Annotated in this window: 99 protein-coding genes and 3 pseudogenes (1 of these 102 running past the window's edge); 33 read left to right on the top strand and 69 right to left on the bottom strand. The window is 72.0% G+C overall.

Annotated features, from left to right (window positions below):
• Positions 1–236 precede the first annotated feature (236 nt).
• The 3 genes from AB0K14_RS08065 to AB0K14_RS08075 form a co-directional block, all read right to left on the bottom strand.
• On the bottom strand, positions 237–1,169 hold the full coding sequence (locus AB0K14_RS08065) for a hypothetical protein (RefSeq protein WP_360450709.1): 933 nt from the start codon (positions 1,167–1,169) through the stop codon (positions 237–239).
• 227 nt (positions 1,170–1,396) lie between these two features.
• Positions 1,397–2,803 carry a hypothetical protein gene (locus tag AB0K14_RS08070; protein ID WP_360450712.1) on the bottom strand — a complete coding sequence of 469 codons (1,407 nt, stop codon included), beginning with the start codon at positions 2,801–2,803 and terminating at the stop codon, positions 1,397–1,399.
• A gap of 140 nt (positions 2,804–2,943) precedes the next feature.
• On the bottom strand, positions 2,944–3,753 hold the full coding sequence (locus tag AB0K14_RS08075) for an alpha/beta hydrolase (RefSeq protein WP_360450715.1): 810 nt from the start codon (positions 3,751–3,753) through the stop codon (positions 2,944–2,946).
• Between the two features lie 144 nt (positions 3,754–3,897).
• Between AB0K14_RS08075 and AB0K14_RS08080 the strand changes: the two genes are divergently transcribed.
• Positions 3,898–5,286 carry a wax ester/triacylglycerol synthase family O-acyltransferase gene (locus AB0K14_RS08080; protein WP_360450718.1) on the top strand — a complete coding sequence of 463 codons (1,389 nt, stop codon included), beginning with the start codon at positions 3,898–3,900 and terminating at the stop codon, positions 5,284–5,286.
• On the opposite strand, the gene AB0K14_RS08085 is transcribed toward AB0K14_RS08080, so the two are convergent.
• Positions 5,267–5,488: a hypothetical protein gene (locus tag AB0K14_RS08085; protein WP_360450720.1), complete on the bottom strand. Its 222-nt coding sequence runs from the start codon at positions 5,486–5,488 to the stop codon at positions 5,267–5,269. The two genes, AB0K14_RS08080 and AB0K14_RS08085, sit on opposite strands and share 20 nt — an antisense overlap.
• 94 nt (positions 5,489–5,582) lie before the next feature.
• Here AB0K14_RS08085 and AB0K14_RS08090 point away from each other — a divergent pair, with 94 nt between their 5' ends.
• Together AB0K14_RS08090 and AB0K14_RS08095 are read left to right on the top strand one after the other, a co-directional pair.
• Positions 5,583–6,449 (top strand): helix-turn-helix transcriptional regulator, encoded by an 867-nt coding sequence (locus AB0K14_RS08090; RefSeq protein ID WP_360450722.1) that lies wholly within the window; start codon positions 5,583–5,585, stop codon positions 6,447–6,449.
• Positions 6,446–6,634, top strand: coding sequence for a DUF397 domain-containing protein (locus tag AB0K14_RS08095; RefSeq protein WP_360450724.1), 189 nt, complete (start codon positions 6,446–6,448; stop codon positions 6,632–6,634). Before AB0K14_RS08090 ends, AB0K14_RS08095 begins: the two co-directional genes overlap by 4 nt.
• On the opposite strand, the gene AB0K14_RS08100 is transcribed toward AB0K14_RS08095, so the two are convergent.
• The 12 genes and pseudogenes from AB0K14_RS08100 to AB0K14_RS08155 form a co-directional block, all read right to left on the bottom strand.
• Positions 6,612–7,499: an alpha/beta fold hydrolase gene (locus AB0K14_RS08100; protein ID WP_360450727.1), complete on the bottom strand. Its 888-nt coding sequence runs from the start codon at positions 7,497–7,499 to the stop codon at positions 6,612–6,614. The two genes, AB0K14_RS08095 and AB0K14_RS08100, sit on opposite strands and share 23 nt — an antisense overlap.
• A 72-nt stretch (positions 7,500–7,571) precedes the next feature.
• Positions 7,572–7,811 carry a hypothetical protein gene (locus AB0K14_RS08105; protein ID WP_360450730.1) on the bottom strand — a complete coding sequence of 80 codons (240 nt, stop codon included), beginning with the start codon at positions 7,809–7,811 and terminating at the stop codon, positions 7,572–7,574.
• Positions 7,798–8,373: pseudogene (locus tag AB0K14_RS08110) on the bottom strand (LLM class flavin-dependent oxidoreductase); the annotation flags it as partial. The pseudogene AB0K14_RS08110 and the gene AB0K14_RS08105, both read right to left, overlap by 14 nt.
• A 27-nt stretch (positions 8,374–8,400) precedes the next feature.
• Positions 8,401–9,528, bottom strand: a complete 1,128-nt coding sequence (locus AB0K14_RS08115) for a type III polyketide synthase (protein ID WP_360450732.1) — start codon at positions 9,526–9,528, stop codon at positions 8,401–8,403.
• Positions 9,529–9,537: 9 nt separating this feature from the next.
• Positions 9,538–10,758 carry a cytochrome P450 gene (locus tag AB0K14_RS08120; protein WP_360450735.1) on the bottom strand — a complete coding sequence of 407 codons (1,221 nt, stop codon included), beginning with the start codon at positions 10,756–10,758 and terminating at the stop codon, positions 9,538–9,540.
• 230 nt (positions 10,759–10,988) lie between these two features.
• Positions 10,989–11,417 carry a MerR family transcriptional regulator gene (locus AB0K14_RS08125; protein WP_360450737.1) on the bottom strand — a complete coding sequence of 143 codons (429 nt, stop codon included), beginning with the start codon at positions 11,415–11,417 and terminating at the stop codon, positions 10,989–10,991.
• Entirely contained in the window at positions 11,414–11,749 is a 336-nt protein-coding gene (locus tag AB0K14_RS08130) for a hypothetical protein (protein WP_360450740.1), read from the bottom strand. The genes AB0K14_RS08125 and AB0K14_RS08130 overlap by 4 nt, the downstream gene beginning before the upstream one ends.
• Before the next feature lie 52 nt (positions 11,750–11,801).
• Positions 11,802–12,215 carry a hypothetical protein gene (locus AB0K14_RS08135; protein ID WP_360450743.1) on the bottom strand — a complete coding sequence of 138 codons (414 nt, stop codon included), beginning with the start codon at positions 12,213–12,215 and terminating at the stop codon, positions 11,802–11,804.
• A gap of 46 nt (positions 12,216–12,261) precedes the next feature.
• Complete coding sequence (locus AB0K14_RS08140; protein ID WP_360450746.1) at positions 12,262–13,455, bottom strand: CHAT domain-containing protein; 1,194 nt, start codon at positions 13,453–13,455, stop codon at positions 12,262–12,264.
• The gene (locus AB0K14_RS08145; protein WP_360450748.1) at positions 13,449–15,593 is read right to left on the bottom strand and encodes a hypothetical protein; all 2,145 of its coding nucleotides are present in this window, start codon (positions 15,591–15,593) and stop codon (positions 13,449–13,451) included. Before AB0K14_RS08145 ends, AB0K14_RS08140 begins: the two co-directional genes overlap by 7 nt.
• A complete protein-coding gene (locus AB0K14_RS08150; protein WP_360450751.1) occupies positions 15,590–16,615 on the bottom strand; it encodes a hypothetical protein in 1,026 nt (341 codons plus the stop codon). Before AB0K14_RS08150 ends, AB0K14_RS08145 begins: the two co-directional genes overlap by 4 nt.
• Complete coding sequence (locus tag AB0K14_RS08155; RefSeq protein ID WP_360450753.1) at positions 16,612–17,925, bottom strand: hypothetical protein; 1,314 nt, start codon at positions 17,923–17,925, stop codon at positions 16,612–16,614. The genes AB0K14_RS08150 and AB0K14_RS08155 overlap by 4 nt, the downstream gene beginning before the upstream one ends.
• Before the next feature lie 120 nt (positions 17,926–18,045).
• On the opposite strand from AB0K14_RS08155, the gene AB0K14_RS08160 reads away from it, so the two are divergent.
• The 5 genes from AB0K14_RS08160 (at position 18,046) to AB0K14_RS08180 (ending at position 25,025) form a co-directional block, all read left to right on the top strand.
• Positions 18,046–19,143: a PA2928 family protein gene (locus AB0K14_RS08160; protein ID WP_360450756.1), complete on the top strand. Its 1,098-nt coding sequence runs from the start codon at positions 18,046–18,048 to the stop codon at positions 19,141–19,143.
• 39 nt (positions 19,144–19,182) lie between these two features.
• Complete coding sequence (locus AB0K14_RS08165; protein ID WP_360450758.1) at positions 19,183–19,962, top strand: hypothetical protein; 780 nt, start codon at positions 19,183–19,185, stop codon at positions 19,960–19,962.
• 104 nt (positions 19,963–20,066) lie between these two features.
• Positions 20,067–22,409 carry a Tex family protein gene (locus tag AB0K14_RS08170; protein WP_360450760.1) on the top strand — a complete coding sequence of 781 codons (2,343 nt, stop codon included), beginning with the start codon at positions 20,067–20,069 and terminating at the stop codon, positions 22,407–22,409.
• A 16-nt stretch (positions 22,410–22,425) separates the two neighbouring features.
• Entirely contained in the window at positions 22,426–23,451 is a 1,026-nt protein-coding gene (locus tag AB0K14_RS08175) for an NAD-dependent epimerase/dehydratase family protein (RefSeq protein ID WP_360450763.1), read from the top strand.
• Positions 23,448–25,025 carry an NAD(P)/FAD-dependent oxidoreductase gene (locus tag AB0K14_RS08180; protein ID WP_360450765.1) on the top strand — a complete coding sequence of 526 codons (1,578 nt, stop codon included), beginning with the start codon at positions 23,448–23,450 and terminating at the stop codon, positions 25,023–25,025. Before AB0K14_RS08175 ends, AB0K14_RS08180 begins: the two co-directional genes overlap by 4 nt.
• Before the next feature lie 214 nt (positions 25,026–25,239).
• Here the strand turns inward: AB0K14_RS08180 and AB0K14_RS08185 are convergent, their stop codons facing one another.
• The 3 genes from AB0K14_RS08185 to AB0K14_RS08195 form a co-directional block, all read right to left on the bottom strand.
• Positions 25,240–25,680 (bottom strand): SRPBCC family protein, encoded by a 441-nt coding sequence (locus tag AB0K14_RS08185; protein WP_360450767.1) that lies wholly within the window; start codon positions 25,678–25,680, stop codon positions 25,240–25,242.
• A gap of 46 nt (positions 25,681–25,726) precedes the next feature.
• Positions 25,727–26,947, bottom strand: coding sequence for an ABC transporter substrate-binding protein (locus AB0K14_RS08190; RefSeq protein WP_360450770.1), 1,221 nt, complete (start codon positions 26,945–26,947; stop codon positions 25,727–25,729).
• A gap of 292 nt (positions 26,948–27,239) precedes the next feature.
• Complete coding sequence (locus AB0K14_RS08195) at positions 27,240–27,773, bottom strand: LuxR C-terminal-related transcriptional regulator (RefSeq protein WP_236594835.1); 534 nt, start codon at positions 27,771–27,773, stop codon at positions 27,240–27,242.
• A gap of 479 nt (positions 27,774–28,252) precedes the next feature.
• Here AB0K14_RS08195 and AB0K14_RS08200 point away from each other — a divergent pair, with 479 nt between their 5' ends.
• Positions 28,253–29,038 (top strand): enoyl-CoA hydratase/isomerase family protein, encoded by a 786-nt coding sequence (locus AB0K14_RS08200; protein ID WP_360450772.1) that lies wholly within the window; start codon positions 28,253–28,255, stop codon positions 29,036–29,038.
• A 15-nt stretch (positions 29,039–29,053) separates the two neighbouring features.
• Here AB0K14_RS08200 and AB0K14_RS08205 read toward each other — a convergent pair whose 3' ends face one another.
• The 3 genes from AB0K14_RS08205 to AB0K14_RS08215 form a co-directional block, all read right to left on the bottom strand.
• Positions 29,054–30,580, bottom strand: coding sequence for a serine/threonine-protein kinase (locus tag AB0K14_RS08205; protein WP_360450774.1), 1,527 nt, complete (start codon positions 30,578–30,580; stop codon positions 29,054–29,056).
• Positions 30,581–30,844: 264 nt separating this feature from the next.
• Complete coding sequence (locus AB0K14_RS08210) at positions 30,845–32,887, bottom strand: glycosyltransferase (protein ID WP_360450776.1); 2,043 nt, start codon at positions 32,885–32,887, stop codon at positions 30,845–30,847.
• A gap of 2 nt (positions 32,888–32,889) precedes the next feature.
• The gene (locus tag AB0K14_RS08215; RefSeq protein WP_360450778.1) at positions 32,890–33,747 is read right to left on the bottom strand and encodes a WecB/TagA/CpsF family glycosyltransferase; all 858 of its coding nucleotides are present in this window, start codon (positions 33,745–33,747) and stop codon (positions 32,890–32,892) included.
• 68 nt (positions 33,748–33,815) lie between these two features.
• Here AB0K14_RS08215 and AB0K14_RS08220 point away from each other — a divergent pair, with 68 nt between their 5' ends.
• Positions 33,816–35,045, top strand: coding sequence for an MFS transporter (locus tag AB0K14_RS08220; RefSeq protein ID WP_360450781.1), 1,230 nt, complete (start codon positions 33,816–33,818; stop codon positions 35,043–35,045).
• On the opposite strand, the gene AB0K14_RS08225 is transcribed toward AB0K14_RS08220, so the two are convergent.
• The 4 genes from AB0K14_RS08225 to AB0K14_RS08240 all read right to left on the bottom strand — a co-directional run bounded on the left by AB0K14_RS08225 (position 35,026) and on the right by AB0K14_RS08240 (position 38,914).
• Positions 35,026–35,346, bottom strand: coding sequence for a hypothetical protein (locus AB0K14_RS08225; protein WP_360450783.1), 321 nt, complete (start codon positions 35,344–35,346; stop codon positions 35,026–35,028). The genes AB0K14_RS08220 and AB0K14_RS08225 overlap by 20 nt on opposite strands.
• A 68-nt stretch (positions 35,347–35,414) precedes the next feature.
• Positions 35,415–36,737, bottom strand: coding sequence for a YncE family protein (locus AB0K14_RS08230; RefSeq protein WP_360450786.1), 1,323 nt, complete (start codon positions 36,735–36,737; stop codon positions 35,415–35,417).
• A gap of 66 nt (positions 36,738–36,803) precedes the next feature.
• Positions 36,804–38,069 (bottom strand): hypothetical protein, encoded by a 1,266-nt coding sequence (locus AB0K14_RS08235; protein ID WP_360450789.1) that lies wholly within the window; start codon positions 38,067–38,069, stop codon positions 36,804–36,806.
• A complete protein-coding gene (locus tag AB0K14_RS08240; protein WP_360450791.1) occupies positions 38,066–38,914 on the bottom strand; it encodes a glycosyltransferase in 849 nt (282 codons plus the stop codon). The genes AB0K14_RS08235 and AB0K14_RS08240 overlap by 4 nt, the downstream gene beginning before the upstream one ends.
• A gap of 94 nt (positions 38,915–39,008) precedes the next feature.
• Here AB0K14_RS08240 and AB0K14_RS08245 point away from each other — a divergent pair, with 94 nt between their 5' ends.
• Genes AB0K14_RS08245 through AB0K14_RS08255 form a run of 3 tightly spaced genes read left to right on the top strand, consistent with a single transcriptional unit; the run spans position 39,009 to position 42,861 of the window.
• Positions 39,009–40,058, top strand: coding sequence for a glycosyltransferase (locus AB0K14_RS08245; RefSeq protein WP_360450794.1), 1,050 nt, complete (start codon positions 39,009–39,011; stop codon positions 40,056–40,058).
• Positions 40,043–41,647 (top strand): lipopolysaccharide biosynthesis protein, encoded by a 1,605-nt coding sequence (locus AB0K14_RS08250; protein ID WP_360450797.1) that lies wholly within the window; start codon positions 40,043–40,045, stop codon positions 41,645–41,647. Before AB0K14_RS08245 ends, AB0K14_RS08250 begins: the two co-directional genes overlap by 16 nt.
• Entirely contained in the window at positions 41,644–42,861 is a 1,218-nt protein-coding gene (locus AB0K14_RS08255) for a glycosyltransferase family 1 protein (protein ID WP_360450799.1), read from the top strand. The genes AB0K14_RS08250 and AB0K14_RS08255 overlap by 4 nt, the downstream gene beginning before the upstream one ends.
• Here the strand turns inward: AB0K14_RS08255 and AB0K14_RS08260 are convergent.
• Both AB0K14_RS08260 and AB0K14_RS08265 read right to left on the bottom strand, forming a co-directional pair.
• On the bottom strand, positions 42,839–43,888 hold the full coding sequence (locus AB0K14_RS08260) for an acyltransferase (protein WP_360450802.1): 1,050 nt from the start codon (positions 43,886–43,888) through the stop codon (positions 42,839–42,841). The two genes, AB0K14_RS08255 and AB0K14_RS08260, sit on opposite strands and share 23 nt — an antisense overlap.
• A gap of 315 nt (positions 43,889–44,203) precedes the next feature.
• The gene (locus tag AB0K14_RS08265; protein WP_360450804.1) at positions 44,204–45,163 is read right to left on the bottom strand and encodes a hypothetical protein; all 960 of its coding nucleotides are present in this window, start codon (positions 45,161–45,163) and stop codon (positions 44,204–44,206) included.
• A gap of 93 nt (positions 45,164–45,256) precedes the next feature.
• Here AB0K14_RS08265 and AB0K14_RS08270 point away from each other — a divergent pair, with 93 nt between their 5' ends.
• Together AB0K14_RS08270 and AB0K14_RS08275 are read left to right on the top strand one after the other, a co-directional pair.
• Positions 45,257–46,213, top strand: a complete 957-nt coding sequence (locus tag AB0K14_RS08270) for a hypothetical protein (RefSeq protein WP_360450807.1) — start codon at positions 45,257–45,259, stop codon at positions 46,211–46,213.
• Positions 46,214–46,215: 2 nt separating this feature from the next.
• The gene (locus tag AB0K14_RS08275; RefSeq protein ID WP_360450809.1) at positions 46,216–47,553 is read left to right on the top strand and encodes an O-antigen ligase family protein; all 1,338 of its coding nucleotides are present in this window, start codon (positions 46,216–46,218) and stop codon (positions 47,551–47,553) included.
• A 210-nt stretch (positions 47,554–47,763) separates the two neighbouring features.
• Here AB0K14_RS08275 and AB0K14_RS08280 read toward each other — a convergent pair whose 3' ends face one another.
• From AB0K14_RS08280 to AB0K14_RS08315, 8 genes are all read right to left on the bottom strand, one after another.
• Positions 47,764–48,324 carry an acyltransferase gene (locus AB0K14_RS08280; RefSeq protein ID WP_360450812.1) on the bottom strand — a complete coding sequence of 187 codons (561 nt, stop codon included), beginning with the start codon at positions 48,322–48,324 and terminating at the stop codon, positions 47,764–47,766.
• The gene (locus AB0K14_RS08285; protein WP_360451329.1) at positions 48,321–49,412 is read right to left on the bottom strand and encodes a DegT/DnrJ/EryC1/StrS family aminotransferase; all 1,092 of its coding nucleotides are present in this window, start codon (positions 49,410–49,412) and stop codon (positions 48,321–48,323) included. Before AB0K14_RS08285 ends, AB0K14_RS08280 begins: the two co-directional genes overlap by 4 nt.
• A complete protein-coding gene (locus AB0K14_RS08290; RefSeq protein WP_360450815.1) occupies positions 49,412–50,065 on the bottom strand; it encodes a NeuD/PglB/VioB family sugar acetyltransferase in 654 nt (217 codons plus the stop codon). Before AB0K14_RS08290 ends, AB0K14_RS08285 begins: the two co-directional genes overlap by 1 nt.
• Before the next feature lie 28 nt (positions 50,066–50,093).
• Positions 50,094–54,935, bottom strand: a complete 4,842-nt coding sequence (locus tag AB0K14_RS08295; RefSeq protein WP_360450818.1) for a DUF4082 domain-containing protein — start codon at positions 54,933–54,935, stop codon at positions 50,094–50,096.
• Positions 54,936–55,112: 177 nt separating this feature from the next.
• The gene (locus AB0K14_RS08300; protein ID WP_360450821.1) at positions 55,113–56,255 is read right to left on the bottom strand and encodes a DegT/DnrJ/EryC1/StrS family aminotransferase; all 1,143 of its coding nucleotides are present in this window, start codon (positions 56,253–56,255) and stop codon (positions 55,113–55,115) included.
• Complete coding sequence (locus tag AB0K14_RS08305; RefSeq protein ID WP_364337719.1) at positions 56,252–57,253, bottom strand: NAD-dependent epimerase/dehydratase family protein; 1,002 nt, start codon at positions 57,251–57,253, stop codon at positions 56,252–56,254. Before AB0K14_RS08305 ends, AB0K14_RS08300 begins: the two co-directional genes overlap by 4 nt.
• An 83-nt stretch (positions 57,254–57,336) precedes the next feature.
• Positions 57,337–58,404, bottom strand: coding sequence for a Gfo/Idh/MocA family oxidoreductase (locus AB0K14_RS08310; RefSeq protein WP_360450826.1), 1,068 nt, complete (start codon positions 58,402–58,404; stop codon positions 57,337–57,339).
• A 52-nt stretch (positions 58,405–58,456) separates the two neighbouring features.
• Entirely contained in the window at positions 58,457–59,938 is a 1,482-nt protein-coding gene (locus AB0K14_RS08315; RefSeq protein WP_360450829.1) for a sugar transferase, read from the bottom strand.
• Between the two features lie 569 nt (positions 59,939–60,507).
• On the opposite strand from AB0K14_RS08315, the gene AB0K14_RS08320 reads away from it, so the two are divergent.
• Positions 60,508–61,035, top strand: a complete 528-nt coding sequence (locus AB0K14_RS08320; RefSeq protein ID WP_360450832.1) for a hypothetical protein — start codon at positions 60,508–60,510, stop codon at positions 61,033–61,035.
• A gap of 27 nt (positions 61,036–61,062) precedes the next feature.
• Here AB0K14_RS08320 and AB0K14_RS08325 read toward each other — a convergent pair whose 3' ends face one another.
• Together AB0K14_RS08325 and AB0K14_RS08330 are read right to left on the bottom strand one after the other, a co-directional pair.
• On the bottom strand, positions 61,063–62,409 hold the full coding sequence (locus tag AB0K14_RS08325) for a tetratricopeptide repeat protein (protein WP_360450835.1): 1,347 nt from the start codon (positions 62,407–62,409) through the stop codon (positions 61,063–61,065).
• 288 nt (positions 62,410–62,697) lie between these two features.
• On the bottom strand, positions 62,698–62,919 hold the full coding sequence (locus AB0K14_RS08330; protein ID WP_360450838.1) for an RNA-binding S4 domain-containing protein: 222 nt from the start codon (positions 62,917–62,919) through the stop codon (positions 62,698–62,700).
• 120 nt (positions 62,920–63,039) lie between these two features.
• Between AB0K14_RS08330 and AB0K14_RS08335 the strand changes: the two genes are divergently transcribed.
• The gene (locus AB0K14_RS08335; protein ID WP_360450841.1) at positions 63,040–63,747 is read left to right on the top strand and encodes a DUF742 domain-containing protein; all 708 of its coding nucleotides are present in this window, start codon (positions 63,040–63,042) and stop codon (positions 63,745–63,747) included.
• 22 nt (positions 63,748–63,769) lie between these two features.
• Here the strand turns inward: AB0K14_RS08335 and mug are convergent, their stop codons facing one another.
• Both mug and AB0K14_RS08345 read right to left on the bottom strand, forming a co-directional pair.
• Positions 63,770–64,279 (bottom strand): G/U mismatch-specific DNA glycosylase, encoded by a 510-nt coding sequence (gene mug / locus AB0K14_RS08340; RefSeq protein WP_360450844.1) that lies wholly within the window; start codon positions 64,277–64,279, stop codon positions 63,770–63,772.
• Positions 64,276–66,069 carry a 5'-nucleotidase C-terminal domain-containing protein gene (locus AB0K14_RS08345; RefSeq protein WP_360450847.1) on the bottom strand — a complete coding sequence of 598 codons (1,794 nt, stop codon included), beginning with the start codon at positions 66,067–66,069 and terminating at the stop codon, positions 64,276–64,278. Before AB0K14_RS08345 ends, mug begins: the two co-directional genes overlap by 4 nt.
• A 308-nt stretch (positions 66,070–66,377) precedes the next feature.
• Between AB0K14_RS08345 and AB0K14_RS08350 the strand changes: the two genes are divergently transcribed.
• Entirely contained in the window at positions 66,378–67,121 is a 744-nt protein-coding gene (locus AB0K14_RS08350) for a carbonic anhydrase family protein (RefSeq protein ID WP_360450850.1), read from the top strand.
• Positions 67,122–67,168: 47 nt separating this feature from the next.
• On the opposite strand, the gene AB0K14_RS08355 is transcribed toward AB0K14_RS08350, so the two are convergent.
• Positions 67,169–67,843, bottom strand: a complete 675-nt coding sequence (locus AB0K14_RS08355) for a copper resistance CopC family protein (protein ID WP_360450852.1) — start codon at positions 67,841–67,843, stop codon at positions 67,169–67,171.
• A gap of 11 nt (positions 67,844–67,854) precedes the next feature.
• Positions 67,855–68,427, bottom strand: coding sequence for a hypothetical protein (locus AB0K14_RS08360; RefSeq protein WP_360450854.1), 573 nt, complete (start codon positions 68,425–68,427; stop codon positions 67,855–67,857).
• 148 nt (positions 68,428–68,575) lie between these two features.
• On the opposite strand from AB0K14_RS08360, the gene AB0K14_RS08365 reads away from it, so the two are divergent.
• The 5 genes from AB0K14_RS08365 (at position 68,576) to AB0K14_RS08385 (ending at position 75,725) form a co-directional block, all read left to right on the top strand.
• Positions 68,576–69,316 (top strand): response regulator transcription factor, encoded by a 741-nt coding sequence (locus tag AB0K14_RS08365; RefSeq protein ID WP_360450857.1) that lies wholly within the window; start codon positions 68,576–68,578, stop codon positions 69,314–69,316.
• Entirely contained in the window at positions 69,294–70,757 is a 1,464-nt protein-coding gene (locus AB0K14_RS08370; protein WP_360450860.1) for a HAMP domain-containing sensor histidine kinase, read from the top strand. The genes AB0K14_RS08365 and AB0K14_RS08370 overlap by 23 nt, the downstream gene beginning before the upstream one ends.
• A gap of 101 nt (positions 70,758–70,858) precedes the next feature.
• Positions 70,859–72,643, top strand: coding sequence for a glycosyltransferase family 39 protein (locus tag AB0K14_RS08375; protein ID WP_360450862.1), 1,785 nt, complete (start codon positions 70,859–70,861; stop codon positions 72,641–72,643).
• 38 nt (positions 72,644–72,681) lie between these two features.
• Entirely contained in the window at positions 72,682–73,893 is a 1,212-nt protein-coding gene (locus AB0K14_RS08380; protein ID WP_360450865.1) for a bifunctional glycosyltransferase family 2/GtrA family protein, read from the top strand.
• Between the two features lie 35 nt (positions 73,894–73,928).
• The gene (locus AB0K14_RS08385; RefSeq protein WP_360450867.1) at positions 73,929–75,725 is read left to right on the top strand and encodes a glycosyltransferase family 39 protein; all 1,797 of its coding nucleotides are present in this window, start codon (positions 73,929–73,931) and stop codon (positions 75,723–75,725) included.
• A gap of 2 nt (positions 75,726–75,727) precedes the next feature.
• Here AB0K14_RS08385 and AB0K14_RS08390 read toward each other — a convergent pair whose 3' ends face one another.
• The 5 genes and pseudogenes from AB0K14_RS08390 to AB0K14_RS08410 form a co-directional block, all read right to left on the bottom strand.
• Positions 75,728–76,558: an SGNH/GDSL hydrolase family protein gene (locus AB0K14_RS08390; RefSeq protein WP_360450869.1), complete on the bottom strand. Its 831-nt coding sequence runs from the start codon at positions 76,556–76,558 to the stop codon at positions 75,728–75,730.
• Between the two features lie 52 nt (positions 76,559–76,610).
• Positions 76,611–77,810: a hypothetical protein gene (locus AB0K14_RS08395; RefSeq protein WP_360450872.1), complete on the bottom strand. Its 1,200-nt coding sequence runs from the start codon at positions 77,808–77,810 to the stop codon at positions 76,611–76,613.
• A gap of 112 nt (positions 77,811–77,922) precedes the next feature.
• The gene (locus tag AB0K14_RS08400) at positions 77,923–78,864 is read right to left on the bottom strand and encodes a DUF389 domain-containing protein (protein ID WP_360450875.1); all 942 of its coding nucleotides are present in this window, start codon (positions 78,862–78,864) and stop codon (positions 77,923–77,925) included.
• 145 nt (positions 78,865–79,009) lie between these two features.
• A pseudogene (gene aspS, locus AB0K14_RS08405) lies at positions 79,010–80,770 on the bottom strand (aspartate--tRNA ligase); the annotation flags it as partial.
• A gap of 207 nt (positions 80,771–80,977) precedes the next feature.
• Positions 80,978–82,165: a S8 family peptidase gene (locus AB0K14_RS08410; RefSeq protein ID WP_360450878.1), complete on the bottom strand. Its 1,188-nt coding sequence runs from the start codon at positions 82,163–82,165 to the stop codon at positions 80,978–80,980.
• A 233-nt stretch (positions 82,166–82,398) separates the two neighbouring features.
• On the opposite strand from AB0K14_RS08410, the gene AB0K14_RS08415 reads away from it, so the two are divergent.
• Complete coding sequence (locus AB0K14_RS08415; protein ID WP_360450881.1) at positions 82,399–82,854, top strand: GNAT family N-acetyltransferase; 456 nt, start codon at positions 82,399–82,401, stop codon at positions 82,852–82,854.
• Between the two features lies 1 nt (position 82,855).
• Here AB0K14_RS08415 and AB0K14_RS08420 read toward each other — a convergent pair whose 3' ends face one another.
• Both AB0K14_RS08420 and AB0K14_RS08425 read right to left on the bottom strand, forming a co-directional pair.
• On the bottom strand, positions 82,856–83,977 hold the full coding sequence (locus AB0K14_RS08420; protein WP_360450883.1) for a S8 family peptidase: 1,122 nt from the start codon (positions 83,975–83,977) through the stop codon (positions 82,856–82,858).
• An 89-nt stretch (positions 83,978–84,066) separates the two neighbouring features.
• Positions 84,067–85,194 (bottom strand): S8 family serine peptidase, encoded by a 1,128-nt coding sequence (locus AB0K14_RS08425; RefSeq protein ID WP_360450886.1) that lies wholly within the window; start codon positions 85,192–85,194, stop codon positions 84,067–84,069.
• Between the two features lie 767 nt (positions 85,195–85,961).
• On the opposite strand from AB0K14_RS08425, the gene AB0K14_RS08430 reads away from it, so the two are divergent.
• Complete coding sequence (locus AB0K14_RS08430; protein ID WP_360450888.1) at positions 85,962–86,924, top strand: hypothetical protein; 963 nt, start codon at positions 85,962–85,964, stop codon at positions 86,922–86,924.
• A gap of 1 nt (position 86,925) precedes the next feature.
• On the opposite strand, the gene AB0K14_RS08435 is transcribed toward AB0K14_RS08430, so the two are convergent.
• From AB0K14_RS08435 to AB0K14_RS08470, 8 genes and pseudogenes are all read right to left on the bottom strand, one after another.
• Positions 86,926–88,083, bottom strand: coding sequence for an acyl-CoA dehydrogenase family protein (locus AB0K14_RS08435; RefSeq protein ID WP_360451331.1), 1,158 nt, complete (start codon positions 88,081–88,083; stop codon positions 86,926–86,928).
• A gap of 2 nt (positions 88,084–88,085) precedes the next feature.
• Positions 88,086–89,987 (bottom strand): biotin carboxylase N-terminal domain-containing protein, encoded by a 1,902-nt coding sequence (locus tag AB0K14_RS08440; RefSeq protein WP_360450891.1) that lies wholly within the window; start codon positions 89,985–89,987, stop codon positions 88,086–88,088.
• Between the two features lie 7 nt (positions 89,988–89,994).
• Positions 89,995–91,590, bottom strand: coding sequence for a carboxyl transferase domain-containing protein (locus AB0K14_RS08445; protein ID WP_360450893.1), 1,596 nt, complete (start codon positions 91,588–91,590; stop codon positions 89,995–89,997).
• Positions 91,587–92,738 carry an acyl-CoA dehydrogenase family protein gene (locus tag AB0K14_RS08450; protein ID WP_360450895.1) on the bottom strand — a complete coding sequence of 384 codons (1,152 nt, stop codon included), beginning with the start codon at positions 92,736–92,738 and terminating at the stop codon, positions 91,587–91,589. Before AB0K14_RS08450 ends, AB0K14_RS08445 begins: the two co-directional genes overlap by 4 nt.
• Positions 92,735–94,248, bottom strand: a pseudogene (locus AB0K14_RS08455) (acyclic terpene utilization AtuA family protein). Before AB0K14_RS08455 ends, AB0K14_RS08450 begins: the two are co-directional and overlap by 4 nt.
• Positions 94,249–94,304: 56 nt before the next feature.
• The gene (locus AB0K14_RS08460; protein ID WP_360450897.1) at positions 94,305–95,054 is read right to left on the bottom strand and encodes a TIGR03084 family metal-binding protein; all 750 of its coding nucleotides are present in this window, start codon (positions 95,052–95,054) and stop codon (positions 94,305–94,307) included.
• Positions 95,051–95,680 (bottom strand): TetR/AcrR family transcriptional regulator, encoded by a 630-nt coding sequence (locus tag AB0K14_RS08465; protein ID WP_360450900.1) that lies wholly within the window; start codon positions 95,678–95,680, stop codon positions 95,051–95,053. Before AB0K14_RS08465 ends, AB0K14_RS08460 begins: the two co-directional genes overlap by 4 nt.
• 71 nt (positions 95,681–95,751) lie before the next feature.
• On the bottom strand, positions 95,752–96,153 hold the full coding sequence (locus tag AB0K14_RS08470) for a nuclear transport factor 2 family protein (RefSeq protein WP_360450903.1): 402 nt from the start codon (positions 96,151–96,153) through the stop codon (positions 95,752–95,754).
• An 85-nt stretch (positions 96,154–96,238) separates the two neighbouring features.
• Between AB0K14_RS08470 and AB0K14_RS08475 the strand changes: the two genes are divergently transcribed.
• Positions 96,239–97,645 (top strand): FAD-binding protein, encoded by a 1,407-nt coding sequence (locus AB0K14_RS08475; protein ID WP_360450905.1) that lies wholly within the window; start codon positions 96,239–96,241, stop codon positions 97,643–97,645.
• Positions 97,646–97,649: 4 nt separating this feature from the next.
• On the opposite strand, the gene AB0K14_RS08480 is transcribed toward AB0K14_RS08475, so the two are convergent.
• Positions 97,650–99,554, bottom strand: a complete 1,905-nt coding sequence (locus tag AB0K14_RS08480) for an intein-containing Rv2578c family radical SAM protein (RefSeq protein ID WP_360450908.1) — start codon at positions 99,552–99,554, stop codon at positions 97,650–97,652.
• 46 nt (positions 99,555–99,600) lie between these two features.
• Here AB0K14_RS08480 and pnuC point away from each other — a divergent pair, with 46 nt between their 5' ends.
• Together pnuC and AB0K14_RS08490 are read left to right on the top strand one after the other, a co-directional pair.
• Positions 99,601–100,242, top strand: a complete 642-nt coding sequence (gene pnuC, locus AB0K14_RS08485; RefSeq protein ID WP_360450910.1) for a nicotinamide riboside transporter PnuC — start codon at positions 99,601–99,603, stop codon at positions 100,240–100,242.
• On the top strand, positions 100,239–101,336 hold the full coding sequence (locus tag AB0K14_RS08490; RefSeq protein ID WP_360450912.1) for an AAA family ATPase: 1,098 nt from the start codon (positions 100,239–100,241) through the stop codon (positions 101,334–101,336). The genes pnuC and AB0K14_RS08490 overlap by 4 nt, the downstream gene beginning before the upstream one ends.
• Here the strand turns inward: AB0K14_RS08490 and AB0K14_RS08495 are convergent.
• Positions 101,315–101,941, bottom strand: coding sequence for a nitroreductase family protein (locus tag AB0K14_RS08495; RefSeq protein ID WP_360451334.1), 627 nt, complete (start codon positions 101,939–101,941; stop codon positions 101,315–101,317). The two genes, AB0K14_RS08490 and AB0K14_RS08495, sit on opposite strands and share 22 nt — an antisense overlap.
• A gap of 136 nt (positions 101,942–102,077) precedes the next feature.
• On the opposite strand from AB0K14_RS08495, the gene AB0K14_RS08500 reads away from it, so the two are divergent.
• A complete protein-coding gene (locus tag AB0K14_RS08500; RefSeq protein WP_364337730.1) occupies positions 102,078–103,526 on the top strand; it encodes a YibE/F family protein in 1,449 nt (482 codons plus the stop codon).
• Here the strand turns inward: AB0K14_RS08500 and AB0K14_RS08505 are convergent.
• Positions 103,453–103,815 (bottom strand): DUF1304 domain-containing protein, encoded by a 363-nt coding sequence (locus AB0K14_RS08505; RefSeq protein ID WP_360450918.1) that lies wholly within the window; start codon positions 103,813–103,815, stop codon positions 103,453–103,455. The genes AB0K14_RS08500 and AB0K14_RS08505 overlap by 74 nt on opposite strands.
• A gap of 69 nt (positions 103,816–103,884) precedes the next feature.
• On the opposite strand from AB0K14_RS08505, the gene AB0K14_RS08510 reads away from it, so the two are divergent.
• The gene (locus tag AB0K14_RS08510; RefSeq protein WP_360450920.1) at positions 103,885–104,748 is read left to right on the top strand and encodes a fused MFS/spermidine synthase; all 864 of its coding nucleotides are present in this window, start codon (positions 103,885–103,887) and stop codon (positions 104,746–104,748) included.
• Positions 104,749–105,243: 495 nt separating this feature from the next.
• On the opposite strand, the gene AB0K14_RS08515 is transcribed toward AB0K14_RS08510, so the two are convergent.
• Genes AB0K14_RS08515 through AB0K14_RS08525 form a run of 3 tightly spaced genes read right to left on the bottom strand, consistent with a single transcriptional unit; the run spans position 105,244 to position 107,846 of the window.
• The gene (locus AB0K14_RS08515) at positions 105,244–105,873 is read right to left on the bottom strand and encodes a hypothetical protein (RefSeq protein ID WP_360450922.1); all 630 of its coding nucleotides are present in this window, start codon (positions 105,871–105,873) and stop codon (positions 105,244–105,246) included.
• A complete protein-coding gene (hisS, locus tag AB0K14_RS08520) occupies positions 105,870–107,135 on the bottom strand; it encodes a histidine--tRNA ligase (RefSeq protein WP_360450925.1) in 1,266 nt (421 codons plus the stop codon). Before hisS ends, AB0K14_RS08515 begins: the two co-directional genes overlap by 4 nt.
• A 6-nt stretch (positions 107,136–107,141) precedes the next feature.
• Complete coding sequence (locus tag AB0K14_RS08525) at positions 107,142–107,846, bottom strand: MBL fold metallo-hydrolase (RefSeq protein WP_360450927.1); 705 nt, start codon at positions 107,844–107,846, stop codon at positions 107,142–107,144.
• A 145-nt stretch (positions 107,847–107,991) separates the two neighbouring features.
• On the opposite strand from AB0K14_RS08525, the gene AB0K14_RS08530 reads away from it, so the two are divergent.
• On the top strand, positions 107,992–108,855 hold the full coding sequence (locus tag AB0K14_RS08530) for a peptidylprolyl isomerase (protein WP_360450929.1): 864 nt from the start codon (positions 107,992–107,994) through the stop codon (positions 108,853–108,855).
• Positions 108,856–109,047: 192 nt separating this feature from the next.
• Entirely contained in the window at positions 109,048–109,218 is a 171-nt protein-coding gene (locus AB0K14_RS08535; RefSeq protein ID WP_360450932.1) for a hypothetical protein, read from the top strand.
• A gap of 64 nt (positions 109,219–109,282) precedes the next feature.
• Here AB0K14_RS08535 and AB0K14_RS08540 read toward each other — a convergent pair whose 3' ends face one another.
• The 3 genes from AB0K14_RS08540 to AB0K14_RS08550 all read right to left on the bottom strand — a co-directional run bounded on the left by AB0K14_RS08540 (position 109,283) and on the right by AB0K14_RS08550 (position 112,763).
• Positions 109,283–111,583 carry a bifunctional (p)ppGpp synthetase/guanosine-3',5'-bis(diphosphate) 3'-pyrophosphohydrolase gene (locus AB0K14_RS08540; RefSeq protein ID WP_360450935.1) on the bottom strand — a complete coding sequence of 767 codons (2,301 nt, stop codon included), beginning with the start codon at positions 111,581–111,583 and terminating at the stop codon, positions 109,283–109,285.
• Positions 111,584–111,727: 144 nt separating this feature from the next.
• Positions 111,728–111,910, bottom strand: a complete 183-nt coding sequence (locus AB0K14_RS08545) for a DUF397 domain-containing protein (RefSeq protein WP_360450938.1) — start codon at positions 111,908–111,910, stop codon at positions 111,728–111,730.
• The gene (locus tag AB0K14_RS08550; RefSeq protein WP_360450940.1) at positions 111,903–112,763 is read right to left on the bottom strand and encodes a helix-turn-helix transcriptional regulator; all 861 of its coding nucleotides are present in this window, start codon (positions 112,761–112,763) and stop codon (positions 111,903–111,905) included. The genes AB0K14_RS08545 and AB0K14_RS08550 overlap by 8 nt, the downstream gene beginning before the upstream one ends.
• A 98-nt stretch (positions 112,764–112,861) precedes the next feature.
• On the opposite strand from AB0K14_RS08550, the gene AB0K14_RS08555 reads away from it, so the two are divergent.
• Positions 112,862–113,500 carry a hypothetical protein gene (locus AB0K14_RS08555; RefSeq protein ID WP_360450943.1) on the top strand — a complete coding sequence of 213 codons (639 nt, stop codon included), beginning with the start codon at positions 112,862–112,864 and terminating at the stop codon, positions 113,498–113,500.
• 112 nt (positions 113,501–113,612) lie between these two features.
• On the opposite strand, the gene AB0K14_RS08560 is transcribed toward AB0K14_RS08555, so the two are convergent.
• The 3 genes in view from AB0K14_RS08560 to secD are tightly spaced (at most 1 nt apart) and all read right to left on the bottom strand, a layout consistent with a single transcriptional unit that may run on beyond the window.
• Entirely contained in the window at positions 113,613–114,131 is a 519-nt protein-coding gene (locus tag AB0K14_RS08560; protein WP_360450945.1) for an adenine phosphoribosyltransferase, read from the bottom strand.
• A complete protein-coding gene (secF, locus tag AB0K14_RS08565; RefSeq protein ID WP_360450947.1) occupies positions 114,128–115,318 on the bottom strand; it encodes a protein translocase subunit SecF in 1,191 nt (396 codons plus the stop codon). Before secF ends, AB0K14_RS08560 begins: the two co-directional genes overlap by 4 nt.
• Before the next feature lies 1 nt (position 115,319).
• On the bottom strand, positions 115,320–115,343 hold the final stretch of the coding sequence (gene secD / locus AB0K14_RS08570; protein ID WP_360450949.1) for a protein translocase subunit SecD. Its footprint extends 1,857 nt past the window's final position; only the last 24 of its 1,881 coding nucleotides appear in the window; its start codon lies beyond the right edge, outside the window — the gene reads right to left on this strand; it ends in the stop codon at positions 115,320–115,322.

A 115,343-nucleotide genomic window follows, 5' to 3' on the forward strand; every position in this document is an offset into this window, starting at 1 on the left:
GATTGGTGTGCGGCGAACCGTACGCCGGTCAACGGACACCGGGTTTGTTCGATCGCACCATTCGAGGGGGTGTTTTTGTCCGGACGGACGATTGTTCAACGCTCAGAACAGTCGATCTTGTTCTGAGCGTTGAACTCGGGGGTCCTGAACGTAGGACACGCGCGACGCGAACGTAGGACACGCGCGTGCTGAACGTGGGACTCGCGCGGGGTGGAGGTTGGACTCGCGCGGGTGGGTTAGCGGTAGGCGTTGCGGGTGTAGGTCAGGCTGAACGTGCCGCGGTTGGCGAAGTAGACCGAGACCAGGTAGGCGGGGTCGGTGGCGAGCATCCCGCGCTGGAGGTCGCTGCCGTCGTTGCCGTCGTCCCAGCCCCAGGCGGTGTTCGCCGAGTTGTCCTTGCCGTTGTCACCGCGGAACGTGCCCCAGCTCGCGAACGTCGTGGAGCTGTTGCGCTGCGCCCAGAGGCCGTCGGCGGCGAAGGTGTCCACCAGCCGGTAGCCGACCGATCGGTCGTTGCCGCTCGACGGCACCTCGCCGGTCGCGCTCGGCACGTACACCACGCCGTCGCCGCCCGGGAACTCCGCGCCGTTCCACGCGTACAGGCCGTGCCCCTTGGCCTCCTGGCGCGTGGTCGGCCGGGTGCCCTGGAGCCGCAACGTGCCGTCGACACCCTCCCGCCCGGACGTGAACGTGCTGCCCGCCGGGACGTACGAGTAGAAGTCGCTGTGCGCCACCGTCACCACGGCTTCGAGCTTGCCGTAGGTCGAGCCGTCCTTGCGGACGGTCGCCAGCAGGCCCTCCATGTCATTCTCATGGGTGAACTGCTCGAACGGGTCGGCGAAGTCCTCCCAGTCACGCGGGTGGTAGAAGCTGTAGACCAGGAACCAGTGCGTCGAGGTCTCCACGACCGAGTAGTACGCGGCGCCGGTGAGCCTGGCCAACGAGTCGTCCTGGGCCTCCCAGTTGTCCAGCGTGTTCCACTCGCCGTCGAAGTCCACAGTGGACAGGTAGTCGGCGTCGTAGTCGGACGAATCGGTGTCCTGGTAGTGCACCGGCGCCCAGTGGTAGGCGAGTTCGGCGTCGGTCGCCGCGTGCGCGGGGGTCGTGAGGAACGTCGAGAGCGTGGCGGCCGCGAACAGGGACGCGACGATCTTGCGTGCAGGGGACATGCTCCACCTCCGTCAGGGTTGCCCGTCGGAGCCAACGGGCCGCGCTGAACCCTGGGGTGAAGAGGTGGTCAACACAAGGGGTGAATCAGGTGATCGTTTCCGGTGACGAGCCCGTTGGCCCGGAGGAAGGTTCGGGACACCGCAGTTCGCGGCTCGCCGGGCCGAACCGATGTCGGTCCATTGAGGAGGGTGAGGCCCTTTGGGGGGTGGGCGTGGGTGGGGTGCTGTCAGGCGGACGTACGCCAGGATTCGAGGACGCGGTGCAAGGCGGCACGTTCCAGCTGGTCGGAGGTGGTGTCGAGGCGGGTGCGGACGGCGGGCAGGAGGGCGTCGGCGTGGTCGCGCATCGCGGTGAGGACTTCGTCCAGGGGCGGTGGTGACCACGGGCGCGTTCGCGGGTGCGCGGTGAGGCCGAGGCGAGGACCGGACAGCCGTTGCCGCAACGGTTCCACGGCGCGGACGTCACCCAGGAGGGCGAGCGCGGTCAGCGCGGCGTCGGCGGCGGGTAGGTAGACGTCCCGTGCGGCGAGGGCCAGGTCGTCGGCGAACGGGGCGAGGTCGTAGGCGAACGGGGCGAGGTCGTAGGTGCCGGCGAGCGGGCTTCGGGTTCCGGCGGGTGGAGCGGGATTGCCGGCGGACGGGGCGGGGGTTCCGGCGGACGGTGTGGGGGTGCCAGCGGGAGGGACGGGAGTGCTGGCGGGAGGGGCCAGGGTGCCGGCAGGAGGGGTTTGGGTGAAGGCCCGTGGAGTTTGGGTGGAGGCCAGCAGGGATGCGGCCAGGCGGCGGTTTTCCGGTTCGTCGTCGGGCAGGCGGTCGGCGATCAGGGGTAGGAGGTCCGTGTCGAGGAGTGGGGCCGAGGACCAGAGGGCACCGGCGCGGATGTCCGGGTCCGGGTGGTCCAGCAGGCCGGCGACGAGCGTCCGGCGGGTGGCCCGGTCGTCGCCCAGTTCCCGGGTGAGCCACCACACGACGGCCGACGGGCGTGGGCTGCCCACGCACCAGGTGTCCGCCCAGGCGCTCACGTCGGCGAAGCCGTCCAGCAACGAGCGCGCGTCCGTGGCGATGCCCAAGCGCCGCAACCCGGCCGCCGCGGCCAGCCGAACGGTCGGGTCGGGCAGCAGGCCGGTCAGCCAGGAGGCGGAGGCGGGGTCGGCGTGGTGGGCGGTGGCGACGACCAGGCCCAGCCGGGCCGCGAGGTCTGGTTCGACGTCGAACCTGTCACGCAGGTGTGGCCACACGTCGTGCCCCCGTGCCTGCGCCAGCGGGAACGTGATCATCCGCCGGACTTCCACGTCCGGGTCGCCGAGCAGGCGCAGCAGACGTGGCACGGCCGCGGCCCACGCCGGTGGCCACGTCTCGTGCACGGCGTGCGGTTCGGCGGTCCGGGCGGTGTGGGCGAGGTCGCCGACGGTGTCCACGACGGCCGTGCGGACCGTGACGGTCGGGTCCTCGGCCAGGTCGAGCAGGGCGGGCAGGAGTGCGGGCGCGGCCGAGTACACGGCTTCACCGTTGTGGTAGACGTTGGCGTTCAGCTCGCCGATCGCGGCCGGCGCGGCCACCGGATCGCGGACCTGCGCCAACAGGTCCGGCACGTCGGTCGCCAAGCCGTAGGCGTGTTCCAGCTGATCCCACACCCGCCGAACCCTAGACCGGACGGACGTCGGAGGCCGGCGAGATTCAGGCGCGCGCAGGGATCCGAGGGGTTGGGCCCCAGGGTGCCGGGATCCGGGCGTCAGGATCCAGAGCGGTCGGGATCCAGGGCGGTCGGGTGTGGTCAGGCCTCGGGGAACATGCGGGCCATGCCCGGTGGTGGGGTGAACGGGCGCCAGCGGTCGCGGCGTTGGGACAGGCGGTCGGCGATCACCCAGAGGACGCTGGCGTTGTGGCCGTAGCCGAGGTGGCTGGAGGCGACCGCGACGTTCTCGCACCGCGCGGCGGACGTGGAGATGCACGTCTGCCACGCCACGATGCCGTCCGACTTCGAGTACACCGACGTCGACGGCACGGGGAACGGCGGCCGGGTGTGCTCGGGCGGCGGCATGTCCGCGCCCGGGACGTAGAACCTGGCCAGCAGGCGGTACACCGGGTTCACCCTGGTCTGCCGCAGGTCTGTCATCGCGTACGGGCTGCCCAGCGTGATCACCTGGCGCACCATGCCGGGGTGCTCGCGGGCGAGTTCGCGGCCGAAGATGCCGCCCAGCGACCAGCCGACGATGCTCACCTTGCCGCCGACGGCCAGCTCCCGCAGCAACTCCCGCATCCCGCGCACGACCTCGACCGACGGACCGATGTTCAGCCCCAGGCCCCAGCCGTGCACGTCGTAGCCGAGACTCGTGAGGAATCTGCGCAGCGTGGCGGTCGAGCCGTCGTTCGCGCCGAGGCCCGGCAGCACGAGGACGGTGTGGCCGTCGCCGCTCGGTGCGGCGCGCAGCAGCGACCGGGTCGCCGCGAAGTGGCCGATGCCCACCGCGGCCCGGGTCGGCTCGGTCAGGTACCACAGCAGGCCGGGCGCGGGCCTCGGCTCGGGCACCGACACCTCGTGCAGGTCATGGTGGTCCGGTGGGATGTGCGGCAGTGCTGACATGGCCCCTCCCCCGCTCCGCGTCGAGCGCGACCCCGAGTAACCATGATGTTTCGTGGCGGTTGATTCCGCCAGTACCAGCGGGTCTCGGTTCTTGCGCAGCGGCTGCTCTGGACCACCGGGACGGCACGGGCCTACGGTCTGGCGATGGACCGGATGAGCGCCATGGACGCGGGTTTCTTCTTCATCGAGGACGAGAACGTGCCCATGCACGTCGGGTCGGTCCTGGTGTTCGAGGGTCCGGCGCCGTCGTACGGCGACGTGGTGCGGCTGTTCGCGGCCAAGCTCGGCAACGTGCCGCGGTACCGCCAGCGGGTGAAGGCACTCCCGCTGCACGTCGGCCGCCCGGTGTGGGTGGACGACGAGCACTTCCAGATCCTGTACCACGTCCGGCACACCGCCGTGCCGTCGCCAGGCGCGGACGACCAGCTCCGCAACCTCGCCGGACGGCTCTTCGCGCAACGCCTCGACCTCGCCAAGCCGCTGTGGGAGGTCTGGTTGGTGGAGGGTCTGGAGGATGGTCGGTGGGCGATCATCTCCAAGGTCCACCACTGCCTGATCGACGGGGTCGCGGGCAGTGACCTCATGCAGGTGCTGCTGGACTGGCGTGAGGACGCGCCACTGCCCGAGCCGGTACGGTGGCGGCCCGACGTCAACCCGTCGACCTTGGACCTGGTCGTGGACGGTGTGCGCGACGCGGTGTTGACGCCGATCACGCACCTGGCCAAGTTCCCGGCGCTGGCCAGGCGGTTGCGCAGCGGTTCGGAGGTGGTCGACTTCGGCCGAGCCGTGCTGGGCAGCCTGCCGACGACCGCCCGTCGGCTCGCCGCCGGCACGCCGAAGACCTTGAACGGGCCGATCGGGCCGCACCGGCGGTGGGTATGGGCCAGGGCGGACCTCGCCGAGATCAAGAGCGTTCGCCGGGTCACCGGTGGCACGGTGAACGACGTGATCCTGGCGGCGGTGACGCGTGGCTTCCGCGACCTGCTCGCCAAGCGCGACGACTTGGCCGAAGGTCAGGTGGTGCGCAGCATGGTGCCGGTGTCGATGCGGTCGGCCGCTGAGCGCGGCGTGCTGAACAACCGGGTCAGCGCTGTCCTGGTGAACCTCCCTGTCAGTGAGTCGGACCCGTTGGAGCGACTGGCGTCGATCCGGGCGCAGATGGACGACCTCAAGGGCAGCCGCCACGCGGCGGGCGCGGACGTGCTCACGAACCTGTCGAACTTCGCCGCACCCACCCTGCTGGCGCTGGGTTCGCGCACCGCCATGCGGTTCCCGCAGCAACTGCTGCAGACCGTCACGACGAACGTCCCTGGTCCCCGCATCCCGTTGTTCATGCTGGGCAGGCGGCTGTCGGAGATCTACCCGTACGTGCCGATCGCCAGCACCATGCGGATCAGCGTCGGCATCTTCTCCTACCTCGACCAGATCACCTTCGGCATCAACGCGGACTTCGACGGCGTGCCGGACGTCCAGGTGCTCGCCGACGGCATCCGCGCGGGCTTCGACGAACTGGTCACGGCGACCGCGAGCTGAGGCGGTCGGCCGCCACCGCGCCCGCCAACTCGACCGCCTCCGCCGCCGCCTCGCTGATCTTGGTCAGTGCTTGTGGATCGACGTACAGCTCCACGTCCTGACCGATCTTGAACACCACCGCACCTCCTCCCGGTTCCACCTCGTAGTTGATCCACACGTCACCCGGCACCTGCGCCCACAGGTGAACCTTTGCGCGACCCATTTCCGCCTCCCACACCCAGCCAACATCCGCTGCTACCATGGTGGCCGGTGTTAGTGATATCAGCAACAGGCTTCACTCGACCGGGCGAGGATCCATGGCATCGACATCCCCCACCGTCGCAGCGTGGGAACTCGGGCTGCGGCTGCGAGAGCGCCGCGAACTCATGGACATCACCGCGGCCTCGGCGGCGAAGGCCATCCACACCGGGCAGTCGTTCGTGTCCGGCGTCGAGACCGGGCGGGTCAAGATCAACGCCCGCAAGCTCGCCGAACTCGCCGCCGTCCTGGATTTCGACCATGCCGAGGTGGAGGAACTCCAAGGCCTCCGCGAGGCGGCGGGTCGGCGGGCGTGGTGGAGCCCTTACTCCGCCATGTTCAGCGCGGACGTGTTGCGGTACTTCGGCTTCGAGCACGGGGCCGAAGGCATCCGCGCCTACAACGCGGGCCTGATCAGCGGACTGCTGCAAACCCCTGCCTACGCCTTGGCGGTCATGCACGGAGGCGGCCCGAGCATCCGACTCGCCGAGGCGAACCGCCGGGTCGAGGTGCGGATGAAGCGGCAGGAACGACTGGACGACAAGGACGACCCGCTCCGCCTCACCGCGCTCATCACCGAATCCGCGCTCAGGCAGCAGGTCGGCGGCCGTGAGGTGATGGCGGGACAGCTCCGCCACCTGGTGGACCGGATCGAGGAGCTCCCGGACACCCTGGACGTGCGGATCATCCCGTTCTCCGCCGACTACTACAACGCCCTCGGTGGTTCGAACTTCTACATCTTCGGCTTCGCCAGCAGTCGGCTACCCGAGATCGTCTGGCAGGAGACGATCACGTCCACGGATCTCATTGATCAACCGATGCGGATGCGCGAGTACGCTCTGGCCCACGACCAGGCCGCGGGTTTCGCCCTCGACCGGTCTGAATCGCTTGGCCTGATCGGACAGATCCGCAGGGAGCTTGAGTGAGGGACCGCATCGACCGCAGTGGTTGGTTCAAGTCGAGCCGCAGCGCGGACAACCCCTCGTGCGTCGAGGTCCGGTTCGTGCCCGATGCGATCGACGTCCGCGACTCCAAGAACCCCACCGGGCCGGCGCTGTCCTTCCCCCGTTCCGCGTGGCGGAACTTCGTCACGCGGGCAACCAGTCCTTGATCCGCTCGGCCACCAGCTCCGGCACCTCCAGCTGCGGCACGTGGCCGACGCCTGCCAGAACCTCGAACCGCCACGACGGGTTGCGACGGGCGGCCTCGCGGGCCGACGCCACGGGCACCAAGCGGTCCTTCTCCCCCGCCATCAGGTACACCGGCACGCGCACCCTGCTCATCGCCGTGTAGTACCGCCTGCTGGTCGCGCCCGTCCACACCACCGAACGCGCGGCGGCCAGGAACGCCTCGTCCAGGCCGGGCACCTCCGCGCGCTGCTCCAGCAGCGACATCGACGCGAGGATCATCTCCTCCGGCACGACCTTCGGGTCGGCGCAGACCAGGTTCAACACCCGCTTGACCTGGCGGCGCGTCGACACCCCGGCCCGCGACTTCGCCAGGAACCACTGCCCCAGCCCCGGGATGGCGTACATCGCGAACGCCGCCGTCACCTGCGGGTCCAGCCGGACGCCGAACGGCAGCGGGAGGGCCGGGTCGAGCAGCGCCAGCGCCGTCACGGTCGACGGGCGGCGGGCGGTGTGCAGGATCGAGATCATCGCGCCCATGGAGTTGCCGACGAGCACCGCCGGCTCGCCGACGACCTCGGCCAGGAACCGCTCCAGCAGCCGGGCGTTGGCGGGCACCGTGGTGGTGCGCCCCTCCGGGTGGGTGAGCCCGAACCCGGCCAGGTCGACGGCCAGCACCCGGTGCCGGTCGACCAGGTGCGGCGCGAGCAGGCACCAGTTCAGGTGCGACCCGCCCAAGCCGTGCACGAGCACCACCGGCGGCCCGTCGCCGCCGAAGTCGACGTAGTGCACCGGGCCGTCCAGGTCGACGTGCCGGCTCGTCCCGCCCCAGTGGTCGAGTGTGGTCATACCGGTCAGTATGTCGCGGCCGGGCGGTCGCCCGGACCGGGGCCCTCGATCCCGCCTCCGCCCGCGTTCCGGTCAGACCGACGGCGGCCCGGCGGCGATCCGGTCGCGCACGGCGTCGACGGTGGTCTCCCAGTCCGACTCGATCCACCAGGTCGCGCCCGCGTCGGCCCACTCGCCCACGTTCGTCGCCCGGCCCTCGGCGAACCACGTCGTAGGTGTCCCACGGCAGCCCGAGCGACGTGCGGGCCTCCCGCGCCTGCGCCACGACCGCCGCCAGCTCAGCCGGGTCCGCCACCCCGCGCGCCTCACCACCCTCGATCACGTTGGGCAGCAACCCGTCCCAGGCCACCGCCCGCCGCATCGAGACCGGACGTCCGAAGGCGCCCACCACCCACACCGGCACGCGGGGCCGCTGCACGGGCGGCGGGGGTGGGAAGAAGTCGGTTTCCCGCACGTCGTAGCGCCGACCGCGGAACGAGAACGGCTGGCCGCGCATCAGCCCGTCGTACACCGCGAGGCCTTCGTCGAGCAGCAGCGCCCGTTCGGCCCGGCTGGTCTCGCGCTCGAACGCCGTCCACCCCGGGTGCAGCGCGCCGAGCCCGACCGACAGCTGCACCCGCCCGCCGGACAGCCGGTCCAGCGTCGCCACCTTGGACGCCACGTCCCACGGCTTGAACCGGGCCAACGGCGTCAGCATCGTCCCCAGCCGCACCGACGAGGTGCGCATCGCCGCGGCGGTCAGCGCGACCCAGGCGTCCACGCCCCACACGGCCTCGGCGAGGAACACGCCGTCCCAGCCGCACTCCTCGGCCGACGACGCGCACGACGCGACGTCCGCCGCGTCGAAGAACGGAAGCACGATCCCGCAACGCATGGGTGCAGCGTCGCACACCTGCGCCGCTCACACGGACGCCGCCGGTCCGGTGGCCACCCGCGTCCGGTCGTCACCGCGCCCGGCCCGCTCGTGCGGCGGCACGGTGGTCGTGGCGGACCACGTGCCGAGGGCGATCTCCGCGGTGATGCCGGGGCCGAAGCCGGCGATGACACCGCGGGCGCCCTGCGCGACGCCGCCGTCGGCGAAGAGCCGTTCCAGGGCGTCGAAGACGACGACGCTGGCCACGTTGCCGCGCTCGGCGAGCGTGGTCCTGCTGTAGCGGAACGTCTCCCGCGGCAGGCGCAGGTACCTGCCCAGGTCGTCCAGGATCCGGGGCCCGCCCGCGTGCACGATGTAGAAGTCGAGGCCGGCGATGTCCCAGCCGTGCGGTTCGGCCACCTCCCGCATGGCGGGCGCGAGCACGGACATCGTGCCGGGCACCCGCTTGTCGAGCAGGAAGTGGAAGCCGGTGTCCCGGACCTCGTAGGCGATCCAGTCCTCGGTGCCGCGGACCAGGCGCGAGCTGTTCTGCTCGACCCGCACGCCCGCGCCGCCTTCGCCCCGCATCACCGCCGCGGCCAGCGCGTCGCCGAAGAGCCCGTTGGACAACAGGTTCCCGACCCCGAGGTCCGTCGGCTGGTACAGCAGCGAGCAGAACTCGCACGCCACGATCAGCACGTTGGCGCCCGGGTAGGCGGTGCAGAAGTCGTGCGCGCGGTTGATGGCCGCACCGCCGGCGGCGCAGCCGAGCTGCGCGATCGGCAGTTGCCGGGTGGACGACCGGAACCCCATCGTGTTGATGAGCCAGGCCGTCATCGACGGCATCGTGAAACCGGTGCACGAGACGTACACGATCAGGTCGATGTCGCGGGCCGTCAGGTCGGCGTGCCGCAACGCCCGCCGCACCACGTCCGGCACCCTGGACTTGGCCTCCTTCTCGTAGAGGGCGTTGCGCGCGGTGAAGCCGCGGTGTTCGAGGGTGTCCTCGATCGGCTGGAGGATGTGCCTGGTCCGGACGCCGGTGTTGCCGATGAGCCGCAGCGCGAGGCCGAGTTGCGGGTGGTCGCGGTGCAGCACCCGGGCCAGTTCCAGGGTCTGCTCGCGGGTGATGACGTGCTCGGGTACCGCGATGGCGGGCCGGCACAGCGTGGCCACGTCCCGCCCTCACCAGGTGACGGGCAGGGCGAGCGGGTACCGCCAGATCGAGACGGTGTTCCACCGCACCTCCTCCGCCGGCACGGCCAACCGCAGGGTCGGGAACCGGGTGAGGAGGCCGCCGACGGCCACTTGGAGCACCATGCGGGCCAGGTGGGAGCCCAGGCAGGTGTGGACGCCGTGGCCGAACGCCAGGTGCGGCACGGGGTCCTCGCGGTCGAAGTCGAGCTCGTCGGGGCGTTCGTAGACCAGCGGGTCGCGGTTGGCCGTCAGGTAGGACACGTGGACCGCGTCACCCTCCTTGATCGTCACGCCGCCCAGCTCCACGTCCTCCAGCGCGACGCGCGGGATGCCGACGCCCTGGCGGAACGGGATGAACCGCAGCAGTTCCTCGACGGCCCGGGGCAGCGACTCCGGCTCGGCCCGCAACCGCTCCAGTTGCTCCGGGTGGGTGAGCAGCGTGTAGGTGATGTCACCGATCTGGTAGGTCGTGGTGTCGTGGCCGGTGACCGCGAGGAGCATGGCCAGCACGGACAGCTCCGCGTCGGTGAGCACGTCGTCACCCGCACGGGCGGTGGCGAGAGCGCTGACCAGGTCGTCGCCGGGGTCGTGGCGGCGTTCGGCGGTGAGCCGGTCGAAGTAGGCGCGCATCCCGGCCTTGGCCTCGGCGGCGGTGGTCCGGTCGTCGGCGCTCATGGACATCATGGCCGTCGCCCACCGCCGCACCAGCGGCCGGTCCGGCTCGGGGATCTCCAGCAGCTCGCAGATCGTCATCAGGGGCAGCCGGTCCGCCAGGTGCTCGACCACGTCCGCCGGCGGGCCCTGCTCGACCATGGTGTCGAGCAGGGTGTCCACGGTCCGCCGCGTCCACGGTCGCAGCGCCTCGACCTGGGGTGTGGAGAACGCCTTGGCGACCAGCCGGCGGACCCGGTTGAGCGCGGGCGGGTCCATCAGGTTGATCGCCTCCCGCTGGGCGATGGGCGCCGGGGTGATGCGCGGGAAGTCCCGCCCGATCAGCGCCGCCCGGCTGAACCTCCGGTCCGACGTGACCGCCCGGACGTAGTCGTAGCGCGTCACGAGCCAGGCCTCGCCCTCCCCGTACGGCAGGCGGACCTTGGCGACCGGTGCCTCGACCCGCATCCGGGTCATGAACGGGTCGGGCGCCAAGGCCTCGTCGTGGCGGAAAGGGCAGCTCGGCACGGCCTCGCGGTCGTGCGCTCGGACGTTCACCAGGACGGTCCCCTCTGGGCGGCGGAAACTCGTCCTCCCATCGAACACGCTGCTCCGCCCCGACGTCCCGGCCAACGGGAGGGTTCATCAGTTGTCGCGGTTCTCCCACCGGTTAGTGACCGGCACCCGGCCGCTCCCTAACTCTCCGAGCCGGCGGGCTCCACCCCTTCAGGCACTCAAGCGCCCTCCGTGGGGCGCAGGTCCCGTGCCGCACGACCGCTCAACGCGGATCAGCGCGGCCAGCGGCTCGCGTTGGCGAACGGGAGCGGGCAGGACGGCTCGTACACGCAGGTGACGAGGTCTTCGCAGCCGAAGTCGAGCGCGGTGCGCAGGGCGTCGCGGACGAGGCCCAAGTCGGCGATCCTGGCCTCCACCTCGGCGAGCTTGACCTCCACCCTGGCCTGCAACCCCGCCTCGCGGCGCGAGCCGCGCCGTTGGCGGCCCGCGTCGAGCAGGTCGGAGATCTCGTCCAGCGAGAACCCGAGCCGTTGCGCGGTCTTGATCATCCGCAGGACGGTGAGCGCTTCCGGCGGGTAGAGCCGGTGGCCGCCCGGCGTCCGCTCCGGCTCGGACAGCAGCCCCCGCCGTTCGTAGTAGCGCAACGTCTGGTGGTTGACCCCGGCGGCCTCGGCGAGTTCGCCGCTGCGCATCCCGGTCATGCCGCGCCACCGGCCCGGACCTGCAGTGCGTCGAGCACGTCGACGTGCGTGTCCGCGACGGTCACGTCCAACTCCACGTGGCCCGACCCGGCCACGACGGCGAAGGTGAAGAACGAGCAGCACCGGGTCTCGCGCACGGCCAGCGCCGCCGCCCGTGCCGCCGCTTCCGGCGTCGCGTCGAGCGCGACGCGCAGGTGGGTCGGGGCCGGCCGGGCCACGCCCTGCGACGTGGCGAACAGCTCGTCGAACTCCGCCTCCCGCAGCGGGCGTGCGGCGGTCGGCAGGGTGCACGCCGCCGGCGCCCACGCCTTCAGGGGTTCCTCTGTGCTCATGAGGCCACGGTAAGCCTGTACCGGGGTACCGGTTTCAACCCGCGTCCGTCCCTCAGGACATTGGCGTGAAGACACACTCGTAACCGGTTCTCAAACCCGGTTTGTGAGTGGCGGCCATCCAGAACTCGCCGGGTCGCACGACGCCTCCCACGTAGCCGTAGGAGCTGACGTAACCGACGCTCGTCGTGGGCGGGCTCTCCGGTCCGACGAGCAGCCGCACCCGTGCCGTGCGCCCGGTGACGAAGTACACGGCCACGTAACCGAACGTGGTGGCCTGGTAGACGGTGTCCAGCGCGGCCTGGAAGCGGGGCAGGCCGATCCCGCGCTCGTGCGGCCACGCGTACCGCTCCCTGTCGTCGGCGAGCCTGCCCACCAGGGCGCTCAGCTGCTCGACGCGGCCCTCCAGCTCCTGCACCCTCGCGTACAGCGCCTCATCGTTCGACGCTTCGTCCCGCGGCACGGCCACGTCCACACCCCCGTTTGCTCGACGACGTTATGAGCCGCCCGACGCGCTACCGGTTCCCGACCCGACGGCGAGGTGGCGCCCAGGTGGTGGTGAACGCGGCCCACACCAGCGGCGAGCAGGTGGGATCGCCCGTGTCCTCCCACCGGGTGGCGGCGGCGCATTGCCAGTCGTTGAGCGCGGTCACCGGGTCGACGGCGCGGTGGGCGGCGTCGATGGCCAGCACGGTGGGCGCGAGGACGGGGGTCGGCGGGAAGCCGGGGACCAGCCGGCGCAACCCCTCGTCGGTCGGCAGCGTCCACCTCGTCGCCGTCACGTGCTCCGCGCCGCCGTGCACCATGGCCGTGACCAGTCCGGATGGTTCGGCGAACCGGACGTCGCCGCCGCTCTCGCACGCCACCAGGGCCACCCGGGCGGGTATCCGCCACGGGCGCACCGGACCCGGGCGGTGGCCCAGCACGATGTCGGCGGCGGTCAGCGGGCGGTGCGCGCCCAGCGGTGCGGCCCGGCCGGTGGTGCCGCCGGTGCAGGACAGGTGCAGGCGTGCGTCCAGCCCGTGGCCGCCGGTGGTGACGTGGCCGACGTACAGCAGGCGCGAGGCGGTCGCCAGGGCTCGTTCGAGGTGGTCGCGGTCGATGTCGTCGCGGCGCACGCCACCGCCGAGCGCGGCCAGTTCCGGGGTGGGGTGGCCCAGGACGGAGCCCAGGCCGGAGTTGTCGGCGAACCCCGGCACCACGGGGTCCAGCACGCCGACGACCGTCCCTTGTGGATCGAACGGGGTCACGTGGCGGGTTTCGGCGTTGCCGACGGTGGCCGGTGGCAGCACGGAGATGGTGGTGTCGTGCCCCGCGCGTCGGCGTTCGTCGATCCGCAGCGCTTCCCACGGCACCAGGGCGGTCGACGGGGAGGGCTGCACGCGCAGGTGCGGGCGGAGGCCCTGGGCGAGGAAGGAGTTCAGCTCGACGGCCAGCCGGTGCGGGATCAGCGCCCGTGCCATCCGGGTCGCCAGGTCCGGTTCGCGTTCGGGGTCGACCAGTGGGCCGTGGGTGAGCGAGCGCCGCAGGGCCTCGTCGGAGGTCTCCCCCGGCAACGGCGACGGCACCGCGGCGGCCCACTCGTCCAGCGTGCCCTGCACGAGTTCGCGCGGTACGACCACCACACGCGGTTCGGCCGGTTCGTGCTCCCACCGCCACGACACGTAGAGGTCGCCCGCGTCCACGAGTTTGAGCTGCACGGTCACCACGACGCCACCGCCCGATCCGATCGCACCGGGAAGCCGTAGCGCTGCTCGGCCAGGTCGATCCAGGCGTCCAGCGCGGTTCGCGCGGTCGGGTCGACCCGGACCCTCGGCGGCAGTGCGAAGCCGGTGACGGGGAAGGCCGGGTCGGTGCCCGTGGCGAGGCCGGCGGCGGCGTGGGGCAGGTGGTTCGCGGCAACCAGAGGCTGGGGCTGGGGCAACATCACCAGCTCACCGCGTTCCAGCGCGACGGGGATGGTGCCCTCGGCGTGCAACGACACCGCGCCCGCGATGTGGTCGACGTACTCGGCGGCCAGGTTCGTGTCCTGCACCGCCCGGATGGCGAGGAACGCCGAGCGGGTGGCGGGCGCGGAGGCCAGGGCCACCCAGCGTTCCCGCAGGGGGCCGTGCGGGAACCGTTGCCGCACGGCTTCCGACGCCAGTGCGGCGGGTAGCGCGAGGTCCAGCGCCCTGCGGCCGAGCTGGTGGCGTTCGTCGCCGGTCGCCGCCGCGGCTCGGCGCACCAAGGCGTCCGCGCGCCACCACGCCATGCCCAGGGCGACGTGCCACAGCCCGGCCGACTCGCACACCTCGGCCGCCTCGGCGTAGCAGGACTCGGCCGCGACGAAGTCCTGTGCCGCCTCGAACGCCGATCCGCGCACCTGGTGCAACGCCAGCGTTTCCAGCGGGGATGCGGTGTCGAGCAGTGTGAGGGCGCGGTCCGACAACGCGAGGGCTTCTCGTGGCCGACCCCGCAGGACGGCGACGGCCGCACGACCGTGCAGGCACACCGCCAGGCGGCGGGGGTCGTCGGCGAGCAGGGCTTCCGCTTCGTCGTACAGCGCGTCGGCGCGGTCGCCGTCCGAGGCCAGGTAGGCCAGGCGTGCGGAGCTGAGCAGGGCGGTGACAACGCCTGCGACGTCACCGGTGGCCGCGCTGAGGTCGCGGGCCAGGGCGAGGTGTTCGGTGGCGCCGGGCAGGTCGCCGGTCGCGCTGGTGATCTCGGCCGCCGTGAGGTGGACGGACGCGGCCAGCTCGGGCGCGGCGGAGTAGGCGAGGTCCAGGGCGATCCGCGCTTCGTCGGCCGCCTCGGCGAACCACCCGCCGGTGGCGAGCACGCGGGCACGGGTGGCGCGGACGGTGGCCTCGAACGACTCGCCGTCCTCGGCCGCCGTCACGATGCCGATGGCCTCGTCCAGGTCCGCCAGCGCTTCGGGCAGCCGCGTCTGCGCGTGGTGCGCCGCGGCACGGGACACCAACGCGTTCACCAGCACCGTGGCCGAGCCGTAGGCGTCACCGACGACCGTCAACGCGGCCCTCTCCGCCTCGATCGCTTCGGTGCTCCAGCGCGCGGCGTCCTCGGGGTGGTCGGCGACTCCGGCGAGGTTGCCCGCGACGCCCGCGCGGCACACCAGGGCCTCCACGTCGTCCTCGTCGGACTCCGGTTGGGAGGGCAGGGCCGGCTCGGGTTGTGTGACGGTTTCACGGTAGGCGGCTTCGAAGGCCGCCTTGGCGGCGGCTCGGTCGCCTGCCGCCAGCAGGACCGCGCCCTCGGCGTTCAGCTCCACGAACCGCCGCCACCGGGGGCCGAGGGGTTGCCTGCCCGGATTGTCGGACAGCACCCGGTACGTCGCCGCACGCCGCTCGTCGCCTGCTTCGTCGGCGAGGAGCGCCAGGTTGGTGTACAGGTTCTCCAGGTACTCCGGCGCGTGCCGCGCGGCCAGGTCGACCGCATCGGTGGCGTCCGCTTCCGCCTCCGCGAGGCGGCCCGCCATCATCAGCAGCCCGACACGGGTGTTGCGCAGCACCACCTGCTGCGCGGGCCCGGCCTCCGCCAGCGCCGCCTCGACGTCCCGCCACGCCTCGTCCCACCGGTCCAGCCACGGCAGCAGGTCCGCGCGGGACGCGACGGCCACGGCCCTGAGCGGCCCCGTCACCGTCGCGATCGCCTCGGTCAGCAGGTCCACGGCGTGCTGCCGTTCACCCGACAGATCGACCACGTGCGCCAGGTTCACCAGGACCCGCGCCCGGTCGTCCGGGGACGACGCGGCGAGTGCGGCCTCGAGCGCCGCCCGCGCACCGACCACGTCACCGGAGCCGGCGAGCCGGACGCCCTCGTCGTTCAGCTCCGACCAGTCGCTCACCGCGCCCTCCGCTCGGTGAGGGTCGCGGCCGGCGAGGTGGTCCTGGACCGGGCGTAGGAGATGATCGCGGCACGACGCGGTTCGGCGCCAGGGTCGGGTGCGGTCGGGTCGAGCGCGGCCGGGTCGGCGAAGTCCGGCGCGTACACCGTCAGCACGCGCCGCTGCGGTGGCAGCAGCAGCAGCACCGCCGCCGACACCGGCGCGGACCCGGTGATCCAGCCCGCCTCGTCGACACCGTCCAGCGCCACCTCGACCTGGTCGAACCGGGCCGCCAACCGTGCGCCCGGCCTCGGACCAGGGACGACGGAGACCTCCAACACCGTGCTCCCCTGCCGCCGCACGACGGCCCACCTGGCGGGCGCGGCGGCGTCCACCACACCGTGCGGCACCAACGTCCAGTCCACGGTGGACGTGCCGGACAGGGCCGTCGTGCCGGCGAGGCCGACGCCTCCGGCGGCCAGGGCGAACCCGGCCCGGCTCGGCACCTCGGCGGGCGCCGACGCCACCCCGTAGTCCTCGGCCAGCGCGGTGACCTGCTCGGCCAACGCGTCCAGGTCGGGATCGGACGTCGGCACGTCGAGTGGCACGACCGACCGCAGCGCCCGCTCGACCGCGTCCGGATCGTCCAGCAAGTGCTCCACAGTGGACAAAGCGACGGCGAGTTCCGCGTGCAGCAGAACGGGATCCAGTGGCGGCACGCCCGCCGTCACCGACGCGGGCCACCACGCCTCCGCCCAGTTCAGCTGTGCTGCCCGGCGGCACGCGTCGCGGACCCGCCCATCAGCGGGACCGGACACCTCCACCTCCGCGGCACCGCCGAGGATCCGGTCCGCCGCCTCGCCGTACACCTCCCAGAGCCACTCGGACGCACGTTCCGGGTCGTGCACACGTGCGGCGGGCACGGCGGCGTCGGCCAGGACGTCCCACGCGAGCAGCGCACCCGAGCACTCGAGCACCGCCACCACCTCGGGCGACGTGGGCCAGTCGCCGACGACGATGTCGGTACCGCGCGTCACCCTCATGCCACCGCCTCCCGCTCCAGCACCGAGCGCAACCGGTCGCGCTGGTCCAGGATCACCGACCGCAGCACGCCGTCCAGCACGTCCCAGACCTGGTCGAAGGTCACGGTGTCGTGGCGCAGCTCGCGGCCGTGCAGGCGGACCCACAGCCGCCGCAGGTACGCCTCGCGCACGCCGCGCACGTCCGCGCGGACCTCCGGCGGCACGGCCGTCGACATCCTCAGCACGCGGTGCACGTACGCCTCGCGCTCCCACCTCGACCGCAACCTGGCCGCGGCGGAACCCGGCCCACCCGCGGACGCGCCGGCGAGGTCGGCCGACGCGTCGCGGCCGAGGACCAGGACCAACCGGCTCTCCTCGTCGGCGAGCTGCCACGGCCCGGCCGACCGGGCGATCTCCCGGCGCACCAACGTCGGCACGTCCACCAGCCCGGCCCGCTGGAACGCGTTGGTCAGGGGCGCGAACAGGCGTTCCAGGATCGACCGGTCGAACGGCTTGGGCAGGTTCGCCTTCGACGCGGCACGCCCGAGCTCAGGTCGCACGGGCACGTCACGCGCGGTGAGCCCCTGGGCCAGCGCCACGCCGGGCCGGTCGTGGTCGGTCGCGCCCGCGGTGCCGGCCAGGCCCGTGACCAGCGCGCGGAACAGGTCGCGGTCGGGCGCGACGGCACAGGTGGCCAGGAATCGGGCGGTCGTCGGAGCGGGCGAACCGGCCGCGGACGAGGCGGGAGCGGACGAGGCGACCGCGGACGAACCGGCCACGGGCGAGGCCGGAGCGAACGGCCGGGCAGCGGCCCACGTCACCTCCAGCAACCCGGTCAGCTCATCCGCGTTGACCGGGTCGGTCAGGTGGTCGCGCAGCGCGGCGACGGTCGGTCCTTCCCGCTCGTGGACCTCCTCCAGCACGGCCGCGGCGACGTCGGCGGCGTCCGGGCCGGGTTCGCCGTGCGCCGTCGCCAACTCGAAGCAGCGTTGGAAGTAGAGGTCCTGCGGGTTGCCGTCGGTGATCCACCGGCGGCGGCGTTCCTTCTTCAGCACCACGAACCAGCTCGCGGTCGCGGCCAGCACCGGACCGGCGTCGGTGATCCGGGACACCAGGGCGTCTGCGTGCTCGGCGGCGACCGCGCCCGCGGCGAACTCCGGGTTCAGCACGGGCCGCAGCACCAGCGGGTCGAGGATCAGCTTCACCGTGCGGGTCAGCGGGCGACCCGCCGGGTTGCTCAGCGGCGCGACCGCGTCACCCAGCCCGGCCCACGCCCGCGCGACCAGCGAACCGCGCGGAAGCGTCGCCGTGACGGCTCGGGCGGTGCTCACCGGCCCGAGCCTAGACGAACCGGATCACCGCTGGTGGCGGACTCGCGCACCCCGTTCCTGGGACCGGTAGGCGAGGTGTGCGGCCGAAGCTCCTCCCATCACCACCGAACGGGGGAACCGATGTACCAGACACCGTCGCAGTACTCGCCGTTGCCGCCCTACGAGACTCCGACCCCTCCTCGCCGTCGCCTCCTGCCGCTGCTGCTCTTTCCGCCGGTCCTGATCGCCCTGCTGTTCTTCGGCGGGTCCTACGCGGCCTCACCGGAGCCGGAGGTCGAGATGCAGGCCGGGTTCGCGTTCGCCGAGATCGACGGACGGGACGTGGTGCTGGCGCCCTACTCGCGGCACGGCGTGCGCGGCATGTTCCAGATGATGACGCAGGACCTGTTCCAGGTGCGGCTCGCGGCCACCGACCCGGCCACCGGCGAGGTGCTGTGGGACACGCACCTGGCCGAAGGGCTGCTCTGGGAGGCGTCGGTGCTGGCCGCCGGTCAGCGCTACGCCTACCTGGCCACCGACTCGGGGCTCGTCGTGGTCGCACTGGCCGACGGGGCGGTGGTCGCCGAGGGCGCGGGGGTCCAGGGGCTCGGCAACGCGTTCGCCTCGGTGCGCACCGCCTACGCCTACGACCCGGAGAACCGCCGCGTGATGGCCATGACCGCCACCGGAGGGGTGTTGGCGGTCGGGCTGGACGAGGTGGTGGCCGCACCGGTCGACCGGCAGACCGCCGCGACCTGGTCCGATCGGCTCTCGGTCGAACGCGGCCCCGGCGCCCCGACCAGCGCGACCGGTGTCGAGGCCACCTTGAACGCCGGGACCGAGCGGATCGTGCTGCGGCAGGCGCCGAGTGGCGCGCCGGGCAGCGTGCTGGTGCGGGTCACGGCCGACGGCCGGGAGATCCCGGTGGGCGCGACCGCGTTCCAGGGCGCCCGGCTGGTGGTCGACGGCGTGACCGCGGTCGCCGCCGCCACCGGGCACGTGCTGGTCGAGCACCAGCGCTCGGTGAACGACCCCGGCGTCGCGTTGAGCCTGGTCTCGCTGGCCACCGGGCAGGTCACCGCCACGCTGGCGGTCGACTCCCGGGTCGACCGGGCCCTCGTCGGGCCCGACGGCGTCACGGCGGTCGCGGCGGGCGAGTTGCTCGCCGCGGCCCGCGGTGACGGCCGGGTCGTGCCCCTCCACGTCGGCCTGGCCGACTTCTTCGGTTCCCACCGCTGACCGCCCTCCTCGAACCCTCCCCCTCGAAAGGACGACACCATGAAGGTGCTCACCTGGCTCGGCCTCACCGCCGGACTCGCCCTCACCGCCGCCTGGCTCGCGGGCGGGCTGGCGGGCGACGACACCCTCGACTGGCTGAACGGCTGGCTGGTCGGCCCGATCCTCCTGCTGTTCGTCATGCCGACCCTGTTCTCGCTGGACAAGGTCTTCGGTGGTGGCCTGGCCGCGCTCACCGGCGGTGTGCCCAAGGCGTTCCGGGGCGCCCCGATCGGCATGGGCACGGTCGTCGGCGTCGCGCGGACCGGTCTGAGCGTCAACGACCAGCCGCAACTGGACATCCGGCTGCAGGTCGACACCGCGGACGGCCGCACGTTCCCGGCCACCGCGCGGCAGATCGTGGACATCACCGAGCTGTCCGTCGTGCAACCGGGCGCGATCCTGCCGGTCCGCTACCTGCCCGACGGCCGCGCGGTGCTGGCCACCGACGCCCCGCCGCACGAGCTGCAAGCCGCCCTCGACCGCGTGCAGGTGGCCAAGGGCTTCATGACCCCGCACCAGCTGCGCATCGCCGAGCAGGGCGTGGACGCCGGTGCCATCGTGCTGGACATGGTCCCGGTCGGGCAGCTCCCCGACGGCCGGTCGGCGTTGCGCCTGAGCCTGCGCGTGACCCGCCCGGACGGCACCACGTTCGACGTCACCCAGGACAAGAAGCTGCCCCCGGCGTCGATCCCGCAGGTGCAGCGCGGCATGGTGGTCCGGGTCAAGTACCTGCCGCACGACGAGTCGGACGTCGCGGTGCTCACCACGCTGGTGCCGTGACGGAGAACGGCGGTGAGCCCGCCGCGCCCCCGTGGCGTCGGGGCGGGCTCACCGGGGTCGGGGTGCCCGAACGTGGCTCGGCGGGCAGGGCACAATGGCTCGCTGTGACCACAGCCATTCACCAGAGGATCGCCGACGAGCTCGGGGTGCGGGCCGGGCAGGTCAGCGCCGCCGTCGACCTGCTCGACGGTGGTTCCACCGTTCCCTTCATCGCCCGCTACCGCAAGGAAGCGACCGGTGCGCTCGACGACACCCAGCTCCGCACCCTGGAGGAGCGGCTGGGCTACCTGCGCGAGCTGGAGGAACGCCGAGCGGCTGTGCTGGAGTCCATCCGGTCGCAGGGCAAGCTGGACGAGGCGCTGGAGGCCTCGATCCTGGCCGCCGACTCCAAGGCCCGGCTGGAGGACCTCTACCTGCCCTACAAGCCGAAGCGGCGGACCAAGGCGCAGATCGCGCGCGAGCAGGGCCTCGAACCGCTCGCCGACGGCCTGCTGGGCGACCCGACGCAGGACCCGCAGGAGGTGGCGAAGGCGTTCGTGACCGAGGAGGTCGCCGACGTCGCCGCCGCGTTGCAGGGCGCGCGGGCGATCCTGGTCGAGCGGTTCGGCGAGGACGGCGACCTCATCGGTGAGCTGCGTGAGCGCATGTGGACCCAGGGGCGGGTCGCGTCGAAGGTCCGCGAGGGCAAGGAGGAGGACGGGGCGAAGTTCTCCGACTACTTCGACTTCTCCGAGCCGTTCACCAAGCTGCCCTCGCACCGGATCCTCGCGCTGCTGCGCGGTGAGAAGGAAGAGGTGCTCGACCTCCAGTTCGACCCGGCCGACGACGACGAGCCCACCGGCTACGAGGCGCGCATCGCGTCCCGGTTCGGCGTGGACGACCGGGGCCGACCGGCCGACCGGTGGCTCGGCGACACCGTCCGCTGGGCGTGGCGGACCCGGATCCTGGTGCACCTGGGCATCGACCTGCGGTCGCGGCTGCGGGCGTTCGCCGAGGACGAGGCCGTGAAGGTGTTCGCGTCGAACCTGCGCGACCTGCTGCTGGCCGCGCCCGCGGGCACGCGCGCCACGATGGGCCTGGACCCCGGTTTCCGGACCGGCGTGAAGGTGGCCGTGGTGGACGCGACCGGCAAGGTCGTCGACACCGACGTGATCTACCCGCACGTGCCCGCGAACCGGTGGGACGAGTCGATCGCCAAGCTGGCCGTGCTGGCCGCCAAGCACTCCGTCGAGCTCATCGCGATCGGCAACGGCACCGCGTCGCGGGAGACCGACAAGCTGGCCGTCGACCTGCTCAAGCGGCACCCCGAGCTGAAGCTGACCAAGGCCGTGGTGTCGGAGGCGGGCGCGTCGGTGTACTCGGCGTCCGCGTTCGCGTCGGCCGAGCTGCCCGGGATGGACGTGTCGCTGCGCGGCGCGGTGTCCATCGCCCGCCGGTTGCAGGACCCGCTGGCCGAGCTGGTGAAGATCGACCCGAAGTCGATCGGCGTCGGCCAGTACCAGCACGACCTGTCCGAGACGAAGCTGTCGAAGTCGTTGGACGCGGTGGTCGAGGACTGCGTGAACGCGGTCGGCGTCGACCTGAACACCGCGTCCGTGCCGCTGCTGACCCGGGTCTCCGGCATCACCGCGGGCCTGGCCGAGAACATCGTGCTGCACCGCGACGGCAACGGCCCGTTCCGCTCGCGGCGTGCGCTGAAGGACGTGGCGCGGTTGGGTCCGAAGGCCTTCGAGCAGTGCGCTGGCTTCCTGCGCATCCCCAACGGCGACGACCCGCTGGACGGCTCGGCCGTGCACCCCGAGGCGTACCCGGTGGTGCGCCGGATGCAGGAGCGCGCGGGCTCGGATCAGCTGATCGGCAACACCGCGGTGCTGAAGTCGCTGCGGCCGCAGGACTTCGTGGACGACACGTTCGGCCTGCCGACCGTGACCGACATCCTGCGCGAGCTGGAGAAGCCCGGCCGCGACCCGCGACCGGCGTTCAAGACCGCCACGTTCGCCGACGGGGTGGAGAAGATCGCCGACCTCAAGCCCGGCATGGTGCTGGAGGGCGTGGTGACCAACGTGGCCGCGTTCGGCGCGTTCGTGGACATCGGCGTGCACCAGGACGGCCTGGTGCACATCTCGGCGCTGTCCAACACCTACGTCAAGGACCCGCGGGACGTGGTGAAGTCGGGTGACGTGGTGCGGGTGAAGGTGCTGGAGGTCGACATCCCGCGCAAGCGGATCGGGTTGACGCTGCGGCTGGAGGACGAGCCGGGTCGCAAGCCGACCCGTGAGCAGCAGCGCGACGGCCGGGGCGACGACGGCAGGCGCGGTGGGGGTCAACGCGGCGGCCAGCGCGGCGGCGGTGGCGGTGGCGGCAAGCCCCGTCAGCAGGAGCGCCCGCCGGCGAACGGCGCGATGGCCGAGGCGCTGCGGCGCGCGGGGCTTGGCGGCGCCCGATAGGGGTACCCGGCTGGCCATGAGGGTCGTCGTCACGGGTGCCAGCGGCAACGTGGGGACGGCCCTGCGCCGGGTGCTCGCCGACGCGGGCGACTCGGTGGTCGGCGTCGCGCGGCGGATACCGGTCGGTTCACCCGGGTGGGTGAGTTGCGACCTGGGTGCGCCGGCCGCCGAAGCGGTGTTGAGCAGGGCGTTCGCCGGGGCGGACGCGGTGGTTCACCTGGCGTGGGCGATACAGCCGACGCCGGGTGAGCCCGACATGCGGCGGACCAACATCACCGGTAGCGCGCACGTGCTGCGTGCAGCGGAACGCGCGGGTGTGCGGCACGTCGTGGTCGCGTCGTCGGTCGCGGCGTACACGCCGGCGTCCCGGCCGGTGACCGAGGACTGGCCGTGCGGCGGGGTGCCGGGCAGCGCCTACAGCGCGCAGAAGGCCGAGCTGGAACGCATGCTGCTCGGGCGTCGCGGGGTGTCGGTGGTGCGGCCGTGCGCGATCGTGCAGCCGGACGCGGGCGCTGAGCTGGAGCGGTGGGTGCTGAGCCCGTTGATCCCGCCCGCGGTGCTGGGGCGGCGGTGGCTGCCGGTGCCGTTGTGGCCCGGGTTGCGGGCGCAGGTCGTGCACGCGCAGGACGTGGCGCGGGCGATCCGGCTGATCCTGGCGCGGGGTGCGCTCGGTCCGTTCAACGTCGCCGCGGACCCGCCGTTGAGCGCGCGCGAGTTGGCGGCGGTGCTCGGCGGGTTCCGCGTGCCGGTCCCGTTGGCGCTGCTGCGCGCGGTGGCCTGGCCGACGTGGCGGCTCGGGTTGCAGCCCGTGCACCCCGGCTGGTTGCGGTTGGCCGATCAGGCGTCCCTCGTGGACTGCTCGCGGCTGCGGGCGTTGGGGTGGTCGCCGGTGCACGAGCCGCGGGAGGCGTTGTCGGCGTTCGTGGCCGCCGTCGCGGAAGGACGCGGCACGTGGGGTCCGCTCGCGCCGCGTGGTGCGGGACGGTGGCGCGGGTTGGGTTCGGGTAGACCGGTGCATCAGAGCCAGGGAGACGTGCGTTGAGCGATGTCGTGGACGCGGTGGTCATCGGATCGGGGCCCAACGGGCTGGTGGCGGCGAACCTGCTCGCCGACGCCGGGTGGGACGTGCTGGTGCTGGAGGCCGCCGACGAACCCGGCGGCGCGGTGCGCACGGCCGAGCTGACCGAGCCCGGGTTCCGGCACGACCTGTTCAGCGCGTTCTACCCGCTGGGTGCGGCGTCGCCGGTGATCGCCGGGTTGGACCTGGCCCGGCACGGGTTGCGGTGGCGGCGGGCGCCGGAGGTGCTGGCGCACGTGTTCCCCGACGACCGGGCCGTGGTGCTGTCGCAGGACGTGGACCGGACCGCCGCGTCGGTGGAGGCGTTCGGCGCGGGTGACGGCGACGCGTGGCGGGCGGAGTTCGCGCGGTGGCAGCGGGTCCGGTCGGAGTTGATCGAGGCGTTGATGCGGCCGTTCCCGCCGGTGCGGGCCGGTGCCGGGTTGCTCGGTGCGTTGGGACCGGGCGAGGCGTTGCGGTTCGCGCGGTCGTTCGTGCAGTCGGTGCGGGCGTTCGGGGACGAGCGGTTCTCGGGTGAGGGCGCGCCGTTGTTGTTGGCGGGCAACGCGATGCACACCGACCTGGGACCGGACCAGGCGGGCGGGGCGGCGTTCGGGTGGTTGCTGTCGATGCTCGGGCAGGACGTGGGCTACCCGGTGCCGGAGGGTGGCGCCGGTGCGTTGACGCAGGCTTTGGTGCGGCGGCTGGGTGGTGTGGTGGAGTGCGGTCGGCCGGTGTCGGGGGTGGTGGTGGCCGGCGGGCGCGCGTTGGGGGTGCGTGACGCGGCCGGTGGGTACGTACGGGCGCGGAAGGCGGTGCTGGCGGACGTGCCCGCGCCGGCGTTGTACCTCGGGTTGGTCGGGGAGGAGCACCTGCCGGCGCGGTTGGTGTCGGACCTGGCCTCGTTCGAGTGGGACGACGCGACGATCAAGGTGGACTGGGCGTTGAACGGGGCCGTGCCGTGGACGGCGGCTTCGGTGCGCGGCGCGGGGACCGTCCACTTGGGAGGGGACTTCAACGGGCTGGCCATGTCCAGCACCGAGATCGCGTGCGGCCGGGTGCCGCGCACGCCGTTCGTGATCATGGGGCAGATGACGACGACCGACCCGACCCGGTCGCCGGAGGGCACGGAGACCGCTTGGGCGTACACGCACGTGCCGCGGGGTGAGCGGTGGTCCCACGACCGCTTGCGCCGCCGTGCCGACCGGATCGAGCAGCTGATCGAGCAGCACGCGCCGGGGTTCCGCGACCTGATCCGTGCCCGCGTGGTCCACGGCCCGGACGACCTGGAGGCCCGCAACCCCAGCCTGGTCGCCGGTTCGATCAACTCCGGCACGGCCGCCATCCACCAGCAGCTGGTCTTCCGCCCCACCCCCGGCCTGGCCCGTGCCGACACCCCCGTCGACCGCCTGTACCTGACCTCGGCGTCGGCCCACCCGGGCGGCGGCGTGCACGGCGCCGCCGGTGCCAACGCCGCCCGTGCCGCCCTCTCCCGCAACGCCCTGACCGGCGACGCCTACCGCCTCCTCCTGCAGACCCTCCACCGCACCCTCTACTAACCCGCGAGTCGAACCTTCGCGTCCCGCGTGTCGAACCTCCAGGTCCGGCGAGTCGAACCTCCAGGACCCCTGAGTTCTACGTTCGGGTTTGGCCCAGAGGAGACCCGAGCGTGGAGTTCGAGGGTCCTGAGCGTTCGACTCGCGGGACGCGAGGGTTCGACTCGCGGGGCCTGAGCGTTCGACTCGCGGGACGTGAGGGTTCGACTCGCGCGGGTCAGGGGGTGGGTTTGCGGGTGGCTTGGTCGGCCAGGCGGCGGAGGGATTCGCGGTTGCGAGGGGTCAGGTAGAGGGTCTGGGCCCGCTCGGGGAGCAGGGAGAGGGGACCCTTGACAGCCTGCTCCCGCATGGTGACCTCACAGCCGTCGGACGTCGGCTTCAGCTCGAAGCGGATCCTGGCGGCGCCCAACGGCCACATGCGCGCCTCAAGTTCCAGCATCCGGGGAGGATCGACGTTCAGCACCGTGGTCACGTCCTTCACCGCCAACGGCCACGCGCCGACGCTGTGGTGGATCCGCGTGCCGGTACCCGGCCACCCCGCGTCGACCTCGCGGATGTGCGCCGCGCCCACCACCCAGCCCGCGTAGGACCAGCCGTCGGCCAGCACCGCGAACACCCGCTCCACCGACGTGGGCACCGCCCAGCGCACCTCGATCATGCGCCTCGGATTCCCCGGGCGGACCGGTGGAAACAACCCGCCAGGGTTACTTCGCCCGGGTGCCCTTCAGCTTGACCAACTCGGACTCGAACAGGTTGGCGACCACGGCCAACCCGCCGGGTGTCGCCGGGTCCGGCTTCGCGATGTAGGACTGCGTCGCCGACGGCCGTCCCACGAGCGAGAACCGCAGCTGACCGGTGAGGCTGTTCGTGTCGACCATGTTGGTGTCCTGGAACGCCCGCAGCACGCCGTCACGGGTCAGGTCGCGCTCGGCGCACGCCTTCCCCAGGATCGCCGCGAACGCCACGCCGATCACGTAACCGTGGTCGACCGAACCCGTCGGCTCCAGGTCCGGGTACTTGCGCGTGAACGCCTCGGCCACCGCGCGCGGCCCCGGCAGGTCCGTGGCGAACGGCGCGATCGGCGACACCACCTGCACCCGCTTCACCACGGCCGCCGCCGCGGGCGACTCCAGGATCAACGGGTCGTAACCCGCCGCGTTGACCAGGAACGGCACGTCCCAGCCGAGCCGCTCGGCGGTGGCCACGGCGGTCGCGGTCTGCTGCGGCGACGTGCTCAGGAACACCGCCTTCGCGCCCGCCGCACGCAGCTCGCCCACCTGCGCGGCCACGTCGGCGGTCTCCGGCACGGCCTTGGCGACGAGGCGCATGCCCCACTTCTCGGCGGCGAACGTGCTGCCTTCGAGGGCGTTGCGCCCGTAGTCGCTGTCGACGTGGACGTGCCCGATCGTGTCGCCGTCACGGATCGCGCCCGACCGCTTCAGGTGGTCCAGCCCGTTGATCACGTCGAGGTCGTAGGTGGTGCCGACGATCATCATGTGCGGGTTGCCGAGCAGGCTCGCCGACCAGGACGCGGGCGCGGCGATGGCGCGGGTCTGCATCAGGTCCGGCTCGATGGCCTCGGTCATCGGCGCGCCGGTGACGTCCATGAACCCGAGCACCTGGGGTTCCAGCTCGAAGTAGGCCTGCAACGCCCGGTCGACGTCGTAGCCGTGGTCGGCCTGCTTGAGCTCGACCTTGCGCCCGCAGATCCCGCCGCGCTCGTTGAGCTCGCCCAGGAACAGCTCGTAGCCCTTGATCCGGATGAGCGACGTGGCCGAGAACGGGCCCGTCATGTCGGTGAGCACGCCGAGCGAGATGGTGTCGCCGGTGACGCCGGGGCCGGCCTTGATCGGCGCCTGCTCCTCGGCGCCGCACCCGGCGGCCAGCAGTGCGAGCACGGCGGATCCGACGACGAAGTTGCGCACCAACGGGGACTCCCACCACTCACGTTACCGACCGGTAAGGAGTATTGACAGAAGTCACCCGTATTGCCTAATCATGTGACATACCGCACGGTCGGTGAACTTTCGACCGGCACATCCGTACCCGTCCGACCACGTTCACCACCCGAACAGCCCTATAACTCGGTCACGTCACACGGAGAGTTCTCACCGAACGATTCGACGCCCGGAGCCCGGGGTGCCACGCGCAGCACTGCCACGAGGACCGGCGGAGTGCTCCGCCGGTCTTCGCAGTACGCCCGACCGGTACGTGCGACTAGAGGTACGACCGCTGGCCCCACGGCATCGCCGCGGCGAGCTGGGCCCGCCGGCCGATGTCGAGCTTGCGGTAGATGCGGGTGATGTGGAGTTCGACGGCCCGGGTCGACACCGAGAAGTGCTCGGCGATCTGCCGGTTCGTCATGCCCTCCAACATCATCAGCGCGATCCGGTGCTCGTGCGGCGTCAACGGCTCGCGCGAGCGCGCTTCGGCGCTCTGCCCATCGCGTGGTCGGACGATGCCCGGCACGCGCTCACCTTCCGGCACACCCAGCAGCACGTGCCACTGGCGTATGCGCACCTCTGCGATCGACTGCGATCGCACGTACGGATCACCGCGCACCAGGTCCCGGGCAGCGGCGTCGTCGGGCACCTGCACGATGAGCAGCACGCCGGAACCATCGGCCCAGGGGCCGGTTCCGACGAGCACACCCTGCTCGGCAAGCGGACGCCAATATTCCCGGTGTGCGAGATGAATGGATCTCCGCACCTGGCGCGCATCACGAAATGTCAACTCAACGGCGAAAGCCACTGGACTGATCCCCATTTCATTCCGCGGCCGACTTTCGCCACATACTCAACTGTGACGTTTATTCAGTGTCAAGTGAGACACATCACAACGGTGATATGGGAACCCAATGACCCTCATAGCCGCTTTTCGAAGCAGTGGTCCGCACAGCGGTCGTCGCTGAACGCGGACACCTCACGGTAGCCGTCCCGGACGCACAGCGCTCGTACTTCGGCCAGGTCAGTACGGGTGCCGAGGCGAATGGCCGCAGCGCCAATCGAGACAGCGGCCGCGTCGACCCGACCGCGGGGCCGTCGCCTGCCCGTGCCCCGCGAAGACGATCATCCTCTGCGGTTCCCGCCGTTTCGCGGACACCGCGCGTAACCCGACACATCCTCGCACGGGGCCGTCACGGCGGCCCGCGGAGAACCGACTGCGCGGTCGCACTGGGCCATTTGGCCACGTGCTTTTCGGCATTCCGGACGCGTGTAAAGTCCTCGCCCGTGGCAGCGCAACTCCTCCGCCTCGAGCGGGACGCGGTCGGGCTCGCCGTGCTCACCGTCGACGCACCGCCGTTGAACCTGTACACCGCCGAGTTGCAGGACCTGCTGGAGGCGGCGGTCGAGGACCTGGAGGAACGGCCCGCGCGGGCGTTGCTGATCCGCTTCGAGGGCAAGGTCGTCAGCGGCGGCGTCGACGTGGGGCTGTTCGCCGCGCAGAAGACGTCCGCGCAGGCCAAGGCCCTGTTCGACCAGATGCTGGAGCTGCCCGAACGGGTGGCCGCGCTGCCGTTCCCGACCGTCTTCGCCGCGCACGGGCTGTGCCTGACCTGGGCGTTCGAGGTCGCGATGGCGTGCGACATCGTCCTGGCCGCGCGGCGGGCCACGTTCGGCTTGGTGGAGAAGGTCGTCGGGCTGACCCCGACCATGGGCGGCACGCAGCGGCTGGCCGCACGGGCGGGCGTGGGGCGGGCCAAGGAGTTCGTGATGACCGGGGAGCGCTACGACGCGGCCACGCTGGAACGGTGGGGCGTGGTGAACCGGGTGCTGCCGGACGAGGGCTTCGACGACGCGGCGCTGGAGTTCACGCACGGGTTGGCCACCGGGCCCACGTTGGCGCACGCGGCGACCAAGCGGGTGTTGGCGCACTTCGAGAGCGGCGGCGTGGCCGAGGCGAACGAGCACGTCACCGAGATCGCGGCCGAGCTGTTCGACAGCGAGGACCTGCGCGGCGCGGTGCGGTCGTTCCTGGCCGACGGGCCCGGCAAGGCGACGTTCAGCGGTCGCTGATCCGCCGGGCCTCCCCTACCGGGGGTCGTAGGCGGCGGAGCCGTACCAGGCCAGCGCGGAGCGCAGCTCGACCACGTCGCGGTCGCGGCGCTTGCGGTAGCGCTCGTGCGAGATCGGGTAGACGCGCAGAGCGCCCTTGTGCTGGGTGAAGCTGCCGCGTCCCAGGGTGTCCGGTGTCTTGGCGGCGCCGACCAGCCAGACCACGAGCCACGGGCGGGCGTGGTGGGCCTCCACCTTGACGCGCGCGATCGCGTACCACGGGAGGCGGCGCGACTCGGCGCCGTTGGACAGCGTGATGCCGTCGGGGCCGACGTCCAGGGTGAGCGGCGAGCGCGCGACGCCGACCAGGAGCCGGATCGCGGCCACCGCGAACGCCAGGAACGCGATGAACGCGGCCAGGCGCACGGCCGACGGCGCACCCGCGGCCGGGTCGGCGATCGAGCCGGTCACGATGGCTGCCAGCACGTTCGCGCCGGCCCAGCTCAGGCCGACGGCGCGGGAGGTCTTGAACCGGAGGCCGGTGGCGCGGACGTCCTTGCGTTCGGGGTCGATCCGGACGGGAGCGGGCTTGTTGGTCGGTGCCGGGACGTTGGTGGGCGCGGGGCCGACGAGGGTCGGTGGCTTGGGCGGTGGGTCGTCCACCATCACCCTGGTCGGCGGCTTGGCGGGCAGCTTGCTCAGCTCGGTGTGCCGCTGCTCGACCATGGTGCGGACGCGGGCGGGCAGCCAGGACGGTTCGGCCGACGGTGGGCCGATCAGCTCCAGCAGGCGTGCGGGCGTGGGGCGGTTCGCGGGTTCGCGGACCAGGCACGGGACGATCAGCGGCACCAGGCTCGGCGGGACGCGGGTGAGGTCCGGTTCCTGGTGGACCACGCGGTAGACCAGCGCGGACGTGGCACCCTCGCCGAACGGCCCACCGCCGGTCGCGGCGTAGACCAGCACCGAGCCGAGCGCGAACACGTCACTCTGGGTGGTGATCTTCTGCCCGACCACCTGCTCGGGTGACAGGTAGCCGGGGGTGCCGAACACGATGCCCGCTTCGGTGAGCGCGGAGTGCTCCAGGGCGCGGGCGATGCCGAAGTCGATGACGCGGGGGCCGTCGTCGGCCAGCAGCACGTTCGACGGCTTGAGGTCGCGGTGCACGAGGCCGGCGCCGTGGATCGCGACCAGCGCTTCGGCCAGGCCGCCGGCGAGGCGGCGCACCGCGCGTTCCGGCAGTGGTCCGTGGTCCTGGACGGCCTGCTGGAGGCTGGGGCCGGGGATGTACTCGGTGGCCATCCACGGCCGTTCGGCGTCCGGGTCGGCGTCGACCACGGTGGCGGTCCAGAAGCCGCCGACCGCCCGTGCCATCTCGACCTCGCGGCGGAAGCGCTCGCGGAACTCCGGGTTGTCGGCCAGCTCGGCACGGGAGACCTTGACCGCGATCGGCCGCCCGCCGCGTGAACGGGCCAGGTAGACCGATCCCATCGCGCCGCGACCGAGGGCGGCGAGCAGCGTGTAGTCGCCGATCCGCGGCGGGGCGTTCGGGGGCAGTGGCTGCACGACACCCACACTAGATGCGCCGGCCACCCCGGTTGGGCAAGACGGCGAGGTTCGCGGCGCAGGCCACAACGACGCAACCTCGGGTGCGGTCGCGCAGTCGAGGGTGCCTCAGGACCGGTCGCCGCGCCCTGAGCGTTGAATTCGGGGGTCCTGAACGTAGGACACGCACGTTCCGAACGTAGGACACGCGCGTTCTGGAGGTAGGACTCGCGGGGGTTGGAGGTAGGACTCGCGAGGTCAGGCGAGGTCAGGGGGTGGGGGGGGTTAGGGGGTGGTCAGGGTTCGGAGGGTGTGGGCGCGGGCGTGCCAGGAGTGGGGTTGGACCGAGGCGCGGAGGGTGGCCGGTGGGAGGAGGGGGCCGGCGGTGAGGGTGGCGCGGAGGGCGTCGACGAAAGCCGCGTGGGTGCGGGTCGCGCGGACGCGGTCGGTGTAGGAGGCCAGCTCGGCGAAGTCCGTGCTGACCACCGGGAGGCCCAGCGCCAGGTACTCCTTGAGCTTGATCGGGTTGGACCGCTTGATCCAGTCGTTGTCCTGCCACGGCATGATCGCCACGTCGAACGCCGAGCCGTAGGCCGGGATGGTGGAGTACGGGCGGAAGCCCAGCCAGTGCACGTTCGGGTACTTGTCGAAGCGCTCCATCGGGTACGTCGCGTCCCCGATCAGCACCAGCGACGCCTGCGGCAGCTCGGCGGCGACGCGTTCCAGCAGGTCGAAGTCGACCACGAAGTCGTCCAGAGCCCCGAAGAAGCCGACGCGGGGGCCGGGGATCGCGCGCACGTCGTCCGGCCACTCGTGCTGCGGCCGGGCGGTGAAGTGGTCGACGTCCACGCCGTGGTCGAGGAAGTGGGCACGCGCGCCGGTCCGCGGCCGCTCCTCGTCCATCAGCGCGTGGCTCACGTACACCACGTGGTCGGCGTTGGCCAGGAGCTGGTTCTCCAACGCCTCGATGGACGCGCGGTCGGCCTCGGGGAAGTCGGAGTGCCGGTCCGAGCGGTTGAACACCAGGCTGCGCCGGCGCATCGGGGCCACGACGTCCCACGCGGTGGGGATCGTCACCATGATCACCGGCGTGCGCAGGCCCAGGAACCGCGCCACCAGGCGCACCTGGGAGCGGACCAGGACCGCGTTGACCCTGCGCAGCAGCGGCGAGCCGTAGAACGGCAGCGGCAGCGGCGACATCACGTAGAACTCGGGCATCGGCCTGCGCACGAACTTGGCCACGCTGCGCAGCTTGCGCAGGATGCGCCGGGACACGTGCGTGCTGTTGCCCTGGGTCGGCATCCGCATGCCGATGCTGTTGACCACCAGCACCCGGCGGTGCGCCGACATCGACCGCATCAGCTGGAAGTCCGAGTGCGCCCGGTTGTGGTACCACCAGTCCTGCGCGGAGAAGCACACCCAGCCGGGTTCGGCGCCCGCGCCGGGGCGTCGCGGCCACCGCCGCCAGCGCAGCAGGTCGTCGACGGCCTTGCGGTGCTTGGCGCCGCGCGGCACGCGGAGCAGCTCGTTGAGCAGCACGGCCCACCACATCGCGAACGCGGCCAGGCGGCCGTGGCGCTCGCGGACCATCCGCACCCGGTTCGTGGTGGCCATCGACCACAGCACCGGTGACGTCGACTGCTCGCCGCCGATGTGCACGGCACGCGCCCGCGGCTCGTAGCGGACGGCGTAACCGCGCTTGCCCGCCCGCAACATGTACTCGGTCTCCTCCGAGTACAGGAAGTACCGCTCCTCCAGCACGCCGGTCGCCTCGCGCGCCTCGCGGGAGATCAGCCACGCCGCGCCGGTCGCCCAGTCCGCCGTGCCCGCCGTCTCGTACCGGATGGGGTCGACCACCAGTTCGCCGAGCGCCTCGGACCGGCCCGCCCGCGTGCCGCCCAGGATCGCCTCGCCCAATGCGCGCAACGGGTTCGGCGCGCGCCGCAAGGACGGCTGGGGCGCGCCGTCGACGCCGGCCAGGCGGGGCACCGCGATACCGGTGCCGGGCAACGCCAAGGCGGCGCGCAGCAGCGTGACGGCGTCCCGGTGGAGCCGGACGTCCGGGTTGAGCACCAGCACGTCGCAGTCCGGCGCGGCGGCGAACCCGGCGTTGACGCCCGCCCCGAAGCCGTCGTTGGCGGCGCGCGCCACGACCTGCGCGTGCGGCGCGACCCGTGCCACGATCGCCAGCGTGTCGTCCGTGGAAGCGTTGTCCACGACCACGACTCGACTGTCCGGAATGGACTTCAGCGCGACGGCGACCGAGTTGAGGCAGTCCTCGACCACCTCGGCGCTGTGGTAGGTCACGACGACGACGGCAAGCGGCACTTCTACTCCCCGATCTGAGTGCCGACTTGGCCGGCGGTGCTCTGATTGCCGACTTCGCCGGCGGTGCTCTGAGTGCCGACGGCGGTCGAGCGGCGGAAGCGGGTGCGCAGCGCGCCCCCGAGCAGGCGGAACGCGAACGGCAGGTCGTCGCGCAGGTAGCGCTTGGCCAGGCGGCGGGGTTCGAGCGCGAGGCGGTGCAGCCACTCCGCGCCCAGCTTCTGCACCACGCCCGAGGCGCGCCGGAACTCGCCCGCGGCCATCGGGATGCCCGCGCCGCAGCCCAGGAACCACGCCTGCGGCAGGTCCGCGCGCAGGAGTCGGATGAGGCGTTCCTGCTTGGGGAAGCCGAGGCCGACCAGGACGAGGTCCGGCTTGGCCCGCACGACCTTGGCCGCGGTCTCCGCGGTGGCCTCGGCGGAGGTGTCGAACCCGAACGGCGGCGAGTCCGTGCCCGCGACGCGCAACCCGGGGTACTTGGCGCACAGCACGTCGGCGGCCTTCTCCGGCACGCCCGGGTCGCCGCCGAGCAGGTAGATCGAGCGGCCCTCCCGGGCGGCGGCCTCGGCCAGGGTGAACACCAGTGACGACCCGGTCACGCGTTCGGGCACCGGGACGCCCGCGAGCCTGCCCGCCCAGACCACCGGCATGCCGTCGGCGACGACCAGTTCGGACTCGGCGATCAACGCGGCCAGTTCGGGACGTCGGGTCGCCGCGCGCACGATGTCCACGTTGGCCGTGACGATCGCGCCGCCCTCGGCCCGTCGCCACGCTCCGGCGACGTGGTCGGCGACACCGGATTCGCGGACGGACCACACGTCGACGGCGCCCACGCGGACGCGGGTCTGCGGGATCTCCGGCATACCCGCGTCATCGGGTTCGGGATCGTCCCCGTTACGACCGGGCCCGACGCCGGTAACGGTTACCGCACGTGACCGATATCGGGGGCATGTACGTTGCGTCCGTCCGGCCCAGCGAGCGGGTCAGGGGCAGGGTTCCCGGCACAGTGGTGGCACTGGGTGCGGTGAGCCTGCTGACCGACGTCTCGGCCGAGATGGTCACCGCGTTCATGCCGGTCTACCTGCTGTTCACGCTCAACATGAGCTACGCGCAGTTCGGCGTCCTGGACGGTCTCTACACGGGTGCGACGGCCGTGCTGCGGCTCGTGGGCGGTCACGTGTCGGACCGCACGCACCGGCACAAGGCGGTCGCTGCGGTCGGTTACGGGCTGTCGGCGGTGACGAAGCTCATCTTCCCGCTCGTCGGCGCGTCGGCGTTCGGCATCGGCGCGACCATGGCCGCGGACCGCGCGGGCAAGGGCCTGCGCACCGCGCCGCGCGACGCGTTGATCTCGCTGGCCACGCCGCCGGACCGGTTGGGCGCGGCGTTCGGGCTGCACCGCAGCATGGACACGGTGGGCGCGTTGCTCGGGCCGCTGGTGACGTTCCTGCTGCTGTACACCATCGGCACGGTGGCGGGTCCGGTGTTCGTGGTCAGCGCGTGCTTCGCGGCGGTGGGGCTGATCGTGCTGGTGGCGTTCGTGCGGGAGAACCCGCGCCCGGCGCTGACCGGACCGCGCCCGTCGGTGCGGGCCGGGTTGGCGTTGCTGCGGGAGGCCGGGTACCGGAGGCTGGCGCTGGCGTCGGCCGTGCTGGGCCTGGGGACGTTGTCGGACGCCTTCGTGTTCATCCTGGTGCAGAAGGCGACCGACGCGCCCCTGCACCTGCTGCCGCTGCTGCCGTTGGGCACGGCGCTGGTGTTCCTCGTGGCCGCCGCGCCCCTGGGACGGCTCGCGGACCGGATCGGCCGGTGGCCGGTGTTCCTCGGCGGGCACGTGCTGCTGCTCGCGGTGTACCTGCTGCTGCTCGCCCCCGGCACCGGTTACTTCGGGGTCGGCGCGGCGCTGTTGCTGCACGGCCTGTTCTACGCCGCCACGGACGGCGTGCTGTCCGCTCGGGCGAGCACCCTGGTCCCGGAGTCGTTGCGGGCGTCCGGGCTGGCGGTGGTGCAGACGGGACAAGCGCTGACCCGGCTGGTGTCGTCCGTGGCGTTCGGCTTCCTGCTCCAGTTCGCCGCCTTCGGCACGGCCGTGTGGGCGGCGATCGGCTCACTGCTGGTCGCGGTGCTGGTGGCGTGGCGGCTCAACGCTCAGCCGCGGTAGTACCGCTTCGGTAGTACTTCTTCCGGGCCCTCAGCGCCATCCAGGCGATCTGGACCATCGCGCCGACCACGAACGCGCTGTAGACGACCAGGCGGAAGACGAACTTGTCCGGGGGCGTGCTCAGCAGGGCCAACCACGCCAGCGAGCCCAGGCCCGCGCCCGTCAGCAGCGTGATCAGCACCGGGTGCCTGCCCGACCAGCGGTCGAAGCCGATGGCCCGGCGCCGCGACCGCTCGGTCGGGAAGTTGTCGCGGTCCGATTCCTCGGCCAGCTCAAGATCGCTACCGGAGCGCAGGCGCATGGTCACTCCCCCAGGAGGTGTGCTCGGTCCTCCTGGGGGTGCCCGTCAGCTCGGAGGGCTACACGTGATCAGAGCAGGCCGGTCGAACCGTGCGCCACGGAACGGCCGTGGGTCAGGTCGCCCGCGTGGGCGGCCGTGTAGCCCTGGAGCAGCGTGGCCAAGCCCACCAGCAAGGGGACGTTGGCGTCACACTGCGCCTTGCCGTACGCGTTCGTGGTGGCCGTGCACAGCGGGTGGCCCTTGATCGTGCGGAACGCGATCAGCTTGCCCGCCACCGGCTTGCCCGTGTGCGACTCGACGAGCGTGGCGTCCAGCCCGCGCGCGGCGAAACCGAGCAGGCGCAGTTGCAGCTGCGCGTACCCCGCCGTGAGCTTGGTCGACGCCGGCGGGACGGCGTGGACCGCGATCCCCACCGGGTTCACGCCCACCGGGACCGCGCCCACGACCGCCAGGGTGGCGGTGTCGACGATGGACACCGTTCCGCTGTTGAAGTTCGTCACGTACGCCTTCGCGCCATCCGGGGTCAGCGCCACGCTGATCGGCCTGCTGCCCACGGGGATCTGCGCCACCGGCGCCAACGCGTCGATGTCCACGACGGACAGGCTGTGGCCCTCGCTGTTGGTCACGAACGCACGCTTGCCGTCCGGCGAGATCGCCACGCCGTGCGGGATGAAGCTCACCGGGATCGTGCCGAGCACGGTGTCGGTCGCGGTGTCGATCACGGCCACGTTGTTCGAGAGCTTGTTGACCACGACCACCTTGGCGCCGTTCGGCGTCACGGCCAGCGCGGTCGGCGTGTAGCCGGTCGGGATCTCGGCGATCTCGGTGTTCGTCGCGGTGTCCACCACGGACACGGTGCCCGGTCCCGCGACGTCGTGCGCCACGTACAGCCGCTTGCCGTTCGGCGTGATCGCGATGCCGTCCGCGTTCGGTCCGACCGGGATGGTCTCGGTGGTCGCCAGCGTCGCCGCGTCGACCACGGACACCGTGCCGGCCAGGTAGTTCGACACGTACACGTGACCACCCGATGGCGAGACCACGACACCGGCGGGTCCGTCACCGACCGGAACCGCCGCGTCCACGGTGTTGGTCGGCGTGTCGATGACGGTCAACGTGTCGTCACGGACGTTCGTCACGTACCCGCGCGTGCCGTCGAACGCGACGCCGACGCCGTAGGGCGAGTCGCCCGTGGAGTCGATGAGCGTGGTGGTGACCGCGTTCGTGGCGGTGTCCAGCACGGACACACCGCCACCGTTGTTGGCGACGTAGCCGAGCACGCGCACCGGGCCCTGGGCGGTCGCCGTCCCCGGCGGCACGAGCAGCAGCGCTGCTCCCAAAGCGATCGCGCCGCACGTGGCGGGCACCTTGCGGATCTGTCTGGGCAGCAGCACTGTCGGCCTCCGTCGATTGGGTCCCGCACTGCCCCAATCGCGGCCGGGGGCTGCGCCGTTAGCCGATCAGAACCGGTACACGTGGACCTGGTACGGACCGAAGTCGTCCACGATCCTCCCGTCCACGATCGGCACGGTCCGGTCCTCGTCCACCACCGTGGCGGTGCCCGACGACACCGGCACGTCCACCGTGACGCGAGCGGCGCGGCTGCGCGGGTGCTCCTTGGTGCCGTCGGTCTGCGCCAGCACCCACCGCGCGCCACCCACCTCCTTGAACAACGCCGACACCGGGATGCCGTTGTCGGCGCGCGCCGTGACGCCCGGCGCGTTGGGTGCGTTGAGCACCGGCGCCAGCGACTTCAGCCGCGCGTTGACCGCCGCCACCCGCGCGGTGATCTCCGGTCGGGTCAGCACGCTGGAGTACTCGCCGGTGCCGTCGGTGTAGAAGCTGTGCGCGAAGTAGTTGATGCCGGTCGCGCCGTGCAGCACGGTGTTCCACACCGCCGATTCGAGCTGGTCGGGCTGGATGATCTCACCGCGGTCGTGCGGGTGGCCGGTCTCCACGAACCCGTACAGCGGCTTGTCGGGGCCGCACCACTTGCGCATGGTGTCGATCACCTGGCCGTAGCTGTACGCGCCGACGGTGTGGTTGCGGTCGGGGTGCGTCCAGCCGTAGTAGTCGGCCGACGCGATGTCCGCCGCCGAGCAGTACGTGCGCATGTCCTCTTCGTACGACTCCTCGATGTAGCCGTAGCCGACCTCGCCGGTCGGCGTGCCCATCCACGGGCTGAAGTTGAGGTACGTCGGCCGCGACGGGTCCTTCGCGCGCACCGCGTCGGCGGCCTTCAGGATCGCCGACGGCTGCATGTCCGGGTGGAACACGTCGCCGTAGACCTTGGTCATGTCCGGCTCGTCCGCGATCAGGTAGCCGACGTAGTTGCGGGCGTGCGCGGTGTCGGCCAGGACCGCGTCGACGCGCGTGCCGTCCACGTACACGCGCCAGTCGGTCTCGTGGAGGCCCTCCTGCCGCAGGTACCACCACTCGTCCTCCCACAGCCCGATGCCGACGTCGATGCCGATCTTCGGGAACGCCCGGCCGAGCTTCTCGCCGTTCTCGATGCCGGACGGGTCCTGCATCCACACCGTGATCGGGAACACGTTCGGGTCGCCGGTGGGGTTCGGTCCGTTGGCCCACCTCTTGTAGTAGTCGACGGACGGACCGGCGAGCGCGGGAGCGGCCACGGAGGCGGCCGGCGGGTCGGGCCGCGGCACCCCGGCCGTGCACGCGGTCAGGGCGAGGCCGAGCACCACCGCCACCGCGGTCCTGTTCACCTCGGCGCCCGGACCCGCCCGCGCGCGGCCAGCACCTGCTTCGCCTTCTCGAAGCCACCCGGGCCGAGCAGTCGCAGCGCCGTCGTCTTGGCCAGGTAGCGGGCACCGTCCCGGGTCGACCGCAGGGGTCGACCGACGAACCGGTCGCGGACCAGCACGCCGCCGGCGGGCTCCGGCACGTCGTCGAGCGCGGCGCCGAACAGCCGCCGGTACGGCGCGGGCGCGACCAGCCTGCCGCGAGTGCGATTGCTCACGTTCCCGCCGTGCACCACCTGCAGCCAGCCGGGCGCTCCGCCCAGCGACACCACCTCGGCGTGCCGGTGCAGCCGGTTGTGCCAGTCGGCCCAGCAGGTCACCGGCGCGTCCCAGCTCTCCCGCATCGAGGCGAACGCGTTGTCGCGGTCGTGGTGGGAGAACAACCCCGCCGGGCTCTTGACCAGCCCGTTCGCCAGGTAGAGGGCGGTGCGGCGGCCGGTGGGGCGTTCCGCTTGCAGGCGGGCCACGAAGTCGGCGGCCAGGCCGTCGTCGTTGTCGAGGTTGGTGGTGATCAGCTCGTCGCCCTTGACCGGGAAGAGCTTCGAGATGTCCTCCACCAGCTCCTCACGGTCGACCTGCGTGCGGAACACCGGGGTGTAGGCGTCGCCGTGGGCCTCGATGCGGTCCTTCAGCCACTGCGGGCTCTCCGGGTCGAAGTAGATGAGCCACCGGAAGTTCGGGGAGGTCTGCGCCGCCACCGAGGGCAGGCAGTACCGCTCGAACAACCCGACGCGTTCGGTCAACCACCCCTCCCGCGCCCGCACGACGCTCTCCGCGCCGACGGACGGCAGGTTGAAACGCGTCAGCACGACGTGGTCCATGGAACCCCTTCCCCTCGTGTCCCGTACATCGGGATCGGGGCCGCGCCGTTAACGATCCGCGGTCGAACACGATGAGTAGAGCGTGACTGAGCCCCCGGCACGACCAACGGTCGACGTCGTCGTCCCCTGCTACAACTACGCGCGGTTCCTGCGTGCATGCGTGAAGAGCGTGCTCGACCAGCCCGGCGTGGACGTGCGGGTACTGATCATCGACGACACGTCGAGCGACGAGACGCCCGAGGTCATGGCCGAACTCGTGCGGGACCCGCGGGTAGAGGGCCGCAGGCACGAGGTCAACCAGGGCCACATCGCCACCTACAACGAGGGCCTGCTGGAGTGGGCCAAGGCCGACTACACCGTGCTGCTGTCCGCCGACGACCTCCTGGCGCCGGGTGCGCTGGCCCGTGCCGCCGAGGTGTTCGAGGCGAACCCGAACGTCGGCATGGTGTACGGACGTGTTGTTTATTACTCCGACCACGACGATCTGCCGTCCGTGATCACTCCCCCGGCCGGCACCGCGGTGTGGTCCGGGGTCGACTGGATCGAGGGGCGCTGCCGCACCGGGCAGAACGTGCTGTCCTCGCCCGAGGCCGTGGTGCGCACGTCGGTGCAGCAGCAGGTCGGCGGCTACCGGCCGGACCTGCCGCACGCGGGTGACCTGGAGATGTGGATGCGCATCGCCGCGGTGTCCGACATCGGGTACGTGCGCGGCAAGCCCGCGGCGTACTACCGGGTGCACCAGCAGAGCATGATGCGCACGCAGTTCTCCTCGCTGTTCGCCGACCTGGAGCAGCGGCAGGCGGTGTTCGAGCGGTTCTTCGCCGAGCACCCCGACCTGCCCGCGCGGCTGCGGTCGCTGGCCAACCGGTCGATCGCCAAGGACGCGTTGTGGCGGGCGGTGCGCGCCTACGACCGGGACAAGCTGGACGAGATCCCGGTGGACGAGCTGGAGGCGTTCGCCCGACGGGTGTACCCCGACGCGGCGCGACTGCCCGAGCACCGGGCGTTGCGACGGCGGCGGGCGCTGGGCCCGAGGGCGTGCAGCCGCACGCAGCTGTTCGTGGGCAGCCACCTGGCCAAGCGCGGCGCCGGCCTGGTGGGCAAGCAGGTCTGGAAGTGGCGCGGCCAGTGACCGCCGTGGAGCCGCCGGGGACCGAACCGGCGGGGACCGGGGCGACGCGCACCGGGCCAGCAGGAACCGAGCCGGCGCAAACCGAGCCGACGCAGGCCGAACCGACGCAAACCGGGACGACGCGGGCCGAACCGGCGGGGACCGAACCGGCGGGGACCGAGCGGCCGGAGCTGCGGCGCAAGGTCACCTCGGCGATCCGGTGGAGCGCGATCAACAGCCTGGTGCAGCGGTTCAGCCAGGTCGGCGTGGGCGTCCTGCTCGCCCGGCTCATCGCGCCCGAGCAGTTCGGCGTGTTCGCGGTCGCCCTGGTGGTGCTCAACATCGTCATGAGCATCAGCGAGATGGGCGTGAGCGTCGCCTTGGTGCGCACCGAACGGCCGGTCGAGGAGCTCGCGCCCACGGTGACCACGCTGTCGATCGCGTCCGGCGCCCTGTTGGCGCTGCTGTGCGTGCTCGGCGCGCCGTGGTTCGCCGAGGCGATGGGCACACCGCAGGCGACGGGCGTGATCCAGCTGATGTCGCTCTCGCTGGTGATCGCGGGCGCGTCGGCGGTGCCGGGGGCGTTGCTGCAACGCGAGTTCCGGCAGGACCACAAGTTCGTCGCGGACACGTCGGCGTTCGTCATCGGCACGGCCGTGGTGGTCGTGCTGGCGCTGATGGGCTTCGGCGCGTGGAGCCTGGCGTGGTCGCGGATCGCGACCAACCTGGTTGCCGCCGTGGTCATGTTCGCGTACACCAAGCAGCGCTACCGGCCGGGGTTCGACGCGGCCGAGGCGCGGGGGCTGCTGGCGTTCGGGCTGCCGCTGGCGGGCGCGAGCCTGCTGGTGTTCGGGGTGCTCAACGTCGACTACATCATCGTCGGCAGCGTCCTGGGCACGGTGCCGCTCGGCTTCTACCTGCTCGCGTTCAACCTGGCGAACTGGCCGGTCGGCGCGTTCTCGCAGCCGGTGCGCAGCGTCTCGCTGGCGGCGTTCTCGCAGGTCAGAGATGATCCGGAGCTGTTCGCCCGAACGTTCGCGCGCGCGTTGCGGCTGCTCGCGCTGGTGACCGTGCCCTCGTGCGTGCTGCTGGCGGCGTTGGCCGACCCGTTGGTGCGCACGGTCTACGGCGAGCGGTGGGCTCCGGCCGCGCAGGCGCTGGCGCTGCTGGTGCTGCTCGGCGCGCTGCGGGTGGCGTTGGAGCTGGGGTACGACTACCTGGCCAGCGCCGGGCGGTCACGGGCCATCCTGGTGATCCACCTGGTGTGGCTGGCCGCGCTCGTGCCGCTGCTGGCGCTGGGCGCGCACCTGGACGGCATCAGGGGTGTGGCGCTGGCGCAGAGCGTGGTCGTGCTGGTGGTGATCGTGCCCGCGTACCTGATCGCGTTCCGGCCCTACGGGCTGCGGGCGCGGGCGCTGGGTGCGGCCGTCGCACGGCCCGCGCTCGGCGGTGTGGTGATGGTCGTGGTGGCGTCGGGCGTGCAGTGGTGGCTCGACGGCGCCTTGGTGCGGCTGCTGGTCGGTGGCGCGTTGGCGTCGCTGGCGTACGCGGCCGTGGTGTTCCCCCTGCGCCACGAGGTGCTGGGACTGTTGCGGAGGAGTGGCGCGTGAGGGTCGTGCAGCAGTTGCGGCGGCGGGCGCACCAGGTGACGCGCATCGTGCGCGAACAGGGTGTGCGCCAGGTCGGCGCCCGTGCGCTCGGCCGGGCGGCACGGCGGTTCGGTGCGGACGCCGAGGTGTTCCCCGTGCGCCTGGAGGACGTGCGGGCGGCGGACATCGGCGCGCCGCGGCCGGTCGTCGTGCCGCCCGTGCCCGCCGACGGGAAGCTCACCGTCAACTGGGTCAGCACGCCGCCGTCACCGGGCTCGGGCGGGCACACCACCATGTTCCGGCTGATCGAGCACCTGGAGTCGCTCGGCCACACGTGCCGGCTGTACCTGTACGACGTGTACGGCAGCCGTGCGGCGGACCACGAGCCGGTGATCCGGTCGGCGTACCCCGGTTTCCGCGGGTCGGTGCACGACGTTGGGGACGGGATGGCCGACGCGCACGCGGTGTTCGCCACCGCGTGGATGACGGCGTACCCGGTGTTCAACGACCCCTGCGCGGGGAAGCGGTTCTACCTGGTGCAGGACTACGAGCCGTGGTTCTTCCCCGTCGGCGGGCTGTCGGCGCTGGCGGAGAACACCTACCGGATGGAGATGCACGGCTTCACCGCCGGCCGGTTCCTGGCCGAGAAGGTGCGGGCCGAGATGGGCATGGCGGCCGACTCCTTCGACTTCGGCTGCGACACCGACCGCTACCACCTGCGCGAGGGCGTGCGGCGGGACGGCGTGGTGTTCTACGCGCGCCGGCTGGCGCCCCGGCGGGCGATCGAGATCGGGTTGCTGGCGCTGGAGCTCTTCGCCGAACGGCACCCGGACATCGCGATCCACACGTACGGGGAGAAGATCGGCTCGCTGGGCCCCCGGCACGTCGACCACGGCCTGGTGACCCCCGACCGGCTCAACGACATCTACAACCGGTGCTACGCGGGCCTCACGCTGTCGATGACGAACGTCTCGCTGGTGCCGCACGAGATGTTGGCCGCCGGTTGCGTGCCGGTCGTCAACGACGCCGTGCACAACCGGGTCGTGCTGGACAACGACCACGTCCGGTACGCCCCGGCGACACCGCACGACCTGGCCCGCGCGCTGTCGGACGTGGTCACCCTGCCGGACTTCGACGCGGTGGCCAGGGCCGCGTCCGCCGGCGTGTCCGGCCGGTCGTGGGACGCGGCCGGGCACGAGCTGGAGAAGGTGCTCAGGCGGGAGCTCTCGGCCTGACCGGCCGGGGTCTCGACAGGCGTCGCTGCGCCGGCCGTTCGACGAGCCGGTGCAGCAGCCACGCCAGCCCCACCGAGGCGCCGAGCAGGGCGACCGAGAGCCCGATCGCCCCGGCCAGGTCCACCTCGTGCGGGCCGAGCCTGGCCTCGACGACCCGGATGACCACCTGGTGCACCAGGTAGAAGGCGAACGAGATCTCGCCGAGGAACACCGCCGTGCGGCCGCGCCACGGCGACCGCGTGCCGGTGATGTCGGCAACCGCGACGGCCGGGATGAGCAGCGCCAGCGGGACCACCGTGCCGGCGACGTAGCCGAACGTGCCCGGCAGGTAGCCGGAGGCGACGTAGCCGATCACCGCCAGCACCCCCGCCTGCCACAGGCGCAGCCGCACCCACAGGCCCGCGCGCACGATCCGCGCCAGCACCATGCCCAGCACGAACTCCAGCGCCCGGGTCACCGGGAAGACGTAGACGAACCAGTACTCCAGCGCACCCGGCAGCGGCAGGGCGACCACCGGGACGAGGATGACGGCGGCCATGAGGCCGATCGCGCACGCCCACAGTCGCCGTCCCGGCACCCGGTCCACCAGCGCCAGCAGCCACGAGAACGCCGCGTAGAAGGCCGCCTCGCACGACAGCGACCACGACGGCGTGTTCACGCCGAAGTAGATCGACTGCACCGGCACCCAGGCCTGGAGCAGGAACAGCCCCACCACGCCCGCGACCACGGACACACCGCCCGTCACCGCCAGACCGGCGAACGCGACGACCCAGACCACCACGTGGTTGGGCAGGATCCTGGCCGCCCTCCGCCTGCGGGCGACGCCCGCGGGGACGCCTTCGCGCGCGGACCAGGTGAGCACGAACCCGGACAGCAGGAAGAAGAAGCCGACACCGGTCGCCCCCTGCCCGAACAGCGCCTCCAGCACGCCCTCCGCCCCGGTGCCGTCGAACATCCCGCCCGCGTGCAGGTGGAAGCCGAAGACCACGAACGCGGCCGGGAAGCGCAGGCCGGTGAGGGACGGCAACCGGACCGGGGGCGGCGGGGTCGAGGTCGGCGGTGAGGTCGAGATCGGCGGCGGGGATGGAGTCGGCGATGGGGATGCGGTCGGCGGTGGGGACGGGGTCGGCGCGCTGGTCATCGGAGCGGAGCCGTGTCCGTCGAGCCGTGGTCGACGTGCCCGCATCCCCTGTCAGGTAATACGATTCTTGCGGAGAGGTATTCACTTCTGGCCAGGAATAACAACTTCAGCCTCCGATGCACCGCGTTCCCGTTGTGACACAAGGAGATCGCGGTGTCGCGGAGCGGTGTTAGCCGAAGATCGGGCGGCGTCGGCCGAAGATCAGATCGGGGACGGCGAGGAGGCGTCGGAGATCAGGAGCACCGCGTCGGCAGAGCCGTCGGCGGGCACCACGTGGATCGAGGCGAGCTTGGCGTCCTTCGGCACGGCGGCGAACGCGAGCCGGTCGTCGTCCAGCCAGGTGGCCTGGTCGTCCACCCCTGCGGTGCCGGGCAACCTGCGCTCCTCACCGGTCTTCAGGTCGAGCACGGCCAGCTCCCACGGGCCGAGCCGGCCGATGCGCTTCTTGTAGGCGACCTTCGTGCCGTCCGGCGACAGGGACGGGCACTCCGCGTCACGCCGCAACGACTCCAGGCGACGGTCCACCAGGTCGCCCTTGACCAGATAGGTGTAGCCGGCCGAGGCCAGGGTCGCGTAGAACGTGCGGTCGTCCGCGGCCACGGTCAGGCCCCAGTAGTTGACGTCCTGCGCGGTGTGCGGTCGACCGTCGACCACCGCCGTGAAGCCCTCCAGGGACTCCACCGCCTCGCCGGTGCGCAGGTCGAGGAACCCCGTGCGGGTGGAGAACCCGCCGGGCACCGCGTACGAGTCGCCGGTCACGAACGACGTCCACGTGACCACCTGCCCCGAGGCCGACACCTTCGCCCGGCTCGGCACGCCCGGCAGCGGCACGGTCCGCGTCACGGCGCCGTCCCGCGACACCTCGGCGGCGAACGTCGGGCCGGGTCCGGCCAGCGTCAGGCACACCGTCGTGCCGCCGTCCCGGTACACCCGCCGGCACGTCAACGGGGTCGCGCCGCGGGCGGTGGGATCGGCCAGGCGCACCTGCTCGACCCGCCCGCGCCCGTCGGCCAGGGCCACGAACATCAGGTCGCCGTCGACCGAGGCCACCGGCACAGGTGAGGCGTCGCGCACGACCGACGTCACATACGCCACCGCGCCGCCGACGACCAGTACGATGGCCGCGACGGCGAACACCACGCGCCGGTAGCCCAAGTCCATCACCACCTGTAACGACTAGGCGCGAGTCGGCCGATTTCAGAGTAACAACACCCTGCGCGCACGCACGCAGGGTAAACGTGGATCGGGGAGCGGATGGACTTCTGGGGCGCCGTGCGAACGCTGCGCAGGCGGTGGTACATCGCCCTGCCCGCGGCGATCACTGCTGTCGCCGTGGCCGTCGGCGTGTTCCTGTCCATCCCGACGCGCTACCAGTCCTCCGGGGTCATGGTGTTCACGTCGCCGTCGGCCGGCGGCTCGTTCTCGGAGAACATCTCGCCCGAGGACGCGGTGCGGGTAAACCCGCTGCTGTCGTTCGACGGCAGCCTGACAACCACCGCGCAGATCATCTCGCAGATCCTGGCCGACCCGAAGACCCGCAAGGAGTCGCTCGGGCTCGACAAGGACGCGACGGAGAACTTCACCGCGGCCGGTGGCGGCATGGGTGGCCCGTTCCTGTTCGTGACCGCGGACGGCAGCACCCCGGAGGCGGCCGAGCGGCTGGTCACCACGGTGATGGAGTTCGCCGCCAAGGAGCTGGACAAGCAACAGGTCGCGCTGAAGGCGCCGGAGTCGACGTTCATCACCTCGCAGGTGATCGTGAACCCGACGACGGCGGAGGCGCAGATCGGCGGCAAGGTCCGGTACGCGGGCGCGGCGTTCGTGCTGCTGATGTTGTTGACGACGGTGGCCACGTTCGGCGGCGACAGCGTCCTGAACCACCTGCGCCGCCGCCGTGAGTCGCGTGAGGGCAAGGACGGGGACGCCGCGCCGGAGGACGCCGCCGTGACGCCTCCGCCGACCGCTCAGGCCGCGTCGGCCGGTCCGGTCGGTCCTGCCGCTCCGGGCTCTCAGGGCTCTCAGGGCTCTCAGAACGCGAACCCGCCCGTGCCGCCGCCGCTCAACGGCGCGTCCCGCCGACCCCCGGGCCCGCCGGTCCGCCGTCCGCAGCCGACGGCCAGCGAGCAGACGGTGAAGATCGCCGCGCCTGGTCCGCGCAACGTCGGCAAACCGGGCGCGCCCGCGTGGCCGACCAGCGAAGACAAACCCTGACCGTGGCCGAGCGGTTCCTGCCGGAGCAACCCGTGCGGCGGCGGGCGGACGGCGCCACGCTGGTGAGCCTGTTCCTGCTGGCGCTGCTGATCATCCCGGCCCGGCTGGTGCTGTCGTTCGTGCCGATGACGCTGCCGCCCGCGCTGGTGGTGGCGTTGCTGCTGGGCGTGCTGTGGGTGTCCGGGCAGATGGTCGACGACGTCGGCATGGGCAAGGGGCGCAACCTCGTGCGCACGGCCTTGGCGCTGTACCTGGCGTCGCAGCTGGCGACCTACGGCGTGGCGACCCGGCGGTGGCTGCCCACCGACGAGCTGACCGTGGCCGACAGCAGCATCATCCGGATCACGTCGATGATCGCGGTCGCGGTGTTCGTGTGCGACGCCGTGCGCACGAAGGAGCGGCTGGACCGGGTGCTCAAGCTGCTGCTGGGCTCCGCGGCGGTGATCGCGTTCGTCGGGCTGGTGCAGTTCGGGCTGGGCGTCGACCTGGCGTCGTACGTGTCGCTGCCGGGGCTGCGCGTGCAGGACAACGGGTACTCGGCGATGGAGGCGCGGTCGATCTTCCGCCGGCCGACGGGCACCACGAACCACCCGATCGAGTTCGGCCTGGTGTGCGCCATGGCCGTGCCGCTGGGCGTGCACTACGTGTTCAAGGCTCGGGACGACGGCACGCCGCACGTGCGCTGGTTCGTGTGCCTGGCGCTGGTCGGGCTCGGCGCGCTGCTGTCGTTGTCGCGGACGGCGCTGCTGTGCATGGCGGTGGGCGCGGTGATCATGATCATCACGTTGCCGCGGCCGCGCAAGATCGCCACGGCGGTGGTGGGCGGTGGGTCGTTCCTCGGCGCGAGCGTGGTGGTGCCGGGGCTGTTCGGGACGTTGCGCGGGATGTTCTCCAACATCGAGGACGACCCGAGCGTGAAGGCCCGTACGGCGGACTACGAGGCGGCGTGGGAGCAGATCGACCTGAACCCGTTGCTGGGGCGGGGTTTCGGCACGTACCTGCCGACGAAGTACACGATCCTGGACAACCAGTTCCTGCTGACGTTGATCGAGAACGGCTACCTGGGGCTGTTCGCGTTGATCGGGATGTTCCTGGCGGCGGCGTTCGCGGCGATCCGGGTGCGGATGATCAGCAAGGACGAGCAGTTGCGGAGCCTGGCGAGCGCGCTGGTGGCGGCCGTGGTGTCGGGTGGGATCGCGTCGGTCACGTTCGACCTGCTGGGGTTCGGCGTGGCGACCGGGCTGGTGTTCACCATGATCGGTGCGTCGGGGGCGTTGCTGCGGGTGGCCAAGGAGGAGCGCCGGCGTGCGGCTGCGGAACCGGCGACCCGGGAGGCGTGAAACCGCAGGTCGCCCGTTCTGAGCGTTGAACTCGGGGGTCCTGAACGTAGGACTCGCGCGTTCTGAACGTAGGACACGCGCGACGCGAACGTAGGACACGCGCGGTCTGAACGTAGGACACGCGCGAGTGGGGGTGGGACACGCGCGCGGGGGTGGGTTGGGCTCTCGGCGTCGGGGACGCCGAGAGGTGGGTGGGAGGTGGGGGTGGGGTTAGGGGGTTGGGGTCAGGCCCTTGTCGGTTTCGGTGTAGGCGCTGTGGCAGTCGGGGCAGATGAGGCCCGCGTCCAGGCGTTGGCCGCACGTGCAGACCCAGCCCTTGTGGGTGGCCGGGTTGCCGGCGATGAACGCGTGCGCCGGGACGTTCTTGGTGATCACCGAGCCGGCGGCTGCGAAGGCGTGCTCGCCGATCTCGACACCGCAGACCACGACCGTGCCCGCACCCAGGGTCGCACCGCGGCGGACGAGGGTGGACAGCAGGGCGTCGCCGGTGCGCTTGATCGCGGCACGGGGCCGGAGGTCGTTGGTGAACAGCACGTTCGGGCCGAGGAACACCTCGTCCTCGCACACCACGCCGTCGAACACGAGGGTGCCGTTCTTCACCGTCACCCGGTCACCCAGCACCGCCCGGCTCTCCACGAACGCGCCGTCGCAGATGTTGCAGTCCCGGCCGACCCGCGCGCCCGGCAGCACGTGCGCGAACGCCCACACACGTGTGCCGGAGCCCACGTCGGTGCTCTCGCACAGGCCGTTCGGGTGGACGTAGACGCTCATCGCACGGCCTCCGCCAGAGCCGCCACCACGCGTTCCTGCTGCACGGCGGTGATCTCCGGGAACAGCGGCAGCGACAGGATCTCCCCCGCCGCCGCCTCGCTGACCGGGAAGTCGCCCGGGACGTGGCCGAGGTGCGCGTACGCGCCCGTCAGGTGCACCGGGGTCGGGTAGTGGATGCCCGCGCCGATCCCCGCCTCGTGCAACGACGCCAGCACGCGGTCGCGCGACGCCACCCGCACGACGTACAGGTGCCACACCGGCACGTTGCCCTCCAGCACCACCGGCGGCGTCACGCCCGGCACGTCGGCCAGCAGCGACGAGTAGCGGTCCGCCGCCGCCCGGCGCAGCTCGTTCCACCGCTCCAGCCGCCGCAGCTTCGCCGACAGCACCACGGCCTGCAACGTGTCCAGCCGGCTGTTGAAGCCGATCACCGAGTGCTCGTACTTGCGCGGCGATCCGTGCTCCCGCAGCAACCGCACCGCCGAGGCGAACTCCGCGGACGTGGTGAGCACCGCACCGCCGTCGCCGTACGCGCCGAGGTTCTTGCCCGGGTAGAAGCTGGTCGCGGCGATGTCGCCGAGCCCGCCGACGGCCACCCCGTGCCGTCGCGCGCCCTGGGCCTGCGCCGCGTCCTCGACGATCGGCACGCCGAGCGACCGCAGCTCCTCGACCGGCGCGGCCTGCCCGTACAGGTGCACCGGCAGCAACGCCTTGGTGCGCGGCGTGACGACCTCCGCGACCTGCGACACGTCGATCAGCCCGGTCCCGGCCACGCAGTCCACCAGCACCGGCGTCGCGCCGGTCCGCGCCACGGCACCCGCCGTGGCGATGAAGGTGTTGGCGGGCAGCACGCACTCGTCGCCCGGCCCGATGTCCAGGGCGCGCAACGCCAACTCGATGGCGTCGGTGCCGTTGCCGACCGCGACGCAGTGCGGCACCTCCTGGTACGCGGCGAACTCGGCCTCGAACTCGGCGACCTGCCGCCCGCCGACGAAGGCGGTGTTCTTGAGCACCTCGGCCCAGCCGTCGGCGACCTCGTCGGCCACCTGCTCGTGCTGGGCACGCAGGTCCACCAGCGGGATGTCGATCACGAACCGTTCCCCTCTCGCAGTCGCCGGGCGGGGTTGCCCGCCCAGACCTCACCCGCGGGGACGTCGACGAGCACCACCGAACCCATGCCCACCACCGCGCCCGCCCCGATCGACACGCCTTCCCGGACCGCACTGCCCTGCCCGAGGTACGCGCCCTCCCCCACCCGCACCGACCCGCCCAGCGACGCCCGGCCGGCGAACGTGACACCGTCGCCGACCTCGTCGTCGTGGGTGATCAGCACGTGCGGCATGGCCACGACGTGCGCCCCCAGGCGCAACGGCGTCGTCACCACCGCACCGGCCAGCAGGACCGTGCCCGGCCCCACCACCGCGCCGACGGCCACCGAGGCCGCCGGGTGCACCACGGTCGCCCACCGGTCCTCCGGCAGGTCGAGCCTGGCCACCAGGCCGAGCCGGCCGCGCGGTCGGTGCGCGTTGGCCACGCACACCACGACCGCCGCGTCCGTCGAGTGCACCAGCTCCGTCCCGCCCAGCACGGGCAGGCCGTCGAGGTCCGCACCGTGCCGCGAGGGGTCGTCGTCCAGCGCGCCCACCGGTCGCCACAGCCCGGGGGTGAGGCGGACGGCCGCGAGGACTTCGCGGGCCAGTCCGCCCCCACCCACCAGCAGCAGTGGCCTGGGTCCGTTCATCCGGGTCCGTTCATTTGGACAGCCTCGCTCATCCGGTGGTGAACACGACGTCGACCCAGTAGTTGCTGCCCGCGTAGGACGACTCCGGGAACCCGGGACCGGACCGGTAGACGCCGTTGCGGGTGCCGTCGGCGGTGGCCGGGGCGCTCAGCGGCGGACTGGTCACGGCGTTGCCCATGAAGTACCCGGTGTCCACGGAGTACCGGCCGTTGGGCGCGTGGTAGGACGCCACGTAGCTCGTCCCGGCGCTCACGGTCACCGGCGAGGCGAAGGTCAGCGTCTGCCAGCCGGTGGCCGTCTCGCCGGTGAACGTGCCGGTGGCCAGCGCATTGCCCGCCGCGTCCCACAACGTGCCGGTGTGCGTGCCGGTGTTGCCCGCGCCCTTGTAGAACCTGACCCCGGTGACGGAGCCGTTCACCGACGGCACGAACCGGACGCCGAGCTCGTAGGAGCCGGTGTCGTCGGCCGACGTCACCGTGGGCACGGTCGCCGAGCTGAACAGCGAGCACGGGCAGTCCCCGTCGGTGGTCGTGGTGAACGACCACGTCGTGGGCGCGGCCATCGCGTTGCCGTAGACGTCCGCGATGCGAAGGCTCGCGGTGTAGGTCATGCCACCGCCCAGCGGCGCCGCCGGCGTCCACGTGACCTGCTGCTGGTTGGCCGACAGCGACAACGTGCCCGCGATCTTCGCGCCGCCGGAGTCGGCGAGCGCGAACTGGGCCGTGCCGAGGTCGACCGGCTCGTCGAACGACGCGGTCAGCGGCGAGGTGCGGGACACCTCACCGGCGCCGTCGAGCGGCGTGCGCCCGTTGACGACCGGCGGGGTGTTGTCCTCGTTGGGCAGGTAGACGACGTCGACCCAGTAGTTGCCGCCCGCGTAGGAGTTCGTCGGGAAGCCCGCGCCGCCGCGGTAGACGCCGTTGCCGCCGTCCAGGCCCGACGGCGCGGTCAGCGGCCCGCTGGTCACCGAGTAGCCGTTGAAGTACCCCTCGTCGACCGAGTAGTGACCGGTGGTCGTGGTGTAGGACGCGGTGTAGGTCTGGCCCGCGGCCACGAACACGGGTGCGGCGAAGGTCAGGGTCTGCCAGCCGGCCGTGGTCTCGCCGGTGAACGTGCCGGTCGCCAACTGCTGGCCGCTCGGCGACCACAGCGTGCCGGTGTGCGTGCCGGTGTTGCCCGCGCCCTTGTAGAACTTGACGCCGGTGATCCGGCCGCCCGCGGTCGGGGTGAACCGGACGCCCAGCTCGTAGGCGCCGCTGTCGGGGGCCGAGGTGACCGTGGGCACGGTCGCCGCGCTGAACAGCGAGCACGGGCAGATCACGTCCGCGCTGGTGGTGAACGACCACGTCACCGGGTTCGGCATCGGGTTGCCGTTGACGTCGGCGATCAGCACGCTCGCGGTGTAGCGGGTGTTCGGCGCGAGCTTGCCCGACGGCGTCCAGGTGACGGTCCGCTGGTCGCCGGACAGCGACACCGAACCGGTCAACTGCGTGCCACGCGGGTCGGTCAGCCAGATCTGCGCGCTGGCCGGGTCGACCGGCTCGCTGAACGTCGCGGTCACCGGGCTGGTGGCGACGACGTTCGTCGCGTCGACGGCCGGTGCGCGGTTGGTCAGCGTCGGCGGGGTGGTGTCGCCGTTGAGCCCGTTGCGGAAGACGACGTCGACCCAGTAGTTCGTCGCGTTGTAGGACGAGGTGGGTGCGAAGCCGCCGGTGCCGTAGCGGTACACGCCGTTCGTCCCGTCGACGCCGTCGGCGAGCGCCCGCAGGCCCGCGTAGCTCGCGCCCTGGCCGGAGAAGTACCCGCTGGTGACCGGGTAACGGCCGTTGGGCGCGTGGTAGGACACGATGTAGGTGGTGTTCGCCTGCACGACCACCGGCGAGGCGAAGGTCAGCTTCTGCCAGCCGCTGGAGGTCTCGTTGGTGAACGTGCCGGTGGCCAGGAGCAGGCCGGTGGACGACCACAGCGAGCCGGTGTGCGTGCCGGTGTTCCCGGTGCCCTTGAAGAACCGGACGCCCAGCACCTCGCCCTTGCCGTTGAAGCGGACCTTGGTGCCGACCTCGATCGGCGTGGCGTCGTTCGCCGCGTACACCGCGGGCCGGGCGAAGTCGTCCCAGATCGTGCACGGGCAGGTGGCGGGCCGGGTGGCGCCGGTGGTGAACGACCACGCCGACTGCGAGGTCTGGTTGCCCGCCGCGTCCAACACGCGCAACGTGGCCGTGTACCCGGTGTTCTGGGTGAGCGCCTGGCTGGGGGTGAAGGTGACGGTCTTGTTCTCGCTCGACAGCGCCGACGAGCCGGACACCGCGCCGTTCGGGCCGGTCACGGTGAACTGGGCGGAGCCGGGGGCGACGGCCTCGTCGTAGGTGGCGGAGACGACCGGGGTGAGCGCGACGGTGCCCTCGCCGTTGACCGGCGTGGTCGACACGAGCAGCGGCGCGCGCTGGTCCGGGCCGGGGTCCGGCGCCCACACCACGTCCACCCAGTAGTTGCTGCCCCAGTGGGACTGGGTCGGGAAGCCCGGCCCGCCGAACCGGAACAGGCCGTTCGTGCCGTCCTCGCCGTTCTTCAGGCCGGTGAGCGGTTCGAGGTAGCGGGGCTGCTGGAAGAAGTACTCCAGGTCGTAGGAGTAGTGCCCGTTGGGCGCGAAGTACGACACGACGTACGTGGTGCCGGCGGACACCTGCACGGGCTGGGCGAAGACCAGCGTCTGCCAGCCGCCCGCGGTCTCGTTGGTGAACGTGCCGGTGGCCATCGGGTTGCCAGACTTGTCCCACAACGTGCCGGTGTGCGTGCCCGTGTTGCCGGGCCCCTTGTAGAACCGCACGCCGCGCACGTAGCCGTCGCCGTTCGCACGCCACTTGACGCCCAGCTCCAGCGGCGAGGCGTCACCGCTGTCGGGCACGTCCGGGGTGTTCGCGTTGGTCCACAGGCCGCACGGGCAGGTGCGCGGGTTGACCCCCGGCGTGGCCACGACCGGGGTGGACAGGTTCGCCGAGTCGTCCACGGCGCGCACGCGCAGGCTCGCCGGACCCGACTTGGACGGGGTGTAGGTGTAGCTCCACGCCGTCTGACCGGCCTGCCACACCGCCGGGTGCCAGCGGGTGCCGCCGTCGGTGGACACCTCGATCCCGCCGACCTGGCCGCCGACGTCGGCCACCGTCCCGGAGAACGTGTACGCGGCGCCCACGCTCGACAGCGGCGGCACGCTGGTGAACGCGACCGTCGGCGCCTGGGTGTCGGTGCTCTTGGTCGCCTGCGTCAGACCGGCCTGCAACGTGGTCGCCTGCACGCCCATGTCGGCCAGGAAGTTGACCGTGGCCTGCTTCATCCGCAGGTCGGAGGTCGGCGTGTTGGTCATGAACGCGTGCTCGTCGTCCACGCCCCACGCCCACTGCACCGTGCCCGCGCCGAACACCAGCGACCCGCTCGGGTGCTTGTAGTAGGTGATGGCGTGGGTCTTGGTGTCGGGGGTGTAGAGGTCGCCGTGGTTCTGCAGCACGTACGGGCCGTCGGGCATGGTCACCGTGGTCCGGGACAGCTGTGCCACGCCGGGCGGCTGGAAGCCGTTGTCCTCCACCGAGTTCCACTCGTAACCGAGCGTGCCCGGCTGGAAGGTGTAGGTGGTGTTGACGGCCAGGTCCTTCAACGACGTGTGCCGCCACAGCCGCATCTTGCCGTAGGCGGCGGGGACCTGGAGCGAGTCCTCGCGCCGGCCGTTGACCGTGAAGATGTTGCCCAGCAGCGCGTTCTCCGGCCTGCCGCCGTCCTGGTCGGCGTAGCGCGGGTCGCGCCAGGTGCCGGTCCAGTCGCTCAGGCCGTCGTTCTGGGTGCCCTTGGTCTCCTTGTAGCAGGCGATGGTGCGCCAGTCGGTGCGGGAGGAGTCGATGCTCTTCTCCCACCGGTGCTTCCAGAAGATCTCGTTGCCGGTGAGGAACGCCATGTGCACGCCCGCGTCCCGGGCGGCCTCCACGTTGGCGCGCTGCTCCTCGGACCAGTACTCGTCGTGGCCGACGGCCATGAACACCTGGTGGTTCTTGATCAGGTGGCCGCGGCGGGCCGAGTCGGCGTCGGTGGTGTAGCTGACGTCGTACCCGTTGGCCTCCATGAAGCGCAGCATCGGGTACTCGGCGTTGAAGATGAAGTTGTCGTCGCCGTCACCACCGGTGTACGGGCGGTTGTAGCTGACCTTGTAGGCCTGGCCGCCCTGGCCGGGGCCGTCGCCGAAGTAGAGGCTGTTGCCGCCGTAGCGGTTGTAGGCCACCCAGGTCGAGTCGGAGGTCTGGAACAGGACCTTCGAGGTGCTCGCGTCGTCGCGGACGACGAACACGATCTCGTTCTCGGCGCCGTTGTCGTTGCGGTGCGTGCGCGCGTAGTACAGGCCAGACACGGCGGTGGGCGGCACGTTCCAGCCCAGCGAGACCGCCCAGTTGCCGCAGTCGATCAACGCGCTGCCGTCGGTGCCGCGCAGGCACGGCGGCTGGTTCTGCGAGGAGTTGCGGGTGATCCGCTCCTGGAACCGCGCGCCGACGCCGCCGTAGTAGCCGAGCCGGTAGATGTCGATGTAGTAGGACGACGCGCTGGTGAGCATCTTGAAGTCGACCCGGCCGCCGGGGGTGGCGCTGATGTCGGTGGTGTAGCCGAGGATCCCGTCGTCCCGGTACGACACCTGCCAGTCCGGCGTGCCCGCCTTGGTGTTCTCGCACGCCACCTTGTTGACCACGGGTGCGTCGCACGGGGCGGCGGTGGCCTCCGGCGCGCGCAGCAGACCCACGACCGCGATCGTCGACGCCACCAGAGCGGCCACGACCGTCAGGCGCAGCAGTAGTACCGCGAGAGCGGGTCGGGGCCGCTTCCGGTCGGCGGTCATGGGTTCACCTTTCGAACACAAGCGGTCGTGACGGGTGGTGATCGCGCGTGCACTACGTCGACCAGCGGAGCCCTGTTGCTCCGATCGTCGCTGGAACCGAGCTTCGCGTTACACCACAACGGAAGGATCCGTACCGCCGAACGCCGGCTGTGCCCGGTGCTGTTTCGTGCGCTCCCGCTAGTGCGTGGGGATCGAGAGGCGCAGCGCCGCCTTGAGCTCCTCGACCACGGTGTCCTGGTCGGCGGCCGTGAGGTCGTGGTAGAGCGGGAGGATCAACGACCGCTCGGTGAACGCCTCGGTCACCGGGAGGTCGACGTGCGGGTGTCCGGCGTAGGCCGGTTCCAGGTGCGCGGCCATGATTCCCCGTCGCGCCGACACGCCCCGCTCGGCCAGCCGGGCCAGGACGTCGTTGCGCGACACGGCGGTGTCGTCCGGCAGCATGACCCAGAACGACTGGTAGTTCGTCGTGCCGTGCTCCGGGTCCCGCACCGCCCGCAACCCCGGGACGTCGGCGAGCGACTCCCGGTAACGGGCCGCCAGCTCGCGCCGGCGCTGCACGATCGCGTCCAGTTTGGACAGCTGGACCAGGCCGACGGCGGCCTGGATGTCGGTCATCCGGTAGTTGAACGCGGTCTCCAGGTAGCTCTCCACGACCGCGCCGCCACCGCTGTGCCGCTCGGCCGCGCTGACGCTCATGCCGTGCTCGCGCAGCCGCTTGGCCCGGCGCGCCCACTCGTCGCGGTTCGTGGTGAGCATCCCGCCCTCGCCCGTGGTGATGAGCTTGCGGGGGTGGAACGACCAGGCCGACATCTCGGCGTCCGCGCCGACCGGCACACCCCGGTAGGTCGACCCGGCGGCGCAGGCGGCGTCCTCCACCACGGTGACGCCGCGCGGCCCGCACAGGGCGCGGATCGGGTCGACGTCGGCGGGCACACCGGCCTGGTGCACCAGGATCACCGCGCGGGTGCGCCCGGTGAGCACCGCTTCGACGGTGGCCGCGGACAGGTTGCCGGTCTCCGGCTCCACGTCGGCGAACACCGGCGTGGCGCCGCAGTAGCGGACCGCGTTGGCCGTGGCGATGAACGACAACGACGGCACCACGACCTCGTCACCCGGCCCCACGTCGAGCAGGTGCAGCGCGACGTGCAGGGCGGTCGTGCACGACGACATGGCCACCGCGTGCACCGCGGCGACGCGGCGGGCGAAGGCGTCCTCGAACGCGGCGACCTTCGGCCCCTGCGCGACCCAGCCGGACAGCACGGCGGCGGACGCGGCCTCGGCCTCCTCCGCGCCGAGCCACGGCTTCATCACGGGGATCACCGCGACACCCCGGTCCCGGCGGCCATGGCGGCCTGCCACCACGACACGAGGCCGCGCAGGCCGTCCACCAGCTCGATGTCGGGCTTCCAGCCGAGGTCGCGCGCGGCGGCGGAGATGTCGGCCAGCCGGCGCGTGACGCCGTTGACCGCGCGTTCCGGGCCGTGCTCCAGCGGCAGGTCGGAGTCCATCGCGGCGAGCAGGGCCAGTGCCAGGTCCTTGAGGCTGGTCTCCTGGGCGCTGGCGATGTTGTAGACGTCGTCGGTGACGGGCGACTTCGCGGCGAGGACGTTGGCCCGGGCGATGTCGTGCACGTGCACGAAGTCCATGGTCTGCGCGCCGTCGCCGAAGATCAGCGGCGGCTTGCCGTCGGCGATGCGCTCCATCCAGCGGATCAGCACCTCGGTGTACTTGCCGTGCGCGTCCATCCGCGGCCCGTAGACGTTGAAGTAGCGCAGCGCGACGTAGTCCAGCCCGTACATGGCGTGGAAGCTGCGCAGCATGCCCTCGTTGAACGCCTTGGCCGCGCCGTAGAACGTGTCGTTGTTGTACGGGTGGTGCCGCTCGGTGGTGGGGAACTGCTCGGCCAGGCCGTAGACCGACGCCGACGACGACGCGACCACCTTCTTCACACCCGCCGCCGCGGCGGCCTCGACCACCGTGAACGTGCCGTCGACCAGGCACTCCAGCGCGAGCCGCGGTTCCTCGGCGCACTGCGTGATCCGGATGGCGGCGAGGTGGAACACCAGGTCGGTGCCCCGGCTCAGCTCGGCCAGCAGCGCCCGGTCGTTGATGTCGCCCTCGACCACGGTGAGCCGGTCGCCCGCCACCGCGACGGCGTCGGCCAGGTTCTCCCGGCGGCCGCGGACGAAGTTGTCCAGCACGACCACCTCGGCGGCTCCGGCGGCGAGCAACTGGTCCACCACCGCGGAGCCGATGGTGCCCGCCCCTCCGGTGACGAGGGCCCGTTGGCCGGTGATCGGCTGAGCCGCGTCCGACATGGTGCTGGTTCCTTCCGTGCGGTCGTGCTGGTGGTTGGTCACGCGGTGGTGCGTCAACTGGTGGTAGGTCACGTGGTGGTGCGTCAACTGGTGGTGGCGAGCTGGACGAGGTCCGGCCGGTCGACCCGGGTGACGGTGACGAACGCACCGCCCGCGGCGAGGCTGGCGGAGGCGGCTTCCAGGGTGGCCAGCACCCGCAGGCCGGACCAGCCGTCGGTCAGCGGCGCGCGCTTCTCGGTGATGGCGGCGGCGAACTCGGCCATCATCCCGCGCAACGCCTCCTTCTCCGGCAGCGCCGGTGCGACGGTGTCGCCGCGCCGGTAGGAGATGATCGCCTGGCGGCGGTCCTCGTCGTCCTCGATGCGGTCCGCGCCCCGGTCGTGCACCGACAGGCGCTGCACGGCGTTGACGTCGTCCCACACGACCGTGCGGCGGGAGCCGCCGACGATCATGGTGCGGATCTTGGTCGGCGACAGCCAGTTCACGTGCACGTGGGCCAGCACGCCGTCGGACAGCTCCAGCGTCAGGTGGCCGACGCACGCGCGGCCCGCGCCGATCGGGTCGGAGCCGTGCGCGGCGACCCGCGTCACGTGCACGTCGTCGGGCAGGATCGCGTCGAAGATCGACAGGTCGTGCGGCGCGAGGTCCCAGAACACGTCCACGTCGGGCTGCACGAGACCGAGGTTGACCCGCACCGAGTCCAGGTACTGCACGGTGCCGATCTCGCCGTCGCGCACGAGGTGCCGCAGGTGCTGCACGGTCGGCGTGTAGACGAAGGTGTGGTCGAGCATCAGCGTGAGGCCGCGCCGGTCGGCCTCGCGGACCAGCTCCAGGCCGTCCGCGTAGTTCGCCGCCAGCGGCTTCTCCACCAGCACGTGCTTGCCCGCCCGCAACGCCGCCAGGGCGACCGGCAGGTGCGTGGCGGCCGGGGTGGCGATGGCGACCGCGTCGACCGCCGGGTCGGCGAGCACGTCGTCCAGCGAGCCGGACACCCGGACGGTGGAGTAGTCGCCCAGCACCCGCCGGGCCCGCTCCACGTCCAGGTCGCACAGGTAGCGCAGCTTCAGCCCCGGGGTGGCCTGGGCGTTGCGCACCAGGTTCGGCCCCCAGTAGCCGGCGCCGATCACGGCGATGCCGATCGGCTGGTCCATCTCGCTCCCCCAATTTCCGCCTCCGCTGGGAGGCGCGTGTCGGCTGGTCATCTCAGTAGGCGCCTTGGCCGCCGAAGACGGCGCGGAAGGTCTTCCACAAGATCAGTGCGTCGAGCGCGAGCGACCACTCCTCCACGTACCGGAGGTCGAGCCGCACGGACTCCTCCCACGACAGGTCGCTGCGCCCGGAGACCTGCCACAACCCCGTCAGGCCCGGCTTGACCAGCAACCGGCGCCGCATGGCGGGGCCGTACTTGGCGCTCTCCTCCGGCAGCGGCGGCCGCGGGCCGACCAGCGACATGGCACCGGCGAGGACGTTGAACAGCTGCGGCAGCTCGTCCAGCGAGTAGCGCCGCAGGAACCGGCCGACGGAGGTGACGCGGGGGTCGCGGCGCATCTTGAACAGCACGCCCGCGCCCTCGTTCACCGCTTGCAGCTTGGCGCGCAGCGCGTCGGCGTTGGTGACCATGGTGCGGAACTTCAGGATGGTGAACGGCGTGCCGTCCTTGCCCACCCGGCGCTGCCGGTAGAGCACCGGCCCCCTGGTGTCGACCATGATCGCCACCGCGACGGCCAGCAGCACCGGGCTCAGCAGCGCCACCAGCACCATCGAGCCGATCTTGTCCACGGCCGTCTTGACCACGCGGCGGAAGCCGTTGAACGACGGCTCGCTCACCCGCAGCAGCGGCATCCCCAACACGCCGGTGACGTGCAGCCGGGGTCCGGCGAAGTCCATCAGCGTGGGCGCGACGACCATCTCGGTGCCGGTGCCCTCCAGGTCCCAGGCCAGCTGCTGGAGCCTGCGCGGCGTCCAGTAGGCGTCGGCGGTGACCGCGACGATCCGGTAGCCGCCGCGGCGGACCTGCTCGGCGAGCTCGCCGAACCGGCCGACGACGGGCACGCCCTCCAGTTCGACGCCGATCTCGGCGCGACCGTCCACCGTGCAGACCGCGTCCACGCGCCAGCCCAGGTGCGGGGCGCGGCGGGTGCGGCTGATCAGGTCGGTGACGGTGTCGGTGTTGCCCGCGGCGAGCACCGGCAGCAGGCAGCGGCCCTCGCCGCGGGCGCGGTGCAGCGGGCGGCGCAGCAGGTAGCGGACCGGGAAGGCGACCAGCGCGACAGCCGGTCCGACCACGAAGACCCACAGGCGGGCGCCGGGCAGGTCGGCCGCCAGCGCGCCCAGGCCCAGCGCGACGACGGAGGCGAGCAGACCGCGGCCGAGGCGGCGGAACTCCTCCGCGCCCTGGCCGAGCACCACGGGGTTCCACACCCGGCTCAGGAACAGCGAGCCGACGATCACCGCGACCGTGACCGCTTCGAGCGCGATCAGGGGCAGCGGCCCGACCGAGGCGTGGCGGGAGGACAGCACGAGTCCCGCGAGCAGGACGACCACGACCGTGCAGAGGATGTCGGCGACGATCACGCCGTAGCGGTAGGCGGGTTCCCAGCTGCCGACGATGGGACTTGTGGTGCGGTTGGTGGTGGCGACCCCCGCGACCGGTCTGTGTCGTGTGGGCTGGACCTGCTCGCTCATCGTGGTACTCCCCGGTTGGTCCGGTTCGGACGTGCTCGTTCGCAGGACATCCCCGACGGACCCGCGCGGTGTACGGCAAATGTGGGCCGGCGATTTCTCGGGCGGCCAATCGGTGATTCGTCGCACCGACGGGATGCGTTACACACACAGTGAGCTTCGGCCGAGCGCCATTCCTCGGTGGGACACTCGGCGCGCACCCAGACGGGTCGCGGTGTGACTTCGGGTTACCGACAACGCCCCTGTGAAAGGCGTGCCCACCCGCCGGGACGCCGCCGTCCACAGTGTCCGGTGGGCCCCGCGCAGGCACGTGGACACGTCCATCGAATTTGGGACGGCTTCCGTTACAGCGGGTTTTCGACGGCGGTCGAATCTGACCCGGAAATGCCCCGAAAAGGACTTGCCACCCAACCGGGCCGACCGCATCGTGGCGGTCGGCCATCACCCTTTCACAGACCGGTAGCAGCTATTCGGCGCAACGACACGGCGCTTCGGCGCACCGGGCCGCGCCATTTCACCCCGGCCTGTCGATCGGGAGTGACGATTGCCACTCTTCGGACCACAATGGTCGCGTGGTCGTCGTGTGGGTGATCGGCGGGCTGCTGGGCGCGTTCCACGGCGCTTGGGCGTGGCGCATCCGGCTGTACCCGCGCGGTCCGCGCGGCGTCGCGCTCGCAGTGGTGGACGCCACGTGGAGCCTGCCGAACACGATCGCCGGCGCGGCGTTCCTGGCCTGGGCGCTGGCGCGCGGCAACCGGGTGGATGCGGAGTTCAGCAGGCACCGGGGCACGCTCGGGCTGCGCGACGGGGTGATCAAGGGCTTCGCCACCACGGTCGGGCCGGTGCAGGCCGGCATCGCGATGGGCGTCGACGACCACGAGGCCGTGCACGTGCTCCAGGCACGGCTGTTCGGCCCGCTCTACCTGCCGCTGGTGCTGGTGAACTGGGTCGTGGCCACCGTGCTGCCGTACTGGCTGCTCTATCACGACCGTGAGGCTGCCCCGATCGACGGCGTGGGCGCCTACTTCCAACGCGGCGTCTACCCGCACTGCTGGCACGAGGAGTGGGCCTACCGCCGCCAGGGCTGCCCGCCACGGTGAGCCCGCCACGCCACGCCCCGGTACGGGTCAGGGGCGGTCGTTGATGGTGCGCTTGAGGTTGGTGCGGATCATCACGGTCTTGGGGTGGTCGGGGCCGAGCACCCGCTCGGCGTCGGCGAGCGTCGCCTGGTAGAGCCGGATCGCTCGTTCGAGGTCACCTGCCGCCGTGTAGGCGTAGGCGAGGTTGTTCCGCGCTGTCAGGGTGTACAGGTGATCACGGCCGTGAAGGCGTCCGTAGCCGCGCTCGGCGCGAGTGTGGAGTGCAATTGCGGTGGTCGCGTCGCCTTGGTCTTGCACGTATCGGCCGAGTTCGTTGGCGAGCACGCCGAGATCGTCGGTATCGCGGTCGGTGTGGTCCAGCGCCTGTCCGTGGGGTAGCACCGACTGGAAGGCAGGCCAGTCTGCGGGCAGGTTGGGATCGGCTCCGGCCACAGCCCGCACGAGGAGGGAGGCGGCGGTGTCGCAGGCGCGGGTGATGTCGTCGGGTTGGCGGTGGGGGTCGTCGGCGTCAGGGGTTCGGGTGACGGCTTGGACCAGTCGGTGCACGCTGATCGTGTCGGCGGTGAGGGTGATCATGCTGTAGGCGGCGAGCCTGCCCAGGGCGTGCACCACGTCGGGCTCCGGCTCGTCACCCGCGATCAGGTGGCGGGGGATGTCGTCGGGTGCGTACCAGGCCAGTCGACGGAGCAGGTCACCCGCCAGTGGGGTGTCGGCGAGCCGGTCGAGGGTGACGTGCCAGACGCGGGCCGCGGTGCGTTGGGCGTCGCCGCCCTCGGCGGTCGCGGTGAACATCCGGGCCGGGTACCGGCGCAGCAGGTCGAGGTAGGCGGTCGGGGTGATGCGGGCCTGGGCGAGGTAGGCGCCGGCTTGCTCGATGGCCAGCGGCAGCCGGCCCAGCTCCTCGCACAGCCGCGAGGCGTCGGTCAGGTCGGCCCCGGGCCACTGGTCCCCCACGATCCGGGTCAGCAGCTCCACCGCCTCGACCGGTGGCAGGACGTCCACCGCCACCGTCGCGCCACGCCAACCGCCCGCCTGTCGGGACGTGATCACGACCGTGCCGGTGCGCACCCGCGCCAACAACCCCGCCGCGTCGGTCGGGCCGGTGAGGTTGTCGAGCACGTGCAGCCAGCCCTCGTGGGAAGCCAGCCACCGCACGGCCAGCTCGACCCGCTGTTCCAGCGTCAGCTCCGCGGTCTGCGGCGCGAGGGCGACCGCCAGATCCGCCAGACCGGTGTCCAGTGCGGCGGGTGAGTCGGCGGTAATCCACCACACGGGCGCGAAGTGCTCGGCGCCCGACTCGGCGAACCGGGCCGCCAGGGTGCTCTTGCCGACCCCGCCCAACCCCGTGCACGGCCACCACCGCGGCACGTCCACCGGAGCCGGCGACGGCAGTGTCCAACCGCGCCAACTCCGCGGTCCGACCGACGAACGACCCAGGCACCACCGGCACGCGCCCGACCCACGACCCGGCCGGCAGCTCCTCCATCACCGGCACCGCCGGCGCGGCCTTCAGCGTGACGTCCCGGCCGGCCTGGTAGAAGGTCGCACCGCCGGACGCTTCACCGGTTTGGCTCACCGAGCTCACGTCACCCAAGCCAACACCCCAGTCGGTGCCCATCCCGGGCACAACGCAGAACTGCGGACAGCAGGCGGACGAGTGGGCTAACGTCCGGTAACCAAGCGGGCCTTCTCGTCGCCGACGGCGACCACGTCGCCCTCGTGCAGCTGGGCCCCGCGCCGCGTCTCCAGCCGGCCGTTCACCGTCACCTCGTCGGATTCGACCAGCTCACGGGCGTGCGCACCGTTGTCGGCCAAGCCCGCCAGCTTGAGGAACTGGCCCAGCCTGATCATGTCGTCGGAGATCTCGACCTCACGGATGTGCATCGTCCCATCATCCTCCAACGTGCACGTGCGCCCGCACGTGCCGCTGGTTAACGAGGATTGCACGGACTCGAAACACGCACGACATCATCCGCACGTGGTTCGGTCTACGGTTCCCGGAATGTGAGCACAGGCAGCTCTGACCCGGAGCCGACCGGCGGCGAGCGCAGACGCCGCCGGTCCCTGCGCGGGGAAGTCGGCACGACCGGCGCCCGGTTCGGCTCCCCCTCGCTGCGTCGCAGTCTCGAAGAAGAGCCTACGGAAGGCCCCAAACCGCCGCGACGGCGGAGGTCCCTCCGGGGTGAGGTCGGTGCCACCGGCGCCAGGTTCGGCTCGGCCGCGCTGCGCCGGAGCCTGGACGAGGAGCCGGAGGACCGGCTGGAGGACACCGCGCCGTTCGAGGCGCCCTACGACTACGTCGACCCACCGTCCGTGCCGGTCGGGCGCGAGCCGGAACCGTGGCCGGATCGCGAGCCGGACGTCGAGGAGTTCTCCGGTCCGCTGGTCCGCCCCTACGCGTGGACGGGCGGCCGCACGGCCTCCCACTACGACCTGAGGCTGGAGACCCTGGTCTCGCTGGAGGAGAACGGCATCGCGATCGCCATGCGCGACACCACCGCCGAACAGCGGTCGATCGTGGAGATGTGCGCCAACCCCCGTTCGGTCGCCGAGGTCTCCGCGCTGCTGGCCGTGCCGCTGGGCGTGGTGCGGGTGCTGCTCAGCGACCTCATCGGGATGGGCGTGGTCGCGGTGCACGACAACGCCGCCGCGCCCGAGGGAGCCGACTTCTCGCTGCTGGAACGGGTTTTGGTGGGCCTGCGGAACCTGTGACGGGGAGGTCGGCCGGGGGGTGCTAGTCGGGTTGTGGGAGCGCTGAGCGCAGTCGGCCGAAGACGTCGGCCAGGGCGGGCAGTTGGTAGTGGGCGTTCAGGCCGCTGGGGTTCGGCAGCACCCACAGCCGGGAGGACGCGATCGACTCGTCCTGCGGGCCGATCTTCGCCGCCTTGCGACCGAACGCCGCCCGGTAGGCCGTCACGCCGACGACCGCCACCACCTTCGGCCGGTACCGCTCGGCCAGCGCGGTCAACCTCGCCCCGCCCGCGCGCAGCTCCTCGGGCGTCAGCTCGTCGGCCCGCGCGGTCGGCCGCGCGACCAGGTTGGTGATGCCGAGCCCGTAGCGCGGCAGCTCGCCCTGCTCGGCGGGGGTCAGCCGGCGCGGCGTGAAGCCGGACAGGTGCAGCGCCGGCCAGAACCGGTTGCCCGGCCGGGCGAAGTGCTGCCCCTTGGCGGCCGACAGCAGGCCGGGGTTGATGCCGCAGAACAGCACGTCCAATCCCGGCTCGACGATGTCCGGCAGGCTCACCCGACCACCACCGGCGCACCGTCGACCACCAGTCGCCAGTCGACGCGGTGGAACGCGGTGGGGTCGATCTCGCCCCGCTCCCGCACCCGGTCGAGGATCAGCTGCCGGATCTCCCACTGCCGGTTGTGCAGCACCGGCGCGGTGGTGATGTGCGGGAAGTTGCCGCCGCCCGCCTGCCGGTAGTTGTTGACCGCCACCGCGAACGCCTGGTCCGCGGTCACCGCCACGCCGTCGTGCGCCAGGCCGGTGATCCGCTGCCCCACCGGCCGCGCCAGGTCGATGTCGTAGGTCAGCGGCGCGTCGACACCGGCGGCCACGTCGTAGAGGTAGTCCGGTGTGCCGCCCGCGTTGGTCAGCGCGTCCGGCTGGTGCGGTCCGGGCGTGCTCACCGCCTTGAAGTAGCTCGCGGACCGCTCCAGGTAGTCCTTGAGCTGCGCGCCGGTGAGCCGCACGCCGACCAGGGTGTTGTCGAACGGGTAGAGCCCGGCCACGTCGCGCAACGACACGTCGCCCGCCGGGATGCCGGCGGCCTTGTTGAACGGCGAGGCCAGCGACAGCACGGGCAGCGACCCGGTCAGGTCCGCCTTCAACGCCTCGCCCTGCACCACGTTGACGAAGTCGAGGGCGGCGGTGTCCTCGTAACGCGCGGTGGCGGCCGACATGGCGGACTTCGACGTGCCGATCCTGGCGTTGACGTAGGCCACGACCTTGTCGTGGTCGTCGCGCAGGCCGCGCACGATGACCGGGTCCTCAGGCACCGTGGTGGTGTCGAGCACCTGCGCGCGGGACGCCTCGGCGCGCCAGCCCCGCCCCGGCGTCCACGCCAGGTCGAACTCCATCAGGCTCAGCCGCTTGCCCCAGAACAGCGGCTCGGTCAGCAGCACCTGCTTGCCGGTGGCCTTGTTGGTGACGAACCGCTGCGCGATCTCGGTGTGCGCGTGCCCGACCAGGATCGCGTCGATGCCCGGCACCTCCTCGGCGACCAGCGCGGAGCAGTTCTCCGGGAACGGCAGCAGGTCGCCCAGCGACGACGACAGGTCCGCGCCGGAGTGCGCCGCGACCACCACGAGGTCCGCACCGGCCCGGCGCACCCTCGGCACCCACTCGCGGGCCTGCTCCAGCACGCCGGGGAACGTCATCCTGCCTTCGACGTGCGCCTTGTCCCAGATCGCGATGCCCGGGTTGGTCAGGCCGAGGATACCGACCCGCAGCGGCGCGGCGCCGGTGCGCCACACGGTCTTGATCACGTACGGGCGGAACGCGGGTTCGCCGGTGGCCGAGTCCACCGCGTTCGCGGCGAGCAGCGGGAAGTCCAGTTGCTGCTCGAACGCCCGCAGCAGGGGGATGCCGTAGTTGAACTCGTGGTTGCCGAGCGCGGCGGCGTCGTAGCCGAGCTCGTTCATCGCGGCGGCCATCGGGTGCACGTGACGGCGGCCGATGGGCTCCACCTTGGCGTAGTAGTAGGCCAGCGGCGTGCCCTGGATGGTGTCGCCCGCGTCGATGAGCAGGGTGCGGTGCGCGCCGCGTTCCTGGCGGACCGCCTTGACCAGGGTGGACAGCTTCGCCAGGCCGACGTCGTTGTGCGCGGCGTCGTCGAACTCCCGGTCGGCGAAGTAGTCCCAGTTGAAGACGTTGCCGTGCAGGTCCGTGGTGCCGAGGACGGTGAGCGTGAACCGCCGTCCCCCGGTCCGGTCGGCCGCGTGGGCGGTGGTGCGGAACCCGGCGGCGGCGAGCACGGCCGCCGCGCCGCCGGCGAGCAGGGCGCGGCGGTGCAAGGGAGATCCGGTCATGGGGCGACCGTAGCCATTGACCGTTGACCACTGGGCGGGTTCGCCGGTGTGCGCGGGCCGCGCGAGATCGTTCGCCCGCCGTCACGCGAACCACGGGCGATTTCTGCCCATTAGTGCGTTAGGTATCGAATTCTTCGCTCTTCAGTGATCACCCTGTGACGGATTGCACAGCTTGTTCTGCCGCTTCTGGTGCTTTCGGGTGATTTCTGGATCTTCTGGCCGCCGCCTGAACGGGTGAAGGATGACGCCGTCCCGCCCGGCGGGTCGATCCTCGGCCGGGCTCAGGTTCCGAGAAGGGCTCCACCCCCGTGGCAAGGAAGAACATCGTCGCCGTAGCCGTCCCCGTCGTCCTCAGCGCGCTGCTGACCGCCGGCGTCGCCCCGGCCCGATCGCAGGTGCCGATGCAGAGCCCGATCGACATCACGCCCTCGGCGATCCGCTTCGACCCGCACCTCCCCCAGCTCCAGATCTCCTACGCCCACCACGCCGCCGGCGACCTCCACTACGTCCGCAAGGACACCGCGGCGGCCGACGGCTGCACCGTGCGCGACCACGAGGAGACCGAGGAGTTCGAGGTCGAGCCCGGCGCCGGGCACGTGATGCTCTCCGGCGTCCGGTACGACCTCGTGCAGTTCCACTTCCACACCCCGTCGGAGCACCGGTTCGCGGGCCACGCCGACCCGCTGGAGATGCACCTGGTGCACCGCAGCGCCGCGGGTTCCCTGCTGGTGGTCGGCGTGCCGCTGCGGGTCGGCGCACCGTCCACGGTGGACAGGGTGCTGGAGCACCTCGCGCCGGAGTGCGGTGAGGAGGTGCACCTCGCGGACATCGACCTGAACACCCTGCTGCCGGTGAACCGCGCCACGGCCCGCTACACCGGCTCGCTCACCACCGCGCCGTTCACCGAGGGCGTGCAGTGGTTCCTGATGGGCGAGAAGACGGTCGGCCAGGCCACCGTCTCCCGCTTCCAGGCCCTGTTCCACGAGGGCAACGCGCGCCCGGTGCAGCCGCTGAACGGCCGCACGGTCGGGGTGGAACTGCCGCACATCTGACGGGCTGGTGGGGCGGGGAGGTCCGCCCCACCGACGCGCGGGACCGGCTACTCGGACGGCCCGTCGGTGCCCTCGGTGGTCTCGGCACGGGCGGCGCGGCGGCGCAGGGCGACGCCGATCGCGATGCCGATCGCGCAGAGCACCGCCGCGATCAGGATCCACACCCACAGCGGCGGGCCGTCGTCGTCCACCTTTACCGTGGCGGTCGAGGTGGACGACGTGGAGGTCGGCGTGGTGGCCTCCAGGGTGAGCGTGCCGGCCGGCTCAGCGCTCGTGCTCGTGACGACGGCGCCGTTCGTCGAGGTCGCGGCGGGCGCGGTGATCGCGGGCGTGGTGGTCGGGGCCGGTGCGGCGGGTGGCGCGGTCAGCGTGAAGGCGAACGTGCCGTCGACGAAGTCGCCGTCCAGCGACTCGACCATCCAGGCCACCGTGTGCGGACCGGCGGGCGACCCCGACTCGCGCACCGCGATGGTCAACGTCGCCCCGTCCGCCACCACCTCGCCCAACGGCCACGTGCTGCCGTCCGGGCCGGTGACGGTGACCGTGGCGCTCTCGGCGGGCACCGGCTCGGTGAACGTCAGCGTGAGCCGGGTGGGGCGCTGCGGCACCGACGCGCCGTTCGCCGGGTCGCTGGACACCAGGTCGGTGTGGGCGAGCGCCTGGGGCGCCACCCCGAACAGGGTGAGCGTGGCCAGGAGTGCCGAGAGCGCCAGTCGGGTCATGGCGACTAGTTCTACCGGGTCGGGGGTGCGTCCTGCCCACCGGTCGAGTCCGGTTTCGCGGGCGGCTGGCCGTTGCCCTGCTTCTGCTGGGGGCCGCGCTGCATGTCGCCCTCCATGATGCTGTCGACAGTCGCCTCGCCGCCGTCGTCCCCCTGGCCGGCGATGATCGTCACGACGTCGCCCTCGGCGATGTCGTCCAGGTCGCCGTGCCCGCCGTTGACCTGCGTGTCGCCGTCGAGCTTGTAGGTACCGCTGAACCCGTCGGTGCTCCGCACCGTGATGGAGGACTCGCTGACCTCGGTGACCTGCCCGTTCTGGAACTCGCCGTGCTGGGTGTCGCCGAACGGCCCGCCCATGATCACCAGGCCGCCGTTGCCCCTGCGGTAACCGCCGGGGCCGCCCATGCCCTGCGCGGCGTCGGAGGTGCTCGCGGCGTAGATGACACCGCCGCCGACGGCGGCGATGCCGACCGCGATCGCGACCGCGGCGATGGTCTTGCGGCCGTTCCAGCCGGTTCCGGGAGCGGCGGCCTGCGGCGGCGGCTCTTCACCCCAGGTCGGGTGCTGCTCGGTGTCGGTAGTCATGGCGACCACGGTCTCGGGCGAGCCTGTGAACGGGCTGTGCGCCCCTTGGGCGGTGGCTGTGCGTGTGCCACACCCGGCCGGTCGGGTTCACAGGTGGTACACAGGATCGGCACAGGTCCGGCTCAAGGGCCGGGTTCAGGATCGGAGCATGCGCCCAGTGTCCGCTTCGGGATCCTCCCCTGAGCTCCGCCGCCCGGACGGCAGTCCGGTGCGCGTCCTCGTGGTGGACGACGAGTCCACGTTGGCCGAACTGATGTCCATGGCGCTGCGGATGGAGCGCTGGGAGGTCCGCACCGCGCTGGACGGCACGTCGGCCGTGCGGACCGCGCGCGAGTTCCGGCCGGACGTGGTGGTGCTGGACGTGATGCTGCCCGACTTCGACGGGCTGGAGGTGCTGCGCCGGATGCGGGCGGACCTGCCCGGCCTGCCGGTGCTGTTCCTCACCGCCAAGGACGCGGTGGAGGACCGGATCGCCGGGCTCACCGCGGGCGGCGACGACTACGTGACCAAGCCGTTCAGCCTGGAGGAGGTCGTGCTGCGGCTGCGCGGCCTGCTGCGGCGCACCGGCGTCACCGAGGCGGGCGCGGGCACCGAGCTGGTGGTGGGCGACCTGATGCTGGACGAGGAGACGCGCGAGGTGCGTCGCGGCGACACCGCGATCGACCTCACCGCGACCGAGTTCGAACTGCTGCGGTTCCTGATGCGCAACCCCAAGCGGGTGCTGTCGAAGGCGCAGATCCTGGACCGGGTGTGGAGCTACGACTTCGGCGGCCAGGCCAACATCGTCGAGCTGTACATCTCCTACCTGCGCAAGAAGATCGACGCGGGCAGGACGCCGATGATCCACACGATGCGGGGCGCGGGCTATGTCCTCAAGCCCTCGTCCTGAGCACCCCTCGCAGAGCAGGAGCTGGCCGCTGCGGACCAGGCTGGTGGTGGCCCAGGTGGTCCTGCTGGCGGTCGTGTGCGCGATCATCGGTGTGGCGACCGGGTTCGCGCTGCGGGACACCCTGATCGCCCGGTTGGACGACCAGCTGGTCGAGACCGCGGCCAGGGTGGGGCGCGAGGTACCGCCACCGCCGTTCCCGGGCCGGTTCGACAACCCGCTGGACGGACCCGGGTTCGGGCCGGGCACGCTGGTGCTGATCAAGCACCCCAACGGCGGCACCAACGCCGAGCGGATCACACCGGACAGCGGTGACCGGGCCGGGCTGTCGACCGACGTGGCGGCGCGGGCCGAGGCGGCCGCCGCGGACGGCAGGCCGCGCACGGTGTGGCTGGGCGACGAGCTGGGCGACCACCGGATCATCGCGACCACCACGCCGACCGGCATGAAGGTGATCACCGGGCTGCCGATGGCCGACGTCGACAGCACGGTGTGGCGGATGGGGTGGATCCTCGGCGGCGTGGCGCTGGCCGGGCTGGTCGGGGTGAGCCTGGCGGGCGCGCTGATCGTGCGCCGCACCCTGCGCCCGCTGGAGCGGGTCGCCGCGACCGCGAGCCGGGTGGCCGAGCTGCCGTTGCACCAGGGCGAGGTGGCGCTGGCCGAACGGGTGCCCGACGAGTACGCCGACCCCGACACCGAGGTCGGCCAGGTGGGCCTCGCGCTGAACCGGATGATCGGCCACGTCGGCAGCGCGTTGGAGGCCCGGCACGCCAGCGAGACGCGGGTCCGGCAGTTCCTCGCCGACGCGAGCCACGAGCTGCGCACCCCCCTGGCCGCGATCCGCGGCTACGCCGAGCTGACCCGCCGCTCGTCCGACGAGGTGCCGCCGCAGATCGCGCACGCGATGCGGCGGGTGGAGTCCGAGGCGGTGCGGATGACGTCGCTGGTGGAGGACCTGCTGCTGCTGGCCCGGCTGGACGCCGGGCGTCCGCTGGCGCGGGAGCCGGTCGAGCTGTCGCGGCTGGTGGTCGACACGGTCAGCGACGCCCGCATCGCCGGACCGGACCACGAGTGGCGGCTGGAGCTGCCGCCCGACGCCGTCCAGGTGACCGGTGACGCCGACAAGCTGCACCAGGTGCTGGCGAACCTGCTGTCCAACGCGCGCACGCACACGCCGCCGGGCACGACGGTCACCACATCCCTGTCCACTGTGGAGGGAGGGGTGCGCGTGGCGGTGAGCGACAACGGTCCCGGCATCCCCGCCGGACTGCAGGGCGAGGTGTTCGAGCGGTTCAGCCGGGGCGAGGTGTCGCGGTCCCGCGCGGCCGGGAGCACCGGGCTCGGCCTGTCGATCGTGGCCGCCGTCGTGGCCTCCCACAACGGTTCCGTGCGGCTGGCGAGCGGGCCCGGCCGGACCACGTTCACCGTCCACCTGCCGCGCTGACCCGGCCGGCACCGCACCCGGCCGAGTCCCCGGTCGCGCGCACAGCCGGCTCACAGGCGGTGCACAAGGGCCGCCCAGGGTTCGCCGACAGGCTCGACCCCATGCGAGCGAGACTCCCCCTGTTGCTGCTGTTGGCCGGGACGGCGGTGTTGTACCTGTGGCGGTTGGGCGACTCCGGCTGGGCCAACGCCTACTACTCCGCCGCCGCCCAGGCCGGTGCCGAGAGCTGGCACGCGTGGTTCTTCGGCGCGACCGACCCCTCGGGCGCCATCACCGTCGACAAGACACCCGCGGCCACCTGGGTCATGGGGTTGTCCGCCCGGCTGTTCGGCGTCAACGCCTGGAGCATCCTGGTACCCCAGGCGCTCATGGGCGTGGCGAGCGTGTGGCTGCTCCACGCGGCGGTGCGCCGGACCGCCGGTGGGGCCGCCGGTCTGATCGCGGGCGCGGTGCTGGCGCTGACGCCGGTCGCGGTGCTGATGTTCCGGTTCAACAACCCCGACGCGTTGCTGGTGCTGCTGCTCGTGGCGGGCGCGTACGCCACGGTCCGCGCCACCGGGAAGGCCTCGGTGGGGTGGCTCGTGCTCGCCGGCGCGGCCGTGGGGTTCGCGTTCCTGGCGAAGATGCTCCAGGCGTTCCTGGTGCTGCCCGCGTTCGGGCTGGTGTACCTGGCGTTCGCCCCGGCCCCGTTGGCGCGCCGGGTGTGGCACCTGGGCGCGGCGCTGGGCGCCGTGGTCGTCGCCGGCGGTTGGTGGGTGCTGGCGGTGGAGCTCGTGCCCGCCGACGCGCGGCCCTACATCGGCGGCTCGCAGCGCAACAGCGTGCTGGAGCTGGCCCTGGGCTACAACGGGCTCGGCCGGCTGACCGGCGAGGAGGTCGGCAGCGTCGGTGGCGGCGGTTGGGGTTCGGCCGGGTGGAGCAGGCTGCTCGGCGAGGAGATGGGCGGCCAGATCGCCTGGTTGCTGCCCACCGCGCTGGTGCTGCTGATCGCGGGCTGGTGGGCCGGCCGGACCGCCGAACGGGTGGGGCTCGCGCTGTGGGGCGGCTGGCTGGTGATCACCGCCGTGGTGTTCAGCTACATGAACGGCATCATCCACGCCTACTACACGGTGGCGTTGGCCCCGGCCATCGGCGCGTTGATCGGGATCGGCGCGGTCGCGCTGTGGCGCAGGCGGCAGGAAGCAGGCGCGGCGGCGGCGCTGTCCGGCGCGCTGGCCGTGACCTCGCTCCAGTGCTACCTGCTGCTGCTGGACTGGTCCACCGCGTTCGCCGCGGTCGTGCTCGTCCTCGGCCTGATCGGCGCGGTGGGCTTGTTCCTCGCCTCGGTCGCGCCCGCCGCGGTGGTCGTGCCGGTCGCCGTCGTCGCCGCGCTGCTCGGGCCGGGCGCCTACTCCGTGGCCACCGCCGCGACACCGCACTCCGGCGCGATACCCAGCGCCGGACCCGCCCGGACCGACCGGCCCGGTGGGATGTTCCTCATGGGTCCGGGCGGGAACGCGACCACCACCGGTGGCGGCGTCGGCGGTCTGCTGCACGCGCCCACGCCGGGTGACGAGCTGGTGGCGCTGCTGCGCGACAGCGAGGGCTTCACCTGGGCGGCGGCGGCCGTGGGGTCGAACAACGCGGCCGGGTACCAGCTCGGCAGCGGTGAGCCGGTCATGGCCGTCGGCGGCTTCAACGGCACCGATCCGGCGCCCACGCTCCAGGAGTTCCAGGACATGGTCCGAAGTGGACTGGTCCACTACTTCCTCGGCGGCGCCGGGATGCCCGCCGAGACCGGCAGCGACGCGTCGCAGCGGATCGCCGAGTGGGTGGCCGGGACGTTCACCGCGACGACCGTGGACGGCGTGGACGTCTACGACCTCACAGCCGGCGCACAGCCATGACACACGAGCCGCCCAGTCAAGCGCCCGAGGGTGGGCTCATGACCTTCACCACGGCTACGACGACCACCGTGCTCGACGTGGTGGTGCCCGTGTACAACGAAGAACGCGACCTCGCGCCCTGCGTGCGCAAGCTGCACGCGGACCTCGCGCAGACCTTCCCCTACACGTTCCGGATCACCATCGCGAACAACGCGAGCACGGACGGCACGCGTGCCGTCGCCGACGGGCTGGCCCGCGAACTGCCCGCCGTGGCCGCGGTGCACCTGGCGGAGAAGGGGCGCGGCCGAGCGCTGAAGGCGGTGTGGACCGAGTCGGACGCCGCCGTGCTGGCGTACATGGACGTCGACCTGTCCACCGACCTGGCCGCCCTCGCGCCGCTGGTCGCGTCGTTGATCTCCGGGCACTCCGACCTGGCGATCGGCAGCCGGTTGGCCCGCGGCGCACGGGTGGTGCGCGGACCGAAGCGCGAGTTCGTCTCCCGCTGCTACAACCTGATCCTGCGCGGCACGCTGGCGACCCGGTTCACCGACGCGCAGTGCGGGTTCAAGGCGATCCGGGCCGACGTCGCCCGGCGGCTGCTGCCGCACGTCGAGGACACCGGGTGGTTCTTCGACACCGAGCTGCTCGTCCTCGCCGAACGCGCGGGCGCGCGGATCCACGAGGTGCCGGTGGACTGGGTGGACGACCCGGACAGCCGGGTCGACATCGTGTCGACCGCGGTGGCCGACCTCAAGGGCGTCGCCCGGGTGGCGCGCGGCCTGGTGACCGGGCGGATCCCGATCGGCGAACTCCGCGCCCAGCTGGGGAGGGAACCGTTGGCACCGCAGACGCCGGGCGTGCCCGCCGGGTTGTTCAAGCAGCTGGTCCGGTTCGCCGCGGTCGGCGTGATCAGCACGCTGGCCTACCTGCTGCTGTTCGTGTCGCTGCGCGCCGGCCTGGGCGCGCAGGGCGCGAACCTGGTGGCGCTGCTGGTCACCGCGATCGCCAACACCGCGGCCAACCGCCGGTTCACCTTCGGGGTGCGCGGTCGGCGCGGCGCGGGGCGGCACCAGTTCGAGGGCCTGCTCGTCTTCGGCCTCGGCCTCGCGCTGACCAGCGGTTCGCTGGCCCTGCTGCACCTGTTCGCCGCGCCCGGCGGCCCGGCCGAGTTGGTCGCGGTCGTCGGGGCCAACCTCCTCGCCACCGTGCTGCGCTTCCTGCTGCTGCGCAACTGGGTCTTCCGGTCGCGCCGCACCGCGGAGGCCACCTGATGACCACACCCACTCCGACCCCAGGGACCCCTTCCATGACCACCGCAACCCTGACGGCACCCGCACCCACCTCCGCCGCGCCACCGTCGGGCCGGAACCTGACCACGCCCGCGCTGGTCGTGCTGCTGGCCGGCACCGCGGTCCTGTACCTGTGGAACATCACCGCGTCCGGCTGGGGCAACGGCTACTACGCCGCCGCCACCCAGGCCGGCGCGCAGAGCTGGACCGCGTGGCTGTTCGGCGGGCTCGACGCCGGCGGCGTGATCACGGTGGACAAACCGCCCGCCGCGCTGTGGGTGAGCGGATTGTTCGCGCGGGTCTTCGGGTTCTCCAGCTGGACCGTGCTGGCGCCGCAGGCCGTCGAGGGCGTGCTGGCCGTGTGGTTGTTGTACGCCACGGTGAAGCGCACGTCCGGCGCGGTCGCCGGGTTGGTGGCGGGCGCGGCGCTCGCGGTGACCCCGGTCGCCGTGCTGATGTTCCGGTTCAACCTGCCCGACGCGTTGCTGGTGCTGCTGATGGTCGCCGGGGCCTACTGCACCGTGCGGGCGTTGGAGAAGGGCTCCGGCCGGTGGCTCGCGCTGGCGGGGGTGGCGATCGGGTTCGCCTTCCTGGCCAAGATGGGGCAGGCGTTCCTGGTGCTGCCCGCACTGGCCGCCGCCTACCTGCTGGCCGCGCCCACCACGCTGCTCAAGCGCTTCCTGCACCTGCTCGGCGCGGGGCTCGCCGTCGTCGTGTCCGCCGGGTGGTTCATCGCGCTGGTCGAGCTGTGGCCGACCGAATCCCGCCCGTACATCGGCGGGTCGTCCAACGACTCCTTGTGGGAGTTGGCCATGGGCTACAACGGCCTGGGCCGGATCTTCAGCGGCCGCGGTGGCGGCGGCATCGTCGCGGGCGGCGGCAACGCCAACATCGGCTTCGGCGGCGAGACCGGCATCGGCAGGTTGTTCGGGGCGAGCATGGGCGGCGAGATCTCGTGGCTGCTGCCCGCCGCGCTCATCGGGCTGCTGGCCGGGCTGTGGTTCACCCGCCGCCTGCCGCGCACCGACCGGACCCGGGCGGCCCTCGTGCTGTGGGGCCTGTGGGTGCTGGGCAACGGGATCGTGTTCAGCTTCATGACCGGCATCACGCACCCCTACTACACGGTGGCCGTCGCGCCGGGCGTCGCCGCGCTCGTCGCCATCGCCGGGCGGGAGATGTGGCGCGGCCGCGAGCACCTGCCGGTGCGGGTGGCGCTGGCGGTGATGGTCGCCGCGGCCGGGTTCTGGGGCTTCGCGCTGCTCCAGCGGTTCGGCGAGTGGATGCCCGCGCTGCGCTGGGTCGTGGCAGCGCTCACCGTGCTGGTGGCCACGGCGATCGTGATGGGTGTGCGCCGGGTGGCCGCGCTGGCGTTGGCCACGTCGGTGCTCTCCACCGCGGCCTTCGGCGTGGCCACCGCCGCCACCCCGCACGCCGGTTCCATCCCGATGTCCGGTCCCGCGTCCTACACGGCCGACATGGGCGGCGGCCCGATGGGCGCGACCTCCGACGAGCTGATCGACCTGCTCAAGGGCACCACCGGCACGTGGGCGGCGGCGACGCTGAGCGCGCAGAGCGCGGCGAACCTGGCGCTGGGCTCGGGCAAGGCCGTGATCGGGATCGGCGGCTGGAGCGGCGGCGACCCCGCGCCCACGTTGGCCGCGTTCAAGCAGTACGTGGCCGACGGCCGGATCGGCTACTTCGTCTCCGGCGGCGGCATGGGCGGGATGGGCGGCGGCAACGAGATCAGCGAGTGGGTCGAGGCGAACTACGAGGCCGTGGAGATCGGCGAGTCGACCGTGTACGAACTCGGCTGACGTCACCCGGTGGAGGCGGTGGTCGGCGTGACCACCGCCTCGCCGCCGGAGTGGTCGACGACGTGCCGCCGTGGTTCCGGGTAGCCCGCCCACGAGCGGTACATGATCGTGGCGGCGTACGGGAGCAGGTCGCGGCCCCGGCGCCAGAGCCACGGGACGCCCTTCACCACCAGCCAGCCCACGTGGTGCAGCGGCGTCACCTTCAGGCCACCCGTGCAGACCGGCGACACCCTGCCCGGCACCTCGCAGCCCGCCCGCGCCAACCGCGCCGCGAACGACGCCGCCAGCTTCCGGTGCCCCGCCTCGGACGGGTGCAGCCGGTCCACCGCCCACGTCTCCAGGGAGTACGCGCCGTCCATCAGGTCGAGGTCGACGCACTCGACGCCGTGCCGCCGCACCACCGCGTCGATGACGTCGTTCAACTCCGCGATCCGCGCCCGCAACGCCCGCCGCAACGCGCCCGGCAGCCGGAACACCCGGCTGTGGTCGTGGAACCGCACCGTGACCACGGCGGAACCGGCCGACACCAAGGCGCCCACGATCGCGTCCAGGTCGTTGTGGAGCCGGCGTGCGTCGAAATCGGACCGCAGGGTGTCGTTCATCCCCACCAGCAACACGGCCGCGTCCGGCCGCGCGCGCAGGGCCCGCGGCAACTGCTCGTGCCGCACCGACGTCACCCGCGCGCCGGTGAACGAGACGTTCAGGTACCGCGCGTGCGGCATCGCCGCCGCGAGCAGCGGACCGACGCCCCGCCACCCACCGGGCACGGGATCGCCCACGCCCACCGTCGTCGAGTCGCCCAGGACCACCAGGCTGCGCACCGTCTTGGCCACACCGCAGACCCTGGCGCAACGACGTGACGCGCCGAGGACGAACAGCGGAACGCTACCGGAATGCCGGGTACAGCGGCAGTTCCGCGGCCTTCGCCCCGTACCGCGACACCAGCGCCGAGAGGACGTCCTCGGCGTGCGCGGCGACGTGCGTCGCGCCCAACGCCAACGCCTCCGACCGCAGCCGCGCCCACCGCGCCGTCAGCACCACCACGCGGGGCGGCGAGTCCAGCGGCCGGTGCCCGGACGGCAGCGCCGAGCCGAGGCCCGGCAGGCCGCGCCACGTACCCAGCCACACCCACAGCAGCTGCGCCTCCAGCAGCCGGGGCAGGAACACCGCGTCGTCGTCCAGGTCCGGCCACACCGACGACACCTCGGCCCGCCACGCCGCGACCATCGCCTCCGACATGCCGGCGGGCAGCCCGTAGGCGCACCAGCACGACGGGAACGGCACCCGCAGGCACGCCGCGTCGAACACGATGTCGCGCACGCACCCGCCCTCGAAGTCGAGGAACCGGACGCCCTTGCTGGTCACGAGGTGGTTGTCCGGGCACGACGTGGACGGGCTGAAGGCACGCCGGCGGGACGTGACGAACCCCCGCACGGCCTGCTCGGCGAACGTCCGCACGGACTCGGGCGTGTCGACTTCCAACGATTCAACCAACAGCTCCGGCAGCCCGGCCAGCGCCGTGTGCACGTCCACCACGATGGGGTCGGCGCAGCACTGCGAGCCCTGGCGGCGCATCAACGCGTCGAAGTCCGCGTCCCGCCCGGCGGTCGTCGCGTGCAGCCGCCCCATGGCGTGCGCCCACGACAGCAGCCCGCGTTCGGCGGCCCGCGCGTCGGAACCCAGCAGCTTCTCCGCCAGCCGCGGCGCCTTGCCGAGGTCTTCCAGCACCACCAGCCGCTTGACGTTGTCCTGCGCCACCAGCTCGGGGGTGAGGCGCTCCTCGGACGGCAGCGCGGTGAGCAGCTTGTGGCTCACCACCTCGTGCGCGAACGGGTCGCGGTCGGCCACCCGCGACGGGTAGCGCTTGACCACCAGCGTGCGGGGCAGTGAGAACGGGGTGTGGGCGACCCGGACGCGCGCGACCACCGACCGGCCCGCACCCCCGAGGTCCTCGGGGTCGGCCAGCCGAACCGGTGCGCCGAACCTGCTGCTCAACACCGACTCGGCCGCTGCCACCGCGTCGTCCAGCTCGGTAGGGGCAGCGTCGTCGATGTCCTGCGGGCCGGCGGTGATCTCCACGCTCATCCCCTCCGACCCTACTCCCGGTGGCCACCGACCTGACAGAACCCGTCCGGGCACCGTGACGGTAGTGCTCACGAGCCGCCGGGTACCACCCTTCGTCGAAATCGCCGCCCGGTCAACCGTTGGCGAGCGGTCGTCCCAGGTCACGGGCCTGCCCCCGGCGGTTGCGCAACGCCAGGACCAGCGCCGCCGCCACCACGACGCCGACGAGGTTCACCGCGAGTTGGGCGATCGACTGGAGGCATATGTCCCACTGGGCGAGAACCGCGGCGACCGCGGCGTAGCCCGCGGCGGGCACGGTGGTGACCGAAATGAACACCCCGACGAGCGCCGCGGACTTGGCCGACGTCATCGACAGCATCCCGGCCGCGCCCGCGAGCAGCGCCACGATCAACGAGAACGGCCCGACCTCGAAGACGAAGTCGAGCTCGTGCCCGGCCAGCGCGAGACCGGGCTCGAACAGACCCGTGCGCGAGCCGAGCCACGTGCCGAACGCGGTGATCACCATCGCGATCGGGAAACCGACGGCCAGCGCCAGGCCGGCCCGCCGCACCAGGTCCCAGCGGCGCAGCACCAGGCCGACGGAGATGGCGGCCAGCGGCCCGAACTCCGGTCCGACGACCATCGCGCCGACCAGCGTGACGGGCGAGTCGGTGACCACGGCGACCGCGGTCAGCAGGCAGGCGATGGCCAGGAACGACAGGAACGTGACGTTGAGCCGCGACTCCTCGCCGGTGCGGGCCAGCAGCTCCTCCCACACCACGGCGTCCGCGCCGTCACCGGGCGCGGCCTCCTCGGCGCGGTCGGCCGCGTCGGACAGGGCGGTGTCGATCTGCTCCAGCGTGACGCCGCCGTCCCGGTCGACGCCCAGCGCGCACAGGGAGGCCACCACCGCGTCGGTGGCCTCCCTGGCGACGTCGGCTTCCACCACGTCGCCCACCGGGGCGACGGCCGCGCCGCGCAGCAGCACGACGTGCGTGACGCCGGGGTGCTGCGTGAGCGCGGCCAGCACGTCGTCGGTGCGCTCGACCGGGCAGATGGCCCGCAGGTGCAGCACGGTGCTACGGGGCTTGCTCGGCCGGGCCGGACTTCTCGGCGCCCGCCTTCTCGGCGCCGGTCTTGTCGGCGCCCGCCTTCTCGGCGCCCGCCTTCTCGGCGCCGGACTGTCCCGGGCCGGTCTTGTCGGTGCCGGTCTTCCCCGGCGCGGGCTTGAAGTCCACGCCCGCCTCCTTGCGCTGCTGCGCGGTGATCGGCGCGGGCGCGGCGGTCAGCGGGTCGTAGCCGCCGCCGCTCTTTGGGAACGCGATGACCTCGCGGATCGAGTCGTACCCGCCGAGCAGCATGGCGATGCGGTCCCAGCCGAACGCGATGCCGCCGTGCGGCGGCGCGCCGTAGGAGAACGCGTCGAGCAGGAAGCCGAACTTCTCCTGCGCCTCCTCGGGCGAGATGCCCATGACCTGGAACGCCCGCTGCTGCACGTCGGCCCGGTGGATACGGATCGACCCGCCGCCGATCTCGTTGCCGTTGCAGACGATGTCGTAGGCGTAGGCCAGGGCGTTGCCCGGGTCCTCCTCGAACCGGTCGATCCACTCCGGCGTCGGCGAGGTGAACGCGTGGTGCAGCGCGGTCCACTTGCCGCTGCCGACCGCGACGTCGTCGCCGATCTTGTCGACCGCCTCGAACATCGGGAAGTCCACGACCCACACGAACGACCAGGCGTTCTCGTCGATCAGGCCGACCCGGTGCGCGATCTCCACCCGGGCCGCGCCGAGCAGCGCCCGCGCGCCGTCCGGCTCGCCCGCGCCGAAGAACACGCAGTCGCCGGGGTTGGCGCCCACGGCCTTGGCCAGGCCGTCGCGCTCGGCGTCGGACAGGTTCTTGGCGACCGGGCCGCCGAGCGTGCCGTCCTCGTTGACCAGCACGTACGCCAGACCGCGTGCGCCGCGCTGCTTGGCCCAGTCCTGCCAGGCGTCGAGCGTGCGGCGGGGCTGCGAAGCGCCGCCCGGCATCACGACCGCGCCCACGTACGCCGCCTGGAACACGCGGAACGGCGTGTCCTTGAAGTACTCGGTCAGCTCGGTCAGCTCGAGGTCGAAGCGCAGGTCCGGCTTGTCGGTGCCGTACTTGGCCATCGCCTCGGCGTAGGAGATGCGGCGGAACGGCCGCGCGATCTCGTGGTCGGCCAGGCCCTGCCACAGCGCGGAGACGATCTTCTCGCCGAGCGCGATCACGTCGTCCTGCTCGACGAAGCTCATCTCGATGTCGAGCTGGGTGAACTCGGGCTGCCGGTCGGCCCGGAAGTCCTCGTCGCGGTAGCAGCGGGCGATCTGGTAGTACCGCTCCAGGCCGCCGACCATCAGCAGCTGCTTGAACAGCTGCGGCGACTGCGGCAGCGCGTACCAGGAACCGGGGCGCAGCCGCGCGGGCACCAGGAAGTCGCGCGCGCCCTCCGGCGTGGACCGGGTCAGCGTCGGGGTCTCGACCTCGACGAAGTCCTCCGCGTGGAGCACCTCGCGGGCGATCCGGTTGGCCTCGCTGCGCAGCCGCATGGCCTTGGCCGGGCCGCTGCGGCGCAGGTCGAGGTAGCGGTGGCGCAGCCGCGCCTCCTCGCCGACCTCCAGGTGCTCGTCGAGCTGGAACGGCAGCGGCGCGGCCTCGTTGAGGACCTCCAGCTCGCTGACGTAGACCTCGACGTCACCGGTGGGCAGGTCCGGGTTCTCGCTGCCCTCGGGCCGGCGGGTGACCTCACCGACGACCTTGACCACGAACTCCGAGCGCAGCTTGTGCGCGCGCTCGGCCATCTCGCCCTCGCGGAACACGACCTGCGCCACGCCGGAGGCGTCCCGGAGGTCGATGAAGATCACGCCACCGTGATCGCGCCGGCGGGCCACCCACCCGGTCAGGGTGACGGACTGCCCGGCGTGCTCGGCGCGGAGCTTCCCGGCCTCGTGCGTGCGCATCACGGGAACTGCTCTCCTCGGGGGTAGCTCGACTGACGAAGTAGCTCAATTGACGACTGGGCGTCAAGGCTAGCCAACGACCTGGTGGGCGGCGCCACCAGGTTTCCCGACGCGCGTCCCGGGGACCACCGAGTGCCCCGACACCCGTTCGTCCGGACATGCGACTGGGGCCGCCCCGGAGGACGGCCCCAGTCGACGTGCGGTGCGAGATCAGGCGCTGGGCGCCAGGTAGAGCAGGCGGTTCGGCGAGCCGGTGCCCGGGTTGGTCACCTTGCTCGGCGTCGACTGGCCGATCAGGTAGCCGGCCACCTGGGCCGGGGTCGCCGCGCGGCTGCCCTGGAGGTAGCGGGCCGCGGCGCCGGCGACGTGCGGGGTCGCCATCGAGGTGCCGCTGATGGTGTTGGTGGCCGTGTCACTGGTGTGCCAGGCCGAGGTGATCGAGGAGCCCGGCGCGAAGATGTCCAGGATCGAACCGTAGTTCGAGTAGCTGGCGCGGGCGTCGGTGTTGGTCGTCGCGCCCACCGTGATGGCCTCGGCCACGCGGGCCGGGGAGTAGTTCGACGCGTTGGCGTTGCTGTTGCCCGCCGCGACGGCGTAGGTGACGCCCGCCGCGACCGACCGGCGCACGGCCGCGTCGATGGTGGTGGACACGCCGCCACCGAGGCTCATGTTCGCCACGGCCGGCTTGACGTGGTTCGAGGTCACCCAGTCGATGCCCTCGATCACGTCGGCGAGGGTGCCGCTGCCGGCGTTGTTGAGCACGCGCACGCCGTAGATCGTGGCGCCCTTGGCGACGCCGTACTGGCTGCCCGCGATGGTGCCGGCGACGTGCGTGCCGTGGCCGTTGCCGTCCTGCGCGACGTTGTCGTTGTCGACCGCGTCACGGCCGTTGCGGGCGCGGCCGCCGAACGTGCTGTGGCTGATCCGGACACCGGTGTCGATGACGTAGACGTTCACGCCCGAGCCGGTGGAGGTGTAGCTGTAGGACGTGTCCAGCGGCAGGTTGCGCTGGTCGATCCGGTTGATGCCCCACGACGGCGGGTTGGTCTGCGTGGCCTGGATGGTGAAGATCTGGTCCTGCTCGACGTACTCGACGGCCGGATTGGCCGCGAGCCGCTTGGCGGCCTTCTCCGGCAGCGACACGGCGAAGCCGTTCAGGGCGCTGCGGTACACCGTGTCGACCTGGCCGCCGTACTGGTTCGCCAGGCTCTCCGCGGACGCGGCCGAGCCGTCCTTGAGCTTGACGATGAAGTGGTTCTGGACCTTGTTCGCGGCGTCGGCGGCGCGGATCTCGCCCTCGGCGGCCTGCGCCGGGGCGGCCAACAGGGAGGACGCGGTGACGGCGAGCGCCGTCGCCCCGACCCCGGCCAGGAACCGGACCTGTCGTGACTGTCGCATGCGGATTCCGTTCTTCGAACGGTGACCCCAACCCACCCCGAGGAGCTTTGCAGGGCTCGGGGGTGACATTGGGCCACCTTGCCCTCGCTGACAGTCACCAACGTAGGCAACCAGGACGTTAACTCGGAAGTGTGAACAATTGCCAGTTAAACCTCCAGCGTCAAGAAACCGCTTGACCTGCGGCTTCCCATAATTCGGGAGCACGTGCGTGACGACGGCGCTACCGTCCGGACATGCGTTTGGAACCGGTCACCGAGGACAACTACCGGGCCGTCATCGGCCTGGAGGTCCACGAGGAGCAGCGGGCGTTCGTCGCGACGAACCTCAAGTCGATCGCGGACGCCTGGATCTACCGCCCGAGGATGCAGCCGCTTGCGCTGTTCAGCGGAGAGGAGCTGGTCGGCTTCACGCTGCTCGAACGCGATCGGCCGGCGGTGCTGCACATCGTGCGGTTCATGATCGACCGGCGGGCCCAGGGCCGCGGGCTCGGGCGCAAGGGCCTGGCCGCGATCGCGGACGTGGCGCGCGCCGAGGGCCGCACCGAGCTGGAGCTCAGCGTCGTGCCGGGCAACGCGGTCGCCCGCGGCCTGTACGCGGCGTTCGGCTTCACCGACACCGGCGAGGTGGACAACGGCGAGCACGTGATGCGCCACGTGCTCGTCCCGTCGGCCCACCTCGCCGACCAGTAGGTCAGCGGGTCGGCGACCAGTACAGCAGTCGACCCCACGACAGCGGCGTGGCCTCGGTGACGATCGCCGAGTGCACCTGCGCGGGCGTGGCCGCCGGGTTCAGCTGGAGGAACCGCAAGGTCACGCCGGTGACGTACGCCGTGGACAACGACGTGCCGCTGAGCGTGTTCGTGGCGGTGTCGCCGGTGTGCCACGCCACGGTGATGTTCGTGCCGTACGCGTAGACGTCGACCACCGCGCCGTAGTTGGAGAACGTGGCCCGGGTGTCGGTCCTGGTGGAGGCGCCCGACGTGAGCGCCTCCCGCACGCGGGCCGGTGAGAAGTTGACCGCGTCGGCGTTGCTGCCGCCCGCCGTGACCGACGCCGTGACGCCGGCCGCGATCAGCCGCCGCACCGCGTCGTCGATCGCGGTCGACACGCCGCCGCCGAGGCTGAGGTTGGCCGAGGCGGGCTTGACGTGGTTGCGCGCCACCCAGTCGATGCCCGCGATCACGCCCGCGGTCGTGCCGCTGCCCGAGCCGTTGAGCACCCGGACGCCGCACACCAGGGCTTGCTTCGCGACGCCGTTCACGCGGCCCGCGATGAGGGACGCGACCGCGGTGCCGTGGCCGTTGTCGTCCTGGGGCGTGGCGTCGTTGTCGACCGCGTCGTACCCGGCGCACGTGCGGCCCGCGAACTCGGCGTGCGTGGTCCGGATGCCCGTGTCGATCACGTAGGCGCGGGTGCGCAACCCGGTCGAGGTGTAGTTGTACCGGCCGTCGCCGAGCGCGCGCTGGTCGATCCGGTCGAGGCCGAACGGCGCGTTCAACTGGGTGGTGTGCGCCCGCACGACCTGGTCCTGCTCGACGTAGGCCACCGCCGGGTCGGCGGCGAGCCGGCGGGCCTGCTGCTCGGTCAACGTGGCCGAGAAGCCGTGCAACGACGGGAACGTCCGGGTGACCTGCCCGCCGAACCGGGCGACGACCGCGTCGGCGGCCGCGAGGTCCTTGAGCTTGACGATGTAGCTGCCGGGCACGGCGGTGGCCGAGCCCGCGTGCAGCACCGCGCCTTCGGCGTGGGCCGGGGTGGTCAGGGTGACGGCGGCGAGGGCGGCGACGCCCAGGCCGGACAGCAGTGTTCGCATGGCAGGGTTCCTTCACGGGGAGGGCGCCCGGCTCCGATCACGCGCCGGGCGGTGGGTGGCCGACTGGTGCTACCGCGGGCTACTGCGGGCTACCTCGTGGGCGACCAGTACAGGAGCCGACCGCCCCACGGCAGCGGCGTCGCCTCGCGCACGATCTCGGCGTGCACCTGGGCCGGCGTGGCCGAGGGGGTGAACTGGAGGAGCCGGACGGCGACACCGCTGACGAACCCGGTCGCCATGGACGTGCCGCTGATCGTGTTGGTGGCGGTGTCGCTCGTGTGCCACGCCGACTTGATGTTCATGCCCGGCGCGTACAGGTCCACGCCGGGGCCGAAATTGGAGTACGACGCCCTGGCGTCGGTCTGGGTGGTGGCGCCCGAGGTGAGCGCCTCGACCACCCGGGCGGGCGAGGTGTTGGCGACGCCGCCGCCGCTGCTGCCGGCGGTGACGGACGCGGTGACGCCCGAGGCGACCAGCCGCCGCACCGCGTCGTCCAGCGCGACCGACGCCGAGCCGCTGAGGCTGAAGTTCGCCACGGCGGGACGGCTCGCGTTGAGCCGCACCCAGTCCACGCCCGCGATGACACCGGCGATCGTGCCGCTGCCCTGGGCGTTGAGCACGCGCACGCCGGCCACCCGCACGCCCTTGGCCACGCCGTACGTGCTGCCGGCGATGATGCCCGCGACGTGCGTGCCGTGCCCGTTGTCGTCCTGGGCGACGAAGTCGTTGTCGACCGCGTCGTAGCCGTGCACGGCCCGACCGCCGAACTCCACGTGCGTGACCCGGATGCCCGTGTCGATCACGTACGCGGTGACGCCCGCGCCGGTGGAGGTGTAGCTGTAGGTGGTGCTCAGCGCCGGGGTGCGCTGGTCGATCCGGTCCAGGCCCCACGGCGCGCCGGTCTGCGTCGCGTTGGCGTGCACGACCTGGTCCTGCTCGACGTAGGCCACCGCCGGGTCGGCGGCGAGCCGGCGGGCCTGCCCCGGGGTGAGCGCCGCGGCGAAGCCGCCGAACGCGGCGAACCTCCTGGTCACCTGCCCGGCCAGCCCGTGCTCCACGGCGCCGGCCGCGGTGTGGTCCTTGAGCTTGACGATGTAGCTGCCCGGCACGGCGGTGGGCGAGCCCGCGTGCAGGACGGCGCCCTCGGCGTGGGCGGGCGCGGCGAGCAGGGCGACGGTCGACGCGGCCACCGCGAGGCACGGTAAGAGCTTGCGCATACGGCTTTCCTCTGCAGGGTGAGGGGACCCGGCGCGGATCACGCGCGGGTCTGCCAGTGTGCCGACTGCGCTCGGGCGGTGGGTACCCGGCGAAAGAGTCGGTTCGCCGCGGCGGCGCGGGTCGCGCTGGTCCACCCGGCGCAGTCCGCACCGGTGGGCTCCGGCGCTTGCCGGCGGGTGCCGCACAGCGTGATTGAGAAGCGATTCAACGCTGTGGAGAAAATATCGCCGGCGGTGTCGCCGAAACAGGAAGCGGGCGTCTCCGCGCGGTTGCGGAGAAGTTCTCCAGGGCAACTATGCATCTGTTGGGTGCGCCGCCGCGGCGCCCGGGGGCGCATGGCGCCCGAACCACCCCTAACAGCACCACCACCAGCGCGAACACCTCACACCAAGGTATCACCCGCGACAGTCAACGTGAGCTTGCACATAGGGGTTTCCGTTCTTGCCGGGGAACGATTGTCGATACCGTTCGACAACTCGTCCGGTGGCCACCGACGCGCGACTGTGCCGCACGTCACCCGAGCAGCCGGGACGGTGGGCCGGTTCGCGTACCGGGAAGGGGCCGGACGTCCGAGCGCGATGCGGCGATCGCACGTACCGGGATCTTCACAACCCCTACTGTTAATGAGAATTCAAACATTCCACAGCCGCCCGGATTCTGCCCGCCGATTGGTTAAATTCACGGCGGGAAACCCGATCGGCTGTACCGCGCCGGCGATTTCGCACGATAACGTCGCTCGCCTTGTCCTTGGGAGAACGGAGCGAAGATGCCTACGCCAGTCGTCGGACCGGAATCGCGGACACGCGATCCCCGACGGATCGACACGGGGGCCGACCCCTTCGCGGACGCATTGCGTGCGGCGATCCGCGCCAAAGGGCTCAGCCTGGAACGCATCCAGCACAAGCTGCGGGCACGGGGCGTCGCGGTCAGCATCGCCGCGCTGAGCTACTGGCAGTCGGGCCGCAGGCGACCGGAGCGACCGGACTCGCTCACCGCCGTCAGCCACCTGGAGGAGATCCTGGACGCGGGCCCGGGCGGGTTGAGCTCGCTGCTCGGACCACCGCGGCCACGCGGCAAGGCACGACCCCGGACGCGCGTGTCCGGCCCCGAGGGCTGGGTCGGCGAGAACGACTACGCGTCCATCGCGGAGCTGCTGGCCGACGTCGACACCAGCACCGACCAGGACCTCACCCGGCTCAGCCTGCGTGACCAGGTGGAGCTCGCGATGGACGGCAGCACCCGCCGGGTGCGCTCGCGCCAGGTGCTGCGGGCCGAGCGCTCCGGCGTCGACCGCGTGCTGCTGGGCTACGACACCCGGCTGCCGGGCGATCCGCTGCCGGTCATCGGCACGCTGCGGTCGTGCAGACTTGGGCGGGTTTCCGCCGACCCGCGCAACGGTCTGATGGTCGCCGAACTCCTGCTCGACCGCCCGCTGCGCCGGGGCGAGCGGACCGCCGTCGAGTACGAGCTGATCCACGTGGCACCGCACCACCCGACGTTCGACAACACGCACTCGCGACGGTTCCGCCACCCCGTCCGCGAGTACGTCTTGGAGGTCCGGTACGACTCACGGTGCCGGCCCGCGCGCTGTGAACAGTTCACGACCGGTTTGACCGGTGGAGACCCCACCGACGTGCGCGAGACCCCGGTGGACACGTGGGGCTACGCGTACGCGGTCGCGCTCGACTTCGGTCCCGGCGTGGTCGGCTTGCGCTGGGAATGGGCCTGACTCAGTAGGAGCGCGGCAACCTCAAGGTGTGCTGCGCCACGAAGTTCAGGATCATCTCCCGGCTGACCGGGGCGATGCGGGACAACCGGGACGCGGCCAGCATGGCGCCCAGTCCGTACTCGGACGACAGCCCGTTGCCGCCGTGGACCTGGATGGCCTGGTCCACCGCCCCCGCCACCGCCTCCCCCGCCGCGTACTTGGCCATGTTGGCCGCCTCACCAGCAGCCCGGTCCTCCCCAGCGTCGTAGAGAGCCGCGGCTTTCTGGGTCATCAGCCTCGCCAGCTCGACCTGGATCGCGCACTGCGCCAGCGGGTGCGCGATGCCCTGGTGCGCGCCGATCGGCGTGTCCCAGACGGTCCTGGTGCGGGCGTACTCGCTCGCCTGGTCGAGTGCGCGGCGGGCCGTGCCGGTGGCGAGCGACGCCGCCATGATCCGCTCGGGGTTCAACCCGGCGAACAGCTGGGACAAGCCGGCGTCCGCCGAGCCGACCAGCGCGTCCAGGGGCAGGCGCACGTCGTCGAAGAAGCAGGTGAACTGCTTCTCGGGCGACAGCACGTCCATCGGGATGTGCTGGTAGGTGAAGCCGGGCGCGTCCGTGGGCACGATCACCAGCGAGGGGAGCAGCCGTTGGCCGGTGGCGTCGACGTGGCGCGCCACCACCATGACGGCCTCGACCTCGTCCACGCCGGAGATGTAGTACTTGCCGCCGTTGAGGACCCACTCGTCGCCGTCGCGGTGGATGGCGGTGGTGAGCTTGTGCGAGTTGGAGCCCGCATCCGGCTCGGTGATGGCGAACGCCATCTTGGTGGTGCCGTCGGCGAACCCGGGCAGCCACCACCGCTTCTGCTCCTCGGTGCCGAACCGGGCGATGATCGTGGCGCAGATCGCGGGCGAGACGACGGTCAGCAGCAGCGGGCAGCCGGCCGCGGCCAGTTCCTCGCACACCGCGGCCAGGTCGCCGATGCCGCCGCCACCGCCTCCGTACTCCTCGGGCACGGCCACACCCAGGTAGCCGAGCCTGCCCACGTCCGACCACAGCTCGTGGGTCTTCTCCCCCGCCCGCGCCTTGGCGATGAAGTACTCGTGGCCGTACTTGCCGGCCAGGGCCGCGACGGCCTTGCGCAACGCCTGCCGCTCTTCGCTCTCGGTGAAGTTGATCGTCACGACCCGTCCTCCACTACTACCGCGAGCACGTCGCCCGCATCGACCTGCCGACCTGCCTGAACGAGCACTTCCGCGACCTCGCCGCCGGTGGCGACCAACACCCGGTGCTCCATCTTCATCGCTTCCAGCACCAGCAGCTCCGCGCCCGCCTCGACGCGCTGCCCCGGCTCGACCGCGACCCGGACCACCGTGCCGGGCATCGGCGCGACGGTGGCGCCCTCGGCGACCTTGACCCCCGGCTCGGGGAACCGGGGCCGCAGCCTCAGCGACACCGCGCCCGACCCCGCCGTGCCGGAATCCACCGGGCCGACCTCCACCCGGTCCCCGTGCACGGCGACCGGGTACGTCGTGCGCACCCCGTCCCGCTCGAAGGTCACCTCGTGCGGCGAGGCCTTGACGACCGCCAGGCCCAGGCTCGTCCGCACGCCCGCGCGGGTGTGCAGGTAGTCGACCTCGACCGTGTCGTCGCCGTGGTCGAAGGCGGTGCGCTGGGGCTGGGAGGGCAGGTTGCGCCAGCCCAGCGGCAGGGTGGTGCGCCGCCGTTCGGCCAGCGCGAGGGCGGCCGCGAGGGCCGCGGGCCGCACGTCGACCGGTTCCGGGGTGGTGAGGTCGTGCCGGTCCAGGAAGGCGGTGTGGGTGTTGCCCGCGGCGAACTCCGGGTGCCGCAGGGTGCGCACCAGCAGGTCGCGGTTGGTGACCAAACCGTGCACCTCGGCGCGGGCGAGGGCGGCGGCCAGCTTGCGGATGGCGGCGGACCGGGTCGGCGCCCACGCGATCACCTTGGCCAGCATGGGGTCGTAGTGCACGCCCACCTCGCTGCCGTCCTCCACGCCGCTGTCCACCCGCACGCCGTCCGGTACGGCGAACCGGTGCAGGGTGCCGCTCGCGGGCCGCCAGTCGTGCGCGGGGTCTTCGGCGTACAGGCGGGCCTCGACGGCGTGGCCGTTCGGCGCGGGCGGTTCGGCCGGTAGCCGGGCGCCCTCGGCGATGGCGAGCTGCCAGGCGACCAGGTCGAGGCCGAACACCTCCTCGGTGACCGGGTGCTCCACCTGCAGCCGGGTGTTGACCTCCAGGAAGTGGAACGAGCCGTCGTCGGTGTAGAGGAACTCGACCGTGCCCGCGCCGACGTACCCGATGGCCGCGGCGGCCTTGGTGGCGGCGTCGAACAGGCGCTCGCGGGCCTGCGGCGTCACGGCCGGGCTCGGCGTCTCCTCGATGATCTTCTGGTGCCGGCGCTGGATGGAGCACTCCCGCTCGCCCAGCGCCCAGACCGTGCCGTGCGCGTCGGCGAGGACCTGGACCTCGACGTGGCGGACGTGCTCCAGCAGCGGCTCGCAGAACACCGTGCCGTCGCCGAACGCGGACTCGGCCTCGCGGCGCGCGGCGGCGACCTGCCCGGCCAGCTCGGCGGCCGACCGCACCACCCGCATACCGCGACCGCCGCCCCCGGCGGAGGCCTTGACCAGCACCGGGAACGCGGTGGCCGAGTCCGGGTCGAGCTCCGGCAGCACGGGCACGCCCGCCGCGGCCATCCTCTTCTTCGCCGCGACCTTCGAGCCCATCGCGTCGATGACCTCGGGGTCCGGGCCGACCCACGTCAGCCCGGCGGCCAGCACGGCACGCGCGAAGGAGGCGTTCTCGGACAGGAACCCGTACCCGGGGTGCACGGCGTCCGCGCCGGCCGCGAGCGCGGCGCCGACCAGCGCGTCGGCACGCAGGTAGGTCTCACCGGGGGTGGCGCCGGGCAGCCGCACGGCGGCGTCGGCCTCCCGCACGTGCGGCGAGTCCGCGTCGGGGTCGGAGAACACGGCGACCGGCGACACGCCGACCTCGCGGCACGTCCGGATCACCCGCCGCGCGGTCTCGCCGCGGTTGGCGATCAACAGCTTGCGGATCATGGCGTCCTCACATCCGGAAGACGCCGTAGCCCTCGGCGCCCTTGATCGGTCCACTGTGGATCGCCGACAGGCACAGGCCGAGCACCGTGCGGGTGTCGCGCGGGTCGATCACGCCGTCGTCGTAGAGCCGGCCGGACAGGAAGGCGGCCGTCGACTGCTGCTCGATCTGCCCCTCCACCATCTGCCGCATGGCCGCGTCGTGCTCGTCGTCGTAGTGCTGCCCCTTCGCGGCGGCGGCCTGCCGGGCCACGATCGACAGCACGCCGGCGAGCTGCTTGGGCCCCATCACGGCCGACTTGGCGTTGGGCCAGGTGAACAGGAACCGGGGGTCGTAGGCCCGCCCGCACATGCCGTAGTTGCCCGCGCCGTAGGACGCGCCCATGACCACGGTCAGGTGCGGCACCCGGCTGTTCGACACCGCGTTGATCATCATCGCGCCGTGCTTGATGATGCCGCCCTGCTCGTACTGCGCGCCGACCATGTACCCGGTGGTGTTCTGCAGGAACAGCAGCGGCGTGTCGCTCGCGTTCGCCAGCTGGATGAACTGGGTCGCCTTCTGCGCTTCCTCGCTGAACAGCACGCCGCGCGCGTTGGCCAGCACACCGATCGGGTAGCCGTGCAGGTCGGCCCACCCGGTCACGAGGCTGCCGCCGTAGTCGGGCTTGAACTCGTCGAACCGCGACCCGTCCACGATCCGGGCGATCACCTCCCGCGGGTCGAACGGCACGCGCAGGTCCGTCGGCACCAGCCCGAGCAGGTCTTCCTCGTCGTGCAACGGCGGCTCGACCGCCTTCGGCGCGGGGCCGAGCTTGCGCCGGTTCAGCCGGGCGACCACGCGCCGGGTGAGCCGGATCGCGTCCACCTCGTCCGCGGCCACGAAGTCGGCCAGCCCGGACGTGGCGCCGTGCATCCGCGCGCCGCCGAGCGACTCGTCGTCGGACTCCTCGCCGGTGGCCATCTTCACCAGCGGCGGCCCGCCGAGGAACACCTTCGACCGCTCCTCGATCATCACCACGTAGTCAGACATCCCCGGCACGTAAGCCCCGCCGGCGGTGGCGTTGCCGAAGACCGTGCTGATCGTCGGCACACCCGCCGCCGACAGCCGGGTCAGGTCGCGGAACGCCCGCCCGCCGGGGATGAAGATCTCGCTCTGGCTCGGCAGGTCCGCGCCACCGGACTCGACCAGCCCGATCAGCGGCAGCCGGTTCTGCAACGCGATGTCGTTGGCCCGGAACGTCTTGCGCAACGTCCACGGGTTGCTCGCGCCGCCGCGCACGGTCGGGTCGTTGGCCACGACCACGCACTCGACGCCCTCGACCACCCCGATGCCGGTGACCACGCTCGCGCCCACCGGGTAGTCGGTGCCCCAGGCGGCCAGCGGCGACAGCTCCAGGAACGGGCTGTCGGGGTCGACCAGCAGCTCGATCCGCTCACGCGCGAGCAGCTTGCCGCGCCGGTGGTGCCGCTCGGTGTACTTCGGGCCGCCGCCCGCGAGCGCCTTGGCCTGCTCGGCGTCCAGCTCGGCGAGCCGGGCCAGCAACGCCTCCCGGTTCGCGGCGTACCCGGGCGACCGGACGTCCACCGCCGTGCGCAACGCGGTCATGCCGTGTACCCCAATCGTCGTGCCGCCAGCTCCGTCATCACCTCGGTCGCGCCGCCCCCGATGCCGAGGATGCGCGCGTCCCGGTAGTGTCGCTCGACCTCTGTATCGCGGAGATAACCAGCGCCGCCGTGCAGCTGCACCGCCGCGTCCACGACGAAGGAGCACGCCTCCACCGCCGCGTTCTTCGCGAAGCACACCTGCGCCACGACTTCCTCCCCCCGCGACACCCGCACCGCCACCTCACGCGTGTAGGTGCGCACGAGGTCGATGCGTTGCGCCATCTCCACCAACCGGTGGCTGACGACCTGGCGCGCGATGAGCGGCTTGCCGAACGTCTCGCGCCGCCGCGTGTGGGCCAGCGTCAGGTCGAGGCAGCGCTGAGCGGTCGCGTAGGCCTGCACCGCCAACGAGATCCGCTCCACCTGGAACTGGCGCATGATCAGCGCGAACCCGGCGTTCTCCGCGCCGACCAGGTTCGCCACCGGCACCCGTGCGTCCACGAAGGACAGGTCGGCGGTGTCCGAGCAGTGCCAGCCCATCTTCTCCAGCCTGCGGTCCACCGCGAACCCGGGCGTGCCCTTCTCGACCACCAGCAGGCTCACGCCTGGGTAACCGGGACCACCCGTCCGCACCGCCGTGGTGACGAAATCCGCCCGATCACCCGAAGTGATGAACGCCTTGGTCCCGTTCACCACATAGCAGTCACCGTCACGGCGGGCCGTGGTGCGCAGGGCCGCCACGTCCGAGCCACCACCCGGTTCGGTGATCGCGAGCGACCCGATCAGCTCGCCCGCCAGCGTGGGCCGGACGAACCGGTCGATCAGCCCTTGGTCGCCGGAGTCCACGATGTGCGGCAGCGCGATACCGTGCGTGAGCAGCCCGGCGACCAGCCCCGACGAACCACCGGCCTGGATCAGCTCCTCGGTCGCCACCACGGTGTCCAGCAGGTCGCCCGCGCCGCCGACGTCCTCGGGGAAGCCCAGGCCCAGCAACCCGATCGCCGCCGCCGTGCGGTGCAGCTCGCGGGGCAGCTCGCCGTCGCGTTCCCAGTCGGACAGGTGCGGCACGACCTCCCGTTCGGTGAACCTGCGCACGGTGGCGCGGAGGTCGCGGCGCTCCGGCGTCTCGAACAGCTCGGACGTGGTCACAGCAGCGCCTCCGGGATGTCGACGTGCCGGGAGCGCAGCCACTCCCCCAACGCCTTGGCCTGCGGGTCGAAGCGGGTGGACGAGGCGACGCCGTCGCCGAGCAGGCCGTGCAGCACGAAGTTCAGCGCCCTGAGGTTCGGCAGCTCGTACCGGTCCACCTCGCCCGCCTCGGGCAGCAGCTCCTTCAGCCGCTCGACCGTGAGCTCCGCGCGCAACCACTCGTACTGCGCGTCGGTGCGCACCCACACCCCGAGGTTGGCGTCACCGCCCTTGTCACCGGAACGCGCGCCCGCGATCGTGCCCAGCGGGACCCGGCGCACTGGCGCACTCATACGTCGACCACCTTCCCGCCGGGCAGCACGGCCCGGTGCCGCACCGACGTCCGCGGCACGTACGCGGCCCGGTAGACGCCGAACGGCGTGCCGTCGCCGGGCGGCGCGGTGACGTGGAAGCCCGGGTAGGACGCCAACGCCAGCTCGACGGCCGCGCGCGAGAACGCCTTGGCCCGCTTCGGGTCCGCCGTCTTGACGGTGACGTGCAGCAACGCGCTCGCCGTCTCCTCGGTGTCCGCGTCGGCGCGGTCGGTGCGGGCCAGGGTCCACGTGAGGCCGTCCGCGCCGACGGCCTGTTCGAGCTGGTGGCGGACCAGGTTCGCCTTCGCCGCGACGTCCAGCCCGGTGAGTACGAACGTGGTGGAGTTGCGGAACCCGCCCAGGGTGTTGAGGCAGACCTTGAGCGTGTCCGGCGGCGGCGAGCCGCGCACGCCGGAGATCCGCACACCGCGGTCGTGCGGGTCGAGCCGGATGGTGTCGAAGTGGCTGACCACGTCCGGGCCGGGGTAGGCGGGCGGGCCGATCTCGTAGAGCAGTTGCGCGGTGACGGTGTCGACGGTGACCGCGCCGCCCGTGCCGTCGTGCTTGGTGATGACCGACGAGCCGTCCGCCTCGACCTCCGCGATGGGGAAACCGGGCCTGGTCACGTCGATCGAGGTGAAGAACGAGTAGTTGCCGCCGGTGGCCTGCGCGCCGCACTCCAGCACGTGACCGGCGACCGTGGCACCCGCCAGCGCGTCCCAGTCCCGCCTGCCCCAGCCGAAGTGCGCGGCGGCCGGTCCGACGACCAGCGACGCGTCGGTGACGCGGCCGGTGACCACGACGTCCGCCCCGGCGTTCAGGCACTCGGCGATGCCCCAGGCGCCCAGGTAGGCGTTGGCGGTCAACGCCTCCGGGAACCGGTCGCGCACGTCGTCACCGGTCACGTGGGCGACCTTCGCGCCGAGCCCGAGCCGGTCGATCGCCTCGGCCAGGCCCTCCGGGTTCAGCCCGCCCGCGTTGGAGACGATCTTCACGCCGCGGGCCAGCGCGTCGGCCAGGTTCTCCTCCAGCTGGCGCAGGAACGTGCGGGCGTAGCCGAGGCTCGCGTCCTTCACCCGGTCCCGGCCCAGGATGAGCATGGTCAGCTCGGCCAGGTAGTCGCCCGTGAGGACGTCGAGGTCACCGCCGGTCAGCATCTCGCGGACGGCGGAGAACCGGTCGCCGTAGAAGCCGGAGGCGTTGCCGATGCGGATCACGGCCGCCCCTTGTCGCGGCCCCGGCCGGGGGCACCGGCGAACGCCTGCGCGACGGGCAGCCAGGCGTTGGCCGCGTCGCCGACGGCGGTCACGGCCAGGTCGTCGCGGTGCCGCCGCTGGGTGGCCAGCAGGCAGAAGTCCAACGCGGGCCCGGTGATCCGGTCCGCGGCGTCCGGCGGGCCCCACGCCCACTGCTCGCCGTTCGGCCCGACCAGCTCGACCCGGACCGGCACCTGCGGCGCGGGCTGCCCGTGGACCAGGAACGACCAGCCGAACGTGCGGACCGCGATGTGCGCGACGTGCTTGAGCCGGTGCGTGGGGGCGCGGGTCACGCCGAGCGCGTCGGCGACGTCCTGGCCGTGCGCCCACGTCTCCATCAGCCGGGCGGTGGCCATGGACGTCGGGCTCATCGGCGGCCCGAACCACGGCACCTTCACGCCCGGCGGCAGCGCCGCGAGTGCCTCGGCCAGCTCGGCCCGACCCGCCCGCCACCGCGCCAACGTGATCGGCTCCCGCGCGCCCTCGTCCACCATGTCCGGCCTGGCCTGCTTCAGGGCCTCGGTGAACGCGGCGGGGTCGCGCGCGGCGAGCACGGCCGCGCGGTCGGTCCAGCACAGGTGGCTGATCTGGTTGGCGATCGTCCAGCCCTCGGCGGGCGTCGGGACGGTCCAGTCGGACAGCGGCGCGACCAGGTCGTCCAGCACCTGGCTCTCCGCCCGCAGGTCGTCCAGCAGTTCGGTGATCACGGTGCCCGCCTTCCGAGGGACTCCTCCAGCAGGTGCGCCCAGTGCCGGACGACCCGGCTGCGCCGCTTGCCGTCGTCGGTGAGCTGGTTGGCCAGCGCGAGGCCGCGCACCAGGTCCAGGGTGAGCTGCACGCTCTCGCGGACGCCCGGCTTGCTCTCGTCGGCGTCGAGCAGCTCGACGGCGAGGCGGTGCGTCTCCCGGCCCAGCCGGACCTCCAGCGGCACCACCACGGTCTTGAGCTCGGGGTCGGTGCGCGCGGCGACCCACAGTTCGAGCGCGGCGGTGAACAGGTCGCTGGCGTAGAAGTCGGCGATCAGCTCGACCACGGCGACCGTGCTGCCGGTGACCTGCCGGGCGCGCTCTTTCAGGTCGAGGACGCTCTCCGCGCCCAGGTGCTCGACCGCCGCGGCGACCAGCTCGCCGCGGGTGCGGAAGTGGTGCAGCTGAGCGCCGCGGGACACACCCGCGCGCTCGGCCACCACCGTCGTCGTGGTGCCCGACCAGCCGCGCTCGACCAGGCACTCGACGGTCGCCTCCATGAGCTTGCGCCTGGTCTCACGACTGCGGTCGGCCTGGCGCCTGCTCTCCCGCTGAACCGTGTCGGCGGGCACGGGGTCGGTGGACATGGGACCGAGTGTTCCGCGCCGACTAACAAACAGTCAAGACTGATTGTTAATCGGCGCGGACCGCTACCCGGTTACCACCCGCCCTGGGCCATCGTCTGGAACAGCCACCTGCCGCCGGTCTTGACCAGCAGGTCGCCGTACCGCACGACCTGCGAGAAGTCACCGGCGGTGATGGTCGCGTCGGTGATCACGAAGACCAGGTCGGCGTTGACGAAGACGGGGGTGCGGACGGACTCCATCCGCACGTCACCGTCACCCAGGGACGCCGCCATGTCGTGGAGGAACCGCGCCCGGTCCCACGACTGCGCCGACCCGTCCGTCACCGCGTTGACCGGGAACAACGCCATGTCGGCCATCGCCTCGACGTCCTTGGCCGTCGCCAAGGCGTCCCACTGCTCGAACCACGCGAGCACGCCCGCCACATCGTCGTCGGTCGGCACGAACCCCGCTCCACTCCCCGCCACGGCACTCATGTCGTACAGTGTACCGTACGCCGTACGTCAGCCTGGGCGGAGCGCGTCCGAACAGCGGTTCTCCCTCGATCCGGAGCCTTGTTTGATGAGAGGCCGGGAGGTCGGTGTGGCGGTTTCGCGGCGTGACTTGATGCGGTGGGCGGGCGTGGCGGTGGCCGCCGGAGGGATGGCCGCGCAGACGCGGCCGGTGCGCTGGGCGCGGCTGCGCGCGCACCTGGCCGGTGACCTGCTGCTCCCCGGCGACGACGGCTACGACACGGCACGGCTGCCGTTCAACTCGCTGTTCGACCACCACCGGCCGGCCGCGATCGCCCGCTGCGTGCGTGCCGAGGACGTGCAGCGGTGCCTGGAGGAGGCCCGCCGATCCGGTGTCCGGGTGGCCGCGCGCGGCGGCGGGCACAGCTACGCCGCCTACTCCACCCCGCACGACGGCCTGGTGGTCGACCTGGGGCCGATGAACGGCGTCGAGGTGCGGCCGGACGGCACGGCCGTGGTCGGCGCGGGCGCCCGTCTCGGTGACGTGTACGCGGCACTCGCCGCCGCCGGTCGGTGCCTGCCGCTGGGCAACTGCCCGTCCGTCGGCATCGCCGGCCTGACGATGGGTGGCGGCCTCGGCTGGGTGCAACGCACCTACGGCCTCACGTGCGACTGGTTGCGCGCCGCTCGCGTGGTCACCGTGGACAGCCGCGTCGTCACCGCGTCGGAGGACCGCGAACCCGACCTGTTCTGGGCGCTGCGCGGCGGTGGCGGCGGCAACTTCGGCGTGGTCACCTCGTTCGAGTTCGCCACCGCGCCCCGACCGGAGGTGCTGACCGTGTTCCGGCTGAGGTTCCCGGCCGGGTCGGCGGCGGACGTGCTCGGCGCCTGGCAGCCCTGGAGCGCCTCGGCACCCGAGCACCTGTCCAGCACCTGCGTGGTGCTGCCAGACGGTTCGACCGACCTCATCGGCTGCTCGATCGGGCCGCAGGCCGCGTTGCTCGGCGAGCTGGCCCGACTGGGCCTCGACGGCCCGCTGGAGCACGCCGAGGTCGACTACCCGACCGCGACGGCGATCATGACCGCCGGCCACCCGTCCCGCAACGCCTTCCGCGCGTCGTCACGCGTGTCCGACGGCCTGTGGGACGACCCGGCGGCGGTGGCGGACACGGTGCGGGGCAAGAGCAGCGCGCTGCTCATCGTCGGCGCGCTCGGCGGTGCGATCGACCGGCCGAGCCCGACCGACACGGCCTACCCGCACCGCGGCGCGCCGACGTCCGTCGAGGTCTTCGGCACGGTCGGCGACCTGCCGGTCGAGCGGGTGACGCGCGAGGTGGACGACGCCCAGTCGGCGTTGGCGGACCTGATCGGCGCCGGCACCTACATCAACTACCTGGACCCGGAGCAGGAGGACTGGGCGGCCACCTCGTACCGGCACAACCTGCGCCGGCTGCGCGCCGTGGCCCGCCGCTACGACCCGGACCGCGTGCTGGCGTTCCCCCAGGCGGTGCGTTGACGGGTCAGAGCAGGGTCAACTGCTCCTGGACGACCGGCGCCGCCGGGACCTGGGCGGGCAGGCTGCCCTCCGGCCACAGGCCCTCGTCGTCGCCGGGCACGCCGACCGCGTCCCGCTTCCCCTGCGCGTCCAAGCCGTGTCGCCGCAACAACGGTCGGATGCGCGCGTCGAGCCACCGGCGGTACCGCGCGTCCACATAGGACCCGTGCGCGTACAGCCTCCGGTAGTCGTCGACCAGGTCCGGCCGGGTCCGCACCAGCCACCGGGCGAACCACTCGCGCGCGCCCGGCCTCAGGTGCAGCGGCAGGACCGTCACGCCCGTCGCCCCGGCCGACGCGATCGAGGCCAGCAGCGCGTCCAGCTGCTCCTCCGAGTCGGTCAGCTCCGGCAGCACCGGCGCGACGAACACCCCGCACGGCAACCCCGCGTCACGCACCCGGCGCACCAGCTCCAACCTCGCCCCCGGACTCGGCGTGCCCGGTTCCAGCCCGGCTTGGAGCTCCCGGTCCAGCAGCGCCAGGGACACGCCGATGCCCACCGGCACCGACGACGCGGCCTTCGCCAGCAGGGGGATGTCCCGCGACAGCACGGTGCCCTTGGTGAGGATCGAGAACGGCGTGCCCGAGTCGGCCAGCGCCCCGATGATGCCGGGCATCAACGCGTAGCGACCCTCGGCCCGCTGGTACGGGTCGGTGTTCGTGCCCATCGCCACGTGCTCGCGCCGCCAGCGCTTGGACCGCAGCTGGGCGCGCAGCACCTCCACCGCGTTGACCTTCACCACCACCTGGGTGTCGAAGTCGCGCCCGGCGTCCAGGTCGAGGTAGGTGTGCGTGTTGCGGGCGAAGCAGTTGTGGCTGACCAGACCGTTGGCCACGAAGTCACCCGTGCCCGTCGTGATGTCGTACAACGTCCGCGTCACGCCGAGCGACTCCACCGACACCACCGCCAGCCGGGACGTGACGGGCACCTCCATTCCCTCGATCGCGTTGCCGCGCGGTGTCGCCGGAGCCACCAGGTGCAGGAACCGCAGCCGCTCGGCCAGGCCGCCGACGATGCGCACACCCCGCACCTCGACCACGTGCGACACGCGCAGCCGCGTCAACGCCAGCACCGCCGCCTCGAACACCGCGCTGTCCGAACTGGACATCACCAGCTCGCCGCCGGTGGAGCTGCCGCGCGCGTCGAACAACCCGGCCAGGAACCCCTTCGACCACTCCTCCCCCGGCGTGGTCGGCCACTCGACCAGCTCGTCCTCCCGCGGCACCCGCCCGCCCGCGAACGCGCGCACCCGCGCCAGCACGTCCGGCAGGCTGGGCAGGCCGCCGCGCACCACGCCCCACAGGTAGCCCTCGCGGTACTCCTCGGCCTGCGCGGGCGGCGCGGCGAACCGACCCGTGCCGACCAGCTGCGCGCCCTTGACCAGGAACGGCCGCTCCTCGAAGTCGTCGCACCGACCGGGCGTGACGTGCTTCCAGCCCTCGTCGGTGAGGAACCGGTGGTCGCCGCCGGCCACGACCTGCGTGCCGTCGCTCAACGTCAGCCGGTAGGCGGGCTTGGAGGTCTTCCAGTGCGCCCGCACGCGGGTGACCACGAACCGGCCGCGGGCGGTGCCGAACACCTCCTCCCCCACCGACAGCTCGGCGATGGGCTTGGTGCGGCCGTCGGCCAGCAGCACGGGCGTGTCACCGGTCAGGCAGTACGTGCAGCCGTGCGTGCAGCCGCGGTAGGGGTTGACGGTCCAGCCGAACGGCAGCCCGCCACCGGGCACCTTGTTCAGCACCGACTTGGCGTTCACCTCGTGGAACACGACGTCGGCGAAGTCGGGAGTTCGTACGCTGCGCACCAGCCCCGGCAAACCCGGCAGAGCCTGCTGTCGGTCCGCCCCGTCCTTCTGCCCGTCCCATCGCATGTCCACATTCGAACACGTGTTCGAACCACGGTCAAACGGAGTACCTGTGTCAGTGCTGGACGTCATCCTGTGGCCCTTCGACACCACCGCCTTCACGTTCGCCGGCGTCGCCACGAGTTGGGGCGAGGTGGTCGGTTTCATCACCGGCGCGCTGTGCGTGTGGCTGGTGGCCCGGCAGAACGTGTCGAGCTGGCCGATCGGCATCCTCAACAACCTCGCCTTCCTCGTCCTGTTCGCGACCAGCGGCCTGTACGCGGACTCGGGCCTCCAGGTCGTCTACGTGGCACTCGCGCTGTACGGCTGGTGGGCGTGGCTGCGGGGCGGCGCCGAGCGCACCCCGCTGCCCGTCGGCCGCACCACCCGCGCGCAGTGGTGGTGGCTGCTCGCGACCGGCGTGGCGGGCACCCTGCTGCTGGTGTGGGTGCTGACCACGTTCAGCAACTCGACCGTGCCGTGGGCCGACTCCGTGACCACCGTCCTCTCGCTGCTGGCCACCTGGGGCCAGACCCGCAAGAAGGTCGAGTGCTGGTGGCTGTGGATCGCCGCGGACGTGATCTACGTCCCGTTGTACGCCTACAAGGGCCTGTGGTTGACCGCGATCCTGTACGTCGGGTTCATGGCTCTGTGCGTGCTCGGTCTGCGCAACTGGACCAAGGCGTTGCGCCAGGACGAGTTGGTCGCCGCGTGACCGACTTCGACCACGCGTTGGTGCTCGGCAAGTTCTACCCCCCGCACGCCGGTCACCACCACCTCATCCGCACCGCCGCCGCGCGCAGCAGGCGCACCACCGTGACCGTGCTGGCGTCGAGCGCGGAGTCCATCCCGGTCGCCGACCGGGTGGCGTGGCTGCGCGCCGAGCACGCCGGCACGCCCGGCCTGGTCGTGCTCGGCGACGTGGACGACCACGAGATGGACTTCCACAGCGACACCACGTGGGAACTGCACATGGGCGTGGCACGGGCGGTGCTCGCGCGACGGGCCATCCTGGACGGCGATCCCGCGTCGGCGGCGGTCGACGCGGTGTTCTCCAGCGAGCACTACGGCGACGAGATGGCCAAGCGGCTCGGTGCCCGGCACGTGCTGGTCGACCTCGACCGCGCCGCGTTCCCGGTGTCGGGCACGGCGGTCCGGGCCGACCCGCGCGGCCAGTGGGCGCACCTCGCCTCGGCGACCCGCATCGGGCTGTGCGCGCGGATCGTGGTGCTCGGGGCGGAGAGCACCGGCACCACGACCCTGTCGCGCGACCTCGCCGAGGCGCTGGGCGCACCGTGGGTGCCCGAGTACGGCCGGGAGCACACGGAGCTGAAGCTGGCGGCGGCCCGCGCGTTCGACCCCGGCGCGACCGTCGACGATCTCGTGTGGACGGTCGGCGACTTCCAGGACGTGGCCCGCAGGCAGCGGGAGCTGGCCGACGCCGCCGTGGTGGGCCCCGTCCTGGTGTGCGACAACGACCCGTGGGCGGCGACCGTGTGGGGTCACCGCTACCTCGGCGCGCCGCACCCGGACATCGCGCCGGACGCCCACCGCCCCGCCCTCTACCTGCTGACCGACCACGTCGGCGTGCCGTTCGAGCAGGACGGGTGGCGGGACGGCGAGCACCTGCGCGCGTGGATGACCGCGGAGTTCCAGGCGGGTCTGGCCGCGCGGGGCGTGCCGTGGCGGCTGGTCACGGGATCGCCGGACCAGCGGCTGCGGCAAGCCCTGGCGGCCTGCGACGAGGCGGTGGCCGCGCACTTCCGGTTCGCCGACCCGCTCGGGCCTCAGACCGTCACCAGCACCTGATCCAGGGACTTGCGGACCAGGTCGGGCACCACGCAGCCGTCGGCCGGGTAGCCGATCGGGATGACCGCGAACGCCTTCTCGTTGCGCGGGCGGCCCAGCACCTCGCCGAGGAACCCCATCGGCGACGGCGTGTGGGTCAGGGCGGCGAGCCTGGCCAGGTGCAGCGCGGTCAGCAGCATGCCGACCGCGATGCCCACCGACTCGTCCACGTAGTAGTGCTTGCGGCGGGTGCCGTCGGGCTCCACGTAGTACCGCTGCTGGAACACGACCAGCAGTTCGGGCGCGTCGGTCAGGTGCGGCTTGACGTCGTCGGTGCCGAGCGGGCGCAGGGCGGCCAGCCACTCGTCGCCGAGCCTGCCCGCGTACGAGACGCGTTCCTCCCGCTCGGCGGCCTCCCGGATGCGGCGGCGCACCGCGGGGTCCTGCACGAGCACGAACGTCCAGGGCTGCTGGTGGGCGCCGCTGGGCGCGGTGGACGCGACCGCGATGGCGTCGAGCACCACCTGTTCGGGCACGGGCTCGCCGGAGAACATGCGCACCGTGCGGCGCTCCTGCATGCGGGCGCGCAGCTCGGCGGCCGCGCGCAGGGATTCGTCGACCGGCATCCGGGCCGGTCGGTACGGCACGGGCGCGAAGTCCCGGCCGTGGACGGGTGTCCAGTTCGTGGTCACGCGGCGAGCCTGGCACCGCCCGGCGCCGGCGTTAAGGGGTCACGTCGAACTTCGCACCGAACCGTCCGACATGCGGACGTTCGGGGTGGACGGGCAGTATGTGCGCGTGCGCGCCAAGGACCTGATCGCCGCCCATGGACACGGCCACGGGCACGGCCCCGCCGAACCCTCGTCCACACCGGTTCGGAAGCTCCTGCTGGTCCTGCTGCTGCCGTTCGTGCTGGCGACCGTGGTCGGCACGCTGCTGCTGTACCCGTTCGGGCACGAGCAGCGCACCGGCGCCGAGGCCGGGTTGGCCCAGGTGCCCGTGCGCGGCGACGTCACGGCTGTGGCCCGGGGTGGGTGCGGTCCGGAGTTGGCCGAGCCCGGCGCCTCGGGGTGCGTGCTGGTGACCGTGCGGATGAGCGACGGCGCGGCGGCCGGTCGGGACATCCAGGTCCCGGTGCCGGACCAGCCGGGCACGCCGACGTTCACCGTGGGCGACGCCGTGGTGCTGTCCTACGGCGGGGGCAACCCGAACGACAGCACGTCCTACCAGCTGGCGGACTTCCAGCGCGGCGTGCCGCTGCTGCTGCTCGCGGTGCTGTTCGCGGCGGCCGTGCTGCTGCTGGGCCGTTGGCAGGGGCTGGCGGCGCTGGGTGCGCTGGCGTTGAGCTTCGTGGTGCTGGCGCTGTTCGTGCTGCCCGCGATCCTGGCCGGGGAGAACCCGTTGGCCGTGGCCGTGGTCGGCGCGGGGCTGATCATGTTCATCGTGCTGTACGTGACGCACGGGTTGTCCGCGCGGACGTCCACGGCGGTGCTGGGCACGTTGGTGAGCCTGGCGTTGATCGGCCTGCTCGGCGCGGTGTTCTCCGCGTTCGGCAAGCTGACCGGGCTGGACCAGGACACGGCGAACCTGGTGTCGCTGCTCGGGCACGGCATCGACACGCGGGGGCTGCTGCTGGCGGGCACGCTCATCGGCGCGCTCGGCGTGCTGGACGACGTGACCGTGACGCAGACCAGCGCGGTGTGGGAGCTGCGCCGGGCCAACCCGGCGCTGGGGTTCCGCGAGCTGTACGCGGCGGGGTCGCGGATCGGCCGCGACCACCTGTCGTCCGTGGTGAACACGCTGGTCATGGCCTACGCGGGTGCCGCGCTGCCGTTGCTGCTGGCGTTCTCCCTGTCCGGGCGGACGCTGGGCGAGATCCTCACCGCCCAGGAGGTGGCGCAGGAGGTCGTGCGGACCCTGGTGGGCAGCATCGGCCTGGTCGCCGCCGTGCCGATCACCACCGCGCTGGCGGCCTTCGTCGCCGGCCGCGAGCCCGCTCCCACCGCACCCGAGCCCGCTCCCACGCCACCCGAGGCCTCACCCGAGCCGGCCACCGGCGACCCGCGGCGGCGCACCCGCGTCACCGGCGACCTGCGCACCGGCTACGACCCCGCCAAGGGCCCGTGGCGCCGCCCGGCTACCGCGCCAGCAGGACCAGCAGCAACGCGATCGCGGCGGGCACGGACTGCACGACCAGGATCCGACGACTGACCGTCGCCGCGCCGTACAGGCCGGCCACGATCACGCAGACCAGGAAGAACACGGCGAACGCGAACCCCGTCGTGCCGCGCGCGACCAGGGCGAAGATCAGACCGGCGGCCAGGAACCCGTTGTAGAGGCCCTGGTTGGCGGCCAGCACCTTCGACTCGGCGGCGAACTCCGGCGTGGTGCCGAACGTGGCACGGCCGCGCGGGGTGTTCCAGAGGAACATCTCCAGCACGACGATGTAGAGGTGGATGGCCGCGACGAGTGCGGTGAGTACGTCTGCGGCGAGCTGCACGGATCGGTACCGTACCGCCACACCCGTGCCGTTGCGGGGCAGCGCGGGCGTTACCGGGATAATCGCCGGGTGGGACGGATCCGGAGAGCCGACGAGACCATCAGCAGGGAGGTCGACTCGGGCATCGCGGAACTGACCCCCGACCCCGACGTGTCGCGGGCGTGGACGCTGCGCCTGAACGGCACGCCGCAGTCGCACGTCGACCTGGACGACCCGACCCACCTGGAGTTCGAGTACCTGCGCAGGCTGGGTCACGTGGCCGACCTGGTCGCCCCGGGCAGCGAGCCGATCCGGGCGCTGCACCTGGGCGGCGGCGCGTTCACGTTGCCCCGGTACATCGCGGTGACGCGCCCGCGTTCCAGCCAGCAGGTGGTGGAGATCGACGCGGCGTTGATCGACCTGGTGCGCGGCGTCCTGCCGCTGGACCGGAACTGGCGACTGCGGATCCGCAACGGCGACGCCCGGGCCGTCCTGGCGAAGGCGCCGGAAGAGTCGTTCGACCTGGTCGTGACCGACGTGTTCGCCGGTGCCCGGACGCCCGCGCACCTGACGTCGGTCGAGTTCGTGGCGCTGGCGTCACGCACCCTGCGCCCCGGTGGGGTCTACGCGGCCAACATCGGCGACGGCGGCAAGCTGGCGTTCGCCAAGGCCCAAGCCGCCACCGTCCGCGCCGTGTTCCCGCACGTCTGCGTACTGGCCGAGCCGGGCGTCTTCCGCGGCAGGCGGTTCGGCAACTTCGTACTCGTCGGCTCACACGCGGAACTGCCCGTCGCCACGTTGACCAGGCTGACCGCCGGCGACCCCTTCCCCGGCCGCGTCGAACACGACGACTCCCTGACCCGCTTCATCGGCGGGACCCCTCCCACCACGGACGCCACCGCCACCCAGTCACCCCCACCACCAAAGGGCACGTGGGGCCTCCCGGACGACTGACCCCCCGACACTTCACCGCCCTTCCCCAAACAAAGGGTTTCGTGTCATCCCGCCGACCTGGCAACGCCCAACCGCGCGTGTCAAGGGGGCGCTTCCGGCCCTACCGCACTTTGGGCTGGAACTGCCCCCTTGACGCGTGTGGTTGCCCTTGTGGAGGTCGGCGGGATGACACGAAACCCGACCCCCCCACACAGCCGCACCGGACCGCGAGGACCCGTCATCCTGCTGATCTGCCCGTCCGGCGAGGACGCTCTTGATCTTTAATCTTGTCCTGAGCGTTGAACTCAGGGGTCCCGAACGTACGACTCGCGCGACCTGAACGTACGACTCGCGCGACCTGAACGTAGGACACGCGCGTTCTGAACGTAGGACACGCCCGTTCCGAACGTAGGACACGCCCGTTCCGAACGTAGGACACGCGCGTTCTGAACGTAGGACACGCGCGTTCCGAACGTAGGACACGCGCGACGCGAACGTAGGACACGCGCCGGTGGGTCAGGATTGGTCAAGAGTGGAGACGAAGCGGGAGATGGCTTCGGGGGTCAGCTTCTGCGCCAGGCGGCCCGCCGGTGCCAACGAGCCGAGCTGGTAGAGCGGGCGGTCCGCCGCGGCCAGCCCACGAGCCTCGGCACGGAGCTGGGCGACCAGCAACTCGGAGAACACCAACCCGGGCGCGTCACCCCGACCGGCCAGCACGTCGGCCAGCTTGCGCAACGGGAGCACCCCCTGCTCGCGACCACCGGTACCCGCGTAGATCGCCAACGCCAGGTTGATCGCCTTGCCACCACCGCGCACGAACAGCCCCACCGTCCGCGTGCCTCGCATGTCCGTCACCAGCAGGTCCAACTGGTCGGCCGCACGCAGATCCACCGAACGCGTGCCGAAGGCGCGCACGGACAGCACGTGGCCCTCCAGCCACACCCGCCGCCGCGCCTCCGACCACGCCAACAGCAACAACGGCACGGCGAACACCGCCGCCGTCACCAGACCCGCGGTCCGCCCCGCGAGCAACCCGAGCAACCCGCCGAACGCGGCGGCGACGATCAACGCGCCGATGCCGACCGTCCGCGCGCGCTTGCGCACGGCCTTCGGGTCAAGCAGGTCAAGGGCAATCCGCTCGCTCACCGGCCCAACGCCTCCAGCACAGAGATCACCACGTCCGCCAGCGGCACCTCGCGCTGGTCGCCCGACGCCAACTCCTTCAGCTGCACCACACCGGCCTCGATGTCGCGCTCGCCCAGCACGAGCGCGAACCGCGCACCCGACCGGTCGGCACCCTTCATCGCGCCCTTCAAACCCCTACCACCATAGGACAGGTCGAACCGCACGCCTGCCGCCCGCAGCGGCGCGGACAACGCGACCAGCCGCGACTTCGCCGCCTCGCCCAGCGGCACGCCGTACACGTCGCACCGCGTCACGTCGCCCGGCGACACGCCCTCGACCTGGCACGCCAGCAGCGCCCGGTCCACGCCGAGGCCGAACCCGACCCCGGACAACGGCTGCCCGCCCAGCTGCTCCATCAACCCGTCGTAACGCCCGCCGCCGCCGATGCCGGACTGCGCGCCCAGCCCGTCGTGCACGAACTCGAACGTCGTCTTCGTGTAGTAGTCCAGGCCGCGCACCATCCGCGGGTTCTCCACGAACTTCACGCCCAGCTCGTTCAGGTAACCCTTGACCTGCTCGTAGTGCGCCAGCGACTCGGCCGACAGGTTGTCCACCATCAGGGGCGCGTCGGCGACCAGCTCGCGCACCTCGGGCCGCTTGTCGTCCAGCACCCGCAACGGGTTGAGCTCCGCCCGCCGTCGCGTCTCCTCGTCCAGCGGCAGCTCCGCCAGGAACGCCTGGAGCTTCTCCCGGTACTGCGGGCGGCACGTGTGGTCGCCCAACGACGTCAGCTCCAACCGGAAGCCGGTCAGGCCGAGCGCGCGGAACCCGGCGTCGGCCACCGCGATGACCTCCGCGTCCAACGCGGGGTCGTCCACGCCGATCGCCTCGATGCCGACCTGGTGGAACTGCCGGTAGCGCCCCGCCTGGGGCTGCTCGGCGCGGAAGAACTGCCCGGCGTACGCGAGCTTCACCGGCAGCTGGCCGCGGTCGAGGCCGTGCTCGATGACCGCGCGCATCACGCCGGCCGTGCCCTCGGGCCGCAACGTGATGGACCGGCCGCCGCGATCGGTGAACGAGTACATCTCCTTGCTGACCACGTCGGTCGACTCGCCGACGCCGCGCGCGAACAACGCGGTGTCCTCGAAGACGGGCAGCTCGATGTAGCCGTAACCGGCGCGGCGCGCGGACTCCACGAGGGTGTCGCGCACCGCCACGAACGACGACGAGGTGGGCGGGAAGTAGTCGGGTACACCCTTGGGCGCGGTGAAAGGGGTCGTCACTGTTCTCTACAGTCCTCGGTGCGGTGCGGCCGGCGCGTCGTCGGGTGAGTCCAGCTCCAGCAGGAACGGGTTGCTCACGCGTTCGCGGCCGATGGTCGTCGTCGGCCCGTGGCCGGGCAGCACCACCGTGTCGTCGGCCAACGTCAGCACCTTGGTGCGCAGCGACGTCAGCATCTCGCGGTGGTTGCCGCCCGGCAGGTCGGTGCGTCCGATGGAGCCAGCGAAGAGGGTGTCCCCGGCCAGCACGAGCCGACCGCCCTCCTCGGTGCCGGCGCGGAACATCACCGACCCGCCGGTATGGCCCGGTGTGTGGTCGACGGTCAGCCGGAGACCGGCCAGGTCGAGCTCGGCGCCGTCGGCGAGTTCGCGCACCTCGCGCGGTTCCCGCAGTTCGAGGTCGCCGCCGAAGAAGGCCCGTGACTCGGTGCTGATGCCCTTGAGCGGGTCGGACAGCAGCTCGCGGTCGGCGGGGTGGATCCACGCCGGGATGTCGTTGCCGTCGCAGACGGGCGCGACGGAGAAGGTGTGGTCGAAGTGCCCGTGCGTCAGCAGCACGGCGACCGGGGAGAGCCGGTGCTCGCGCAGCACCTCGGCGATCGGTTCGGCCGCGTCCTGGCCGGGATCGACCACCACGCAGGGCTCGCCGGCGCCGGTGGCCAGCACGAAGCAGTTGGCCTGAAGGGCACCGGCCGGGAAGCCGATCACCAGCACGGGATCACCTCTCGACGGCAACGGATCGACAACGGATCGCTGTGGACCCCGGCAAGCAGCCTATCCGGCATACACCAGTCACATACCTGCCCCCTAGACTGCTGACCGATCGTCGCCGTCGACGCAGAGATCAGGGAGGTTGCAGGTGCCGACCAACGTGCAGCGCCGCGAGCAGGCCAAGCGGAAGCTGGAACGCCAGCTCGTCCGCAGGGCGGAGCGCGCGAAGCGGCGCCGGGTGATCGCCGTGGTCGCGACCGCGGTCACCGTCGTCGTGGTCGCGGGCGGTGTGTACTTCCTCGCCACGGCCGACTTCGGCAACACCGGGGACGACGCCGCGGCCGCCAGTTCGAGCGCGCCCGCCCCGATCGAGATCCCGAGCGAGGTCAAGCCGCTGCCGACGCGGCCGACCCCGATCGCGGACCCGGCCACGTGCGAGTACCGGCCGTCGAAGGAGCCCGCGTCCAAGGAGGGCACGAAGGCCCCCGAGGGCAGCGCCCCGGCGACCGGCACCGCGACCGCCACCATCAAGTCCAACGTCGGCGAGCTGAAGCTGACCCTGGACCGCGCGCTGGCGCCGTGCGCGGTGAACAGCTTCGTCAGCCTGGTCAAGCAGGGCTACTACGACGGCAGCACGTGCCACCGCATCGGCACCGAAGGCCTGCAGATGCTGCAGTGCGGTGACCCGACCGGCACCGGCACCGGCGGCCCCGGGTACACGTTCGACAACGAGACCTGGCCCGAGCTGACCTACGGTCGCGGCTACCTGGCCATGGCGAACGCCGGTGCCGACCAGGAGACCCAGAAGGGCACCAACGGCAGCCAGTTCTTCATCGTCTACGGCGATGCCCAGCTGTCGCCCGACTACACGGTCTTCGGCAGCCTCGACGAGGCCGGGCTGAAGCTGATCGACGAGGTGGCGCGGGCAGGCCACGACGGCTCGTTCGACCCGTCGCCCGGTGGCGGCAAGCCGAACAAGGAAGTGAAGTTCGAGTCGGTCAGCGTCGCCTGACCCGACCGGACGAACACGCAGGGGCCCGGCACTCGGGAGAGGAGTGCCGGGCCCCTGCGTCTTCCCCGTCGACCGACGAGGGCCGACATGCCGGATGTTCGCATCACGCGATGACGTTTCGCTGACGCGTCCACGCCGGCGACCTCGCCCGTACCTATTGAAACTCGATAGGTAATGAGCGACACTCGATACATGACGTTTCTGGTCGCTGGGTTCGTGATCGTGCTCGGGATCGCCGCCGTCGTGTTGGGGGGAGCCGACGACTCGCCGGGGCTCCAGGGCATCGGGGTCCTGCTCGTCCTGGGCGCGATCGTGTACGCCGTGCGTTCCCTGAGGGCCGCCCGGCAGAGCGGACCCAAGTAGCACCGCACGACCGCGGTGAACCCCACGGTCAGCCGATCACAGCCTGCCGGTCACAGCCGGCTGGTCACGACGCCGAGGTCACCCGGTACACGTCGTACACGCCCTCCACGCTGCGCACGGCCTTCAGCACGTGACCGAGGTGCTTCGGGTCGCCCATCTCGAACGAGAACCGGCTCACCGCCACCCGGTCGCGCGAGGTGGTCACCGACGCCGACAGGATGTTGACCTTCTCGTCGGCCAGCACCTTCGTGACGTCGGACAGCAGCCGGTGCCGGTCGAGCGCCTCCACCTGGATCGCCACCAGGAACACCGAGGACGACGACGGCGCCCACTCGACGTCCAGCAACCGCTCGGGCGTCCTGAGCAGCTCGTCCGCGTTGGTGCAGTCGGTCCGGTGCACCGACACCCCACCGCCGCGGGTCACGAAGCCGAGGATGTCGTCACCGGGCACGGGCGTGCAGCAGCGCGCCAGCTTGACCCACACGTCGGCCGCGTCCTTGACGACGACACCGGCGTCACCGGTGACCCGCCGCCGCGCCACGGTGGACGGCGTGGACCGCTCCGCCAGCTCCTCCTCGGCGTGCTCCACGCCGCCGAGCTGCGCGACCAGCCGCTGCACCACGTGCCGGGCGGAGGTGTGCCCCTCCCCCACGGCCGCGTACAGCGCCGACACGTCGGGGTAGTGCAGTTCCTTCGACAGCGCGCCCATCGAGTCGGCGGAGACCAGCCGCTGCAACGGCAGCCCGACGCGGCGGACCTCCTTGGTGATGGCGTCCTTGCCGACCTCGATGGCCTCTTCCTTGCGCTCCTTGGCGAACCACTGCTTGATCTTCGCCTTGGCGCGCGGCGAGGCCGCGAAGGACAGCCAGTCGCGGGACGGGCCCGCGCCCTCGGCCTTCGACGTGAAGATCTCGATGACCTCGCCGTTCTCGAGCTTGCGCTCCAGCGCGACGAGCCGTCCGTTCACCCGTGCGCCGATGCACCGGTGACCCACCTCGGTGTGCACGGCGTACGCGAAGTCCACCGGCGTGGAGCCGGTGGGCAGCGTGATGACCTCACCCTTCGGCGTGAAGACGAAGATCTCCCGCGCGGCCAGGTCGAACCGCAGGGACTCCAGGAACTCGCCGGGGTCGGCGGCCTCCTTCTGCCAGTCCAGCAGCTGCCGCATCCAGGCCATCTCGTCGACCTCGACGCCCCTGCCGGTGTGCGTCCCGCGCGTCTCCTTGTACCGCCAGTGCGCCGCGATGCCGTACTCGGCGGTCCGGTGCATGTCGTAGGTGCGGATCTGCACTTCCAGCGGCTTGCCGTCCGGCCCGATGACCGTCGTGTGCAACGACTGGTAGACGCCGAACCGGGGCTGGGCGATGTAGTCCTTGAACCGGCCGGGCATGGGCTGCCACAGCGCGTGCACCACGCCCATGGCGGCGTAGCAGTCGCGGACCTCGTCCACCTGGATGCGCACGCCGACCAGGTCGTGGATGTCGTCGAAGTCCCGGCCGCGCACGATCATCTTCTGGTGGATCGAGTAGTAGTGCTTGGGCCTGCCCTCGACCTTGGCCGTGATCTGGGCGCCGGCCATCTGCTGGGACAGCTCCGTGATGACGCCGCCGAGGTAGGTGTCGCGCGACGGCGCGCGGTTGGCCACCAGGCGCACGATCTCGTCGTACTTCTTGGGCTGGAGGATGGCGAACGCCAGGTCCTCCAGCTCCCACTTCACCGTCGCCATGCCCAGCCGGTGCGCCAGCGGGGCCAGCACCTCCAGCGTCTCGCGGGCCTTGCGGGCCTGCTTCTCCGGCGGCAGGAACCGCATGGTGCGCATGTTGTGCAGCCGGTCGGCGAGCTTGATGACCAGCACCCGGGGGTCCTTGGCCATGGCGATGACCATCTTGCGGATGGTCTCGGCCTCCGCCGCCGCGCCCAGCTTGACCTTGTCGAGCTTGGTCACGCCGTCGACCAGGAGGGCGACCTCGTTGCCGAAGTCGACGCGCAGCTGGTCCAGCGAGTAGTCGGTGTCCTCCACCGTGTCGTGCAGCAGGGCGGCGACCAGCGTGGTCGTGTCCATGCCCAGCTCGGCGAGGATCGTCGCCACCGCGAGCGGGTGCGTGATGTACGGGTCGCCGGACTTGCGCCGCTGCGGCCGGTGCTTCTCCTCCGCCACGTCGTAGGCGTGCTGGAGCAGCGCCAGGTCCGCCTTGGGGTGCAGGTCGCGGTGGACGGCGGCCAGCGGTTCGAGCACCTGCTTGACCGGCGCGGCGCGCTGGGCGGTGATGCGGCGTGCCAGCCGTGCGCGCACGCGCCTCGTCGCGGACGGCGGCCGTGCGGGCACGGGCTGCGTCGTCTGCGCGGGTTCGGTGTCCTGGCTCAACCACGCTCCTCGGGTCTAGGAACCGAGGATAACTCCGTTGCGGTGCCGACCTCGGCGCCGAGCCGATGAGCGGTGCGGTTCACACGACGAGCAGCACCCGCAGTTCAGCCCGACCAATCGGCTTTCACCAGGCTGAACGTGCGTCTAGTGGCTCTTGAGGGCCACCAGGAACGCGGTGAAACTCTTCCGCGGGAAGCTCAGCTCCCCCGCGGCCGGCTGCTTGCTGTCCCTCACCGCGGTCGCCTCGGCGGCGACCGACAGCTCGACGCAGTCCGGCTGGCTGGAGCTGTAGGTCGATGTGCGCCACTGCCTCTGCTGGTCAGGCATACCTGGTGTCCCTCACGTCTCGGATGCGCTTCGTGGACTGCTTCGGATCGAGCGCCAGCCGGGCCACGTCACCCCAGGCCGCGACCAGCTTGCCCACCATCCGGTCATTCTCCACGACCTTGATCCCGTTGTGCCCTTCGACGTAGACCGAGAGCGGTTCTTCGGGCTCGGGGTAGTCGAGCAGGGTCAACGCGCCGAACTGGGGGCCATAGGCGCCCGCGTCGAAGGAGACGACCTGGAGGGTGACGTTGTCCTGCTTGGCGACCGCGAGCAGGTGCGTCAACTGCTCGACCATCAGCTCACGACTGCCTACCACGCGGTGCAGCGCCGCCTCGTCGATCAGTGCGTGCAGGTGGAGCGGGTCGGACCCACGCGAGAGCAGCCCTTGCCGATCGTGGCGCTCGGCCGCCGCCTGAGCGGTCCACCCCTTGCCCGCGGTCAGCGCCGGAGCACATCGACCCAACGCGTCGGCGTAGCCGCCGAGCTGGAGGATGCCCGGAATCACCGTCGGGTCGAGCGAGCGCTCCTTGGTCGCCTCGCCCTCGTCCATCCTGAAGCGCAGGTAGCCCGGCGAGAGAGCCGACGCGTGCTCCACCACGACCGCGTCCACGTTCGCGCGTTCCCAGAGCGACGTGCCCTCGTCCAGTTCCTCCTCGGTCGCCTTGAGCACGGTCATGATCGCCAGGAACGTCGGGTAGCGCGGCAGGTGGTCGCCGGACAGCAGTCGGTTGACCGTGTCCTTCGACGTCTTGACCAGGGCCGCGACCTCGGCCGGCTTGAGCCCGGCCCGTTCCACGATCGGCTTGACGTGTCGGCCGAGCCTTCGCTTGGCACGCGTGGTTCCTACCGCCATGACGATCACCCTAACCACTGTCCGTAGTCGACCCGCACGCAGAGTTCACTCGATTGCTTACCGGGGTTTTGCTAGTCGCAAACAATAGGGTGGCAGGCATGAACGTGAACGAGGACGAGGCGGCCGAGCCGCTGGAGGTGGCCGCCCAGGTCTACGCCCGGTTGGGGCGGCTGCCGGCCGCGACGCGGTTGGCGGAGCTGGCGGTGGAGGCCAGGCGGGCGCGCTGCCTCGAATCGGCGACCGAGGACCGGCTCGGCGAGCACGCGTACGCCCTGGACCTGCTGGCGAGCATCTTCCGGGCACGCGGGATGACGGACGCCGTCACGGAGTGCCTGGTGCAGCTGGTCGAGATGCACTTCGAGTGCGGGAACCCCGCCGGGGTGGCGTGGGCGGTGCGCGAGCTCGGCGCGCAGGCGCTGCTGTCGGGCGATCCGGACCACGCGGTCGTCCAGCTGACCCGGGCCGCCGAGCTCTACGCCGAGTGCGACGACCACGACGGCGAGCTGGCCGAGGAGCGCGGCGAGTGCCGGGTGCTGCTCGGGCGGGCGCGGTTGGCGCAAGGGGACCGCGAGGCGGCGCTGCTCTGCTTCAAGCGGGCCGTTGACGACTTCGCCGGCGTCGGCGCGGACGAACTCGTGCGGGAGGTGACGGTGCTCCAGGACGCCGTGCACTCCGCCACCGAGCCACCCGCACCGGACCTGCTCAGGGTCGGCGACTTCGGCCTGGCCGAGTGGTAGTCGGACCGGGCAGGGGTCGCGCCCGGTCGTGGTCGGACCGGGGAGCTGCCAGACCGAGCAGTGGTCGCACCGACCAGTCGTCAGACCGAGCAGTGGTCAGACCGAGCAGTGGTCAGACCGTGAGCAGGGCGTTGACCTCGCGGCCCGCCAGCCGCTCGCGGCCACCCAGACCCGGGATCTCCAGCACCACCGAGACGCCCGTGACGATGCCGCCCGCGCGTTCGACCAGCTCGCACGCCGCCGCCGCCGTGCCTCCGGTCGCCAGCACGTCGTCCACCACGACCACGTGCTGACCGGGCGCGACGGCGTCGGTGGGCAGTTCCAGCGTGGCCGTCCCGTACTCAAGGTCGTACGACACGCGGTGCGCGACGGAGGGCAGCTTGCCCGGCTTGCGCAGCGGCACGACGCCGTAGCGCCAGCCGTAGCCGAGCGCGGCACCGAGCAGGAAGCCGCGCGACTCGATCGCGGCCACGACCTGGGTGTCCGGGTGGATCTTGTCCTGGAGTGCGTCGACCACGGCGCGCAGCGCGTCCGGGTCGGCGAGGACCGGCGTGAGGTCCCGGAAGACGACCCCCGGGAGGGGGAAGTCCGGGACCTCACGCAGCAGCCCTAGGGCGCGGTCCAGCTTCAACGGTGCTTCTTGCCCGTCGGGCGGCGCCGCGCGTCGCCTGCCTTGCCGGTCCGCGCGGGCACGCCCGCCGCGGCCGCCATGGCCTTCTCCTTGCGCAGTTCAGCCTGCAACGACTCGTCGTCGGTCGACTCCACGACGTCGCCACCGGCCTCCACCGCGGCCTCACCGGCGGCGGCCTTGCGGGCCAGGTTGTCGCGACGGGCCTGCACCCGGGCGGCCTGCGCCTTGAACTTGGCGTCGCGCATCTTCAGGTCCACCGCGACCGGGGTCGCGATGTAGATCGAGGACAGCGCGCCGATGAGGATACCGGTGAGCTGCACCAGGGCCAGGTCCTTCAGCGTGCCGACGCCGAGCAGGCCCACGCCGATCGCCAGCAGGCCCAGCACCGGCAGCACCGCGATCAACGAGGTGTTGATCGAGCGCATCAGCGTCTGGTTGACCGCGAGGTTCGCGGCCTCGCCGTAGGTGCGGCGGGTGAGGCCGAGCAGGCCGCGGGTGTTCTCCCTGACCTTGTCGAACACGACCACCGTGTCGTACAGCGAGAAGCCGAGGATCGTGAGCAGGCCGATGACCGTCGCCGGCGAGACCTCGAAGCCGACGATCGAGTACACGCCCGCCGTGATCACCACGTCGTGGATCACCGCGACGAGCGCGGCAATCGCCATCGACAGCTCGAAGTACAACGCCAGGAAGATCATCACGGCGATGAAGAACACCAGGAGCGCGATCAACGCCTGACTGGTGATCTCACCGCCCCAGGAGGCGGACACGGCGCTGTCGCTGATCGCGTCGGTGCCGCCGTTGGGCTTGAGGTCGTCGTTGAGCGTGTTCTTGAGCTTGAACACCTCGTCGGCGCTCAGCGTCTCCGACCGGATCTGGATGGTCGCCGCGTCACCCGTGCCGACGGTCTGCGTCGCGGCGGGTTCCTTGCCGAGCGCCTTCTCGAACGACTCCTTGGCCGCCTCGACGCTGATCGGGCCGGAGGAGCTGACCGCGGGCAGCTGGACGCGCGTGCCGCCGGTGAAGTCGATGCCCCGGTTGAAGCCCTTGAACACGATCGACAGGACGCAGATCAGCAGGATGACGCCGAAGATCACGTACCAGCGCTTGCGCTTGCCGATGATGTCGAACGCGCCGTTGCCGACGTAGAGCCGCTGGAAAACGTTGCGCTTCTTCGTCTCGGCCACGTCAGACCTCCTTCACAGCGGTGCT

This window comes from Actinosynnema sp. NPDC050801, assembly GCF_040673975.1.
Taxonomy (GTDB): Bacteria; Actinomycetota; Actinomycetes; order Mycobacteriales; family Pseudonocardiaceae; genus Actinosynnema.

Coding starts and splice junctions, on each gene's coding strand:
- AB0K14_RS08265 (WP_360450804.1), bottom strand. CDS start 45,163: ATGGACTTGGGCTACCGGCGCGTGGTGTTCGCCGTCGCGGCCATCGTA.
- AB0K14_RS08410 (WP_360450878.1), bottom strand. CDS start 82,165: ATGCGACAGTCACGACAGGTCCGGTTCCTGGCCGGGGTCGGGGCGACG.
- AB0K14_RS08075 (WP_360450715.1), bottom strand. CDS start 3,753: ATGTCAGCACTGCCGCACATCCCACCGGACCACCATGACCTGCACGAG.
- AB0K14_RS08165 (WP_360450758.1), top strand. CDS start 19,183: ATGAAGGTGCTCACCTGGCTCGGCCTCACCGCCGGACTCGCCCTCACC.
- AB0K14_RS08345 (WP_360450847.1), bottom strand. CDS start 66,069: ATGACCGGATCTCCCTTGCACCGCCGCGCCCTGCTCGCCGGCGGCGCG.
- AB0K14_RS08355 (WP_360450852.1), bottom strand. CDS start 67,843: ATGACCCGACTGGCGCTCTCGGCACTCCTGGCCACGCTCACCCTGTTC.
- AB0K14_RS08150 (WP_360450751.1), bottom strand. CDS start 16,615: ATGAGGGTGACGCGCGGTACCGACATCGTCGTCGGCGACTGGCCCACG.
- AB0K14_RS08085 (WP_360450720.1), bottom strand. CDS start 5,488: ATGGGTCGCGCAAAGGTTCACCTGTGGGCGCAGGTGCCGGGTGACGTG.
- AB0K14_RS08535 (WP_360450932.1), top strand. CDS start 109,048: ATGACGTTTCTGGTCGCTGGGTTCGTGATCGTGCTCGGGATCGCCGCC.
- AB0K14_RS08225 (WP_360450783.1), bottom strand. CDS start 35,346: ATGCGCCTGCGCTCCGGTAGCGATCTTGAGCTGGCCGAGGAATCGGAC.
- AB0K14_RS08445 (WP_360450893.1), bottom strand. CDS start 91,590: ATGACCGCGTTGCGCACGGCGGTGGACGTCCGGTCGCCCGGGTACGCC.
- AB0K14_RS08160 (WP_360450756.1), top strand. CDS start 18,046: ATGTACCAGACACCGTCGCAGTACTCGCCGTTGCCGCCCTACGAGACT.
- AB0K14_RS08080 (WP_360450718.1), top strand. CDS start 3,898: ATGGACCGGATGAGCGCCATGGACGCGGGTTTCTTCTTCATCGAGGAC.
- AB0K14_RS08215 (WP_360450778.1), bottom strand. CDS start 33,747: ATGCCGGAGATCCCGCAGACCCGCGTCCGCGTGGGCGCCGTCGACGTG.
- AB0K14_RS08495 (WP_360451334.1), bottom strand. CDS start 101,941: ATGCCGGTCGACGAATCCCTGCGCGCGGCCGCCGAGCTGCGCGCCCGC.
- AB0K14_RS08415 (WP_360450881.1), top strand. CDS start 82,399: ATGCGTTTGGAACCGGTCACCGAGGACAACTACCGGGCCGTCATCGGC.
- AB0K14_RS08185 (WP_360450767.1), bottom strand. CDS start 25,680: ATGATCGAGGTGCGCTGGGCGGTGCCCACGTCGGTGGAGCGGGTGTTC.
- AB0K14_RS08090 (WP_360450722.1), top strand. CDS start 5,583: ATGGCATCGACATCCCCCACCGTCGCAGCGTGGGAACTCGGGCTGCGG.
- AB0K14_RS08270 (WP_360450807.1), top strand. CDS start 45,257: ATGGACTTCTGGGGCGCCGTGCGAACGCTGCGCAGGCGGTGGTACATC.
- AB0K14_RS08315 (WP_360450829.1), bottom strand. CDS start 59,938: ATGAGCGAGCAGGTCCAGCCCACACGACACAGACCGGTCGCGGGGGTC.
- AB0K14_RS08125 (WP_360450737.1), bottom strand. CDS start 11,417: ATGACCGGGATGCGCAGCGGCGAACTCGCCGAGGCCGCCGGGGTCAAC.
- AB0K14_RS08440 (WP_360450891.1), bottom strand. CDS start 89,987: ATGATCCGCAAGCTGTTGATCGCCAACCGCGGCGAGACCGCGCGGCGG.
- AB0K14_RS08290 (WP_360450815.1), bottom strand. CDS start 50,065: ATGAACGGACCCAGGCCACTGCTGCTGGTGGGTGGGGGCGGACTGGCC.
- AB0K14_RS08175 (WP_360450763.1), top strand. CDS start 22,426: ATGAGGGTCGTCGTCACGGGTGCCAGCGGCAACGTGGGGACGGCCCTG.
- AB0K14_RS08310 (WP_360450826.1), bottom strand. CDS start 58,404: ATGGACCAGCCGATCGGCATCGCCGTGATCGGCGCCGGCTACTGGGGG.
- AB0K14_RS08295 (WP_360450818.1), bottom strand. CDS start 54,935: ATGACCGCCGACCGGAAGCGGCCCCGACCCGCTCTCGCGGTACTACTG.
- AB0K14_RS08100 (WP_360450727.1), bottom strand. CDS start 7,499: ATGACCACACTCGACCACTGGGGCGGGACGAGCCGGCACGTCGACCTG.
- AB0K14_RS08395 (WP_360450872.1), bottom strand. CDS start 77,810: ATGAGCGTGGAGATCACCGCCGGCCCGCAGGACATCGACGACGCTGCC.
- AB0K14_RS08280 (WP_360450812.1), bottom strand. CDS start 48,324: ATGAGCGTCTACGTCCACCCGAACGGCCTGTGCGAGAGCACCGACGTG.
- AB0K14_RS08550 (WP_360450940.1), bottom strand. CDS start 112,763: ATGGCGGTAGGAACCACGCGTGCCAAGCGAAGGCTCGGCCGACACGTC.
- AB0K14_RS08465 (WP_360450900.1), bottom strand. CDS start 95,680: ATGTCCACCGACCCCGTGCCCGCCGACACGGTTCAGCGGGAGAGCAGG.
- AB0K14_RS08475 (WP_360450905.1), top strand. CDS start 96,239: ATGAGAGGCCGGGAGGTCGGTGTGGCGGTTTCGCGGCGTGACTTGATG.
- AB0K14_RS08385 (WP_360450867.1), top strand. CDS start 73,929: ATGACCACCGCAACCCTGACGGCACCCGCACCCACCTCCGCCGCGCCA.
- AB0K14_RS08330 (WP_360450838.1), bottom strand. CDS start 62,919: ATGCACATCCGTGAGGTCGAGATCTCCGACGACATGATCAGGCTGGGC.
- AB0K14_RS08430 (WP_360450888.1), top strand. CDS start 85,962: ATGCCTACGCCAGTCGTCGGACCGGAATCGCGGACACGCGATCCCCGA.
- AB0K14_RS08555 (WP_360450943.1), top strand. CDS start 112,862: ATGAACGTGAACGAGGACGAGGCGGCCGAGCCGCTGGAGGTGGCCGCC.
- AB0K14_RS08500 (WP_364337730.1), top strand. CDS start 102,078: ATGCGGACGTTCGGGGTGGACGGGCAGTATGTGCGCGTGCGCGCCAAG.
- AB0K14_RS08365 (WP_360450857.1), top strand. CDS start 68,576: ATGCGCCCAGTGTCCGCTTCGGGATCCTCCCCTGAGCTCCGCCGCCCG.
- AB0K14_RS08480 (WP_360450908.1), bottom strand. CDS start 99,554: ATGCGATGGGACGGGCAGAAGGACGGGGCGGACCGACAGCAGGCTCTG.
- AB0K14_RS08380 (WP_360450865.1), top strand. CDS start 72,682: ATGACCTTCACCACGGCTACGACGACCACCGTGCTCGACGTGGTGGTG.
- AB0K14_RS08305 (WP_364337719.1), bottom strand. CDS start 57,253: ATGTCGGACGCGGCTCAGCCGATCACCGGCCAACGGGCCCTCGTCACC.
- AB0K14_RS08470 (WP_360450903.1), bottom strand. CDS start 96,153: ATGAGTGCCGTGGCGGGGAGTGGAGCGGGGTTCGTGCCGACCGACGAC.
- AB0K14_RS08130 (WP_360450740.1), bottom strand. CDS start 11,749: ATGAGCACAGAGGAACCCCTGAAGGCGTGGGCGCCGGCGGCGTGCACC.
- AB0K14_RS08420 (WP_360450883.1), bottom strand. CDS start 83,977: ATGCGAACACTGCTGTCCGGCCTGGGCGTCGCCGCCCTCGCCGCCGTC.
- AB0K14_RS08545 (WP_360450938.1), bottom strand. CDS start 111,910: ATGCCTGACCAGCAGAGGCAGTGGCGCACATCGACCTACAGCTCCAGC.
- AB0K14_RS08425 (WP_360450886.1), bottom strand. CDS start 85,194: ATGCGCAAGCTCTTACCGTGCCTCGCGGTGGCCGCGTCGACCGTCGCC.
- AB0K14_RS08360 (WP_360450854.1), bottom strand. CDS start 68,427: ATGACTACCGACACCGAGCAGCACCCGACCTGGGGTGAAGAGCCGCCG.
- AB0K14_RS08065 (WP_360450709.1), bottom strand. CDS start 1,169: ATGTCCCCTGCACGCAAGATCGTCGCGTCCCTGTTCGCGGCCGCCACG.
- AB0K14_RS08370 (WP_360450860.1), top strand. CDS start 69,294: ATGTCCTCAAGCCCTCGTCCTGAGCACCCCTCGCAGAGCAGGAGCTGG.
- AB0K14_RS08375 (WP_360450862.1), top strand. CDS start 70,859: ATGCGAGCGAGACTCCCCCTGTTGCTGCTGTTGGCCGGGACGGCGGTG.